We start from the raw sequence: 112,467 nt of genomic DNA, 5'->3' as shown, positions 1-112,467 counted from the left end.
TTGCCGCAACCGCGCGCCAACATCTCGAAGCGCGTATCGAGTGTGCGGCGACGGCGGGTATCTCGCTCACCGCGATCGACGGCGAGCCGCATGCCGCGCTGCGTGCCATGCGATACGCGGCGAGTTACGAACTCGATCCGCATGCGCCGTACGCCGCGATCTGGATCGGCGCGGACGGCGTGCACGGCTGGCGCATCGTGGACGATAGCGTGACAGGCGAGATTCGTTATCCGGCGCCCGAGCACTCGGATTTTGCCGATGCATTGCGCGATCTCGTCCACGGTCCGGCACTCGACTGCGCGTTGCTCAGCGGTGAGGTCGATCTTCTGGACGGCATTGGCTTTTCATTGGCGGATATCGCCGATGTATTGGGCTGCACGGTGATGCCGTTCGAGTGCGCGGCGCTCGGCGGCCTCGCCCGTGAACTGGACGACCCGTTGCTGCACGAGCCGTTCGCGGCGGTGGCATTCGGACTCGCGCTACGCGGGGTGCTCGAATGACGCGTGCCGTCCGTTTTTCGGCGTCTGCATCTCCATTCACACGGACAGCGCCAGCATGGCGTTGCTCGCCCGGCGGTTTCAATCTGCTGCCATGGCGGCAGCGCGAAGCCAGGCTCGCGCGACGTCGCCGTGCTGTCGAATGGATTGCTGCGGCGCTCGCTGGCGGCGCGGCGGTGCTCGCCTTTGCAGGTTGGCAGGCATTCGAAAAAATGCGCCTGGATTCGCAGCGTGTCGAAGTCGAGCGAATTCTCTCGACACTTTCCGCGCCGCTGGCCGAGCACGCCAGTCTGCTGCACGCACAGGACGAGCGGCGAAAAGCCGTGGCGAGCGCCACGCGTTTGTCCGCACCGCTGGTGCATTTGCGCGATCTGCTCGACGCGCTCAGCTTCGAACCAAACGACGGCGTGGTGTTGCAACAACTGCGTCAACGCATAGGCGAGACCGAGTTGCTCGCCACATCGCGCGGCGATCTCGCGTCGGCCGACTGGCTCAAGCGCCTGAGTGCGATTCGCGGCGTGAAGGGTGCGGACGTCGACGATCTGCACCGGGCAACGCCGCACGGCGGCGCATCGGCCATTGCCGGCGCGATGAATGCGACCAGTGCGATGGAGTTCGCGGCGCGCCTGCGCTGGGACGGACCACCAGCCAGCCACAACGACCACACGCCGCGCTCCACCGCGCCGGCGCCACACAAGTCTGAACAATCCGGAGGTGCGAAATGAGCACGACGTTTCTCGATATGGGCGGCACTTCACGCGCGCAGTTTTCCCTTGTCTCGTTGATGAAGTGGGCGCGTGTGCCGCTCGCGGCATGGAGCGGACGCCGCCGCTTCGCGGTTGCGTCGCTGATCGCCGTGCTCGCGTTCGGCCTCGGCGCGCGCGGCTGGATCGTGGCGGATTTCGGCGGGCTGGACGCGAGCCGGACGGCTCTCGGCGTGGCGAATCAGCATCTCGCCGATGCACGTCAGGCGCTGACGCAGTTGCCCGATCTGCGACGTCGATCTCAAGCTGTGCCGACCTTGCATTTGCCGGCGTCGTGGACGTCGGCGGACGACTTGCGCCTCGTTTCCGAACTGGCCGCGCAGAATGGCGTCGCGTTGCTGTCGGTCGAGCCCGGCGTTGCCAGCGGTGCCGGTGCCGACGCTGCACGTCCAATACAGCTTGCTGCGCGTACTGACTTCGTACACCTGATGTCTTTTTTGCGCGGCCTGTCGGACCTGCCCGTGCTCGTCGTCCCTGGTGACGTGACGGTCAAGCGCGCCGACGGTTTGCTTGTGATCAGCGCGACGCTGAGTGTCTACAGCGGCCTGAACCCGGCCCCGCTCGCCGACGACGCGCAGGTTTCGCCCGACGACAGCGTGGATGCGGACGACGAAGAGGTTGTGTTCTACGACCCGTTCTCGCTGGTGCAAATGCAGGCCTCCAATGCGTTCAACGACACCGACCCGTTGCGTCTCGCGGGGCTCCTGCGCGATCGCACCCGCGCATTGGCTTTGCTGGAAACGCCGGACGGAACCCGAACCGCTTCGGCCGGGCAGCAGGTTGGTGGCGAGCACATTACGCGTTTCGACGCGTCGGGAATCACGCTTGCCAACGGTGACGCGACGCGCACGCTCTCGCTGGCGGAGGCGTCCTGATGCGGCGTTACTTTTCGGTCTCCGGCAATACGGCGCGCCTGGCGAGTGGCAAACGTCGGACTTGCGCGTGCGGTCTGCTAATCACGGCGGTTGCGGCAGGCAGCGTTGGCGTCGCGCATGCGTCCAAAGCGCCGCAACTGCTGCCGCCGTTGCCGACGTACAGGTCGCTCGACGATGCCGTTCCGCTATCTACGGGAGCCTCAGAGGTGCCGCCGCTGCCGCCCGTGCGCACCGTGAGTTCGGCCGACGTGCCCAATCCGTTTCGCGACGATTCCGCCGACGAATCGAGCCCGTCGCGCGCCGTCGCACCCGCTTCACAAAACGAAGCCGACCGCGAATCCGGCGTCGACACCGCAACTGCCGGCCGTGACGATGCCGAACTCGACGGCGCGGTGCCGCTCGCGAAAACATCCGCGTCCCACGACTCCGCCGCGCCGGCGCTCGAAGGGCCGCCGGTGCCTTTGCCGCCGCTGGCGAGAATGAGCAATGCGCCGGAAGGTGCCGACGCCACCCGCCTCGCCGCGGACGACAAACCGATCTCGCTGAATTTTCAACGCGCCGAGTTGGGCGCGGTGCTCAACGCGTTTGCGCAGTTCACCGGCCTGAACATCATTTCGAGCGAACGGGCGCGGGGCGTCGTGTCGTTGCGGCTCGACAAGGTGCCGTGGCGCACGGCGTTCGACACTTTGCTCGACGTCAACGGCCTTGCCATGGAGCGCCACGGAAACGTGATCTGGGTGGCGCCAAGCGCCGATCTGGCCGCGCGCGAACGGATGCGTTTCGAGGCGCACGCCCGTTCCGCGGATCTGGAGCCGCTCGCGAGCCGCACATTCGAGCTTCATTACGCTCATGCCGAGGACGTCCGCCGCTTGCTTACCGGCGCCGGCAACCAGCGCGTGCTGTCCAAGCGCGGTGCCGCGACCGCCGACCCGCGCACCAACCTGCTATTCATCACCGACATCGAGGGACGTCTCGCACAGATTACGACGCTGCTGGAATCGATCGACCGGCCGACCCGTCAGGTGCTGATCGAAGCGCGCATCGTCGAGGGCGAGCATGGGTTTTCGCGCAATCTCGGCGTGCGGCTGTCGATGGCATCGACCAGCGCCGACGGCACCGCGCGCGGGCTGACGGGCGGCAAGGACGGCACGGTCTACGACATGTCGGCCCGTCCGATCGCCGGTTTCGACGCCGCCACGGCTGGGCTGACGCTGTTTGCCGCCGGCGCGACGCGTCTGCTGAATATCGAACTGAGCGCGCTGGAGGCCGACGGCCGCGGCGAAATTGTCTCCAGTCCGCGAGTGGTGACGGCGGATCGCATGAAGGCGGTGGTCGAGCAGGGGACCGAGTTGCCGTATCAGGCGAAGGTCGGGCAGGGCGTGTCGGGCGTGCAGTTTCGCCGTGCTACGCTCAAACTTGAGGTCGAGCCGCAGATCATGCCGGACGGCCGCGTCGTGCTGGATCTCGATGTCGCCAAAGACAGCGTCGGCGAGCAGACCGACGCCGGGCCCGCGATCAACACCAAACACGTGCAAACGCGGGTCGAAGTCGAGGATGGTGGTACGGTGTCGATCGGCGGCATCTACGCCACCGACGACCGGGACGATGTGACGGGCGTGCCGGTTCTGGGCAAAATACCGGTTTTAGGCGCGTTGTTTCGCCATCGGGCTCATCGCGATCAGCGCAGCGAACTGGCTATTTTCATCACGCCGCGCGTCGTTCAGACAAATTAGGGGCAGGCGCGCGCCGCTTTACAGCGGCGGCGCGCAGGCTCGACAAGGCAGCCGCTTTGCCAGTAAGCTGCGGCACGAACCATACCGGATTAGCCAGAGGACACCGTTGCAAGCGCGGGACGCACACGCCAATGTATTTTTCGTAGGGCTCATGGGGGCAGGCAAGACCACCGTGGGCCGGGCCATTGCGCGCCGTCTCGATCGCCCGTTTTTCGATTCCGACCACGAAATCGAAGCGCGCACGGGCGCGCGCATTCCGGTGATCTTCGAGCTCGAGGGCGAGGCGGGCTTTCGCGAGCGTGAAGCCAGCGTCATTTCCGACCTGACCGGGCGCGACAATATCGTGCTCGCCACCGGTGGCGGCGCGGTGCTGCGCCCGGAAAACCGCGAAGCGCTGCAAAATCGCGGTGTGGTGATCTATCTGCGCGCCAATCCGCACGACCTGTGGCTGCGCACGCGGCGCGACAAAAACCGTCCGCTTCTGCAAACCGAAGACCCGAAAGCGCGCCTCGAAGCACTCTACGAAGTTCGCGACCCGTTATACCGGGAATGCGCGCATTTCGTGATCGAAACCGGCCGGCCGTCGGTCAACGGACTCGTCAATATGGTGCTGATGCAGCTCGAGATGGCCGGCGTCGCCAAACATCCTGCGTCATAATGGACCGTATGATTACCGTCAATGTCGAACTGGGCGAGCGCGCCTACCCCATCCATATCGGTGCCGATCTGATCGGCCAGACCGCGTTGTTCGCGCCGCACATCAAGGGCAATTCGGTCACCATCGTCACGAACACCACGGTCGATCCGCTCTATGGCGACACGCTGCGCGCCGCGCTCGCGCCGCTTGGCAAGCAGGTGTCCACGGTCGTTCTGCCCGACGGTGAGGCTTATAAGAACCTCGACACGCTGAACCTGATTTTCGACGCGCTGCTGGGCTCGCGCGCCGACCGCAAAACCACGCTCATCGCGTTGGGCGGCGGTGTGATCGGCGACATGACCGGGTTTGCCGCGGCTTGCTACATGCGTGGCGTGCCGTTCATTCAGGTGCCCACCACGCTGCTTTCGCAGGTGGATTCGTCGGTGGGCGGCAAGACGGGTATCAATCACCCGCTCGGCAAGAACATGATCGGCGCGTTCTACCAGCCGCAAGCCGTGATCGCCGACATCGGCGCGCTGCGCACGCTGCCGGCGCGCGAACTGGCGGCGGGTGTCGCCGAAGTCATCAAGACCGGCGCGATTGCCGACGCCGGCTTCTTCAACTGGATCGAGGCGAACGTCGAGGCGCTCAATCGCTGCGAGCCGCAGGCGCTGGCCGAGGCGGTGAAGCGTTCGTGCGAGATCAAGGCGTCGGTCGTGGCGCAGGACGAACGCGAAGGCGGTCTGCGCGCCATCCTGAACTTCGGCCACACGTTCGGCCACGCAATCGAGGCCGGGCTCGGCTACGGCGAGTGGCTTCATGGCGAGGCGGTCGGTTGCGGGATGGTGATGGCAGCGGATCTCTCGGTGCGCATGGGCTATCTCGACGAACCTTCACGCCAGCGTCTCGTCGACGTGATCGTTGCTGCGCATTTGCCTGTTCGCGCACCCGCGCTCGGAGAGGCTCGCTATGTCGAGTTGATGCGGGTCGACAAGAAGGCTGAAGCCGGCGCAATCAAATTCATTCTGCTGAAGCGTTTCGGTGAGACGCTCATCACCCAGGCGCCCGACGCCGACGTGCAAGCCACGCTGGCCGCCGCCGTCTGAACGACGCCACGGCGAAGGTTCGCAGCAAGGCTTACGCACCGCGTCACGAGGCGCCGCCCATGTTTCGGAGAATCCGGTGACTGACAGGCGCAGCGACGATGTAAAGCTCGATCATGCAAATGCGGCGGCGTTCAGCGCGCCGACGCAGCAGGACCTGGAGGCGCATCTCGCGCCGTACGCGGCGCGTTCCGTCGAGTCGCGCGGCCGGCGCTTTCCCGAGGCCGCGCCCAGCGCACGTACGGAATTCCAGCGCGACCGCGATCGCATCGTCCATTCCACGGCATTTCGCCGGCTCGAGTACAAGACGCAAGTCTTCGTGAATCACGAAGGCGATCTGTTCCGCACGCGCCTCACTCACAGTCTCGAAGTTGCGCAGATCGCGCGTTCCGTGGCGCGCAATCTGCGCGTGAACGAGGATCTCGTCGAAGCCATTTCGCTGGCGCACGACCTTGGCCACACGCCGTTCGGCCACGCGGGCCAGGACGCACTGAACGACTGCATGCGCGAGCATGGCGGCTTCGAGCACAATCTGCAGAGTCTCGCGGTGGTCGACGATCTGGAGGAGCACTATGGCGCGTTCAACGGGCTGAACCTGTGCTTCGAGACGCGCGAAGGCATTCTCAAGCATTGCTCGCGCGAGAACGCGCGGCGGCTCGGTGCGCTGGGCGAGCGCTTTCTTGAAGGGCGGCAACCGTCGATCGAAGCGCAGATTGCGAATGTCGCCGACGAGATCGCGTACAACAATCACGACGTGGACGACGGCTTGCGCTCGGGCTTACTCACCGTCGAGCAACTGGCCGAAGTGGAACTCTGGCAGACGCATTACGCGGCGGCGCGCAGTGATTTCCCGCAGATCGAAGGGCGGCGGCTGATTCACGAGACGGTGCGACGGATCATCAACACGCTGATCGTCGACCTGATCGAGACGACCCAGCAGAATCTCGCCCGACATGCGCCGGCGTCGCTGGAAGACGTGCGCGCCGCTCCGCCGCTGGTCGCGCACAGCGAAGCCATCGCGGCGCAGGCCGCGGCACTCAAGCGTTTCCTGTTCAAGAATCTGTACCGGCATTACCGCGTGATGCGCATGGCCAACAAGGCGCGACGCGTGGTGGCCGGTCTGTTCGACGCATTCACGGAAGATCCGCGGCTATTGCCGCCGAGTTACCAGTCGAAGGACGCGTCGGCGCAACCGCGCCTGATAGCTCACTACATCGCGGGGATGACCGATCGCTACGCGGTGAAGGAGTATCAGCGGCTGTTCGTGATTGACGATAACTGAGGGAAGGGTGAGGAACGCCCGGCGTCATTGCGGCGGCGCGCCGAGCGATTAGCCTGGTAAAGGCAGGCGGCGCTGAAGTCTGAAGTAGTCAGTCCGGCGACGCGAGCGCACAGACGAGCATCGAAGGCGCGCGCCTGCGAAATGCAGCGCAACGCCCAGCCGAGGCCATCTTCACGTCTGGGCCCGTCACGGGCCCATTAGCCCTTACCGCAGCCGCGACGCAAACAGCGCGCCGGCGATCAACGCGACCCCGCCGACGATTGCAATCGTCTGCCAAGGGTTTTCGTGGACGTAATCGTCTGCGTCGGCAATGGCCACTTCGGCGCGCTCGCGCACCGCTTCGCGCGTGTCATTCAGGCGGCCGCGCGCCACTTCCAGCTGCTTGCGCAGTTTGCTGCGCAGCGCCACGGCGTCGGCCTGTGTGCCGTCGGCAAGCGTGGATTCCAGCTCGGACATCAGGGTGCGCAACTCGCCGGCAATGTCTTCTGCCGCGTGGCGGCCGTGGCGCGCAATGCGTCGCGCGCGGCGGCTCGTGGAAGTCCAGGATTCGCCGAGGGCGTCTCGCGTATTCGGAAGTGTTGTCATGGTCGCTCCGTCGATGAGGTGAAAAGATCCCGCGCAGAGTCTCTTTGCGCGCCGGAAACACCCCGAGAACGCAACTTCGGTGCCTACACCCGCAAGTCCGCACAGCGCGGCTTCCAGCGGTCATTCCTCAGCAGATATTGCACGGCGGGCGCCAAATCCGGGTCAAAGTTACAAAGCATGCCGCCGGATTTTCACGCGACGACGCGCGGCGAAGCGCCGAAAGGGCGCGATCGCCGGAAAAATGAAAAAACGCCGTCACGAGATACATGACAGCGTTGTCCAAGCCGCGAAAATTCGACTACCCTAACTCAACAGCCCCCAATTTTTTCGGGAGCGTTAGAAACGGTAACCGATGTTGACGTAGGTGACGATCGGGTTCAGCTTGATCTTGGTCTGCGACTGCACGTTGAGCGTGCCGACCGGCGTGCTCGCGGCGGTGTTCAGCTTGGCCGTGGTGCTGAGCGGCAGGTACGAGACCGAGAAGCCCGCGAACCAGTGCTGGTTGAACGCGTACGTGAAGCCCGCATTAAACACCGGCTCCCACGAACTATCCGTAGTAACGCTGGTCGGACCATGCAGAACGTTTGCCTCGAATCCGCTGTTGGTGATCTTTTCGTCGGTGAACCAGATGCGGCTCACGCCAACGCCGAGATACGGACGGAAGGTCGCGGTCGGGCTGTTGAAGTAGTACTTGAACAGCAGAGTCGGGCTCCACTGTTTTGCCTGACCGAGCTTGCCGAATTGCGAAAGGCTGCCCGAGCCTTCGAGGTCGAAGGAAGGCGGGACGCCAATCACGAACTCGGTCGCGATGTGATCGGTAATGAAGTAACCGGCGGTGAAGCCGATGGTGTCGGCGGAACTCAGCGTAGCGCCGGTGTTGGCTTCGGAGATGTTGGTCGGGCTGCCGCCGATGCTCGTTATCTTCAGCGGTTCGCTGCTCGACTGAGGTGCGAGGTGGAACCAGCCTGTGGTGACGAAAAAGCTTCCGGCCGATTGCGCATGCGCTGCTGTTGAAATACAGGCTAGCGCTGCGATCCCCGTTACGGCCTGTTTTAATTTCATATGTGCTCCTCCAAAAAAGGCCCGCTCATTATGACGAGAACGTTTGAAACAAACCATACGCGGCGGTTAGAGTTTTCTCCCTAAGCGCCGCGCGCTTCCTGCTTAAGCCGTGTGGCGCCGAACCTCGGGCGCATGCGGTTCTCCGGACCTTCGGGTATGTACCAACGCGACTATCGGATACTCCAGCATGGCACGGCTTGCACGTCTCTATGTCCCTGACCAGCCGCAGCACGTCATCCTCCGCGGACTCGATCAGCAGCCCGCATTCGTCGACGACCAGGACTACGAGCTTTTCATCGACTGCCTGAAAGCGGCATCGCGCGATCATCACCTGTCTATCCACGCCTACGCCCTGATGCCCGGCGCGGTTCAATTGCTCGTCACGCCGACCGAGGAATCGAGTCTGCCCAAGGCGATGCAGGCTGTAGGACGCCGCTACGTGGCGCACTTCAACCGGCGCTACGCGCGCCGCGGCACCTTGTGGGAAGGCCGGTATCGCGCCACGGTGATCGAGGGCGAGCGTTACTTCCTGCTGGCGAGCCGCGTGGTGGAAATGTGCCCCGTGCGTGCCGGCCTCGTGGCCGCGCCGGAGGATTATCGCTGGTCCAGTTACCGGCATCATATTGGTTTGACGCTCGATAGCTTAATTACCGACCATCCGTTGTATTGGTCCCTCGGAAATACGCCTTTCGAGCGGCAGCGCGCCTACCGTGAACTCTGCGAGCAGCCGCTCGACGAGCGCGAAGCCAGTCAGTTGCAACAGGCCACGCTCAAGGGCTGGGTGCTGGGCAGCGACACCTACCGGGAGTGGGCGGCGCGGGCGGCAAACCGGCGCGTTTCACCGTTGCCGCGCGGACGGCCGCGCAAGGTTCGCGAGACGCCGCAGACGCAGTAAAGCGTTTTGCATCAAGACGTTGGGTTTGAAACGGCATCTCCGCATGCCGTTTTATTTTGCCCCAAAATGATGTGGAACCAATTAAATTTAGCCGCAATGCACCAACTTGATAATTGGGGATCAATCATCACGTTTTATTTGCTATTCCATTGATTCGTCGCGTATATTCCGAATTCCGGCGATTTTTGATACGCGTAGCATCCAGCGTAAAGAGCGCCGTCGTGGTTGCGGTTCCAACTGCGGCAATAGAAAAACGGTTTAACGGCCTGTCCGGCCCCTCACAGACGGTGTCCCCATGAACGACCACCAGCAACCGACTCATCCGGTTCCCGCCGCGCAAGGTCTGTACGACCCGCAAAACGAGCACGACGCCTGCGGCGTCGGCTTTGTCGCTCACATCAAGGGCAAGAAAAGCCACGAGATCGTTCAGCAAGGCCTGAAGATTCTCGAAAACCTCGACCACCGGGGCGCCGTCGGCGCCGATCCGCTGATGGGCGACGGCGCGGGCATCCTGATCCAGATTCCGGACGGCTTCTATCGCGAGGAAATGGCCAAGCAGGGCGTGGTGCTGCCGCCGCACGGCGAGTACGGCGTCGGCATGGTGTTCCTGCCGAAGGAACACGCTTCGCGTCTGGCTTGCGAACAGGAACTGGAACGCACGGTGAAGGCCGAAGGCCAGGTCGTGCTGGGCTGGCGCGACGTGCCGGTCGACCACACCATGCCGATTTCGCCCACCGTGAAGGCGAGCGAGCCGCTGATCCGCCAGATTTTCATTGGCCGCGGCAAGGACATCATGGTGACGGACGCGCTCGAGCGGAAGCTGTACATCATCCGCAAGACCGCCAGCCACCGCATCCAGGCGCTCAAGCTCAAGCACGGCAAGGAATACTTCGTGCCGTCGTGCTCGGCGCGCACGGTGGTCTACAAGGGGCTGCTGCTGGCCGGTCAGGTCGGCGTGTACTACCGCGACCTGCAGGACGACCGCACGGTGTCCGCTCTGGCACTGGTGCACCAGCGCTTCTCGACCAACACGTTCCCGGCGTGGGAACTGGCTCACCCGTACCGCATGATCGCCCACAACGGCGAAATCAACACGGTGAAGGGCAATGTCAACTGGCTGAACGCCCGCACCGGCGCGATCGCTTCGCACGTGCTCGGCGACGACCTGCCGAAACTGTGGCCGCTGATCTATCCGGGCCAATCGGACACCGCCTCGTTCGACAACTGTCTCGAACTGCTGGTGATGGCCGGCTACCCGCTCGTCCACGCGATGATGATGATGATCCCGGAAGCCTGGGAACAGCACACTCTGATGGACGAGAACCGCCGCGCGTTCTACGAATACCACGCCGCGATGATGGAGCCGTGGGACGGCCCCGCCGCGATCGCCTTCACCGACGGCCGTCAGATCGGCGCGACGCTCGACCGTAACGGTCTGCGTCCGGCGCGCTACATCGTCACGGACGACGACCTCGTCATCATGGCGTCGGAAGCCGGCACGCTGCCGATTCCCGAGTCGAAGATCGTCAAGAAGTGGCGTCTGCAGCCGGGCAAGATGTTCCTGATCGACATGGAACACGGCCGCATCATCGACGACAAGGAATTGAAGGACAACCTCGCGAACGCCAAGCCGTACAAGAGCTGGATCGACGCCGTGCGCATCAAGCTCGACGAGATCGAGGCGAAGGCCGAAGACGTCGCGACGGAACGCCGCGAAGCCGCTGCCTTGCTGGATCGTCAGCAGGCGTTCGGCTACACGCAGGAAGACCTCAAGTTCCTGATGGCGCCGATGGCGCAGGCCGGCGAAGAAGCTGTTGGTTCGATGGGCAACGACTCGCCGCTGGCGGTCATGTCCAACAAGAACAAGACGCTCTATCACTACTTCAAGCAACTGTTCGCGCAAGTCACGAACCCGCCGATCGACCCGATCCGTGAAAACATGGTGATGTCGCTGGTGTCGTTCGTCGGTCCGAAGCCGAACCTGCTCGACACGAACAACATCAACCCGCCGATGCGTCTCGAACTGTCGCAGCCGGTGCTCGACTTCAAGGACATCGCGAAGATCCGCGCGATCGATCAATACACGGGCGGCAAATTCAGCTCCTACGAGCTGAACATCTGCTATCCGGTGGCATGGGGCAAGGAAGGCATCGAAGCGCGCCTCGCCTCGCTGTGCGCGGAAGCCGTCGACGCTGTCAAGTCCGGCTACAACATGCTGATCGTGTCGGACCGCAAGACCGACCGCGACAACGTGGCGATTCCGGCGCTGCTGGCCACCGCCGCCATCCACACGCACCTCGTGCAGCACGGTCTGCGCACGAGCGCGGGTTTGGTCGTCGAAACCGGCTCGGCGCGTGAAACGCACCACTTCGCGCTGCTCGCGGGCTACGGCGCGGAAGCTGTGCACCCGTACCTCGCCATGGAAACGCTCGGCCAGCTCGCGGCGGGCCTGAAGGGCGACCTGTCGGCGGAAAAGGCGGTCTACAACTTCACCAAGGCAGTCGGCAAGGGCCTCCAGAAGGTCATGTCGAAGATGGGCATCTCGACGTACATGTCCTACACCGGCGCGCAGATTTTCGAAGCGGTCGGTCTGGCTGAAGACCTCGTGCAGAAGTACTTCAAGGGCACCTCGTCGAAGGTGGGCGGCATCGGCCTGTTCGACGTCGCGGAAGAAGCCATCCGTCTGCACCGCGACGCGTTCGGCGACAACCCGGTTCTCGCCAACATGCTCGACGCGGGCGGCGAATACGCTTATCGCGTGCGCGGCGAAGAACACATGTGGACGCCGGATGCGATCGCCAAGCTACAACACTCGGCACGCAGCAACTCGTATCAGACGTACAAGGAATACGCGCATCTGATCAACGATCAGACGAAGCGTCACATGACGTTCCGCGGCCTGTTCGAGTTCAAGCTCGATCCGACCAAGGCGATTCCGCTCGACGAAGTGGAACCGGCCAAGGAAATCGTCAAGCGTTTCGCCACGGGCGCGATGTCGATGGGTTCCATCAGCACGGAAGCCCACGCCACGCTCGCCATCGCGATGAACCGTATCGGCGGCAAGTCGAACACGGGTGAAGGCGGCGAAGACCCGAACCGTTACCGCAACGAACTGCGCGGCATTCCGATCAAGAACGGCGACACCATGAAGTCGGTGATCGGCGACGAAGTGATCGCCGACATTCCGCTGAAAGAAGGCGACTCGCTGCGCTCGCGCATCAAGCAGGTCGCGTCGGGCCGGTTCGGCGTGACGGCGGAATATCTCGCCTCGGCCGACCAGATCCAGATCAAGATGGCGCAGGGCGCGAAGCCGGGCGAAGGCGGTCAGCTGCCGGGCCACAAGGTGTCCGAGTACATCGGCAAGCTGCGTTACTCAGTGCCGGGTGTCGGCCTGATTTCGCCGCCGCCGCACCACGACATCTACTCGATCGAAGATCTGGCACAGCTGATTCACGACCTGAAGAACGTCAATGCGTCGTCGAGCGTGTCGGTGAAGCTCGTGTCGGAGTCGGGCGTCGGCACGGTGGCCGCGGGCGTTGCCAAGGCCAAGGCCGATCACGTCGTGATCGCCGGCCATGATGGCGGCACGGGTGCATCGCCGCTGTCGTCGGTGAAGCATGCCGGCACGCCGTGGGAACTGGGTCTCGCGGAAACGCAGCAAACCCTGGTGCTGAACCAGTTGCGCGGGCGTATCCGCGTGCAGGCCGACGGTCAGATGAAGACCGGCCGCGACGTCGTGATCGGCGCGCTGCTCGGCGCGGACGAATTCGGTTTCGCGACGGCGCCGCTGGTGGTGGAAGGCTGCATCATGATGCGCAAGTGCCACCTGAACACTTGCCCGGTCGGCGTCGCGACGCAAGATCCGGTGCTGCGCGCCAAGTTCTCGGGTCAGCCGGAACACGTCGTGAACTTCTTCTTCTTCGTTGCGGAAGAAGCGCGCGAACTGATGGCGCAACTGGGCATCCGCAAGTTCGACGACCTGATCGGTCACGCCGAACTGCTCGACATGAAGAAGGGCATCGAGCACTGGAAGGCGAAGGGTCTGGACTTCTCGCGCGTGTTCTACCAGCCGGAAGTCTCGGCGGAAGTGGCGCGCAAGCACGTCGACGTGCAGGACCACGGTCTGGACAAGGCACTCGACCACACGCTGATCGAGAAGGCCAAGGCGGCGATCGAGAAGGGCGAGCACGTCTCGTTCATCCAGCCGGTACGCAACGTGAACCGTACGGTCGGCGCCATGCTGTCCGGCACGATCGCGAAGAAGTACGGCCACGACGGCCTGCCCGACGACTCGATCCACATCCAGTTGAAGGGCACGGCGGGCCAGAGCTTCGGCGCGTTCCTCGCCAAGGGCGTGACGCTTGATCTCGTCGGCGACGGCAACGACTACGTCGGCAAGGGCTTGTCGGGCGGCCGCATCATCATCCGTCCGACCAACGATTTCCGCGGCAAGTCCGAAGAAAACATCATCTGCGGCAACACGGTGATGTACGGCGCGATCGAAGGTGAATCGTTCTTCCGTGGCGTGGCAGGCGAGCGCTTCTGCGTGCGTAACTCCGGCGCGACGGCGGTTGTCGAAGGCACGGGCGACCACGGTTGCGAATACATGACGGGCGGCACGGTCGTCGTGCTCGGCGAAACGGGCCGTAACTTTGCGGCCGGCATGTCGGGCGGCGTAGCGTATGTGTTCGATCCGGACAACTCGTTTGCGGGCAAGTGCAACAAGTCGATGGTCGCGCTCGATCCGGTCCTGCAACAGGCCGAACAGGAGCGCACGGTCGACAAGGGCCTGTGGCACACCGGCGCAACCGACGAAGCGCTGCTCAAGGGGCTTATCGAACGTCACTTCCAGTTCACGGGTTCGCCGCGTGCAAAGGCGCTGCTCGAAAACTGGGACGCGTCGCGCCGTCAATTCGTGAAGGTGTTCCCGACCGAATACAAGCGCGCGCTGGGCGAACTGGCAGCGAAGAAGGCGAACAAGGAAGTTCTCGCCGCATAACTGTCCGCGCTCGGCAAGACGTAGACGCCACATTTAGCCGTACCCGCTGCGCCTCACCGGTCAACCGGTCCGCGCAGCGGGTTTAGATCACCCCTATATACAGATAGAGAAGAGAACCACATGGGCAAGGCAACCGGTTTTCTCGAGTTCGAACGCCGTCACGAGGCGTACGAAGCTCCGCTCACGCGTGTGAAGCACTACAAGGAATTCGTCGCGGCACTGACCGATGACGAAGCGAAGATTCAAGGCGCACGTTGCATGGACTGCGGCATTCCGTTCTGCAACAACGGCTGCCCGGTGAACAACATCATCCCGGACTTCAACGACCTGGTGTTCCATCAGGACTGGAAGAACGCGATCGAGGTGTTGCACTCCACGAACAACTTCCCCGAGTTCACGGGCCGCATCTGCCCGGCACCGTGCGAAGCGGCCTGTACGCTCGGCATCAACAACGACCCGGTCGGCATCAAGTCGATTGAACACGCGATCATCGACAAAGCCTGGGCCGAAGGCTGGGTTGCACCGCAGCCGCCGAAGCACAAGACCGGCAAGAAAGTCGCCGTGGTCGGTTCGGGCCCCGCGGGTCTCGCCGTCGCGCAGCAACTCGCGCGCGCGGGGCACGATGTCACCGTGTTCGAGAAGAACGACCGCATCGGCGGCCTGCTGCGTTACGGCATTCCCGACTTCAAACTGGAGAAGTGGCTGATCGACCGCCGCATGCGTCAGATGGAAGCCGAAGGCGTGACGTTCCGCGCGAACGTGTTCGTCGGCAAGGAAGGCTCGCTGCCGGTCTGGATCGGCAACACGGCGAAGGAAACCATCACGCCGGCCGAACTGAAAGAACAGTTCGACGCCGTGGTCGTGGCCGGCGGTTCGGAAACGCCGCGCGATCTGCCGGTGCCGGGCCGCGAGCTGGAAGGCATCCATTACGCGATGGAATTCCTGCCGCAACAAAACAAGGTCAACGCCGGCGACAAGGTCGCGAACCAGCTGCTCGCCAAGGGCAAGCACGTGGTCGTGATCGGTGGCGGCGACACGGGTTCGGACTGCGTGGGTACGTCGAACCGTCACGGCGCGAAGAGCGTCACCCAGTTCGAACTGTTGCCGCAACCGCCGGAAGAAGAAAACAAGCCGCTCGTGTGGCCGTACTGGCCGATCAAGCTGCGCACGTCCTCGTCGCACGACGAAGGCTGCGAGCGCGATTGGGCGGTGGCGACCAAGCGTCTCGAAGGCAAGAACGGCAAGATCGAGAAGCTGATCGCGGCGCGCGTCGAATGGAAGGACGGCAAGATGCAGGAAGTGCCGAATTCGGAATTCGAAATGAAGGCCGATCTGGTTCTGCTCGCCATGGGTTTCACGCAGCCGGTTTCGCCGGTGCTCGAAGCGTTCGGCGTCGACAAGGACGCGCGTGGCAACGTGCGCGCCGCGACCGAAGGCGACAAGGCCTACTACACCTCGGTGGACAAGGTCTTCACGGCGGGCGACATGCGTCGCGGCCAGTCGCTGGTGGTGTGGGCGATCCGCGAAGGCCGTCAGTGCGCACGTTCGGTCGATGCGTTCCTGATGGGTCATTCGGAACTGCCGCGCTAAGCCGTCAAGCAGCATCAAGCATTCGTGCCCGACCATGCGTCGGGCGAAACCGAAGCTGAACCGACGCAAAAAAAGCCGGGCACCCGCAAGGGTTGCCCGGCTTTTCTGTTTTCTGCGCGTGCCCTTTCGAGCGTACTCGGCTTACTTGCAATAGCGCGCCAGGGTCAGGCCGTCGAGATCGATTTCCGGCTTGTGGTGCGTAATCAGATCCGCGACGACACGTCCCGAGCCCATCGACATCGCCCAACCCGTCGAACCGTGTCCGAGATTCAGCCACAGCCTCTCGATGCCGGACGGCCCAAGCAGCGGCGCGCCGTCGGGCGTCATCGGCCGCCGGCCGACCCAGAAGTGCGCCGAGGTCGGATTGGCGGCGTGCGGAAACCAGTCTTTGAGCACCTTCATCAGCGTTTGCAAGGCCTGTTCGCGCAACGTGGTCTGCCGGTTGCCGAGTTCTGCCGTGCCGGCAATGCGCAGATTGTTGCCGAAGCGCGTGATCGCCGTTTTGAGCGACTCGTCCATTAGCGCTGCCTGCGGCGCTTTTTCTTCGTCGGTGACGGGCAAGGTGGCCGAATAGCCTTTGACCGGATAGAGCGGCACTTTGATGCCGAGCGGCGCGAGCAGCGCGGCGCTATCCACGCCCAGCGCCACCACTACCGCGTCGGCGGGCAGTGTCTCGGCGCCGCGGTCGCTGTCGAGATGCACGCCGTGCACGGCGCCGCCTCGTACGTCGAGCGACGTCACGCGCGTATCGAAGCGGAACCGGACACCGTTGCGCTCGCAGATTGCGCGCAATTCACGCGTGAAGCGCGCGCAGTCGCCGGCTTCGTCGTCGGGAAGATAGAGTCCGGAAAGCGGCGCCTGATTCGCCCAGCGCAAACCCGGTTCGATTTCGACGCATTGTGCCGCGCTCACTTCACGGTGCGCGATGCCGGCGTCGCGCAACACGGCGAGCGCGGGCTGCGCGAGTTCGACGTCGTACTCGCTGCGGAACAGTTGCAGATAGCCCTGACTGCGACCGTAATCGAACGGATGACGGCTGCGAAACTCGTGCAGACAGTCGCGGCTGTAGTACGCGATACGCTGCATGCGCTGCTTGTTGGCGCGAAATCTTTCGAGGTCGCATTCGCGCAGCCAGCGCGCAATCCAGCGCCATTGAGCCGGATCGAGGGTCGGGCGGAAGATCAGCGGCGACGCCGGCTTGAACAGATACTTGAAAATCTTGGCCGGCATGCCGGGCGCGGCCCATGGCGTGACGTAACCCGGTGCGATCACGCCGGCATTGCCGAAACTCGTGGACAGCGCGACGTCGGGTTCGCGCTCGATCACGGTAACGTCGCAGCCTTGCGAGCGCAGATAAAACGCCGTGGCGACGCCGATCACACCGCCGCCGAGAACAATCGTATTCATGTGGTTCTACTGCACTTTCAAGCGGTGGGCTGGCTTGCGCCCAGCACTTTGCCCCGGGTTTCCGGCAGACACAACGCAGCGACGATCACGAGCAGGTAGCCCGTACCTGCCACGATGCCCATCGCCTTAACGAGCGTCATGGTTTGCGACAGTGTACCGACCAGAATCGGAAAGAACGAGCCGAGTCCGCGCCCGAGGTTGTAGCAGAAACCTTGTCCTGAGCCGCGTATCGCATTGGGATACAGCTCCGACAGATAAGCGCCGACGCCGGCGAAAATACCCTGCACGACGATGCCGAGTGGAAAGCCAAGTGCGAGCATCATGCCGTCGGTGATGGGCAGCATGGTGTAGACCATGCCGAGCACGAACGAGCCGATCGCAAACAGCACGAACGAGGCGCGCCGGCCAATCCTGTCGCACAGAATCGCGCCGACGATATAGCCCGTGAACGAGCCCACGATCAGCACGATCAGATAACCGCTCGTGTTGAACACGGAGAGATGCCGTACGGTCTTCAGATAGGTAGGCAGCCACGTCGTGATGGCGTAGTAACCGCCGAGCATGCCGGTGCACAGCGCGCTGCCGAGCAGCGTGGTCTTCAGGTAAGGGAAGGAAAAAATCTGCAGGAAGTGCGAGGTATCGACACCGCTTTCGCGCGCGCGGCGTGTCTCCAGAAAGATTTCCGGGTCGCTCACATTGCGGCGGATGTAGATGATCCATGCCGCCGGCAGCAGGCCGATCCAGAAGCACGCGCGCCACGCGTACTGTTCCGGCAGCAGCGCGAAAAACGCCCAGTAGATGATCGCCGCCGCCGCCCAGCCGAACGACCAGCTGCTCTGCACGGTGCCGACCGCCTTCGCGCGATGCTGCGGCGAGCGGATCGTCTCCGCCATCATGATCGTCACCACCGACCACTCACCGCCGAACCCAATGCCTTGCAAGGTTCGCGTGGTGAGCAGTTGCCAGAACGAATGCGTGAAGCCCGACAGGCAGGTGAAGATCGCGAAGGTGGCGATGGTCCATTGCAGCACGCGAACGCGGCCGTAGCGGTCGGCCAGAATGCCTGCGAGCCAGCCGCCTATCGCCGACGAGATCAGCGAACTGGTGGCGATCATGCCGGCTTCGCTTTTCGTCATGCCCCACGTCGCGATGAGCGTGGGAATCAGGAACGAGTAAATCATGAAGTCGAAGGCATCGACCGCATAGCCGCCGAAACCGGCATACAGGGTGCGGCGTTCGCGCTGCGTCAATTCAGTGAACCATTGGAGAGAAGCCATGTTTTTTTGTGTTCTCCAGGAGCTGGCTGCCTGCGGCGGCTCGTTTTGTTGGGTCTTTGTATTCTACGGGGATGAACCGCGCGAGGACCAGCCGGGTTCAAAAATGACGGCTGCGGTAATAAACCGAAAAGAGAAGACAAGACCGGGAAATCAGACGTGAAAGGCGGGTCAGTCGCCGGCGGCCATGCCTGCCCGCCAGGCGAGCGTGACCCGCGATTGGGTTTCCTTACCAACTACTACCGTGTAACCCAAAGACTATTGATCGCCGTTAAACTGCGCCCGCAGTGACCAAGCTGCAACAGACAACTCACGCCCGCGCTATCCACATTCAATGTCCGCTCACGCCATTTCCTGCTCGCAGTCCCGCCGCATCGCGAGCACGCCAGTGCGGGCGCTGCATTCGCGCCGTGCGTTCCTGAAGTCGTCGGCGAGCGTGTTGCTGCTCTCCGGTGTCGGCGGCTCGCTGTTGTCCGCGTGCGGCGGCAGCGTCGGCAGCGACCTGCCGGAAACACCGCGTCTCGCGTCGGTGAATAATTTCCGTGATGTGGCGGGCGCGGCGGCAGGTTATCCGACTGTCGACGGCAAGCAGATGCGTCGAGGGGTGTTCTATCGCTCGAACGTGCTGACCTTCAGCGCGCAAGATCAGGCCGTGGTCGACAAACTCGGCATTGTTTCGGTGTACGACCTGCGCACGCCGGGCGAAGTCGCGCGCACGGCGGACTTGCTGCCGGCCGGCGCCACCTCGCAGACTTTCAACGTGCTCGGCACGCTCGACGCCACGACGCCGATGTTCGACACCGCTGGCGCGGCGAACGGCTTCCTCGAAGGCCAGGCGCGCGGCTACGTCAACGGCGGCGTGCAACGTGCCGCCTTCGGTGCGCTGCTCAAGCGGCTTGCCGAGGGGCCGGGCGCCCAGCTGTTTCATTCGAACGCCGGCAAGGACCGGACCGGCTGGGTCGCGGCGCTGCTTTTGAGCATTGCAAACGTGCCGCTCGACGTCATCATGCAGGACTACCTGTTGAGCAACGTCTATTCGGCACCGACGATCAAGGCGCAGCTCGATACATTGCGCGCCCAGGACGGCGACGCGATCGCGACGACTCAGGCGCCCTTGCTCGGCGTGCAGGAAAGTTATCTTCAGGCGGGATTCGATCAGGTGCAGTCGAGCTACGGCACCATGGAAAACTATCTGACCAAGGGCCTCGGGCTCGCGCAGGAAACCATCGACACCTTGCGCGACCGGCTGGTCGGATGATGCGGGCGCTGGGCGCGTGCCGTCTCGCAAGCGCTTAGGCAAAAAAAAGTCCGCCCCAACACAGCTGGGCGGACAGAGAAGGGCGGCATCGAGGTTGCCGGTGGCGACTATAAAGCCGCGACGCTCGTGTGAGGCGATCCAGTAAGGGCGCGTAAGTGGCCGCCTTTAATACCGCGAATGCCGCTTCTTCCCGTTCAGTTATCCCGACTCAACGCCGGCGTGACCGGCAATTCGATCCGCACTTCCAGACCGCCCTGCGCGTGATTGCGCACGTGGCAACGGCCGCCGCGATCATGCGCGAGCCGCGCGACGATCGCCAGACCAAGACCGCAGTGACCTTCGCCGCCGCGCGCGGCATCGAGCCGGACGAAGGGCTTCATCGCGGCTGCGATGCGGTCGTCGGGAATGCCGGGGCCGTGATCGCGCACGCTGATGATCCAATGCCGGTCGTGGCGCTCGGTGCCGATATCAACCGGCGCCGAGCCGTGTTCCAGCGCATTGTCGACGAGGTTCGTGACGAGCCGGTCGAGCAGGGTGCGCGGCAGCCTGAACGACGGCCCTGCATGCAGGTTCAGCGTGAAGAGCGGCGCTTCGGCGCTGTCGGTTGCGGAGAACTGCTCCTGCAGGAAATCGTCCACTTCGACCGGCGGTCCGGCGTCGGCGGACTGCCCGGCGAACTCCAGGAACTGCTGAACGATATTGGTGAGCGAATCGACGTCGCGGATCAGTCCCGCGCGCTCGTTCTCCGCCACCAGCACGCTGGCGCGCAACTTCAGGCGCGTAAGCGGCGCTTTCAGATCGTGCGCGACGCCGGCCAGCATCACCGCCTGGTCGTCGCCGGCTTCGTTCAGACGCCGCATCATGTCGTTGAAGGAGCCGATCAGATCGCGCAGTTCGCGCGGCCCCTGTTCGTTGACCGGCTCGGGCCGGCCGCCCGACCCGAATGCGCGAGCGGCGTCGGCGACGCGCGACAGCGGCCGTTGCATCTGCCAGACAGCGAACAGCGAAAGAATCAGCGACGCGAGCAGCATCGAGATGGATTCGATCAGGAAGCGCGGGGGCGGCGGCACGTCCACCGGCACGACTACCCAGTTCGGTTTGCCGGGAAACAGCACCCACAGTTGCGGCGGACGCATGTCGTCGACGGCGATCTGGGTGCCGGGCGGCAGGTTTTCGCGCAGATGCTGGCTCAGGTGCATCAGCGGACGTTGGTCCGGCGCATGCAGATGCACGCTCGCAGGCATGTTCCAGGTAGGCACGAGATGCACGCGCATGGCAGGCGCGAGTGCGGCGCCCTTCATCGGCTCGCCGTTGACGGCCTGCAGCACCAGCAGCAGACCGCGCGCAAAACCGTCGATCTCATGACGCGGCGGTTGCATCACCACCAGTACGAACCAGCCGGCCTGAATTGCGAACAACACGACCGTCGAAAGCAACGCCATTCTGCCGAACAACGTGTTCAGCGGGTTTTTCATGCGCCTGGGACGCTCTCGCCGGCGAAGGGTGCGCCATCGGCGTCGGGTACGAACACGTAGCCTTTGCCGCGCACCGTTTGCACGTAGCAGGGATTGGACGGGTCGTCTTCGATCACGCGGCGCAGGCGCCAGATCGGCACGTCGAGACTGCGGTCGCGGAAGGCGAGGTTGTCGCGATGCACGAGATCGTGAATCAGCACGCGCGACAGCACCTTGTACGGATTGTTGACGAAGATCTTCAGGAGCGCGAACTCACTGTCGCGCAGCGGCAGTTTCGAGTTGTCGCGCGACAGCGAACGCGTGGCGAAGTCGAGTTCGAACGGCCCGAAACGATAGGGCTTGCGGGCTTCCGGCGCGCTCGTGGTGGACGGCCCGCGGCGGCGCAGAACCGTGTGGATGCGCGCCAGCAATTCTCGCGGATCGAACGGCTTGGTGAGGTAGTCGTCCGCGCCGAGCGACAGCCCGACGATGCGATCGGCCACCGTGCCGCGCGCGGTCACGAAGATCACCGGAATGTCGTCGCCGGCGGCGCGCAGCGCGGTGAGCGCGCGCAGGCCGTCGGTGTTCGGCATCATGATGTCGAGCACGACGACGGAAGGCCGCTCGCGTTCGAGCCGCCGTTGCAAATGGGTGCCGTCATGCAGCACTGACGCGTCGAAGCCGTTCGATTGCAGAAACTTGCATAGCAGATCGCGTACGACCGGATCGTCGTCGACGATAAGGACCTGTGGATTCATGACGAAATTCTAGACCGAGGCGTGCAGCGCGCGGCTTAGTGTTTTCTTACCAACGCTTACGTAGTGCAAGGCAAGCCGTCTCCGCGTGCGTGTAAGGCCCGCCGGTAAAGGCTCACGCCATATTTCAACGGTACGACGGACAAGCCTCCGCGCCATGCCCCGAAAACCATTTCGCACGGCTTAAATTCCTCCGATGAAAGATTTTGCGCGATGTCGGAATCTCTTGGAACGCGTCGGAACGGGTCGTAAGAACCGCTGAAAAGCGCGCTTTTCTTCGTGCATCGCTCGAACCTGCCCAGCGTGATGATTCGTCGTGCAGTACGTTGCGCCGCATGTCGAAACAGCCTAACGCCTTGGGCCCACGGCAGGCGGCGTGAAATCGAAAACCTAGCGCCACGCGAGGCTCATCATGACCGTCCCAAGCAATCTCAGTTCAACCCGTTTCTCATCGCTGGCGCCTGCGCAGCCGGTGGAAAGGCCTGCTACGTCGAACAACGCGTCGGGCACGACGCCAGCTCGCGAGTCGGGCTCCCAGCCGTTGCCCTCGTTGCCCAGCGGAATGCTAGGCCATCACGTCAACACGACAGCCTGATCGATCGAGGCCCGTGTGTCGACCCCCAGAAAAATTGACCGCTTCATCCGTCTCGCTGCGTGGTTGACGCTCGGCGCGGCGCTGCTGCCGCTCGGCGGCTGCGCCGTTGCCGCACTGCCGTGCCGGTTGACCTCGGCAACGCTGAAAATCATCCCGGTCGTCGGCCATGCCGCGGCCACCCCGTTCGACATGTGTTCATCCGCGATCGACTGAATCATGACACCCAAACGGATTGCCTGCGCGTTGGCCTTGCTGGGCGGCGCGTTGTTATCGAGCGCGCATGCACAACCTGTTGCGCGTGAAGCGGTTGCAGCGAGCGCCGCGGCGAAGAACGCCGCCGACGCCCGCAAGCGTGCGCAGGAGACGCCGTACGCGTTTCGCGGCATCGCGCTCGGCACCACGCTCGACGAGTTCCGTTCGGGCTCGACCGTGCGCGCGACGCCGCTCGGCAGCGTGCCGGTCTGCGAGACGGACGTGCAGGCCGGCGCGCTCGGCATGCGTCTGAAGTCGCGCGACAGCCTGACGGTGGCATGCCGCTGGGCACATCGCGGCGACGACGGCTGGCAGCTCTCGCAGGCCGTCGTGGATGGCGCTCCGTCGCAGGAACACGTGCTGCGTTTTGCGCGTGTGGACGGCCAGAGCGCGCTGCGTTTGTACGAGATTTCTTTCGTGATCGACGAAGTCACCGCCGAGGATCTGCGCGACGCACTGGCAGACCGTTATGGCACGCCGCGCATGGTGACGCAGCATGTGTCGACGTCGAACGCGATGCCGGTCTACGTGTGGGAAAACGCGGTCAGTTCGATCACGTTGTGTTTCCTGCCGGGCACGCGCAACGGCACGCTCACGTATCTGCTGAAAGGCTCGGATGCCTGGGTGAAGTCGGTCGTTCGGCAATGGGAGGCGAGCGGTGCCGAAGCAGGTTGAGGCCATCACGCGCCGTTCGTTCGAAGTGGCCGCCAAGCCCCGTTTTACATCTGGCCGCAGTGGCCAAGGAGCACGCATGACTGCGCTACGTCTTTGTGTCGCGCTGGGCGCGGCGGCCTGTCTCGCGGCTTGCGCGAGCAACCAGCAAGCCTCGATCGTCAATACGCCGATGGCGCCGCCGCTCGAGTCGGCGCCTTTGAACGTCAACACGCAAGGCGCGATCTATCAGGCCGGCATGCCGCTGCTGCTCTACGAAACGCCGCACGCCCAGCATATCGGCGACGTGCTGACGATCCGTCTGTCGGAATCGTATAGCGGCAACAACAGCGCCACCGCAGCCGCGAGCCGTGCAAGCAGCATCACCGCCGACGCCGCCGATCATTCGACCAATGCCGCGGCGCGTCTGGCGCGTCTCTTCAACGTGGGATCGGCCAGCACCGATTACAAAGGGCAGGGCAATCTCACCGACGTCAGCGGCATGAGCGGCACGCTCGCCGTGACCGTGATCGGCACGATGTCGACAGGCAACCTGGTGGTGTCGGGTGAAAAGGTGATTTCGATGAGCGGCAACCGCGACCGTTTGCGGCTCTCGGGGATCGTGAATCCGAAGGACATCGAAGCAGGCAATTACGTCGCGTCGAGCAAGGTCGCGAATGCGCGCATCGAACAGGCCGGCGTCGGCATGGTGTCGGATGCCACCACCCTGGGCTGGCTGCAACGCATGTTCATGAGCGTGCTGACGTTCTGATGCAGCGGCAACGGCGGCGCGCGCTGTGTTCGGTACGCGCCTCCCGTTGCCGGAATCTCACGACAACGGCGTGCTGCGCTCGGCCGCGCCGATTTCACCGTCCGGCACGAACACATAGCCGCGGCCCCACACCGTTTGCACGTAACGCGGTTCCGACGGATCGACTTCGATTAGCCGGCGCAAACGCCAGATCGACACATCCAGACTGCGGTTGCGATGCACCTCGCTATTGCCGTGCAGTTTTTCCAGCAATTGCGCGCGCGTCAGCACGGTCATCGCGTGTGTGACGAACACTTTCAGCATGGCGAATTCGCTGGAGCGCAGCGTGATGCGTTCGCCGTCGCGGCGCAATTCGCGCGCGGGAAAATTGACCTCGAAGCGGCCGAAACGATACGGCGCGCGCTGCTCCGGCGCACTCGGCGCAATCGTGCCGCGCCGGCGCAACACAGTGCGGATACGCGCGACCAGTTCGCTCGGTTCGAAAGGTTTGCCGAGATAGTCGTCGGCGCCGAGTTCGAGGCCGATCACGCGGTCGATCGGATCGGCGCGCGCGGTCAGCAGAATGACGGGAATATCGTCGCCGGCCACGCGCAAGGCGCGCAGCGCGCTGATGCCGTCGAGCTCCGGCATCATGATGTCGAGCACGATCAGCGCCGGACGTTCGTCCTGCAACTTGCGCTGCAACGCCATACCGTGTTCGAGCGTGGTGACCTTGAAGCCGCGCCCTTGCAGATATTCGCTGACGAGCTCACGTACGACGGGGTCGTCGTCGACGACCAGAATAGATTGGTTCATCAGGCCATCTTAGTGACCCGCGCGGGCGGAGCAAAGCGGGTCACGCTTTCCAATCCTTTCTCGCGTAAGAGAAAGCAAGCGTGCTGTGCCCCTAGTTTGCCTGCGAGGTCTGGATGGACTGCATCGACTGCCGCGCGAAATCCGTCTGGTCGACGACCATCTTCGCGATCAGACCGTCGAGCTTGGTCGACGCGCTGGAAAAGCGGTCGGTGTTCAGGCCGCCGGTCTGATAGCGCGCCGTCACCAGAATGCGGCCGTGCTGGATCAGCGTGAGGTCGATGATCGACAGATACTGGATCGACTCGTCGCTGAACGCGCGACGGCCGTAGTCGATGGCGGCGTTGTACACGAGCCGCGCTTCGCAACCGGCCGGCGAGGTGCCCGGATTGTAGACGTCCGAACGAACGCCGCGCCGGTCGAGCGCGATCTGCAGTGCCGGCACGAAGTCGCCGATCGACACCGCCTGATTCACTTCGATGCAGACGTGCCGCAGATCGGCAGGGCGTCCGTTCACGAAGGTCGGCGAAGAATAGTTGGCCGCGATGGCGTAACCGGCCTGAATCACGGAACCGGTTGCGTCGGCCGCCGAGATCAGCGTCCACGCGCAGCCGTTCAGGCCGAGCGCCATGGTGGCGCACGCGCCGAACCACGCGCACGGACGCCGCAACATGGTCCACGCTGCCCGTGGGACTCGCGTCAAGGTGCAAGCGCGCAAGCTCGGCGTGAAGATCATGATGCGGTGCCTGGTGGCGATAAAGGAGTGCGGCTCGGAACGGCGGTGCGGCTCACGCTCAGCGCGTGACGCGCAGGCGCAATTCGTTCTGGCCTTGCACGCTTGCCGTGACGTTCACGCGTCGGTCGGCGCTGGTCACGATGAAGTGCTGACGCGTCGGCGTGTTGACGTCGTGCACGACGTTCGGAAAGCAGGCCGCGATATCGGCGCCGAATTCTTCCAGCGGATCGTTGACCACGCCGTCGGCTTGCCAGTGCGCGCGCCAGTGGCAGTCATACGAGTGAGCGTTGGCGCGGCAGTCGTCGGCGGCCGAGACACCCGGCAGTTGCGCGGCGGACTGCGTATGCAGTTGCTTGAAGTCGGGTGCGTCGACGATGTGCTTCAACGCGGGACACACGTCCGCGGGTTCGGCGACTTGAGAAATCTGTGCGGCGTAAGCTGTGCCGGAGAGCAGCAGCGCTGCGCCGAAAGCGAGCGCGGGACGCTGGGCCAGAGCTTGGGAGCGGCGATCGAATGACATGGGCGAGAGTCCAGTAGCAGTGAATGACATGCGGACCACGAGGGGGTAGGGCCCGCACGACAATCGTCGCTGCTACAGCGCATTTTCAAAGCGGGGAACAGCTTAGCCGCTTCGCAAGTGCTTTCTAACTCTTCACGCGTATTTCCGGATGTTGCGATTTGCCGCCGAGTGCGACCAGATCTTTCAGCCGAGCGTCAGGCCGCCGTCGATATGTATCACCTGACCGGTGATGTGGCGCGCTTCGTCGGACAGCAGAAAGGCGATCAGTGCCGCGATGTCCGCGGGTTCGGCGACGTGGCCGAGGGGAGTCGCTTCGGCGGCGCGAGTCCACACCGATGCATTATCGGCACTGGGTCCGCGATCTTTACGCGTGTAGCCCGGTGCGACGCAATTGACCGCGACGCCATGCGGCGCGAGTTCGGCCGCGGCCGTTCGGGCGAGCGACTCGACGGCGGCTTTCACGGCAGCCGTGGCGGCGAACGGCGTGTCGGCGCGATAGCGGTGCGCGACGAACGAACTGAGTGCGATCACGCGACCGCGCTGCGATGTTTTCAGGGAAGGCGTTGCGGCTTTGACCAGCGCGGCAAAGGCGGCCGGCATGGCGGCGAAGGCTTCGCTGAAGGTGTCGGCGTCAAGTGTTTCGAGCGCTTGACGTTGGGCGTGGCCCGCGTTGGCAACCAGCTGATCGAGCGTGCCGAAGCGGGCCAGCGTTTGTTCGATGACCTGGTCGGTTGCGCCGCGTTGCGCGAGGTCGCCGAACACGGTGGCGCAATCGGCGCCGTTCGCGGTGCAGTCGGTGGCAACCTGTGCGAGGCGCGCGCGGGAGGCTTCGTCGGCGCCGCGCGCGTGCAGCATCAGCGCGGTGCGCGGCGCGGCGATGCGCCGGGCAAGCGCTGCACCGATGCCCGAGCCGGCGCCGGTAATCAGTACGACGCGATCGTGCGGCGCCGTGCTCATGCCGCGACGGGCTGGCTCGCGCGCTCGACGTCGAGCGTGTCGCCATGGAACGCCGCGAGCGATTCGCGGTGCGCAACGCTCACGATCGCCGCCTTCGGCAGGCGTTCGGTGAAGAGGTGATAGAGGCGCGCCTCGTTCTCGGCGTCGAGCGCACTCGTGGCTTCGTCGAGGAACAGGTAATCGGGCTTGTGCAGCAGAACGCGCGCGCCGGCGAGGCGTTGCTGTTCGCCCGGCGAAAGGATGCGCGTCCAGTGTCCGGATTCCTGCAGGCGATCCGCGTATTCCGACAGATGGCAGGTCACGAGCGCTTCGCGGCACTCTTCGTCGCTGTAGGTGTCGGCCGCGGACGGATAGGCGAGCGCGGCTTTCAGCGTGCCGATCGGCATGTAGCTCACTTGCGGGATGAACATCATGCGCGCGTTGACCGGCGCGTCGATCGAGCCGTCGCCGAATGGCCAGAGACCCGCGAGCGCGCGCATCAGCGTGCTCTTGCCCGAACCGGACGGACCGCGCACCAGCCAGCGCGAGCCCGGCTGGATTGCGATATCGCGGATGCGCGACAGCGGATTGCCGTTCGGCAGCGCGAGCTTGAGGCCTTCGGTGGTGAGCTTGTCGGCGTCGACGAAATGCAGGTTGATGCCGCCGTGAGCGGTAGCCGGCGACACCGATTCCTTCAGACGCGGTGCATGCACGATGCGCTTGAATTCGCGCAACCGGTTCACTGTAGCGCGCCATTCGACCAACGTGCCGTAACTATTGATGAACCACGAGAACGAATCGCTGACCGTGCCGAATGCCTGCGAGATCTGCATCAGCACACCGAACGTGAAGGCGCCGGCGAAATAACGCGGCGCGGCGACCACGAGCGGGAAGATGATGGCGATCTGACCATAGAAGCTCAGGACGAACGTGAGCCGCTTGGTGTACTTCATCACCTGCCACCAGTTGTCGCGGATGCGGCCGAACAACGAGTGTGCGTTCGTCTTCTCGGTTTCCATGCCGTTGTAGAAGGCGATCTGTTCGGCGTTTTCACGCAGACGGATCAGCCCGAAACGGAAATCCGCCTCGACCTTCTGCGCCTGGTAGTTGATCGGCACGAGCGGATGGCCGACTTTCTGGATGATGAGCGAACCGACCACGGCGTAAAGCGCCGCTGCCCACACCATGTAGCCGGGAATCTGCAGCGGTGTGCCGCCGAGCGTGATGGTGAGCGCGCCGGCGAGCGACCACAGGATCGTGATGAACGACACCAGCGTCACGACCGTGGAGAGCAGGTCGAGCGTGAGCGAGAGCGTGGTGGTGGCGAACGATTGCAGGTCGTCGCTGATCCGCTGGTCGGGGTTGTCCGTGAGACGGTCGCGCTCGATGCGGTAGAAGGCGCTGTCGTGCAGCCATTCGTTCAGGTAGCGCGTGGTCAGCCATTGGCGCCAGCGGAAGCCAAGCATCTGTCGCAGATACCGTCCGTACACCGCGAGGATGATGTAGCCGAACGCGAGTCCGGAGAACACCATGAGCAGATGCGGGAAGTCGTGAATATTTTTGGTTTGCAGCGCGTTGTAGAAGTCGGCGCTCCAGCGGTTCAGGCGCACGTTGATCCACACGACGAGCAGATTCATCACGATGATCGCGACGAGCAGCGCCCAGGCAACTTTGCGCTCTTCGGAAACCCAGTAAGGTTTGATCAGACTCCACGCGGAGACTTTTTCGTCTGGCGGCAGCGCGGGGCTGGAAGCGGTGGTATTCGGTGTCATGAGCATCCTGAAGTAGTGCTGGCCCTGCGCGGGCTGGCCCATCTGGGGCAAGCGTCCGATTCTGGCGTGAAGCCCTTAAGCGAAAATTAATTTGCGCCAGAAGGCTCGAGCCCGACGCCGTACGTCATTGGCATTGCTTCGTGGCATTGTGCCAGAGCGCCGCCGCCAGCCGTATTAGCGCGCCGAAAGATGGTGCCGGATCAGTCCGGCGCGGCTTCGCGCTCCTTCGTATGGTCCCCCGGTTTGCGGGCGCCGCGGCTTTTATGGTCTAATGACCTTCGACGAAACAGGGGTGCTTTGCACGCCGGCAGCGTGGATGTCCATGCCGCGGCAGCGAGGCTGAGAGAGACCCTTTGCACCCGATCCGGGTAATACCGGCGCGGGAAGTTTCCGGAAGCAACCCGTCTTCCATACCCCGCCGGGCGGCGTTCATCCATGAACGCCCGTGTTGTCCGGCCGGTCTCACCCGCCGGTTTCGTCCTGGGTACGTGCGTTTTCTGGCCGTACGGAAAGGACTCGATGACCGCTTATTCTTCACACATGTCTTCTGCTCTTCGCCGGTTTTTATCCGGCGTGTCTTCGTTCGTGCCGTTCGCGGAGCGTGCGCGATGAATCGTCCCGCGCGACCTGATTTTGCGGTGCTCGGCGGCGGTCTGTGCGGCCGGCTCGTCGCCTGGCGTCTGGCCGGCGAAGGGCATCGCGTGGCGCTGTACGAGCGTGGCGACGCCGCTGGTTCGCAAGCGGCCGCCTGGGTGGCCGCCGCGATGCTCGCGCCGCTCGCGGAAGCCGCCAGCGCCGAGTTGCTGATCACGCGGCTGGGCGCGACGTCGCTCGACACCTGGCCAACCATTCTCGCCGACTTGCCCGAACCGGTTTTCTTCCAGCGCAACGGCACGCTGGTCGTGTGGCATCACGCCGACCGCACCGAGGCGCCGCTGTTCGAACGGCGGGTTCGCTCGAACGCGCCGGACGATCTGCTGGACGGCGGTTTTCAGACGTTGGCCGGCGCGCAGGTCGGCGCCGCCGAACCGGCTCTGGCGGGCCGCTTCAACCAGGGCTGGCTGTTGCCGCGCGAAGGCCAGCTTGATAACCGTCAGGTGCTTGCCGCGCTGGCGGCGGGACTGGCCGAACGCGGCGTCGACACGCACTGGAATACGTCCGTGGACGATCGCGCGCTGCCCGAGGCACGCGTCGTGATCGACTGCCGCGGGCTCGGCGCGAAGCCCGTCATGCCGACGCTGCGCGGCATTCGCGGCGAGGTGGCGCGCGTGCACGCGCCGGGCATCCGGCTCACGCGTCCGGTGCGTCTGCTGCATCCACGTTATCCGCTGTACATCGCGCCGAAGCAGGACGATCTCTATGTGATCGGCGCAACCGAAGTCGAAGGCGAGGATATGTCGCCGGTCAGCGTGCGCTCGGCGCTCGAACTGCTGAGCGCGGCGTTTTCCGTGCATCCGGGCTTCGGCGAGGCTCGCATTCTCGAGCTGAACTCGCAGTGCCGCCCCACCTTGCCGGATCACCGTCCGGCTCTGATCTGGGATGGCGCGCATACGTTGCGCGTGAATGGCCTGTACCGGCACGGCTATATGATCGCGCCCGAAGTGGCCGACGAAGCCGTGCGTTTCGCGGCGGCGCTGCTCGACGGCCGCATTGCCGACGCCGACGCGTTTTGCGACTGGCAACGCGTCGCGCGCTGGAACGAGCTGTTCCAGCTGGACTCCACGCGAGAGCCGGCATGAGCGTTGCGCGTTTTTTCGCGCGGGCTTGCAGCGCCACTTTCGTTATCGTTTGAACTGTATTCGAAACACCATGGACATTCATATCAATCAGAAGCCGTTGTCGTTGCCCGAGGGCGCGACGGTTGCCGATGCGCTTGCCGCATACGGCGCGCGTCCGCCGTTCGCGGTCGCGCTGAACGGCGATTTCGTCGCGCGCACGCAGCATGCGGCGCGCGCGCTTCAGCCGGGCGACAAGCTCGACGTCGTGCAACCCGTGGCCGGCGGCTGAATCGAGCCGTCCCGGTCCGCTTGCCGGATTGCCGGAGACAAAAGGATTATGCAAATGACTTCCCCCCAACCCGCCGACGCGCTCACGCTGTACGGCCAGACTTTCGCGAGCCGCGTGCTGCTCGGTACGTCGCGCTATCCGTCGCTGCAGTCGCTGTCGGATTCGATCGACGCCGCCCGCCCCGGCATGGTCACCGTCGCGCTGCGCCGTCAGATGAACGAAGGCGGCGCCGAAGCCGGCTTTTTCGACCTGCTCAAGCGTCACGCGGTGCCGCTGCTGCCCAATACGGCCGGCTGCCTGACGGTCGGCGAGGCCGTCACGACCGCGCACATGGCGCGCGAAATTTTCGACACCGACTGGATCAAGCTGGAACTGATCGGCGACGACTACACCTTGCAACCCGATCCGGTCGGGCTGATCGAAGCGGCCGCGCAACTGGTCAAGGACGGCTTCAAGGTTTTGCCGTATTGCACCGAAGATCTGGTGATCGGCCGTCGTCTGCTGGATGCCGGTTGCGAGGCGCTGATGCCGTGGGGTGCGCCGATCGGCACCGGCAAGGGCGTCATCAACCCGTACGGCTTGCGCGTATTGCGTGAACGGCTGCCCGACGTGCCGCTGATCGTCGACGCCGGGCTCGGCGTGCCGTCGCACGCGGCGCAGGTGATGGAGTGGGGCTTCGACGGCGTGCTGCTGAACACCGCGGTGTCGCAGGCGACGCATCCGGAAGCCATGGCGCGCGCTTTTGCGCTGGGTGTCGAAGCGGGCCGCCAGGCTTTTCTGGCGGGGCCGATGGCCGAGCGCGAAAGCGCGCACGCGAGCACGCCGGTGGTCGGCATGCCGTTCTGGCATCAAGACGGGAGCGCTGCATGACACAGACTTTGCCTTTGACCGGCCGTGATCTCTTCTGGCCACCCGCGGATGAACTCACCGAAGCCGCCGAGCGTATCCGCGCGGTCCTCGGCGACTGGCCGCCGACCCACGCGCCGTGGCGCATCTGCCTGACCGCACCGGACGAGCCGAACGGCGGCGATCTGATCGTGATTGCCGACGCGCAGCAGCACGGCGAGCAGGTGGCGCGCTGGCTGGTGCAGGGCGCCGGGGTGATCGTGGCGGCGCAGGGCACGGCCGTCCTGCATCTGGGCGGCGAGAAATACCGTCTGGAAGGACAACTCGCGGAAGACTGGATTCCCGCGCTGGCGGCCTTCCTCGACTGCGGTTTCGATCCGCACGACGCGCTGGTGCTGGCGCTCGCCTGGCGCGATGGCGATGAAATCCGTGGCGACGACGCTTTTCCGCACGATATCGCGCACTTTCCGCGCGTCGCCGGCTTGCCGGATGCGCCTGCGCAGGCGTTCGCGCGCTGTCCCGACCGTCTGGGCCTGTATCCGGTGCTGCCGACGGCGGAGTGGGTCGAGCGGGTGGTGGGCTTTGGGGTGAAAACGGTGCAGTTGCGTCGCAAATCGGCGGAACCGGCCGACGAGCTGAAGCGCGAAATCGCCCGTTGCGTGGCGGCGGGCCGCGCGCACGACGCGCAGGTATTCATCAACGATCACTGGCAGGCAGCGCTGGAAGCGGGCGCGTACGGCGTCCATCTTGGTCAGGAAGACGTGCACACGGCCGATCTGCACGCGCTGGCCGCGGGTGGCGTCCGGCTCGGATTGTCGACGCACGGTTTCTACGAGATTCTGACCGCGCTGCATTTCCGTCCCAGTTACATTGCTCTGGGCGCGGTGTTCCCGACCACCACGAAGGTCATGCCGACCGCGCCGCAGGGCCTGAAGCGTCTGGCACGCTACGTGCGATTGCTCGACGGCGTCGTGCCGATGGTGGCAATTGGCGGGATCGACTTGCAGGTGCTGCCGGACGTGCTGGCGACCGGCGTCGGCTGCGCGGCGGTGGTGCGGGCGGTGACCGAGGCGGCCGATCCGGCCGGCGCGGTTTCCGCACTGCAACATGCGTTTACGCAATAATCGTCAGGTACGTTTAAGGGACGGGGCTCTCCACGGCAACTTTTGCATGATGGCCCTATAATTCGGCCTTCCGTGTAAAAGGACTGTCAGTTTCGTGTCTTCCTCCCCCGAGACCTTACTCGAGCTGCGTGACGTCGACTTCGGTTACGCCGACCGGCTCGTCCTGTCGAACCTGAATCTGCGCTTCAAGCGTGGTCAGGTCGTCGCGGTCATGGGCGGCTCGGGTTGCGGTAAAACCACGGTGCTGCGTCTGATCGGCGGACTGGTGCGCGCGCAGCGCGGCCAGATCCTTTTTCAAGGCCAGGACATCGGCCGCCAGACGCGCGACGGCCTGTATGCGCTGCGCCGCAAAATGGGCATGCTGTTCCAGTTCGGCGCGCTCTTCACCGACATGTCGGTGTTCGAGAACGTCGCGTTTGCCCTGCGCGAACACACCGACCTCCCCGAAGAACTGATCCGCGACCTCGTGCTGATGAAGCTCAACGCGGTCGGTCTGCGCGGCGCGCGCGATCTGCTGCCTTCCGAGATTTCCGGCGGCATGGCGCGGCGTGTCGCGCTGGCACGCGCCATCGCGCTCGATCCCGAGTTGATGATGTACGACGAGCCGTTCGCCGGCCTCGACCCGATCTCGCTCGGCATCACCGCGAACCTGATCCGCGCGCTGAATCAGGCGCTGGGCGCCACCTCGATTCTCGTCACTCACGACGTGCCCGAGTCGTTCGCCATCGCCGACTACGTCTATTTCCTTGCCAACGGCGGCGTCCACGCCGAGGGCACGCCCGCCGAGCTGCGGGCCTCGACCGATGCCACGGTGCGCCAGTTCATCGACGGCGCGCCGGACGGTCCCTTCAAATTTCACTATCCGAGCAAGACGCCGCTGGCGGCGGACTTCGGCATTGGCGGAGGTCAGTCATGATCAGTGCGATCGGTCGCTCGGTGATCGGTGGGCTGGGCACGGCCGGCTACGCCACGCGTTTCTTTCTGCGGCTGCTGCTCGAATTTTTCCCGCTGCTGCGCCGTCCGCGTCTTGTCACGAAGCAGATCCACTTCGTAGGTAATTATTCGCTGGTGATCATCGCGGTGTCGGGGCTGTTCGTCGGCTTCGTGCTGGGTTTGCAGGGTTACTACACGCTGAACCGCTACGGTTCCGAGCAGGCGCTCGGTCTGCTGGTGGCGCTTTCGCTGGTGCGCGAGCTGGGTCCGGTGGTGACGGCGTTGCTGTTCGCCGGTCGCGCCGGCACGTCGCTCACGGCGGAAATCGGCCTGATGAAAGCGGGCGAGCAACTCACGGCCATGGAAATGATGGCCGTGGACCCGGTCAAGGTCGTGGTCGCGCCGCGCTTGTGGGCGGGCATCATTTCCATGCCGATCCTCGCCGCCATTTTCAGCGCCGTCGGCGTGTTCGGCGGTTACGTGGTGGGCGTGCTGCTGATCGGCGTCGATGCCGGCGCGTTCTGGTCGCAGATGCAAGGCGGCGTCGATGTCTGGCGCGACGTGGGCGCCGGGGTCATCAAAAGCGTGGTGTTCGGCCTCGCGGTAACTTTCGTGGCGCTGTTTCAAGGCTATGAAGCCAAGCCGACGCCGGAAGGCGTTTCGCGCGCTACGACCAAAACGGTCGTGTACGCATCGCTTGCCGTGCTCGGCCTCGATTTTCTGCTGACCGCACTGATGTTCAGCTAAGTCTGCGTCGCACGTTTCCCGTCAGCAGGCGCGCTTTGCAGCGCGCACGGCGGGAGCGGCAACGGCGCGGCGGATTCACTTTGGGATGACGATGAAAAAGACTGCTCTCGACTTCTGGGTCGGCCTGTTCGTGGTGTTGGGTTTCGTTGCGTTGCTGTTTCTGGCGCTGAAGGCCGGCAACATGAGCTCGTTGTCTTTTCAGGCAACGTACCCGGTCAAACTCAAGTTCGACAATATCGGTGGTCTGAAGGCCCGCGCGCCTGTCAAAAGCGCGGGCGTGACGGTCGGCCGGGTCGCGTCGATCGGCTTCGACAGCAATGCGTATCAAGCGGTCGTCACGATCGATATCGACAAGCAATACCCGTTTCCGAAAGACACTTCGGCCAAGATCCTGACCTCGGGGCTGCTGGGTGAGCAATACATCGGGCTCGAGCCCGGCGGCGACAGCGAAATGCTCAAGGCAGGCGACACGATCTCGATGACTCAGTCGGCGATCGTGCTGGAAAACCTGATTGGTCAATTCCTGTATAGCAAAGCTGCCGACTCGGGCGCATCGAAGCCGGGCGCGAGTTCGCCGGCACCTGCGGCAGTCCCCGCACCTGCAGCGCCGACCGTGCCCGCCTCCGGCGCGGCCGGTCAATAAGGAGAATAAGAATGCAGTCCACACGCATCGGGGGCGCGCGCGCCTTCCAAATCGCCAGACTTGCCGTCGCGGTGGCAGCGCTTGCCGGTTGTACGACCGTGCAAACGCCGACCAAGGGCGATCCGCTGGAAGGTCTGAACCGCACCATTTTCACCGTCAACGACAAGCTCGACGAGTACGCGCTGAAGCCGGTTGCCAAGGGCTACGTGTGGGCGACGCCGCAGCCGGTGCGCGACAGCGTCACCAACTTCTTCTCGAATATCGGCGACGTCTACATCGCGGCGAACAACCTGCTGCAGTTGAAGATCACCGACGGTGTCGAAGACATCATGCGTGTGGTCATCAATACGGTGTTCGGTCTCGGCGGTCTGTTCGACGTGGCCACGCTCGCCAAGCTGCCCAAGCACGACAACGACCTCGGTCTCACGCTCGGTCATTACGGCGTGCCGGCGGGTCCGTATCTCGTGTTGCCGCTGTTCGGGCCGAGCACGGTGCGCGACGCCGTGGGGTCGATCGGCAATTACTATGTGAATCCGCTCAGCTACATTCATCCGGATGGTTTGAGCTGGGCGCTGTACGGCCTGAACATCGTCAATACACGCGCGAATCTTCTGAGCGCGAGCGACGTACTGGAAGGCGCAGCGCTCGACAAATACTCGTTCGTGCGTAATGCCTATCTGCAACGCCGTCAGTATTTGCTGTCGGACGGTAAGCAGTCGCAGGCATTGCCCAACTACGGCGACGAAGCACCGCTGCCGAAATACGACGACGTCGACGGCGGCGCGGCTGCACCGGCGGGCGCCGTGACGGGTACGGCAGGCACGCAGGCTGCTGAAGCCGCGAAGGCGGTGCCGGCGTCGGGCGCCACGGCAGCAACACCGCCGCAGGCAGCGTCGGCGGGTGCCGCAGCGCCGCAAGCGGCTTCCGGTACCTCGGAGACGCCGCCGCTGGATATGAACGGCGGTCCGGAGACCACGCAGATTCCGGCGGGTCAGCTGGTGCCGCCCACGCGCTTCAATTTCCCGTCATTCAAATTGCGTTGATCGTGCGGCCGTAACAGATCGATACGACTCTCGCAGTTTGCGCATGGATTGCTGCTGAACTCGCGTGCTAATGTCGGCTCAAACGGTTGCACTATTTTTAAGGCAAGGCTCGATATGAAAAAATTCTTCCTGATTCCGTTGTTTGCGGCGTTGTTCTCGTTCGTCAGCGCTGGCGCGTCGGCGCAGACGGTGGACAGCAACGCGCCGGACGCCCTGGTCAAGACGGTCACGCAACAGGTGATCGATGCAGTGCGTGCGGACAAGTCCATCCAGCAAGGCGACATCTCGCACATCACGAAGCTCGTCAACGAAAAGATCCTGCCGTACACGGACTTCCGCCGTACCACGCAACTGGCCATGGGCCGTAACTGGCGCACGGCTTCGCCTGAACAGCAGAATCAGGTGGTCGAACAGTTCAAGATGCTGCTGATCCGCACGTACTCGGGCGCGTTGGCTCAAGTACGCGACCAGCAGATCCAGTACAAGCCGTTCCGCATGAATCCGGACGACACCGACACCGTCGTGCGCTCGGTCGTGATGAACAACGGCTCGCCGATCGAACTCGACTACCGTCTGTACAAGACGCCGCAAGGCTGGCGCGTGTATGACATCAACGTGCTCGGCGCGTGGCTGATCCAGGCTTACCAGCAGCAGTTCAACGAGCAGATCCAGCAGAAGGGCGTCGACGGACTGATCCAGTTCCTCACGCAGCGCAACCAGCAACTCGCTGCGGGCAAGCAGTCGTGAGCGAAGTGCGCAACCCGGTCGCGAACCGCTTCGAGAGCGGCGCGACGCTGACCCACGAGAGCGCGACAGCCGCGCTCGCGGCGGGTCTGCAACGTATCGCAGCGGGCGCGGGCGGTGTGGATTGCGCGCCGCTCGCGCAATTCGATTCGTCGGCACTGGCTGTTCTGCTCGCCTGGGAGCGTGCCGCCCAGGCACGCGGCGTCCAGTTCGAGATCGTCAATCTGCCGGCTGGTCTCGCCAGCCTCGCGCACGCCTACGGCGTCGACAGCCTCATCTCCGCACGACATTGACGCTCTGACGCGTCGTCTTCCGGTCCCCCCGCCGACTCGGGGCTGCCGATTTTTGCCCTATAATCAAACGTTTTTTGGGGCAGATAACCGGCCCCAATTCCGTTCCTTCCAGCATTTTTGCGCCCCCTTTCGGGCTCCTTTAGGTGCCGCGCCGCACGCGGCCCACAGTCATGTCAGCCATAGAAATTCGTAACGTCAAAAAGCGCTACAAAGATTTGCAGGCGCTCAAGGGCGTCAGCCTCACGGTGGAAGAAGGCGAGTTCTTCGGGCTGCTCGGTCCGAACGGCGCGGGCAAAACGACGCTCATCAGTATTCTTGCCGGCCTCGCGCGTGCCGACGAAGGCAGCATCGCGGTTCGCGGGCACGACGTCGTCAGCGATTTCCGCGACGCGCGCCGTGCGCTCGGCGTGGTGCCGCAGGAACTCGTATTCGATCCGTTCTTCACCGTGCGCGAAACCTTGCGCATCCAGTCCGGCTACTACGGTCTGCGCAACAACGACGCGTGGATCGACGAGATCATGGCCAACCTCGACCTCACCGACAAAGCCGACGCCAACATGCGCGCGCTGTCCGGTGGCATGAAGCGACGCGTGCTGGTGGCGCAGGCGCTGGTGCATCGGCCGCCGGTCATCGTGCTCGACGAGCCGACCGCGGGTGTCGACGTCGAACTGCGTCAGACGCTGTGGAAATTCATCTCCCGCCTGAATCGCGAAGGCCACACGATCGTCCTCACCACGCACTATCTGGAAGAAGCCGAATCGCTCTGCGACCGCATCGCCATGCTGCGGCGCGGCGAAGTCGTGGCGCTCGAACGTACCAGCGCGCTGCTGCAACGCTTCGCGGGCATGCAACTCTTCCTGCGTTTTGCTCAAGGCGTGCTGCCTGCCGACCTGCGTCCGCTCGAAGTGGAAAGCGGCGCGGGCAATGGCAACGGCCGTCAGCATCTGCTGCGGCTCGCCAGCTACGACGACGTCGAGCGGATTCTCGCGCAGTGCCGTGCAGCCGGCTGCACGTTCGAAGAAATCGAGGTGCGCAAAGCCGACCTCGAAGATGTGTTCGTTCAGGTAATGAACGGTCCTGAAGTGATCGAGGGGCTTGCATGAGCGGTTACAGTGGTTTCAGCACGCTGTTCTACAAAGAGATTCTGCGGTTCTGGAAAGTCGCCTTCCAGACCGTGCTGGCGCCGGTCATCACGGCGCTGCTGTACCTGACTATTTTCGGCCACGCGCTGCGCGGTCACGTGCAGGTTTATCCGGGAGTCGAATACACGAGTTTTCTGATTCCGGGTCTCGTGATGATGAGCGTGCTGCAGAATGCGTTTGCCAATAGCTCGTCTTCGTTGATCCAGTCCAAGATCACCGGCAATCTGGTGTTCGTGCTGTTGCCGCCGCTGTCGCACTACGAGATGTTCGGCGCCTATGTGCTGGCTGCCGTGGCGCGCGGTCTGGCGGTCGGTTTCGGCGTGTTCATCGTGACGATCTGGTTCGTGCCGGTCAGTTTCAGCGCGCCGCTGTACATCATTGCGTTCGCTATTTTCGGCGCGGCGATTCTCGGCACGCTGGGCTTGATCGCCGGGATCTGGGCCGAGAAATTCGACCAGCTCGCAGCGTTCCAGAATTTTCTGATCATGCCGCTCACGTTCCTGTCGGGCGTGTTCTACTCCACGCACACGCTGCCGCCGGTGTGGCGCGAAGTATCGCGGCTTAATCCCTTTTTCTACATGATCGACGGCTTTCGCTACGGTTTCTTCGGGATGTCGGATATCAATCCGCTCGCGAGCCTGGCGATCGTTGCCGGTTTCTTCGTGGTGCTGGCTGTGATAGCGATGCGCATGCTCGCTTCCGGCTACAAACTGCGCCACTGATCAGGAGCTTTTCTCATGTTGCCGACTCCCGAACAGGTCAAGCAATACATCGCGGCGGGGCTTGCCTGCCAGCATCTCGAAGTCGAAGGCGACGGTCAGCATTTCTTTGCGACCATCGTTTCGCCGAGCTTTGAAGGCAAGCGTCTGATCCAGCGACATCAACTCGTGTACGCGGCGCTCGGCGACCGCATGCGCGAAGAAATCCACGCGCTCAGCATGAAGACGCTGACGCCCGCCGAATGGCAGAACGCGTAATCTGGAAATTTAGTGCGAATTACTCAAGAAGGACGCGACGCCGGTGCCGGCGCGTCGAACACGGTCAAAGCAGTCCCCACCGAAGCTCGGGGCAATCAGGAACTGACAGGCATGGATAAACTCGTCATTGAAGGTGGTTACCCGCTTTCGGGTGAAGTCGTTGTCTCGGGTGCCAAGAACGCGGCATTGCCGATCCTGTGCGCGAGTCTGCTCAGCGCGGAGCCGGTCCATCTGGACAACGTGCCCGATCTGCAGGACGTTCGCACCATGCTCAAGCTGCTCGGCCAGATGGGCGTGCGCATCGAGAGCGGCGAGGGTCGCGTGACGCTGGACGCTTCGAAGGTCGAGAACGTCGTTGCGCCGTACGAAATGGTGAAGACCATGCGCGCGTCGATCCTCGTGCTCGGCCCGCTGGTCGCGCGCTTCGGGCACGCGCGCGTGTCGCTGCCGGGCGGCTGCGCGATCGGCGCGCGTCCCGTCGACCAGCACATCAAGGGTCTGCAGGCGATGGGCGCCGAGATCACGATCGAGCACGGCTTCATCGAAGCCCGCGCGAAGCGCCTGAAGGGCGCACGCATCGTGACGGACATGATTACCGTCACCGGTACGGAAAACCTGCTGATGGCCGCCGTGCTGGCCGAAGGCGAAACGGTGATCGAAAACGCCGCGCGTGAACCGGAAGTGGGCGATCTCGCGCATCTGCTGGTCGCGATGGGCGCGAAGATCGACGGCATCGGCACGGACCGTCTGGTGATTCAGGGCGTCGACAAACTGCATGGCGCGAAGCACACGGTCATCCCCGATCGCATCGAAGCTGGCACGTTCCTGTGCGCGGTCGCGGCTGCCGGTGGCGACGTCACGCTGCGTCAGGTGCGTCCGCTGATCCTCGAAGCCGTCACGGAGAAGCTGCGCGAAGCCGGCGTGTCGATCGAAGAAGGCGACACGTGGATGCGCGTTCGCATGGACAAGCGTCCGAGCGCGGTGACGTTCCGCACCTCGGAATATCCGGCGTTCCCGACCGACATGCAGGCGCAGTTCATGGCGCTGAACACGATCGCGGAAGGCACCTCGCAAGTCGTCGAAACGATCTTTGAAAATCGCTTCATGCACGTGCAGGAATTGAACCGCCTCGGCGCCAACATCACGATCGACGGCAACACCGCGCTCGTGACCGGCGTCGAGAAACTGTCGGGCGCCATGGTCATGGCAACCGACCTGCGCGCGTCGGCGAGTCTCGTGATTGCTGCGCTGCGTGCCGAAGGCGAAACGCTGATCGACCGTATCTATCACCTGGATCGCGGCTACGACCGTATGGAAACCAAGCTCAACGCGATCGGCGCAAAGGTGCGGCGTATCTCGGGGAGCCAGGCATGAGTTCGATGCCGCAGACGTCGTCTTCGCCGGCAGTGAGCGCGCCGCTCACGCTGGCCTTGTCGAAAGGGCGTATCTTCGAAGAGACGCTGCCTTTGCTCGCGGCCGCCGGCATCGAAGTGACCGAAGACCCGGAAACCTCGCGCAAACTGATCCTGCCGACCACCGACGCCAACGTGCGCGTGATCATCGTGCGCGCCACCGACGTGCCGACCTATGTCGAATACGGCGCCGCCGATTTCGGCGTGGCGGGCAAAGACGTGCTGCTCGAGCACGGTGGCAGCGGTCTGTATCAGCCGGTCGATCTGGAAATTGCGCGTTGCCGGATGTCGGTCGCGGTGGCCGCCGGTTTCGACTATGCGAACGCGGTCCGTCAAGGGGCGCGTTTGCGGGTTGCAACCAAGTACGTTGAGACCGCTCGCGAGCATTTTGCCGCCAAAGGCGTACACGTCGACCTCATCAAGCTGTACGGTTCGATGGAACTCGCGCCGCTGGTCGGTCTCGCCGACGCGATTGTCGACCTGGTGAGCTCGGGCAATACCTTGCGAGCCAACAATCTGGTCGAGGTAGAAGAAATCATGCAGATTTCGTCGCGCCTCGTTGTCAACCAGGCGGCGTTGAAACTCAAGCGCGCCGCGCTGCGGCCGATCCTCGACGCCTTCGAACGCGCATCGAAAGCCGGCGCGGCGGCCTGACAGCCAGCATGACCCCGCTCGTTTGATTACGCTTTAAGCGCGCCTTACCGAAACGGATACCCGTATGCCTATCAAGATTCGCAAACTCGATTCCAGCGCGCCCGACTTCAACAAGTCGCTGCACGCCGTGCTCGCGTTCGAGGCGAGCGAAGACGAAGCAATCGAGCGCTCGGTCGCGCAGATTCTGAACGACGTGAAAACGCGCGGCGACGCGGCCGTGCTGGAGTACACCCATCGCTTCGACCGCGTCGAGGCGAGGAGCCTCGCGGCGCTCGAATTGCCGATGTCGGAACTCGAAGCCGCGCTCGAAAGTCTCGAGCCGAAGCGCCGCGCGGCGCTCGAAGCTGCGGCGGCGCGTGTGCGCGGCTATCACGAGAAGCAGAAAATCGAATGCGGCAGCCATAGCTGGCAGTACACGGAAGCCGACGGTACGGTGCTCGGCCAGAAGGTCACGCCGCTCGATCGCGCGGGTATTTACGTGCCGGGCGGCAAGGCGGCGTATCCGTCGTCGGTGCTGATGAACGCAATTCCGGCGCGGGTGGCTGGTGTGCGCGAAATCATCATGGTCGTGCCGACGCCGGACGGCGTGAAGAATCCGCTGGTGCTGGCGGCAGCGCTGCTGGGCGGCGTGGACCGCGTGTTCACGATCGGCGGCGCGCAGGCCGTGGGCGCTCTGGCCTACGGCACCGAAACCGTGCCGCAGGTCGACAAGATCTGTGGTCCGGGCAATGCGTATGTGGCGTCGGCCAAGCGTCGCGTGTTCGGTACGGTCGGCATCGACATGATCGCCGGTCCGTCGGAAATTCTCGTGCTGTGCGACGGCACGACCGATCCGCGCTGGGTCGCGATGGACCTGTTTTCGCAAGCCGAACACGACGAACTCGCGCAGTCCATCCTGCTGTGTCCGGACGACGCGTTCATTGGCCGCGTGCATGACGCCATCAACGAACTGTTGCCCACCATGCCGCGCCGCGACGTGATTCAGGCGTCGCTCGAAGGCCGTGGCGCGCTGATCAAGGTGCGCGATATGGCGGAAGCGTGTGCGATCGCCAACGACATCGCTCCGGAGCACCTCGAAATTTCAGCGCTGGAGCCGCATCAGTGGGGCCAGTTGATCCGCCATGCCGGCGCGATCTTCCTCGGTCGCTACACCAGCGAGAGCCTCGGCGACTATTGCGCAGGACCCAATCACGTCCTGCCTACGTCTCGTACCGCACGGTTCTCGTCACCTTTGGGCGTCTATGATTTCTTCAAGCGTTCGAGCGTGATCGAGGTCAGCGCGGAGGGCGCGCAGACGCTCGGCGAGATTGCCGCCGAACTCGCCTATGGCGAAGGTCTGCAGGCGCACGCCCGCAGTGCGGAATACCGGATGCGCCAGAACGGCTGAAGGCCGGGCCCGATCGCCTGAAGTACCGAACCGGCGTGGGCGTAGTCTGGCGATCGAGCCGACGCCCGCGACTCCGGCGACAGATATCGCGTTGCATTAAAAACCATAAAACAGACCAGCCCGGCGGCGGACCGCGTACCGCGAATGCCGGGCAGTATCTCCCTTGCGGCCCGATCCGCTGACTTATGACGACACCTCAAGACATCATCCGCCGCGACGTGCTCGCAATGACGAGCTATCCGGTTCCGGACGCCTCCGGCTATATCAAGCTCGACGCGATGGAAAACCCGTTTCCGCTGCCGCCGGTGCTCGCCGCGCATCTCGGCGAACATCTCGCCGGTGTTGCGCTGAATCGTTATCCCGCGCCGCGGCCGGAAGCGCTGATCGAAAAAATCAAGCGCGTGATGGGCGTGCCGGCCGGTTGTGACGTGCTGCTGGGCAACGGGTCGGACGAGATCATCAGCATGGTGTCGATGGCGTGCGCCAAGCCGGGCGCCAAGGTGCTCGCGCCGGTGCCGGGTTTCGTGATGTACGCGATGTCGGCGAAACTCGCCAATCTGGAATTCATCGGCGTGCCGCTGAAGGCCGACTTCACGCTCGACGTCGACGCGCTGCTCGCCGCGATCGCCGAACACGAGCCGGCCATCATCTATCTGGCATATCCGAACAACCCCACCGGCACGCTGTACGACGACGCCGACATGGAGCGCGTCATCGCCGCGGCCAGCAAGAGCCTGGTGGTGATCGACGAGGCTTACCAGCCGTTCGCGCAGCAAAGCTGGCTGCCGCGCGCCGACGCGTACGACAACGTGGTCGTGATGCGCACCGTATCCAAGCTCGGCCTCGCCGGCATCCGTCTCGGCTACCTCGCCGGCAAACCGGCCTGGCTCACCGAATTCGACAAGGTGCGCCCGCCGTACAACGTCAACGTGCTGACTCAGGCTGCCGCGGATTTCCTGCTCGATCACATCGACGTGCTCGACGCTCAGGCCGATCAGCTGCGCGAAGAGCGCACGAAACTGGCGAGCGCCGTGGCTGCGCTGCCGGGCGCCGAGGTGTTCCCGAGCGCGGGCAACTTCCTGCTGGTGCGCGTGCCGGACGCCGCTGTTACGTTCGAAACCCTGCTTGCCGCACGGGTTCTGATCAAAAACGTGAGTAAAATGCACCCATTGCTGGCCAATTGCGTGCGTTTGACCGTCGGTTCGCCGGAAGAAAACGAGCAGCTGCTTGCCGGACTGAAACTGGTGCTGCACTGAGCAGCACACCGAACGGCTGGGCGAGTGCGTCGGCGCCGCCCGCTGTTTCTCCATCCCACACTACTATCGCTTTCTAGCTAGATTCGAGGAATTACCATGCGCCTTGCGGAAGTCGTTCGCAACACCAGCGAAACGCAGATCCGTGTGAAGATCAATCTGGACGGCACCGGTCAGCAGAAGCTGGCCACCGGCGTGCCGTTTCTGGACCACATGCTCGACCAGATCGCGCGGCATGGATTGATCGATCTCGACATCGAAGCAAAGGGCGACCTCGAAATCGACGACCACCATACGGTCGAAGACGTCGGCATCACGCTCGGTCAGGCCGTTGCGAAGGCCATCGGCGACAAAAAGGGTATTCGCCGCTACGGTCATTCCTACGTGCCGCTCGACGAGGCGCTGTCGCGCGTCGTGATCGACTTTTCCGGTCGACCGGGCCTCGAATTCCACGTGCCGTTCACGCGTGCGCGTATCGGCACGTTCGACGTCGATCTCTCCATCGAATTTTTCCGCGGCTTCGTGAATCACGCCGGCGTGACTTTGCATATCGACAACCTGCGCGGCCTGAACGCTCATCATCAGATGGAAACCGTGTTCAAGGCGTTCGGGCGGGCGATCCGTATGGCCGTCGAACTTGACGAGCGCGCAGCGGGGCAGATTCCGTCGACCAAGGGCAGTCTCTAAGCCTGCTCATTCACCAGAATTCGACCCAAGGCCGGCCTCGCGTGCGCGTCCGGTGAGCCATGGACATTCTGAAGTCGTTTATCTCGCTGCTGGCGCTGATCAATCCGGTTGGCGCCATCCCGTTCTTCATGAGCCTCACGGCCAACCAGAGCGACGTGGAGCGGCGCAGAACCATCCGCATTGCGGCGATTTCCGTGTTTTGCGTGATTGCGGTCACGACGCTGCTCGGGCAGCAGATCATCAGCTTCTTCGGTATTTCGGTCGGTTCGCTCGAAGTGGGCGGCGGGATCATCATGCTGCTGATGGCGATCAACATGCTGAACGCGCAGATCGGCAATAGCCGCTCGACGCCGGAAGAGCGCCACGAAGCCGAGCAGAAAGACAACATTGCGGTCGTGCCGCTGGCCATTCCGCTGTTGACCGGTCCCGGCGCGATCAGCACGACGATCATTTACGCGGCCGGGTCGCCGCATTGGTACGACCGTTTGAGTCTGGTCGCGATCGGCGCGGTGCTGGCGGCGATCTGCTTTTTTTCGCTGCGTCTGGCCGAACCGATTGCCCGCTGGGTGGGTCGCACGGGTATCAATATCGGCACGCGGCTCATGGGTTTGATGTTATCGGCGCTGGCGGTGGAGTTCATCGTCGATGGATTGAAGGCATTGCTGCCTAACTTGAAATGAAAACTTCGATAGCGATTGTGGATTACGGAATGGGCAACCTGCGTTCGGTCGCCCAGGCTTTGCGCAAGGCTGCGCCGGAAGCGGACGTGGCGATCGTCGACCGGCCCGAAGCGATCCGCTCGGCCGACCGCGTCGTGTTGCCGGGCCAGGGCGCGATGCCCGATTGCATGCGCAGTCTCGCCGAGTCGGGCTTGCAGGAAGCCGTGGTCGAGGCGTCGCGCAGCAAGCCGCTGATGGGCGTGTGCGTCGGCGAGCAGATGCTGTTCGACTGGAGCGCCGAGGGCGCCACGCCGGGCCTCGGCCTGCTGCCGGGCAAGGTGCTGCGCTTCGATCTGGAAGGTCAGGTGCAGGACGACGGCTCGCGCTTCAAGGTCCCGCAGATGGGCTGGAACCGCGTGCGTCAGGCGCAGCCGCACCCGCTGTGGGACGGCGTCGCCGACAACGCGTTTTTCTATTTCGTGCACAGCTATTACGTCGCACCGGAAAACGCCGCCCATACCGCGGGCGAAACGGTGTACGGTGTGCCCTTTACCTCGGCGGTGGCGCGGGATAACATCTTCGCGACCCAATTCCACCCGGAAAAGAGCGCCGAAGCGGGGCTGCGCGTGTACCGCAACTTCGTCCACTGGAACCCGTGAACGCCTTTTCGTCCTCTGCCGTCCCGCGCCGTTCCGCCACAAGCGGGGCGCCCGTGGCACGTTGTGTCCGCAACACCACGAATTCCCCCGCGCAACGCGCCGCGCAAGGGCGCCGAAAGAGTTGTACTAAACTAGCGAAACGGCGTAACGGCGGGCTGGCTCTCCAGCCGCTGCCGCCGACCTTCAACCCATTCCCAGACAACACCCGATTGCTATGCTGCTGATTCCCGCCATCGACCTGAAAGATGGTCACTGTGTACGCCTCAAACAAGGCGATATGGACCAGGCGACGATATTCTCCGAGGAACCGGCGGCGATGGCCCGACACTGGGTCGACCGCGGTGCCCGGCGTCTGCATCTCGTCGACCTGAATGGCGCGTTCGCCGGCAAGCCGAAGAACGAAGACGCGATCCGCGCGATCATCGAGGAAGTCGGTGGCGAGATTCCCGTCCAGCTGGGCGGCGGCATCCGCGATCTGAACACGATCGAGCGCTATCTCGACGACGGCCTGTCGTACGTCATCATCGGCACGGCGGCGGTGAAGAATCCTGGCTTTCTGCAAGACGCCTGCACGGCGTTCGGCGGCCACATCATCGTGGGTCTGGACGCAAAAGACGGTAAGGTCGCCACGGACGGCTGGAGCAAGCTGACCGGCCACGAAGTGGCGGATCTGGCGCGCAAGTTCGAAGACTACGGCTGCGAGTCGATCATCTACACCGACATCGGCCGCGACGGCATGCTCCAGGGCATCAACATCGAAGCCACGGTGCGGCTCGCCCGCGCGGTGAAGATTCCGGTGATCGCAAGCGGCGGTCTGTCGAATCTGGCGGACATCGAATCGCTGTGCGAAGTCGAAGACGAAGGCATCGAAGGCGTGATCTGCGGCCGGGCCATCTATTCGGGCGATCTGGACTTCGCGGCGGCGCAAACCCTCGCGGACCGTTTGCGCGAGTCGGACGACGCCTGAGCACGGGCGGCCTGGCGCGACCGCGTCGCGCCGGCACAGCGCCGCTCGTGAAGTTTCCGGCGAGCGGCCTCATCAGCGGTATTGGCAGAATTGCAAGATCATGGCTCTAGCTAAACGCATCATCCCCTGTCTCGACGTCACGGCTGGACGCGTAGTCAAAGGCGTGAATTTCGTCGAACTGCGCGATGCAGGCGACCCGGTCGAAATTGCCCGTCGGTACGACGATCAGGGCGCCGACGAACTCACCTTCCTCGACATCACCGCCACGTCCGATCAGCGCGATCTGATCCTGCCGATCATCGAAGCGGTCGCTTCGCAGGTGTTCATTCCGCTCACGGTCGGCGGCGGCGTGCGCGCGGTCGAAGACGTGCGGCGTCTGCTCAACGCGGGCGCGGACAAGATCAGCATGAACTCGTCGGCAGTCGCGAATCCGCAACTCGTGCGCGACGCCACGGACAAATACGGCTCGCAATGCATCGTCGTCGCGATCGACGCGAAGCGCGTGTCGGCAGACGGCGAAACGCCGCGCTGGGAAGTTTTCACGCACGGCGGCCGCAAGGCCACCGGCCTCGAAGCCGTCGAGTGGGCGCGCAAGATGGCCGAACTCGGCGCCGGAGAAATTCTGCTCACCAGCATGGACCGTGACGGCACCAAAAGCGGTTTCGATCTCGCGCTGACGCGGGCTGTGTCCGACGCGGTGCCGATTCCCGTGATCGCCTCGGGCGGCGTGGGCAATCTGCAGCATCTGGCAGACGGCATCAAGAACGGTCACGCCGACGCGGTGCTGGCCGCCAGCATCTTCCACTACGGCGAGCACACCGTGGGCGAGGCCAAGCGCTTCATGGCCGATCAAGGCATTTCGGTGAGGTTGTGACGTGGTGAATCCCTCGGCAGTGGACTGGCTGGACAAGGTCAAGTGGGACGCGAACGGCCTCGTGCCGGTGATCGCGCAGGAAGCGTCGACGAACGACGTCCTGATGTTCGCGTGGATGAACCGCGAGGCGCTCGCCAAGACGGTCGAGCTGGGCCGCGCCGTGTATTTCTCGCGCTCGCGCCAACGGCTGTGGTTCAAGGGCGAAGAGTCGGGCCACGTGCAGCACGTGCACGAAGTACGCCTCGACTGCGACGAAGACGTCGTTCTACTGAAGGTCGAACAGGTGTCGGGCATTGCTTGCCACACCGGACGGCACTCGTGCTTTTTCCAGAAATTCGAAGGCTCGGCGGAAGACGGCGGCTGGGTCGCTGTCGATCCCGTGCTGAAAGACCCCGAAAACATCTACAAATGACGCAATCCACGCAAGATACCGGCGACACGCTGCTGCGCCTCGCCGCCATCATCGACAGCCGCAAGGGCGGCGATCCGGACGTTTCGTATGTCTCGCGCCTGTTCCACAAGGGCGACGACGCGGTACTGAAGAAGATCGGCGAAGAAGCCACCGAAGTCGTGCTGGCCGCCAAGGACACCCGTCACGGCGGCGCGCCCAAGGCGCTGGTGGGTGAAGTGGCCGACCTGTGGTTTCACTGCCTCGTGATGCTGTCGCATTTCGATCTGAGCCCCGCCGACGTGCTCGCCGAACTCGAACGCCGCGAAGGCATGTCCGGCATCGAAGAGAAGGCCTTGCGCAAGAGCCGCGAGCGCGAGCAGAACGGCGACTGAACGCGAGAATTCGTCCGCGCCGGCTTGAAGTGCCGGACTTTGGCGCCCAACTTGCACTGAGCACATCCGATCGCATCCTCTGGAGGACGCAAGCATGGAACAGTCGCAAAACAGCTACCCGCCGCCGGTCTATCGCAATGCGATCGAACCCGAGCGCGAACGCAGCCTGCGCACGCTCACCCACGTGCTCTATGCGCTCTACGCGGTTCATTGGCTGACGGGCGGTCTGACGATCCTGATCGCGATCATCATCAACTACGTGAAGCGGCCCGACGTGGTGGGCACGCCGTACGAAGCGCATTTCGAGTGGCAGATCCGCTCGTTCTGGATGGCTTTGCTGGGTTACGCGATCGGCGGCGTTCTGCTGTTCGTCGTGATCGGCATTCCGGTTCTGTGGGCCGTCAGCATCTGGATGTTGTACCGTATTATCAAAGGCTGGCTCTATCTGTACGATAACAAGCCGCTCGCGAATCCGCGTGGCTGGTTCTGAGTGCGCTCCGCTCGCTGCGAAGTCGCCGCTCGTGTAACCGCGTCATGCGCTCCGCGTTTTAGTTCTACCGCGTCAGGAATACGATGAGCCACGACCCGAACTGCCTTTTCTGCAAGATCGCCGCCGGCGAGATTCCGTCGACCAAAGTCCACGAAGACGAAGAGTTCGTCGCCTTCCGCGACATTCGTCCGGCGGCCGAAACGCACGTGCTGGTGATTCCCCGCAAACATATTCCCACCCTCACTGACTCGACCGCGAGCGATGCACCGCTGCTTGGTAGAATGCTTGTGCTGGTTGCACGTCTGGCCGATCAACTGGGCGTGGCGTACACAGGCGGCGAAACGGGTTTTCGCACGGTCATCAACACGGGGCCGGGCGGCGGGCAGGAGGTGTATCACCTGCACGCGCATATTCTGGCGGGCCCGCGTCCGTGGCAGCGCATGGGCTAAGGCATTCGCGCGGCGAGTTTTGGTCACGCAAAATAGCGCGGCCGTTGTATTTGCCGCACTGTAATTTCAGCGACGCGATCGCCTTGTCACAATGACATGCCGTGTCGCGGGTTGAGTCCAAAGAGCCTGCGGCAACGTATAGATGAAGCGTACGCGCTTCGGTTCACGCCGCAAGGCGCAAGAGTTTTGCCGCATCACGTTGCGGTCTCGGGGTTAAGGAGAGTAGTCATGGGTTCGTTGAGCATTTGGCATTGGCTGATCGTGTTGCTAATCGTGGCACTCGTGTTCGGTACGAAGAAACTGCGCAATATCGGCACCGATCTTGGCGGCGCGGTGAAGGGCTTCAAGGAAGGCATGAAGGAAGCGGAAACGCCCGGCGCCGAAGCGCAACAGCGCGAATTGCCGCGCAACGGCGCGGTCGACGTGGACGCAAAAGAAAAAGCGCCGCGTTCCGGCGATTACCGCTAAGCCGCGGCTCACCCGCGTTACTGACGGACATTCCACTTCATGCTGGACCTCGGTCTAACCAAGATGGCGCTGATCGGCGTCGTCGCGCTGGTCGTACTCGGGCCTGAGCGCCTGCCTCGCGTCGCCCGCACGGCCGGCGCGTTGTTCGGCCGCGCGCAGCGGTACATCAACGACGTCAAGTCCGAAGTGACGCGCGAAATCGAACTCGACGAGCTGCGTCGTATGAAAAGCGAGTTCGAGACGGCTGCCAGCAATGTCGAAACGTCGGTTCAGGACAATCTACGCAAGCACGAGTCCGAGCTGAACGACGCGTGGAACAGCGGCAGTTCGGTGTCGCCCAGTATTGCGGGCGGTGCGCTCGAAGACGCCGGCAATTCGTCCTGGCCGACCAGCACGCCGGCGGCAAGCCCGCGCCGCAAGAACTGGCGCGTCAAGCAGACCGCCATGCCCACGTGGTACAAGCGTGCCACGGCGCGCCGTACGCGTGTGCAGTCGGGTGCGGCTCGCGTGGCGCGTCATACGCCCGCCACCATGCGTCGTCCGACGCGGTTCTTCTGATGATCAGAACGACAATCTCTAACCGAGGGCCGGTGTGAGCGACCCCCAGCAAACCCAGGACGAAGGCACTGAAGAGACCTTCATTTCCCACCTCGTTGAATTGCGCGACCGCATTATCCGCGCCGGTCTAGCCGTCATCGTGGTGTTCGTTGGACTCGTGTATTGGGCGCCGGACATTTTCCGGTTGCTGGCGCGTCCGCTGATGCAGAACTTGCCGAAGGACGGCAAGATGATCGTGACCGACGTCACCGGCTCATTCTTCGTGCCGATGAAAGTGACCATGCTGGTCGCCTTCGTGATCGCGTTGCCCATCGTGCTGTACCAGATCTGGGCGTTCGTCGCGCCGGGTCTCTACCAGCACGAGAAGAAACTGGTCGGGCCGCTGGTGGGCAGCAGCTATACGCTGTTCCTGTGCGGCATGGCGTTCGCTTACTTCGTCGTGTTTCCGACTATTTTCCGCGTGATGGCGCATTACAACGCACCGCTCGGCGCGGAAATGACCACGGACATCGACAATTACCTGAGCTTCGTGCTCACCATGTTCATCGCGTTCGGCGTCACGTTCGAAGTGCCGATCGTGGTGGTCCTGCTGGTCCGCATGAACGTGCTGACCATCAAGAAGCTGAAGGAAATCCGCCCGTACGTGATCGTCGGCGCATTCGTGATTTCCGCCGTGGTGACGCCGCCCGACGTGTTCTCGCAGCTGATCCTAGCGATCCCGCTGATCGTGCTGTACGAGGCGGGCATTATCGCGGCGCGGTTGATCGTGGGTAAGCAGCCGGTGGTGGTCGAAGAGGCGAGTTCGCCGGATTGATCCGAGGCGCCGGCGCCGATCGTAGCCGGTGCGAAAAGATGAGATGCAAGCAAAAAGGGCAGTCCGTGATGGACTGCCCTTTTTTCGTTTTGGCGTCAGGCGTGGTGTGTGGGGTGAGACCTGACGAGACTTCCGCTTTCAGGTCTTACGCCCGCAGCGCGCACTAGCCGCCGTCGTCGTCCTGCTGATCGCTGCCGTCGCCTTCTGCCGGTTGCTTGGGCGGCGGCGGGCGCTTGCCGATCGTGACATCCAGATCCATCTCGCGGCTCTTGCGCACTAGGTGAACCTTGGCGGCCGTGCCCGGCTTGATCTGCGCGATGACGTTCAGCAGGCGCGTGGTGTCGGTGATTTCCTGACCGTTCACGCTTATCAGGATGTCGCCCGGCTTGATGCCCGCGCGGTCGGCCGGGCCGTTCTTCAGCACGCCGGCCACGATCGCGCCGGACTTCTGCTCCAGCCCGAACGATTCCGCGATCTCGGGCGTGACGTCTTGCGGCTCCACGCCGATCCAGCCGCGCGTCACCGAGCCGGTGGTAATGATGCTTTCCAGCACACTGCGCGCTGTCGAAACCGGGATGGCGAAGCCGATGCCGAGCGAGCCGCCCGAGCGCGAATAGATGGCGGTGTTGATGCCCAGCAGGTTGCCGTTGACGTCGACCAGCGCACCGCCGGAATTGCCGGGGTTGATGGCCGCGTCGGTCTGGATGAAGTTTTCGAAGGTGTTGATGCCGAGGTGATTGCGTCCGAGCGCGCTGACAATACCCATGGTGACCGTCTGGCCGACACCGAACGGATTGCCGATGGCGAGCACGACGTCGCCCACGCGCGTCTGGTCCATGCGGCCGAGCGTGATGGTGGGCAGGTTGGTCATGTTGACCTTGAGCACGGCGAGGTCGGTTTCGGGATCGACGCCGATCACTTTCGCATTCGTGGTGCGGCCGTCGGCCAGCGCGATTTCGATCTGATCGGCGCCGTCTACGACGTGCTGGTTCGTTAGAATGTAACCTTCCGAACTCACTATCACGCCAGAGCCCAGATTGGAGGCCGGTTGTTCCTGTTGCTGCTTACGGTTCTTGTCACCGAAGAAGTAGCGGAACAGCGGGTCTTTGGCCCGCGGGTCTGGCGGCAGTGAGCCATCCTTGCTGGAGAATACGTTCACGACGGCCGGCATGGCCTTCTGCGCGGCGTCGGCATAAGACGCCTGTGCAGGTCCGCTGCCGATGCCTGGCGCCACTTCCCGGAGGGCGACGATCGGTTCGGCAAGCTGTTTGCCGAACTGCCCTTGACGCTGAAGCCATTGCGGTTTGAGGGTCGCGACGATGAACATCAGCGCCAACAGCACGGTCACCGCTTGAGCAAAGAACAGCCAAAAGCGTCTAAGCATCTGAAGACTAGAGGTTTATATGGATCGGATCGAACTTGAATTGTACTTGAACAATCTTCTTGAAACCGCGCGCTTCAAGGACTATTGCCCCAATGGACTGCAGGTGGAAGGGCGCCGCCGCATCAATAAGCTCGCGACCGGCGTGACCGCGTCGGTGGCCTTTCTCGAGGCCGCGCTCGACTGGGGCGCGGACGCCGTGCTGGTCCATCACGGCTACTTCTGGCGCAACGAGGCGCCGCAGATCACGGGGCGCAAACACGCGCGCCTGAAACTGCTGATCGCCAACGATGTGAACCTGTTCGCCTATCACCTGCCGCTCGACGATCATCCCGAGTTCGGCAACAACGCCCAGATCGCCGCGAAGATGGGCTGGATCAGTGACGCGCGTTTCGGCGAGAACGACCTCGGTTGGCTCGCCACGTTTCCCATGCCGATCACGCTCGAGCACTTCACCGCGGAAATCGAGCAGACGCTCGGCCGCACGCCGCTCGTATTCGGCGACCCCGATCGCGAACTGCGCCGGGTCGGCTGGTGCACGGGCGCCGCGCAAGGCATGTTCGACGCCGCCATCAATGCGGGCGCCGACGTGTACCTGACCGGCGAGGTGTCGGAGTCGGTGATGCACACGTCCGCGGAGAGCGGCGTGGCGTTTCTCGCGGCCGGCCATCACGCCACGGAGCGCTTCGGCGTGCAGGCCGTCGGCAAACATCTTTCCGAGCAATTCGATATCGAACACGTGTTTATCGATATCCCTAATCCCGTTTGAAATAAAAATCCGAATTACATAAGAAAAAGGTGCGAATAACGAAGGGAGCACTTAAAAGGAGGTGTGAAAAAGTTTGCGATCCGTACGGAGAAACCCTGAGTTATCAAGGGCTTCGCACGGTTTTTGGCAATCGGCCCTTGTAAATGGCGACTCCATTCGCGCAAACTAGCGGCGGTAGAAGCGACGTGAAGGAAAAATCCAACTCAGAAGTGGGGCGTGTGATGCGAGACAAGGAAGATGAACGCGTCGACGGCAGCCGCCGTACCTGGCTGATAGCGACGACCGCAGCGGGTGGCCTGGGAGGCGTGGCCACCGTTATACCCTTTGTTAGTTCGTTTGCACCATCTGAAAAGGCCAAGGCAGCAGGTGCCCCGGTCGAAGTCGATATCAGTGATCTGAAGCCCGGCGACATGAAGACCGTTGCCTGGCGAGGCAAGCCGGTGTGGATCATCAACCGCACCGACAAAATGCTCGCCGATGTACAAAAAGCCGATAACGAAGTAGCTGATCCCCACAGCAAGAATCCTTTTTCGATGCCGTTGCCGGAGTACTGCAACAACGAGTTCCGTTCACGCACCGACCACAAGAACCTTTTCGTCGCCGTCGCCGTGTGCACGCATCTGGGCTGTACGCCGACGCCGCGCTTCCAGGAGGGCGCGCAGCCCAATCTTCCGGACGACTGGCCTGGCGGCTTCCTGTGCCCTTGCCACGGCTCGACCTACGACATGGCCGGCCGCGTCTTCAAGAACAAACCTGCGCCGCAGAACCTCGACATCCCGCCCTACATGTTCACGTCGGCCACCGGCCTCGTGATCGGCAAGGACGAGAAAGGAGAAGCGTAATGGCGATCGAACACGAAGTGGAGACGACCGGGCTGGTCGGCTGGATCGACCGGCGCTTTCCCTTGACCTCGACGTGGAAGAAACACGTTTCCGAGTACTACGCGCCGAAGAACTTCAACTTCTGGTACTTCTTCGGCTCGCTCGCCCTGCTGGTGCTGGTCAACCAGATCGTCACCGGCATTTTCCTCACCATGAACTACAAGCCCGACGCGACGCTCGCGTTCTCGTCGGTCGAGTACATCATGCGCGAGGTGCCGTGGGGCTGGCTGATCCGCTACATGCATTCGACGGGCGCGTCGATGTTCTTCGTCGTCGTGTATCTGCATATGTTCCGCGGGCTGCTTTATGGCTCGTACCGCAAGCCGCGCGAACTGGTGTGGATTTTCGGCTGCGCGATCTTCCTGTGCCTGATGGCCGAAGCGTTCTTCGGCTACCTGTTGCCGTGGGGCCAGATGTCGTTCTGGGGCGCGCAGGTGATCGTGAATCTGTTCTCGGCCATTCCGTTCATCGGACCGGATCTGTCGTTGTGGATTCGCGGCGACTACGTCGTGTCGGACGTCACGCTGAACCGCTTCTTCGCGTTCCACGTGATCGCGATTCCGCTGGTGCTGGTTGGGCTGGTGGTCGCTCACCTCGTGGCTTTGCACGAAGTCGGGTCGAATAATCCGGACGGCATCGAGATCAAGGCGAAGAAAGACCCGGACGGTATTCCGCTCGACGGCATTCCGTTTCACCCGTACTACTCCGTGCACGATTTCATGGGCGTGACGGTGTTCCTGCTGATCTTCGCCGCGATTATTTTCTTCGCGCCGGAAATGGGCGGTTACTTCCTCGAAGCGAACAACTTCGTGCCGGCCAATCCGCTGCAGACGCCGCCGGAAATCGCGCCGGTCTGGTACTTCACGGCGTTCTACGCGATGCTGCGCGCCACGACCGATCCGTTCAAGATCGTGCTGATGGTGATCATCGCCTTGCTCGGGCTGGTGGCGCTGGTGCGTGCTCGCGGCAAATGGAAGCTCGGCCTGCCAGTGCTCGCGGTGCTGGTGATACTGGCCATGGCGTTCACGGAGTCGAAATTCTGGGGTGTGGTGGTGATGGGCGGCGCGGTGGTTTCGCTGTTCTTCCTGCCGTGGCTCGACCGCTCGCCCGTGAAGTCGATCCGCTACCGGCCGTTTTTTCACAAGGTGTTTTACGGGATCTTCGTGATCGCTTTCCTGACGTTGGGCTTCCTCGGCACCAAACCGCCGTCGCCGGTTTCGACGTTGATTGCGCAGGTATGCGCGTTGATCTATTTCGCGTTTTTCCTCGGCATGCCGGTCTGGACGCGGCTTGGCACGTTCAGGCAACCGCCTGAACGCGTGCGGTTCAAGCCTCACTAATCGCGAGCCAGGAGAACACGACAATGAAAAAACTGCTTTCGACGTGCGCGCTGATCGGCGCGACACTGCTCGCGCTCGCCGCCGGCCCGGTTGCCGCGGACGAGAACGTGCATCTCGACCGGGCGCCGGATAACGCGGAGAATTTCGCTTCTTTGCAGCACGGCGCACAATTGTTTGTAAACTACTGCCTGAACTGCCATAGCGCGAACCTGATGCGGTACAACCGGCTGACCGACCTGGGCATCACGCCGAACGAAATCCAGGCGAATCTGCTCTTCACCACGGACAAAGTCGGCAACACCATGACCGTGGCCATGCGTCCGGACGACGCCAAGGCGTGGTTCGGCGCGACGCCGCCGGATTTGTCGGTGGAAGCGCGGGCGCGCGGCAAAGACTGGCTGTACACGTATCTGCGCAGCTTCTACCGCGACGATACGCGGCCAACCGGCTGGAATAATCTGGTGTATGAGAACGTGAGCATGCCTCACGTGCTGTGGCAGCTTCAGGGGCAACGTACCGCGAAGTTCGGGGATGAAGTCGACGAAAAATCAGGCGAAACGGTACATAAATTTGTGGGTTACCAGCAGGTCACGCCTGGGACGATGTCGCCAGTAGATTATGATTCTGCTGTGGCCGACCTGGTGTCGTACCTGTCATGGATGTCCGAACCAACGCAGAAAACCCGCAAACAGCTTGGCGTGTGGGTGCTGCTGTTCCTCGGCATTCTGAGCTTTTTCGCCTGGCGATTGAACGCCGCGTACTGGAAACATATCAAATAATCACGCTGTCACCGGCGTGGGGCCGGCGCCAGGAAAAACCTGCGGTACGGTTTTTCCGCGCGCTGGCCTTTCAGCTTTTTGAGGAAACGTAAACATGATGGTTCTGTATTCCGGCACAACTTGCCCGTTCTCCCAGCGCTGCCGGCTGGTGTTGTTCGAAAAGGGCATGGACTTCGAGATCCGCGACGTCGACCTGTTTAACAAGCCGGAAGACATCGCCGTGATGAACCCGTACGGTCAGGTGCCGATTCTCGTCGAACGCGACCTGATCCTGTACGAATCGAACATCATCAACGAGTATATCGACGAGCGCTTCCCGCACCCGCAGCTGATGCCGGCCGATCCGGTCCAGCGCGCGCGCGCCCGTCTGTTCCTGCTCAACTTCGAGAAAGAACTGTTCGTGCACGTCGGCACGCTCGAAAACGAGAAGGGCAAGGCTGCCGAGAAAAATCACGAGAAGGCACGCCTCGCGATTCGCGACCGCCTGACGCAACTCGCGCCGATCTTCCTGAAGAACAAGTACATGCTCGGCGAAGAGTTCTCGATGCTCGACGTCGCGATCGCGCCGCTGCTGTGGCGTCTGGATCACTACGGCATCGAACTGTCGAAGAATGCCGCGCCGCTGATGAAGTACGCGGAGCGCATTTTCAGCCGCCCGGCGTACATCGAAGCTCTGACGCCGTCGGAAAAGGTGATGCGTCGTTGAGCTTGGCTTTAGGGTGAGGGCGGCGCTGCGCACATGGCGGCGCGCCCACGCCCGGTACGAGGACTGTTGATGCAAGAGATTTCCACCAAACCGTATTTGCTGCGCGCGCTCTACGAGTGGTGCACCGATAACGGCTACACGCCGCACATCGCGGTCCGCGTCGATAATCAGACTCGCGTGCCGCGCCAGTTCGTGCGTGACAACGAGATCGTGTTGAACATCAGCTTCGAGGCGACCAGCCAGTTGCAGATGGGCAACGAGTGGATCGAGTTCAGCGCGCGTTTCTCGGGCAAGTCGCACAAGATCGAGGTGCCGGTCGCCAATATTCTCGCCATCTACGCGCGGGAAAACGGGCAGGGCATGGCGTTCCCGGTCGAGTCTGCGGGCGGCGAAGCGCAGGACTCCGGCGCCGACGCTGAGCAGGCGGACGAGAGCGCGCCGGTCGTGCTCGGGGCCGTCGAAGCGTCGCCGGTAAGCGATGCGACGGCCGCCGAAGCGGACGGTCCGCAGCCCGATGACGACGGTTCGAAAGGTGGCGGAAGGGCTCGCCTTAAGATCGTGAAATGAAGTAGAATCACGGCCTCATGCCGGCTTAGCTCATCAGGTAGAGCGCTTGACTTGTAATCATGAGGTGGCGGGTTCGAGTCCTGCAGCCGGCACCAGTTGTACGAAACGGGGTTTCTGAGCAATCGGAAACCCCGTTTTTTATTGGCTTTTTACTGCTCCTCGAGACGTGCGACATGCGCTGCCGAAGTGGGTGTCGATATACCGCTGCTGCCCGCCGCACAAGGCTTGCAGCGCGATTTACGAACGCGCGCACCATGATCGGTGAGCGCGAAGAACGGTCCAAAATCGCATTATCTCTTTCACCTTGTCGATTGTAGACTTATGAGTCTACGACGCGTGCTTGAAGATCGCTGTCACGTCGTGCTCATGGTCTTCTCACCGCATCCGCCGACGACAACGTAGCAGCGCGAGCCACGATGACAGGGGTTACTATTCGGGCGTCGAGCCGGCACCGCTTTCAGTCATTCGGGTGAGCCACGCCCCCGCGACGCGATCGTTCAGCGCGTCACTCCTGCAACACACATCCCACCTCAACATGAACAGCCCCGCAACCATTACCTGGCCCGAAGCCGACGGCCCCCGCACCGCGCGCTGGCGCTCCGAAGCCGCCGTGCCGGCGCCCCGGCGTGTGATCGTGGCGGACGACCGCACGACCGCCGACTCGGCGTATCGGCTGGCCTGCGAAGGCACGGCCCTGCTGTGGAATGGCGACTTCCAGAACGCCCGCCAGTTGTTGCAGGCCGTCACCCGTCGTCTTGAACGCAAGCCGCGCAAGCAGGGCGACACGCCGATCGACGCGTTCAACCTGCACCGACAGGCGCAGTCGCAGCGCGCTCGCACGCTCGGCATGATCCTGATTCCGCTCGACGCCGCTTACAGCATTCCGCTGCGCCGCGCGCCCGAGGTGCAGGAGGCTTGCGTCGAAACGTACGGACCGTCCACTGGCGAGGCATCGGTTGTGTCGCTGCGCGAATTGCTCGGCATGATTGGCGCGCACGAGTGGCGCAAGAAGGGCGTCGATATTCCGGCTTTGGGCGACCGGATTCACCCGCATTACGGCGTGTTCTCGCCGGTGCGCGGCGAATACGTCGACCTCGTCGCCCGGACGCCGTTGCCGTCGCTGAACAAGGCGTTCGACATCGGCACCGGCACCGGCGTGTTGTCCGCGTTGCTGGCCAAACGCGGCGTGAAGAAAATCATCGCGACGGATCAGGACCCGCGCGCGCTGGCGTGTGCGCGCGAAAATCTCGCCCGCCTCGGTTTCGACCAGCAGGTCGATGTCGTGCAAGCCGACCTGTTCCCCGAAGGCCGCGCGCCGCTGGTGGTCTGCAATCCGCCGTGGGTGCCGGCGCGCCCCGCGTCGCCGATCGAATACGCGATCTACGATCCCGAGAGCCGGATGCTGCTCGGCTTTCTCAACGGTCTCGCGGATCACCTTTCGCCTGGTGGCGAAGGCTGGCTCATCATGTCGGACTTCGCCGAGCATCTGGGTTTGCGCACCCGCGACTGGTTGCTCGCAGCGATCGAGACAGCCGGTTTGACGGTCGTGGGACGCGAAGATATCCGGCCGCGTCATCCCAAGTCGACGGACGAGACCGACGCGCTGCACACGGCGCGCATGGCGGAAGTGACTTCGCTGTGGCGGTTGAAGGCGCGTTGACCGCGGCGGCCTGTTCCGAGCTCAGCCGGCGGCGCGTTTTGCTGCGAGATAGTCGAGCGCGCCGCGTCCCGCGACGAGGCCGCTGGCAAAACATGCGGTGAGCAGGTAGCCACCGGTCGGCGCCTCCCAGTCCAGCATTTCGCCCGCGCAGAACGTGCCGGGCAAACTTTGAATCATCAGGTGCTGATCCAGTGCTTCGAAGAAAATGCCGCCTGCCGTGCTGATCGCTTCGGCAATCGGCCGGGCGCGGGTGAGCCGTATCGGCAAGGCCTTAATTGCGTGAGCCAGGCGGTCGGTGTCGGCGAAAGCTTCTTTCGACAGCACTTCGTGCAGCAGAGCGAGCTTGACGCCGCCGATCCCGATTCGCCCTTGCAGGTGACTCGACATCGAGCGCGATCCGCGAGGCCTCGTGACTTCCGCGACCACACGCTCAAACGTCAAGCCCGGCGCCAGATCCAGCGAAATCGTGACGTCGCCGTCGGCCATGATCCGCTCGCGAATGGCGGCGGATAGCGCATAAATCAGGCTCCCTTCAAGGCCGTTTTCGGTCAGAAGTATTTCACCTTGTCGATTGTGGACTTTTTCGTCTACGTCGGTGAGCGTGATGGCAACGGTTTTCACCGGTTGACCGGCGAAGCGCTCCCGCAGATACGGGCTCCAGTCCGCCTCGAAGCCACTGTTTGCCGGGCGCAGTGGCGCGATGGGCACGCCGCGTTCGGACATCAACGGAACCCACGCGGCGTCCGATCCGAGACGCGGCCAACTGGCACCACCGAGCGCGAACACCACGGCGTCGCAGTTCACGGTTCGCTCGCCTTCAGGCGTTTCGAAGCGTAAAGCATGTGCCGGGTTTGGATGGCCGGCGTCGCGCCAGCCGGTCCATTTGTGGCGCATATGGAACCGCACACCCGCTTCTCTTAGCCGATGCAACCAGGCTCGCAGCATCGGCGCCGCCTTCATGTCGCTCGGAAACACGCGGCCGGAACTGCCGACGAACGTGTCGATGCCCAATGCTTGCAGCCACGACCGCAAAGCGTCGGGGCCAAACACCGCGAGCAGCGGCTCGATCTGCGGACGGCGCGCGCCGTACCGATCCAGAAACGGCTCCAGCGATTCCGAATGCGTGATGTTCATGCCGCCTTTGCCCGCCATCAGGAATTTGCGTCCGACCGACGGCATGGCGTCGTAGACATCCACCTGCACGCCTTGCTGTGCGAGCGCCTCGGCAGCCATCAAACCGGCCGGACCGCCACCGATGACGGCAACCGTGACGTGAGCATTTTCAAGGGGAAGTGACATGCGGACCTGCGGGAAAGGAGGGCGGTGCATGGTCCGGCAACTGACGACCGGACGGCACGAAGGGCGCTATTTTCACACCGCCGAACCCGCTCGGCAAATGACGCCAGCCGACGACGGTCAGCAAGCCGGCTAACCAGGACGTCGCGTTCAGAAAGGGAAAGGGGAGATTCGCTGCCGACCGATGCGTCCAGACGCCGCTTGCACCGGTCGTAGCATGCTGCTTTTCAGGCGTGATTTAGCCGGGATAGGCTTCGTCCACTTTCAGACCGGCCAGCTTGAAGATCACCCGTAAAGTTTGTGGCTTGATGTCGCGGCGCGAGGCGAGTGTCGTCATGACGAAGTCGAGTACTTTCGCGTACTTCAGCATCGTCAGGCAGGTTTCCATGTCCACGCTGCCGTCGCGCATCACTTCGGCGAGACGTAGCATTTCAGTGGAGATGTCACGCGCCATTTCCAGTTCGAGTTGCTGCTTTTCCGACCACGCGGGCGTGGCGGTCAGCTTCGCCATCATTTCCTGAAACTTCTGTTCCACATTTCCGTTGGGTATCGTATCCATTGCCGCCTCTTCTATTTTCCTAGCGCGCGTCCGCTTGATGTCTCGGCGCGCTGCTGGTTACGTAACGTTCGGCCCGTGTTCCGGGTCCGTCCTCCCCACATGCATCCGGTTCGCGTGATCGACGCCACGGCCGCCAGCCTGTTGTTATGAGTTGCGTGGCTTGCAGCGCCGGGCGGGCCGGCACGCAAGCTGCTACTTCTTGCCGCCCCTGGACACGTCCTGCATCGCTTTTCGAGCAGGAAGTGTTCCAGGTTTGCGGCGTTCCATGCCACTTCTGCACAGTTCGCCAGGTGAGCGAGCTGCGGTTTGGGTAAACTGGCAGCAACTTTCCTCTTTTTCCGTCGCCTGTCGCACGTTCGCGTTGCAATCGATGGCGGTTTCCCATGATGTCCAGCAAAACCCACGAAATCCGGCCAAATCAGTCCATCGAACTGCTGAAGGAACTGCATATCCTCACGCGCGACGGCAAGATGAACCAGGACAGCCGCCGCAAGCTCAAGCAGGTGTATCACCTGTTCCAGTTCATCGAGCCGCTCCTTAAGGAGCTCAAGGAAAAACAGGGCGACGTCACGCTGATCGACCACGGCGCGGGCAAGTCCTATCTAGGTTTTATCCTGTACGACCTTTTCTTCAAGGAGTTTCAGGAGGCTGGGGGTGGTGCGTCGCACATATACGGCATCGAAACGCGCGAGGACCTGGTGACGAAGTCCGAAGAACTGGCCGCGCGGCTCGGGTTCACGGGCATGTCGTTTCTGAATTTGTCGGTGGCGGAGTCGATCACGTCGGACAAGCTGCCCGCGGAAATCGACATCGTGACGGCGCTGCACGCCTGCAATACCGCCACGGACGACGCCCTGCGTTTCGCGCTGGAAAAGCGCGCGAAATACATCGTGGTCGTGCCGTGTTGTCAGGCTGAAGTGGCGGGCGTATTACGGCAGAACAAGAGTAAATCGCTGGGCAATGCGTTGACTGAAATCTGGCGTCATCCGCTGCACACGCGGGAATTTGGCAGTCAGATCACGAATGTGCTGCGGTGTTTGCAGCTGGAAGCGCACGGTTATCAGGTGAGCGTGACCGAACTGGTCGGATGGGAGCATTCCATGAAGAATGAACTCATCATTGCGCAATATAAGGATTTGCCGCGCCGTCGTCCCGCCGAGCGTCTTAATGAAGTCATGGAGACGCTCGGAATCGAGGAACTGAAAGAACGGTTTTTCGTGCCGGCCTGAGCAAACCGGCAGCAGGTTTCGCGGCGGCCTCGGTCGCGGTCGCCGCGCGAATTACATCTTCATCAGATCGTTCCAGCCTTGCAGGCCGATGCGGCGCAGGGTTTCCTGATTACGCTGGTAAATGGCTTCGGCATCGGGAAATGCCTGAACCGCGCGCTCGATGCTGTCTTCCCGCAGTAAATGCAAAATCGGATAAGGCGCGCGATTCGTATAGTTTTCAATATCGTCGGGTTCGCTATCTTCAAACTGATAATGAGGATGGAAACTCGCGATCTGAATAACGCCTTCCAGTCGAAGCTGTTTAAGAAGCCGTTCGGCGAAAAACAGGCAATCGTTATAGTCGAGAAAATCGGGCAGTGCCTGCGGCAAAATCAGCAGCGTGGTATCGATGGTTTCCGGATCGGCCGCCACTAAAGTCTGAATCTCGCTTTCAAGATCCGTCAAAACGCCTTCCAGATCAGTCGCGTCGCTCACGGCGTAGCGGATCTGATTTTTCACGTGAACGGCTTTGGCAAACGGGCAGAGATTGAGCCCGATCACGGCCTGCGTCAGCCAATGACGGGTGGCGGCAATCACGGTTTCGTGGGATTCGGCGGACGACGGCATGGCAAGCGGCAGCGAGAGAAAGCGCTATTCTAACGGCGCGGGCCGCTGCGTTTCACCGCGCGCCTGGCGACGCCGAGCAAGCCGCCGCAATCAACAGCGCTGCCATCCTCGGCGCGGCGAGAATCGGTCCGCAGCCTGGCCCGTAGGTCTGACTGGCCGCATAAATACCTTCGATCATCAAACCGAACGCATTCGCCAGCGCTTCGGGATCGTCGGCGCCGGCGGCGGTGGTCAATTCGAGAATGCGCGCCATCAGGCGCTGCTTGTTGCGAAACACGAACTGGCGCGCCGGATGCGCCGCATCGGGAAACTCGACGGCGACGTTCACGAACGGACAGCCGCGGTAATCGTCGATCGAGGCGCGCGAGGCCAGGTCGTCGAAATACTGCTGCAATTGCTTCGCCGGTTCGCCGGGATGCTTGGCGAAACTGCGCTCCACGTAGCGGAAAAACTGCTCGTCCTTGCGCTCGAGGTAGGCCATCACCAGTTCGTCTTTCGACGAAAACTGGCGATATAGACTCATTTTGTTGACGCCGGCCCGTTCGACCACCGCGTCTACGCCGACCGCCCGCACACCTTCGCGGTAAAACAGGTGCTCCGCGGCGCGTAGCAGATGCTGCTGCGCCTCTGGCCCGGCGGTGGGTGTGCCGCGCGGACGCCGGACGCGAGTCGCCTTGGTGGTGTCGATGTCGGACATGAATTTCGCCTGAATTTGATGAGCGCCTTGACATGTTACTGAGCAGTAACTAATATCGCAACTCTTATTGTGACAGACCTGTCACAAGCTTCTTACCGGACTCGTAACAATGCAAGCGAGGCGGCCAGTGTGGCGCGCGTCGATTGGAGAACCAATGAACTGGGCAGCAAGACTGATCGGTGGGCGCTTTCACTACGGCTGGTTGACCGTCGCCGTGGTATTTCTGGTTCTGCTGGCGGCGGCCGGCACGCGCGCCACGCCGAGCGTGATGATGCTGCCGCTGGAGCATCAGTTCGGCTGGAGCCGCGCGACCATCTCGCTCGCGATTTCGGTGAATATCGCGCTATATGGTCTGATGGGACCTTTCGCGGCGGCGGCGATGCAGCGCTTCGGCGTGCGTCCCACCTTGCTCGCGGCGCTCGCAACCATGGCGGGCGGCGTGGCCTTGTCGTCGTTGATGACGCATCCGTGGCAGATGGTGCTGATCTGGGGCGTGATGGTCGGCGGCTCGACCGGCGTGGCGGCGCTCTCGCTTTCCGCGACGGTCGTCACCCGCTGGTTCACCACGCGGCGCGGCCTGGTCATGGGCATTCTCACGGCCAGTTCGGCAACCGGCCAGCTGGTGTTCCTGCCGATGCTCGCGGCCATCGCCCAGCATCAGGGATGGCGTCAGGTGGTGCTGGTCGTCGCTATCGCGGCCGCCATCGTCATCCCGCTGGTCGCGTTCCTGCTGCCGGAGCGGCCGTCGAGCATGAATCTGCGTCCGTACGGCGAGCCCGCCGACGCGCCCATCGCCACCACCGTCACGAAACAGAATCCGCTGGCGATTGCGTTTGGCACGCTTGCCATGGCGAGCAAGACGCGCGATTTCTGGCTGCTGTTTTTCAGCTTCTTCATCTGCGGCGCGAGTACGAACGGCTACGTGGGCACGCACCTGATCGCCATGTGCGGCGACTACGGCATGACCGAAGTGCAGGGCGCCTCGCTGCTCGCCGCGATGGGCATTTTCGATCTGTTCGGCACGACACTGTCGGGCTGGCTGTCGGACCGCTTCAATAGTCGTGTGCTGCTGTTCTGGTACTACGGACTGCGTGGCCTGTCGCTGATGTATCTGCCGCACGCGTTCGGCATCGATTTCTTCGGCTTGCCGCTGTTCGCCGTGTTCTACGGTCTCGACTGGATCGCAACCGTGCCGCCCACCGTGCGTCTCGCCACGGACGTCTACGGCAAGGAATCGGCGCCGATCGTGTTCGGCTGGGTGGTGGCCGGTCACCAACTTGGCGCGGCGTTCGCGGCGCTGGGCGCGGGCATGCTGCGCGCCAGCCTCGGCACTTACACGGTCGCCTCGATGATCTCCGGCGGCTTGTGCCTGGTGGCCGCTGTAATCGTGCTGCGCATCAACCGTCCCGCGAAAGTGCCGGAGACGCAGGCCGCGTGACCCGTCACGGCTTCTGACACCGCCTCATCGAATACCGACGGCCCCGCGAGGGGCCGTTTTCGTTGGTGTCGAATGCCGCGCGCTTTGCACGCAGCGTGAAAACTAACTGCGCACTTGATGGAGCGTTTGCGCCTCAGCCCGGTTATCCTATGTGACCCCGGGCAATCGCCCGTCGATCATGAATTTCGACTACGAGATGCGCATGACCAACAAACCCGCTCCGACTGAAGTTGCCATTCACGAACTGATTGCAGGCCGCTGGAGCCCGCGCGCCTATTCGAGCGAGCCGGTGAGCCGCGAACAGTTGCATTCGGTGCTCGAAGCGGCACGCTGGGCACCGTCGTCCTATAACGCGCAGCCGTGGCGTTTCATCGTGTTCGATCGCAGTGTCGACGAAGTCTCGTTCAAGCAGGCTTTCGCGACGCTGGTGCCGTTCAACCAGGGCTGGAACGCGCCGGCGCCGGTGCTGATCGCCGTCACCACGAACACGCTCACCAACAAGGGTGAAGTGAATCGCTGCGCGCAATACGACGCCGGCGCGGCTGCCATGGCACTCGTGCTGCAGGCACATGCGCTCGGACTCGCTGCGCACCAGATGAGCGGCTTCGACCCGGCCGCCTTCCGCACCACGTTCAAGCTGCCCAACGACGTCGAACCGATCGCGTTCATTTCGCTGGGTCATTACGGCGATGTCGACAAGCTCGACCCGGTCTTGCGCGAGCGTGAGAAGTCGGTGCGCCAGCGTCTGCCGCTGGCCGATATCGCCTACAGCGGCGGCTGGAAAAAAGCATTCTGATTGCGCGGACGTTTGCTCCGCAAACAATGAAAGAACGCGCGGCTCGGTCCGCGCGTTTTTTATTTCGCGCCGTCGGCGACGCTGGAAAGCGGCGCCGCCACGTTTTCCAAGGATTTGCGCTCGGCATCCACGCCCCAGATTGCGGCGATCACCGCGGCCGCCAGCATCAGCGCCGAGCCGACCAGATAGCCGGTGAACACTTCGCCGCGCTGGTGCGTATCGATCAGGCGTCCGAAAAACGCCGGTCCGACGATGCCGCCGAGCGCGGTGCCGAACGCGTAAAACACAGCGATGGCGAGCGCCCGGATTTCCAGCGGGAACGATTCGCTAACTGTCAGGTAAGCCGAACTGGCGGCCGCCGAGGCAAAGAAGAAAATCACCATCCAGGCGATCGTCTGCGTCGTGACCGTCAGCAATTCGCGCTCGAACAGATAGCCGCTGAGCGTGAGCAGGACGGCGGAAATGCCGTAGGTCGCCGCGATCATCTTGCGTCGGCCGATTACGTCGAACAGACGGCCCAGCAGCACGGGTCCGAGAAAATTGCCGAGCGCGAAAGGCAGCAGGTACCAGCCGATGTGGTCGCCCGGTACGTGATAAAAATCGGTGAGCACCAGCGCGTAAGTGAAGAAGATCGCGTTGTAGAAAAAGGCCTGGGCGGTCATTAGCGAAAGGCCGACGGCTGCGCGGCGCCGGTGCACGTTGAATAGCGTATGGAACACTTCGCGCAACGGCGTGTGGTCGCGCGCGTGCAGGCGCAGAGTCTTGAGATCGTGGTCGGGGAGCGTGTGGCCTTCGTCGCGAAAACGCGTTTCGATGCCTTCGACAATCGTCCGCGCGTCCCGCTCGTCGCCATGCGTGATGAGCCAGCGAGGACTTTCGGGCACCCAGATGCGCATCGGCAGAATCGCCAGCGCCAGCACCGCGCCGATGAAAAAGCAGGCGCGCCAACCCCAGTCGGACGGCAGCAGGTGCGGATCGAGCAGGATCAGCGAACCCGCCGCGCCCAGACCGGCGCCCACCCAGAACGTGCCGTTGATGCCCAGGTCGGTCCATCCGCGCACGCGCGCCGGCGTGAATTCCTGAATCGTCGAGTTGATTGCGGTGTACTCGCCGCCGATGCCCGCGCCCGTCAGAAAGCGGAACAGCAGGAAACTGGCGAGATTCCATGACAACGCGGTCGCTGCCGTGGCCACGAGATACAGCGCGAGCGTGATGAAAAACAGTTTGCGCCGACCGAGCCGGTCGGTCAGCCAGCCGAAACCGAGCGCGCCGAGCACGGCGCCGGCGATATAGGCGCTGCCGGCAAGTCCGACATCGGCATTGGAAAAATGAAGCGAAGGACTGGACTTCAGCGCACTGGCCACGGCGCCCGCCAGCGTCACTTCGAGACCGTCGAGCAGCCACGTCACCCCGAGCGCAACCACGATCAGCGAATGGAAACGCCCCCACGGCAGGCGGTCGAGCCGCGACGGAAGATCGGTTTCGATTATTGCAGCGTTTTTTTCGCGGACAGTCGCGCTAGGCGGCGCGCTCATTGCTTCATGTCTCCTCAATCCTGGAATTTGGCGGCGTATCCTGTCGAAATGAGCAATTCCTGTTCCGTCGAGCGGAGTGTGGCTGGCATCACGGGGACACGAGAAGCATTGGTTGATGCGTGTCGGGCTTTCGTGATACAAAGCCGCTCCCCTTTCTGTCCGCGCCAGCCGTGAGCGGCGATTCCTGCCATGAACTATTGCGCGATTGACTTCGGTACTTCCAATTCGGCCGTGGCCGTGCCAGACGGCGCTGCGCAGAAGCTTGCGCCCGTCGAAGGCGCCTACACGACGCTGCCCACCTCCGTCTTTTTCAACACCGACGAGAACACGCGCGAATTCGGCCGCGCGGCGCTGGCGGCGTATATCGACGGTTTCGACGGCCGCCTGATGCGCTCCATGAAGAGCATTCTCGGCTCGCCGCTAGCCGAAAACTCGACCGATCTCGGCGACGGCTCGGCCATCAAGTACACGGACGTCATCGCGATTTTCGTCGACCATCTGAAGCGTTCGGCGGAAGCCGCGGCTGGCGGGGCGATCGATCGCGCCGTGCTGGGCCGGCCCGTGTTCTTCGTCGACGACGACCCGCGCGCCGACCAGATGGCGCAAAAGCAACTCGAAGCGGCGGCGCGTTCGGTCGGTCTGCGAGACATTCACTTTCAGTATGAGCCGATCGCCGCTGCGTTCGACTACGAATCGCATCTGACGGAAGAGGGGCTCGTGCTGGTGGCCGACATTGGCGGCGGTACGTCGGACTTTTCGCTCGTGCGTGTCGGGCCGGAGCGGATGAAGCGTGTGGAACGGAAGGACGATGTGCTCGCCCACCACGGTGTGCACGTGGCGGGTACCGATTTCGACCGTCGTGTCGAACTGGCGACCATTTTGCGCGAGCTTGGCTACCAGAGTCTCGACCCGGAAGGCCGTGAGATTCCCAACCGGATCTATTTCGATCTGGCCACCTGGCACCTGATCAACACCGTCTATTCGCCCAAGCGCGTCAGCGAACTCGCGCTGATGCGGCACCTGTTCACGCAGGTCAAACATCACGACCGTCTGATGCGTGTGGTGGACCGTCGGCTGGGTCACGCGCTGGCGGCCCACGCGGAAGAGGCGAAGATCGGTGTGGCGGCGGGCGGCGAGACGGTTATCGATCTGGACGAAGTGGAAGACGATCTCAACCTCGCCTTCGACGAAGCCCAACTCATCAAGGCCGGTCAGGAAGAAACGCTGCGCATCGTGCAGGCCGCGCGTGACACGGTGCAGGCTGCCGGTGTCGCCACACGCGACGTCAGCGCGATTTACTTTACCGGCGGCTCAACGGGTTTGTCGTTTCTATCGGGCGCATTGGCCGCGGCATTTCCGGATGCAAAAGCGGTATTCGGCGATCGACTTGCCAGTGTCGCAACAGGACTCGGTATTCACGCGAGACGTGTGTTCGGTTAAGCAAAAGTAATCGATCGCATATTGCGTAGATAATCCGTCGGTTCAATACCGACGGATATAAAAAAACCCCGCCGAGGCGGGGTTTTTTTGCGTCCAGAAGGAAGCGTGCTTGCTTACACCGGCTTGATGTTAGCAGCTTGCTTGCCCTTCGGGCCCGTCTTCACTTCAAACGTAACCTTTTGGTTTTCTTGCAGCGTCTTGAAGCCTTCCGTGCGGATTTCCGAGAAATGCGCGAACAGATCTTCGCCGCCGCCGTCCGGCGTGATGAAGCCAAAGCCCTTTGCGTCATTGAACCACTTGACGGTACCGGTTTCCATATTACTTGTTCCTAAAGATGGTAAATAAGGCCGAAGCCCAATGGGTGCGCATGAAAATCAAGGAAGGGGGTAATGGGACCAACCGGAGTACCGTTGATGGGCGAACTACGAAAGACCAATTCACTCGCCGCTTGAAATCCTGCCCGAACGTTATACGGCGATTTCGAGAGAAGGTCAACAGTCTCCCCACAACTTTACAAATTTTTGAGATGCGGGCGTGGAAACTGCTTACAAAGCTTGCTATTCCGCGAAAAAATTAACCAGGGAGAACCCTTGGTTCCACTGCAGCAGGCGGGTGCAACCGTTAAACTACGCGCCGCGCACCGGTTGCACCTGTTTAGAATGGACTGGTCGCGCATGCATGCGCGTCACCCGTCTCCAACGCCACAAGCGACGTCACGTGGTGCCGACATGGTTTTGCCGCAAACTTGCTTGGAACCGGGACGCTGCAACGGCGCCGAACCGGTCCGACACAGGAGAAGACGTGAAAAGTTCTATACAACGGAACATCGGGCCAGTCGCGCTGCTGCTGACTGGTTTGGGCTCGATCATCGGATCGGGTTGGCTGTTCGGCGCGTGGAAGGCCGCAAAAATTGCAGGTCCGGCGGCGATATGTGCCTGGGTGATCGGGGCAGTCGTCATTCTGGCTATTGCTTTGACTTACGCTGAACTCGGTGCAATGTTTCCGGAGTCCGGCGGAATGGTGCGCTATGCGCGCTATTCACACGGTGCGCTGGTGGGTTTCATTAGTGCATGGGCTAACTGGATCGCCATTGTCTCGGTGATTCCCATCGAAGCCGAAGCTTCCATTCAATATATGAGTACGTGGCCCTATCCATGGGCGCATGCGCTATTCGTGAACGGCTCATTAACGACCAACGGGTTATTACTCTCGGCTGCGTTGGTGATCGTGTATTTCATGCTGAACTACTGGGGCGTGAAACTGTTTGCGCGCGCTAATTCGGCAATCACGGTTTTCAAGTTCATCATTCCCGGCGCGACGATTCTCGGTTTGATGTTGACGGGTTTCCACAAGGAAAACTTCGGCGAAGCCAGCACGTTCGCGCCGTATGGCTGGTCGGCGGTTCTGACGGCCGTGGCGACCAGCGGTATCGTGTTTGCGTTCAACGGTTTCCAGAGCCCGATCAACCTCGCGGGTGAAGCGCGCAATCCGGCCAAGAGCGTGCCGTTCGCGGTGATCGGCTCGATCCTGCTCGCGCTGGTGATCTATGTGCTGCTGCAAATCGCGTACATCGGCGCAGTGAATCCGGCTGACGTGCTGAACGGCTGGAGCCACTTCAATTTCGCGTCGCCGTTCGCCGAACTGGCGATTGCGTTGAACCTGAACTGGCTGGCCTTCCTGCTGTACGTGGATGCTTTCGTGAGCCCGAGCGGCACCGGCACCACGTACATGGCGACCACCACGCGCATGATCTACGCAATGGAGCGCAACAACACGATGCCGAAGATGTTCGGCAACGTGCATCCGATCTACGGCGTGCCGCGTCAGGCCATGTGGTTCAACCTGCTGGTGTCGTTCATCTTCCTGTTCTTCTTCCGCGGCTGGAGTTCGCTGGCAGCGGTGATTTCCGTCGCCACGGTGATCTCGTATCTGACGGGCCCGATCAGCCTGATGGCGCTGCGTCGTGCGGCGACCGATCTGGAACGTCCGCTGCACATTCCCGGCATGAAGATCATCGCGCCGTTCGCATTCGTGTGCGCGTCGCTCATTCTTTACTGGGCTAAATGGCCGCTGACGGGCGAAATCATTCTGCTGATGGTTGTCGCGCTGCCGGTGTATTTCTACTTCCAGGCGAAATCCGGCTTTGCGGGCTGGGGGAAGGATCTGAAGGCGGCATGGTGGCTGGTGGCTTACCTGCCCGTGATGGCGGTGCTGTCGCTGATCGGCAGCAAGCAGTTCGGCGGCAGCGGCATTCTCCCGTACGGCTGGGACATGCTCGTGGTGATCGCTTTCTCGCTGGTGTTCTATTACTGGGGCGTCCACAGCGGCTACCGTTCGGACTATCTGGAAGAGCGTCAGACGCACGATGAAGTGCTCGAAGGCATGGGCGCGCATTAATTTGCGGCTTCTCCGGCCGGTTCGCCGGTCATTGCGCCGGCCGAGTTTCGACCCGCAGTAATGAAAAAGGCCGCCTGAGTTCGCTCAGGCGGCCTTTTGCTTTCTACGACGGCGAACGGTCAGGCATTGCCGAACACGTAATTCGTCATGGCGAGCGAACGCTGATACGTGCCGAGCGACTGGATCGCGAGCGAATAATCGTCGTCCGCTGCGCCCAAGGCGGCGAAAACCGGCAGCAGGTGCTCGTCGGTGGGATGCATCAGCACCGCATGCGGCGCCTGGCGACGGTAGTCGAGCAGCGCGTCGATGTCGTGGGCGGCCAGCTTCGACTCGAACCAGTCCGTGAATTCGACGACGCGCGGATCAGCGTCTTCCGGACGCGCCGAAAAGTCGGCGGCGCGCAGGTTGTGCGTGATCTGGCCCGAGCCGATCACCATCACACCGTCTTCCTTCAGCGAGCGCAGCGCGCGGCCAACCCGGAAGTGGTGGGCAGCGTCCAGATGCGGCTGGATCGACAACTGTGCGACCGGCACGTCGGCTTCCGGGAACATCAGCAGCATCGGCACCCATGCGCCGTGGTCGAGTCCGTGAGACTGGACGTCCGAGAGAATGCCATGTTCGCCGAGCAGCACGGCGGCGCGTCGCGCGACATCGGGCGCACCCGGCGCCGGGTACTGAATCTCGTACAACTGACGCGGAAAGCCGTAAAAGTCGTGGATCGTCTCCGGCGCCGTCGCCGTGCTCGCCAGAGGCTGCGCCGTGCCCCAGTGGGCCGAGAGCATCAGCACGGCTTCCGGACGCGGCAATTGCGCGCTCAGCGTGGCGAATTCGCCGGACGGCAGCGACGGATCGATCGGCAGCGTGGGCGCGCCGTGCGAGAGGAAAAGCGAAGGTAAGCGAATCATGGCAGCAACGCAGCCGCGATGGTGCGGCACGAAAGTGGGGTTGCTATCAATATATGTGCGTACCGCCGTTTGATAAACGGTCGAAAACGGAATTGATTGTGTCGCGGCCGTTATTAATCGGTCGAACGCAGACCCGGCCAGGCGGGCGACAGCGCCTGTCCGAGTGCGAAAAGATCCAGCACGCGCGCAACGCTGTGATCGATCATTTCGTCGATGGAGGCGGGCTGGTTGTAGAAGGCGGGAAGCGGAGGAAAAATCACGCCGCCCATTTCGGTGACGGCGGTCATATTGCGCAGATGCGCGAGATTGAACGGCGTTTCGCGCACCATCAGAACGAGCCGGCGGCGTTCTTTCAACGTGACGTCGGCGGCGCGAGTGATGAGGTTGTCCGAGAAACCGTGAGCGACGCTCGCCAGCGTTTTCATCGAGCATGGCGCGATCACCATGCCGTCCGTGGCGAACGAGCCGGAGGCGACGCTCGCGCCGACGTCGCGCACGGAATGGACGACATCCGCGAGCGGATGCACGTCTTCCTTACTCAACTGGAGTTCGTGCTGGATATTGAGCCAGCCTGCGCTCGAAATCAGCAGATGGCTTTCGACGCCGCCAAGACGCCGCAGCGTTTCGAGCAGGCGGATGCCATAGATCGCGCCTGTCGCGCCGGTGATGGCGACGAGCAGCCGGCGGGGCACCGCAGCGCGTGTTTCCATGGCTCGCGGCGCCTTGTCAGTACGTGACGCGCGCCGTTCAGGCCGCTGCGAACAATTGCTGCAGTTCGCCGGATTCGTACATTTCCATCATGATGTCCGAGCCGCCGATGAACTCGCCGTTCACGTAAAGCTGCGGAATGGTCGGCCAGTTCGAGAACTGCTTGATGCCCTGGCGGACTTCGTCGTCTTCGAGCACGTTGACGGTCTTGATTTCGCCGACGCCGCACGCCTTCAGGATCTGGATGGCGCGGCCGGAAAAGCCGCACATCGGGAATTGAGCGGTGCCCTTCATGAAGAGCACGACGTTATTTTCGTCGACGATTTGCTTGATGCGTTGTTGCGTTTCCATGACTGACCTTGCGGTTCCGTGATGTGTGGGGAATAGGCTGAAATGATAGCGGATTTCGTCAAGACCGGCCGAAGGCTGCTTTGCCCTTGGTGGGCGTAGGGTCAGTCCGGGACGTGTCCGCCGCTGATTCGCTCGATGCCGGCAAGATCGCGCTCGGAGCGCACATGGGCAAAACCTTGCGCAGCAAGCAACGCGCGCACGTCGACAGCCTGATCGTAGCCGTGTTCGATCCACAGGACGCCGCGCGCGGTCAGGCGGGCGGCCGCGCCCGCGACGATCTTGCGGATGGCGCTGAGTCCGTCGGCTTCATCGGTGAGGGCGCCGCGCGGCTCGAAGCGTAAATCGCCCTCGGACAGATGCGGATCGCCGCTCGCGATATACGGCGGATTGCTGACGATCACGTCGAAGCGCGACGCCGGGTCCAGCGAGTCGTACCAGTCGCTTTGCTGAAAGACGACGCTGCCGCCCGGGCGTTTTGCGTCCAGCAGACGCCCCGCGTTGCGCGTTGCCACAGCCAGCGCTTCCGCCGAGCGATCCAGCGCGACGACTTGCGCGTCCGGTCGCATCGACGCGATGGCGACCACAATGGCGCCGGTTCCCGTGCCGAGATCGAGCACGCGCGGTCGCGAAAGGTTTTCCATAGCCGACAACGCCGTCTCGACCAGCAATTCGGTTTCCGGACGCGGAATCAGCACGTCTGGCGTCACTTCGAAGTCGAGTCCGAAAAACTCACGGGCGCCGACCAGTTGCGCAACCGGCTCGCCCGCGACACGCCGCGCTTCCAGTTCGCGGTAGCGAGCCACCGCCGTTGGGTCGAGCGCTTCGTCGCTACGCGTGATGAGCTGCGTCGGCCGCCAGCCGAGCACGTGCGTGAGCAGAATCCGCGCTTCGAGCGCCGGCAGCGGCGAGGCGCGCAACAGCGCGGCGGGTGTCGGCGCGTCCATGCGAGATCAGTCCGCGTCGCCGAGCGAGGCCAGCAATTCGGCCTGATGTTCGCTCACCAGCGCGGCGATCAGTTCGTCGAGGTCGCCGTCCATGATTGCGTCGAGGCGATACAGCGTCAGATTGATCCGGTGATCCGTCAGGCGGCCTTGGGGAAAGTTGTAGGTGCGAATCCGTTCCGAGCGATCACCCGAGCCGATCAGGCTCTTGCGCGTCGCGGCTTCCTTGGCCTGCTGCTCGTGCGACTGCTTGTCTTTGATGCGCGCGGCTAGCACTTTCAGCGCGCGATCCTTGTTCTTGTGTTGCGAACGGTCGTCCTGACACTCCACGACGATGCCGGTCGGCAAGTGCGTCACGCGCACGGCCGAATCGGTTTTATTGATGTGCTGACCGCCCGCGCCCGACGCGCGGAACGTGTCGATCCGCAAATCGGCCGGATTGATCTCGACTTCGCCGATTTCGTCCGCTTCGGGCATCACGGCGACCGTGCACGCCGACGTGTGGATGCGGCCCTGCGTTTCCGTTGCCGGCACACGTTGCACGCGATGACCGCCGGACTCGAACTTGAGCTTCGAATAGGCCGCTTCGCCCGCGATGCGCACGATCACTTCCTTGTAGCCGCCAAGATCGGACTCGCTCGCCGACATCATTTCCACCTGCCAGCGATTGCGTTCGGCAAAGCGCAGGTACATGCGCAGCAGGTCGCCCGCGAACAGCGCCGATTCGTCGCCGCCGGTGCCGGCGCGGATTTCCAGAAAGATATTGCGGTCGTCGTTCGGGTCCTTCGGCAGCAGCATTTTCTGCAATTCGCCGCCGAGTTTTTCCATCCGCTCGCGCGACGTACGAATTTCTTCCTCCGCGAAGTCGCGCATCGACGCGTCCGTCAGCAGTTCCTGCGCGGTTGCCGAGTCCGTCATGGCCTGGCGCCACAGCGCGTAGTGCTCGACGACCGGCCCGAGTTCCGAGTGCTCGCGCGTGAGCTTGCGGTATTGGTCGAGATTCGAGGTGATGTCCTCGCGGCTCAACAGGTCGTTCAGTTCGGCCAGTCGGATAGTGAGCTGGTCGAGCTTGCGTTGCATGCTCGTTTTCATCGGGCGGGTTTCGGAGCGGGCTCCGGCAAGGACGACAACTAGAGGAAAGGGCGGGTGCCCCGATCGGAGAAGCATGTCGCGGGCCACACGGACGTGGCGCGGACCGCGCAACGGAAGCTGCGCCGCTAACGCTCCGTGGAACCGGAGTGTTTGTAGAAGCCGCTCATCAGTTCGATGAGCGTGTCGCGATTCTCGCTGCTTGCACGGTTGAGCGCGTGAGTCGGCCCGTGGATAAGCTTGTTGGTGAGCGCCTGCGAGAGGGCTTCGAGCACCGCAGCGGGATCGTCGCCACGCGCCAGCATTTTTTGCGCACGCTCGACTTCGGCGCGGCGGAGCACGTCGGCTTGCGTGTGCATGTGACGGATGACCGGCACGATGCTGCGTGCGTCGAGCCATTGCATGAAATTCTGCACGCGCGTTTCGATGATCGCCTCGGCTTGCGCAACCGCGGCCTGCCGCGATGCATTGCCTTCGCGGACGATCGCGCCGAGGTCGTCGACGGTGTACAGGAACACGTCTTCGAGTTGGCCGACTTCAGGTTCGATGTCGCGCGGCACGGCCAGGTCGACCATGAAGATCGGCCGGTGACGGCGCGCTTTCACAGCGCGTTCGACCGCGCCCAGCCCGATGATGGGCAACGTGGACGCCGTGCACGACACGATGATGTCGAACTCGTGCATGCGCGTGGGCAGTTCCGACAGCGGAATGGCGCGGCCATTGAAGCGCTCGGCCAGCCGCGTGCCGCGCTCGGCGGTGCGATTGGCCACTACGAGTTCTCTGGGTTGCTGCGCGGCAAAGTGCGTCGCGCACAACTCGATCATTTCGCCCGCGCCAATGAACAGCACGCGCTGGTTCGAAACCTTGTCGAAAATGCGTTGCGCGAGGCGTACGGCGGCGGCGGCCATGGAAACCGACTGCGCGCCGATTTCCGTGGTGCTGCGCACTTCTTTCGCGACCGCGAAAGTGCGCTGGAACAGCTGATTCAGATAGGTGCCCAGCGCGCCGGCTTCGGACGCCGTGCGCACCGCGTCTTTCATTTGTCCGACGATTTGCGTTTCACCCAGCACCATCGAATCGAGACCGGACGCGACGCGAAACGCGTGGCGCACGGCCTCCGACTGCGGCAGCGCATAAACATGCGGCGCGAGTTCGTCGACGGGAAGGTTGTGATACTTCGAGAACCATTGAATCGCGGCTTCGCGCGCGGCCTGGTCGTCGGTGGCGCAATACAGCTCGGTGCGATTGCAGGTAGACAGAATGGCCGCTTCCGGCGCGTTGCGGGCCGTGCGAGCCGACCAGACGCTCTTGAAGGTGTCCAAAGCAGGTTTGATCTGTTCGAGCGGAAATGCCACGCGTTCGCGCAAGGCGACGGGCGCAGTGTGGTGATTGATTCCGATCGTTAGAAGCTGCATTTGGGGGAGCGATGGTTTAGCTCAATATTATAGCGTTTTCACGATTCTTACATTGTGGGCGCGTCAGGGCCCGGCACGATGGCGTCCGGCGGGACCGCGTCGAGCTGGTAGCCGAAGCCGTAAAGCGGCGTCAGACAGTAGCCGTGTTCGGGACACAACTGCAGTTTGGTCCGCACGCGCGACGCGTGCGTGTCGACGGTGCGCGACGGAACGTCGCGGCGGCGCATCCAGACGGCTTCGAGAATATGCGCGCGCGAAACCGGCCGCGACAGGTTGGTAAACAGAAGCAGGGCGAGGCGGAATTCTTTCGGTGTCAGCATGACGGTTCGGTCGCCGAAGCTCACCGAGCACTGCGCCGCGTCGAATGCGTAGCCGCCGATGACGTCGCGGCGACGCTTCTGGGGCCGCCGCAGACCCGCGCGACGCAGCAGCGCGTCGACCCGAGCCAGCATTTCCGGCCCGCGCACGGGTTTGCTCAGGCAGTCGTCGGCGCCGGCTTGCAGAACGGCGACGATCTGACTTTCGCGAGGCTCCGGAATCAGGACGATCACGGGCAGGTTCGGCAGGATGGCGCGTGCGCGTGGAATCACGTCTTCGGCGGGCAGGTCGCCTGCCCAGTTTTCGGTGAGCAGCAGGTCGAAGAATTCGTCCGCGGCGTTTTCCAGGAAGGGGGCGCTGGCGCTGAAGTGCTGGCAGGTGTGGCCTCCGGCGAACAGCAACCGGTTGACGAGTTCAGCATGCCTTGCATCCGGCTCGATAAGGGCAATTCGCATAGTCGGAGTCCAGCAGCGCACAATACCGGGACTAGGCTTCTCCGTAAGGCTTACAGCTTGCCTAACGTCACCCCGACCCCTAAACTCGACCGCTATACGCGACGCGCTGTGCTGAACGTTTATAGTTAATGAGACAAAAATGCTAGCTGCCGGGGTGTCTTGCGCCCATGAGACGAATCTGAAACTGCGCGAGGCGTGCCGCTAATGGGATGGCCTGGAATTGTCGTGCTGGGAGCGGTGATCGGCCTCGCGGGCTGGTGGCTGCATCCGTTGCGACGCGCGAGCCGCGCGCGCTGGTGGCTGTCGTTGCTGGCCGGTGTCGTGGGCGCGAGCGTCGCGCACATGGCTGGCAACGTGATTGGTCTTTTTCATGACGGGGATACGCTCGAATGGCCGGTATGCACCGCCATCGCGTTGATCGCCGTTGCCGTGACGGTCGGCGTGTTGTCCCGTCGTTGAATACTTGCAGGTGACTCCGATGAATGCCCGACTCCCCGAAACTTCCTCTATCCCCGAACGGCTTGCCACGTTGCGTGAGGCCATGGCGCGCGAAGGCGTCGCTGCCTACCTCGTGCCGTCCGCGGATCCCCATCTCTCCGAATATCTTCCTGGGCGTTGGCAGGGCCGACAGTGGTTGTCGGGTTTCACCGGCTCGGCCGGCACGCTGGTCGTCACGCCGGATTTCGCCGGCGTCTGGACCGACAGCCGCTATTGGGAACAGGCTAACGCGCAACTGGCCGGCACCGGCGTGCAACTCATGAAGATGACCGGCGGCCAGCAAACGGCGCCGCATTTCGACTGGCTCGCGCAGAACGTGCCAACCGGCGGCTCGGTCGGCGTGGACGGCGCGGTGCTCGGCGTGGCGGCGGCGCGTGCGTTGACGCAGGCGCTCGGCGCACGCGGCGTGAAACTGCGCACCGACATCGATCTGTTCGACGCAATCTGGCCGCAGCGGCCGTCGCTGCCCGCAGATGCGGTCTTCGAGCACGCCGCGCCGCACGCCAGCGTTGCCCGCTCGGAAAAGCTCGCGCAAATCCGCGCCGTGATGACCGAGAAGGGCGCGCAGTGGCACTTCATCTCCACGCTCGACGACCTCGCCTGGCTGCTGAATCTGCGCGGCGCGGACGTCAGCTACAACCCGGTGTTCGTGGCGCACGCGCTGATCGGTCCCGACAGTGCGTCGCTGTTCGTCGCTGACGGCAAGGTGCCGCAAGCGGTGGCCGACGCACTCGCTGCCGACGGCATCGGCGTCGAGCCGTACGCCAGGGCAGCCGATGCACTCGCCGCCTTGCCGCCGGGCAGCACGCTGCTGATCGACCCGCGCCGTATTACCTACGGCTCGCTGCAATCCGTGCCGTCCACGATCACCGTGGTCGAGGCGGTGAATCCGTCCACCTTCTTCAAGTCGCGCAAAACGGCGGCCGAAGCCGCCCACGTCCGCGAGACGATGGAGCAGGACGGCGCCGCGCTCGCCGAATTCTTCGCGTGGTTCGAAAGCGCGCTGGGCCGCGAAACCATCACGGAACTCACCATCGACGAACGCCTGACGGCCGCGCGCGCGCGCCGTCCGGGATTCGTCTCGCTGAGCTTCGCGACCATCGCGGGTTTCAATGCGAACGGCGCGATGCCGCACTATCGCGCCACGCAGGAAGCGCATTCCGTGATCGAAGGCAACGGCCTGTTGCTGATCGATTCCGGCGCACAGTATTTGAGCGGCACGACCGACATCACCCGCGTCGTGCCGATCGGCACGATCAGCGAGGCGCAGCGGCGCGATTTCACGATCGTGCTGAAGGGCACGATGGCCTTGTCACGGGCGAAATTCCCGCGCGGCATCCGTTCGCCGATGCTCGACGCGATCGCTCGCGCGCCGATCTGGGAAGCAGGCGGCGACTACGGCCACGGCACCGGTCACGGCGTGGGTTACTTCCTGAACGTGCACGAGGGTCCGCAGGTCATTTCGCACTACGCGCCGGCCGAACCGTGGACGGCCATGGAAGAGGGCATGATTACCTCGGTCGAGCCGGGCATTTACCGGCCGGGCAAATGGGGCGTGCGAATCGAAAACCTGGTGCTGAACGTGCCGGCGGAAAAAACCGAGTTCGGCGATTTCCTCAAGTTCGAAACGCTGACCTTGTGCCCGATCGACACGCGCTGCCTGGATTTGTCGTTGCTGCGCGCGGACGAACGCGAATGGCTGAACGCGTATCACGAGACGGTCCGCACACGCCTGTCGCCGCATGTTTCGGGCGAGGCGAAAGCGTGGCTGGAGTTGCGCACTCAACCCATTTGAGTGCAACGGTCGGCGCGCGGGGCGTCCAGTCTTAATCACGGAGAAGGCATGGCCATCAAGGCAGTCGTGTTCGATTTCGGTGGTGTTCTGATCGACTGGAGCCCCCAGTATCTCTATCGGCAACTGATTCCCGACGAAGCCGAACGCCACTGGTTTCTGACGCATGTCTGTTCGATGGACTGGGTGATCCGCCAGGACGGCGGTCAGCCGATTGGCGAAGCCACCGACGAACTGATCGCGAAGTTTCCCGATCACGCCCCGCTGATCCGCGCGTTTTACGAGCGTTGGCACGAGATGGTGGCCGGCGTGCTCGAAGAAGGTGTCGCGATCATGGAAAAGCTCGAAGCTGCCGAGGTGCCGCTGTTCGGGCTGACCAACTGGTCGGCGGAAACTTTTCCGTATGCGTGGGAACATTTCCCCGTGCTGCGGCGGTTCCGCGACATCGTGGTCTCGGGTCGCGTGAAGCTGGTGAAACCCGATCCGGCGATCTACGCGGAAATGCGTCAACGCATCGAGTTGCAGTTGCCGGGCATTCAGCCCGGCGAACTCGTTTTCATCGACGACAACTTAAAAAACGCCGAGATGGCCACCGCGCTCGGCTGGCACGGCGTGCATCACGTGAGCGCCGCACAAACCGCCGGGAAATTGCGCGAGCTGGGGCTGCCGGTTTAGCGCAGTCTGACGCTGCCGGCCTTACTGGCCGAGCAGATTTTTCAGCGCGTTGCCCAGGCCCTTCACCGTTTCACCGGCGCCTTTCGCCACACCTTCCACGCTCACGCCGAGTCCTTTGGCGAAGCCCGCACCGATGCGCCTCAGCAGACTTTCTCGGACCGAGAATTTCGGATCGCGCAGGTCGCCGTCCAGCACGAAATGCAGCGTGATATCGCCGTTATGGGATTTGAGCGCGGCGATGGCGGCTTTGGTCGGAATCGACATGAAGGTGTCGAGCGGATCGCCGTTGTCGGCGAGTTGCAGGTTATGAACCGTCAAGGTGCCGGGCGCATGCAACTGGTAATTGCGCACCGTCGATTCGACGGTGAGATCCACCGTGCCGCCCGTGACTTGCGCCTTGGCGCCGGCCTTCTTCAACAGATACGGATCGAGCATCACGACGTCGATGCCGCGCAGCGTGCTGGTGGTCTGCGAATCCTTGCTGGCGATCTTGATCCAGCCGCCGAACGCAACCGTTCCCGTGTGCGCAGGACCTTTGATCGAGCCGCTCACGTTCAGCGAAGTCGGTTCGTCGAGAGCGGGCAGGCGCAGATGATCGACCGTCGCGTTGGCGTTGCTCACCGTGACCTGGAAGGCCGGTGGCCCTACCGACATATCGTAGAAGTGGAAATTGCCCTGTTCGAAGCGGATGTGATCCACCAGCTTTTCGCGTGGTGCGGCCGCCGGGCCGCTGGTCTGGTTCGCATCGGCGCTGCTCACCGATTCGCGCAGGTTCGGCAGAATGCGAATCGCGCCGTCCTTGCTGCGCATCACCGCAACGTCGAAACCGCGCACTACGACATCGCGAATATGCGTGCGCCGCGCCAGCATGTCGCGGATATCCGGCGTGATGATGATTTCGTCCGCGCGCAGCGGATCGCCGGCCGGCCAACCGGGCGGCGGTTTGAGCAGAACGTTGGTGAGGTGAACCGAGGTGAGCCCGACGTCGATATGCTCGGCGCTGCCTAGCGGACCGAGCGCCGCAACGACGCGTGCCTTGATTTCGCGTTGCGCGAACTGCAGCGCGCCGAGCGCGACGACGATTACCAGCAGCACGACGCTGCCCACAGCAATAGCCCAGCGGCTGGCTTTCGACATCGCCATGCTTGCCTCCTCGTCAGCGCGTGGCGCGCATTGTGGCCGTGGCGCGAGATCGGCCACAACGCGGCCCGTCCATCGATGACGGACGGGCGGTCAGTTCTTCTTTTTACCGTGCGATCGGCTTGTAACGCAAACGCTTCGGACGCGCGGCTTCTTCGCCCAGACGGGCGCGCTTGTCCGCTTCGTATTCCTGGTAGTTGCCGTCGAAGAACGTGACTTGCGAATCGCCCTCGAATGCCAGGATGTGCGTGGCGATCCGGTCGAGGAACCAGCGATCGTGCGAGATCACCAGCACCGAGCCGGCGAATTCGAGCAGCGCGTCTTCGAGCGCGCGCAGCGTTTCGACGTCCAGGTCGTTCGACGGTTCGTCCAGCAGCAGTACGTTGCCGCCCGCGATCAGCGTCTTGGCCAGATGCAGCCGGCCGCGTTCACCGCCCGACAGGTTGCCGACGATCTTCTGCTGGTCGCCGCCCTTGAAGTTGAAGCGGCCGATATACGCGCGCGACGGCGTTTCGTATTTGCCCACCGTCAGCACGTCCGCCCCGCCCGAAATTTCTTCGAACACGGTCTTCGAGCCGTCGAGCGCGTCGCGGCTTTGGTCCACGTAAGCGAGCTTGACGGTCGGGCCTTGCACGATCTCGCCCGAATCGGGCTGTTCGCGGCCGGTCAGCATGCGGAACAGCGTGGACTTACCCGCGCCGTTCGGTCCGATAATGCCGACGATCGCGCCGGCCGGAATCTTGAAGCTGACGTTGTCGAGCAGCAGGCGGTCGCCGTACGACTTGCTGACGTCCTTGAACTCGATCACTTCGTTGCCCAGACGGTCGCCGACCGGGATGAAGATTTCCTGCGTTTCGTTGCGCTTCTGGTAGTCCTGGCTGTTCAGTTCCTCGAAGCGCGCGATACGCGCCTTCGACTTCGCCTGACGGCCCTTCGGGTTCTGGCGCACCCACTCCAGTTCCTTCTTGATCGCCTTCTGACGCGCCGATTCCGACGACTCTTCCTGCTTCAGGCGCTCTTCCTTCTGGTCGAGCCAGCTGCTGTAGTTGCCCTTCCAGGGAATGCCGTGACCGCGGTCGAGTTCGAGAATCCACTCGGCGGCGTTGTCGAGGAAGTAGCGATCGTGGGTGACGGCGACCACGGTGCCCGGAAAGCGCGTGAGGAACTGTTCGAGCCAGTCGACCGATTCCGCGTCCAGGTGGTTGGTCGGTTCGTCGAGCAGCAGCATGTCCGGCTTTTCGAGCAACAGCTTGCACAGCGCGACGCGGCGCTTTTCGCCGCCCGAGAGGTGCTCGATCTTCGCGTCCCATGCCGGCAGGCGCAATGCGTCGGCGGCGATTTCGATCTGTTGCTCGGCGTTGCCGTCCGAGGTGGCCAGAATCGCTTCGTACTTCGCCTGTTCGGCGGCGAGCGCGTCGAAGTCGGCATCTTCTTCGGCATAGGCCGCGTAGATTTCGTCGAGCTTTTTCTGCGCGTTGAAGACGTCGCCGAGACCTTCCTCGACCGCTTCACGCACCGTCTTGTTCGGATCGAGTTGCGGCTCCTGCGGCAGATAGCCGATGTTCAGGTTCGGCATCGGCGTGGCTTCGCCTTCGATGTCCTTGTCCACGCCGGCCATGATGCGGATCAGCGTCGACTTGCCCGAGCCGTTCAGGCCGAGCAGACCGATCTTCGCGCCGGGGAAAAACGACAGCGAGATGTCTTTCAGGATTTGGCGTTTGGGCGGCACGATCTTGCCGACCCGGTTCATGGTGAAGACGTATTGGGCCATTTGCTTGCAATAGACGTTGACGACGCCGGCCGCGTGGGGGCGGGCGGTCGTGGGTGGATGGGTAATCGGTGTTATGTCCGGGCGAAGCGCCCGGCGCCGGCCGTCGCGGCGTCGGATTCAACGACGCCTCGCGCGCGGGCGGATGTTCAGATGGCATTGTACTTCGGGGCGCGCGGCCGCAGCCCAAAGGGTGCGTTCAGAACAGGTCGTGCGGATGTTTAGAGCCAGTCGGCCACGCCGCCGTGCCGCGAACACGTGCCGCCGTGATGCCGGCTGAAGCTGTAGGTGCCGTCGCGGCAACGCGCGCTCGCGCCCTCCGGCGCTTTGCCGGACAAGGAGCGAGCCGGCGCGTGAACGGTGTTGCCGTCGCGGTTGGTATAGGTATTGTGGTTGCTGAGGTTCGCCTCGTCGGGCGTCGTGCCTGGCGCGACGTACGCGAAGGCGGACGAGGCGCCGAGCAGCAGCGCTGCGACGACCATCGCGCGGGCGCGCCGGGTCGGGCGAGTGAAGCCTGTCGTCATCGTTGTCGTGGAGGTGTCAGTTCGCTCGCCGTCCCGTCGACGGATCGAAGAAGTGCAGGTGCTGCGCGGGCAGCGCGACTTGCAGCGCCTCGCCTGCGGCGGGTCGATGCGTATGCGGCAGCCGCACCGTGACGTCGTGCTTGCCCCAGCGGCCATGCGCGAGGTTGTCCGCGCCGAGCAGTTCGCAGGAATCCACGGTGAGCGTGGCGTGCGACGCGTCCGCGTGACCCGGCGTCATGTGCTCGGGGCGAATGCCGAGCGTCCATTCACGGCCCTTCGCCACCTCGCGCCCGATCGCCGGCACGTTCGCGAGCGGCAGCTTCGCGCCGTTGCCGGCGACCTCGAAGGTCGAGCCGTCGTCCGAGACACGGCCCTCCAGCAGATTCATGCCGGGCGAACCGATAAAACTCGCCACGAAAACCGTGGCCGGCCGCTCGTAGACGTCGGTCGGTGCGCCGATCTGCTCGGCGTGACCCTTGTTCATCACGATGACGCGCTGCGCGAGCGTCATGGCTTCGATCTGGTCGTGCGTGACGTACAGGCTGGTGGTGGCGAGCCGCGCGTGCAGACGCTGGATTTCGAGGCGCATCTGCACGCGCAGCCGCGCGTCGAGATTCGACAAAGGTTCGTCGAACAGAAACACGGCCGGTTCGCGCACGATCGCGCGGCCCATGGCGACGCGTTGACGTTGGCCGCCCGACAACTCGCGCGGCTTGCGCGAAAGCAGTGGTTCGAGTTCGAGAATCTGCGCGGCGGCGCGTACGCGCGAGTCGATCTGCGCGCGTTCCACACCGGCAATCCTGAGTGCGTAACCCATGTTTTCGGCCACGCTCATGTGCGGATACAGCGCGTAGTTCTGAAACACCATCGCGATGTTGCGGTCTTTCGGTTCGAGCCGGTTCACCACTTTGCCGGCGATCGAAATGCTGCCTTCGGAAATGCCTTCGAGTCCGGCCACCATGCGCAGCAAGGTCGACTTGCCGCAACCGGACGGTCCGACCATCACCACGAACTCGCCGTCCGCGATATCGACGTCGATGCCGTGCAGCACGAACTGTTTGCCGTCGTAGGTTTTTTTAACGCCTTGCAGAGTCAGTGCAGCCATTCCGTTTCAGCCTTTCGTTGCTTGTCGTTGTGTTTTTTCGGTGCGCACGCGCGTCACTTTTCCGAATCCACCAGCCCGCGCACGAACCAGCGCTGCATCGTCAGCACGACGGCGAGCGGCGGCAGCATCGCGAGCAGCGTCGCGGTCATCACCAGATGCCATTCGGTCGCGGTGTCGCCGGACGCGATCATGCTTTTGATGCCGACCACGGCGGTCGTCAAAGACTGCTGACTCGTAATCAGAATCGGCCAGAGATACTGGTTCCAGCCGTAAATAAAGGTGATGACGAAAAGCGCGGCCATGTTCGTCTTCGACAGCGGCAGAACGACGTCCCAGAAAAACCGCAGCGCGCCCGCGCCGTCGATGCGCGCGGCTTCCATCAGTTCGTCGGGCAAGGTCATGAAGAACTGGCGGAACAGGAACGTGGCTGTGGCCGACGCGATCAGCGGCAAGGTCAGGCCGCTGTACGTATTGCTCAGATGCATCGACGACACGACCTGCACCGTCGGAAAAATGCGCACTTCCACCGGCAGCATCAGCGTGATGAAGATGAGCCAGAACGACAGGTTGCGAAATGGAAAGCGGAAGAACACGATCGCGTAGGCGGAGATCATCGAAACGGCGATCTTGCCGATCGAGATCACGAGCGCCATCACGAGACTGTTCAGGAGCATGCGGCCGAACGGCGCCGCCGCATTGCCGCTGCCTTGCGACCACACCGTCGCGATGTTCTCGAACAGATGTGTGCTGGGCACGAGCGAGAGCGGCACGCTAAAAACTTCATGCTCGCTCATGGTCGCGGCGCAGAACGCCACGTACACGGGGAACACCACTAGCACGACGCCGAGTATCAGCACGGCGTGGCAGAAGAGGTCGAAACCGCGGCGGTTCTCGATCATGAGTATTGAACCCTGCGTTCGATGAAGCGGAATTGCACGACCGTCAACGCCACGACGATCACCATCAGCACGACCGATTGGGCGCCGGAGCTGCCGATATCGAGGCCTTGGAAACCTTCGGCGAAAATCTTGTAGATCAGCGTGCGCGTGGATTGCGCGGGACCGCCGCCGGTGGCCGCGTCGATCACCGGGAAGGTGTCGAAGAAGGCGTAGGTGATGTTGATCACCAGCAGGAAAAAGCTGGTCGGCGATAGCAGCGGCAGTGCGATGCCGAAGAAACGCCGCACCGGACCGGCGCCGTCGATGGCGGCCGCTTCGATCAGCGAACGTGGAATGGCCTGCAAGCCGGCGTAGAAGAACAGGAAGTTGTAGCTCACCTGTTTCCACACGGAGGCGAGCACCACCAGAAACATGGCCTGACCGGCATTGAGCGCGTGATTCCACACGATGCCGTATTTGGCCAGCGCATACGTCACGAGCCCGATGCTCGGATTGAACAGGAACGACCACAGCACGGCGGCGATGGCCGGTGCGACTGCGTACGGCCAGATCAGGAGCGTCTGGTAAGTCTTCGCGCCGCGCGTCACGCGGTCGGCGCACACGGCGAGCAACAGCGAGATCACGAGCCCGGAGACGGTGACCAGCGCGCAGAAGATCAGCGTCGTGGTGAACGACGACAGATACAGCGGATCGGCGAACAACTGCTTGAAGTTGGCCAGCCCGACGAACTCGCTCGACGTACCGAACGCGTCCTGGCTCTGGGTGGATTGCCACAGCGCTTCGCCGGCGGGCCACAGAAAGAACAGAAGCGTGATGAGCAGTTGCGGCGCGACGAGCAGGTAGGGCAGCACGCTGGTGCCGAAGCTGGAGCGCTTTTCCATCTGGATTCCCAAAGTATTGCGCGTAACGCCGTGCAACAGCGCGAGCGCGCCGTCACACGGTTCGACTCAGGCTCAGTTGCCGGCTTTCTCGAAGCGGCGCAGCAACTCGTTGCCGCGCGAAACGGACGAGTCCAGCGCTTCCTGCGGGGTCTTTTTCTGCGCCCACACCTGTTCGAGTTCTTCGTCGATGATGGTGCGGATCTGCGGCATGTTGCCCAGACGCAAACCCTTGGTGTACGGCAGCGGCGGTTTGTTGAGCATCTGCTTGATCGCGGTGTCGCTGCCCGGATTCTTCTCGTAGAAGCCTTGCTGCTGGGTCAGCTGATACGCGGCCGTGGTGACCGGCAGATAGCCCGTGTCCTGATGCCACTTCGCGGCAACCGGCGCCGACGACAGGTACGACAGGAACTTCGCCACGCCCTTATAGGTGGCGGCGTCCTTGCCCGACAGCACCCACAAGCTGGCGCCGCCGATGATCGCGTTCTGCGGTGCGCCCTTCACGCTGGCGTCGTACGGCATCATGCCCGTGCCGAAGTTGAACTTCGCGTACTTCTTGATGGTGGCGAGCGATCCCGACGAGTTCGTGATGATCCCGCAGTCGCCGCTATAGAACTTCGACACCGGTTCGTCCTTGCGGCCGACATAGGTGAAGGTGCCGTCCTTCTGCATGTTCTGCAGGAACTGGATGTGCGCGACCTGGAGCGGCTTGTTGAATTCGAGTTGCGCATCGGCGCCGTCGAAACCGTTGTTCCGGGTGGCGAACGGCGCGCCGTGCCAGGCACTGTAGTTTTCGAGTTGGATCCAGCTTTGCCAGCCCGACGAATAGCCGCATGCCATGCCCGACGCCTTCAGCTTCTGTGCGTCCGTTTGCAGTTCGGCCCAGGTTTTCGGCGGCTGGTTCGGGTCGAGGCCGGCCTTCTTGAAGGCGTCCTTGTTGTAGTACAGCACCGGCGTCGAGCTGTTGAACGGCATCGAAATCAGTTCGCCGGTTTTGGCGTCGCTGTAGTAGCTGGCAATGGTTGGCACGAAGGCTTTTTCGTCGAGCGGCACGCCGGCCTGCTTGAACACTTCCGAAACCGGGATAACCGCTTTCTTTGCCTGCATCATTGTCGCGGTGCCGACTTCGTAGACCTGCAGAATGGCCGGCGCGTTACCGCTGCGATAAGCGGCGATGCCGGCGGCGAGTGTCTGGTCGTAGGTGCCCTTGAAGACCGGCACGATCTTGTAGTCGCTTTGCGAGGCGTTGAACGCGTTGGCAATGTCGTTCAGGCGTTCGCCCAGGGCGGCTTCCATGCCGTGCCAGAACTGGATCTCAGTCGCGGCATGAGCGGCCTGACTGAGGCCAAAGCTCAATACGGCAGCGACGGAAAGCGAACGGAAAAGCGGCTTGCAACTCATCGATGTTGTCTCCTGGGTCGACCGGAACGAAGGCTTCTTTGCGCGCTCGGGTTCGTGCAACATGACGCTGGCCGGAACGGGCGCAAAAGCGGATCGCGCGATTCTAGTTGTGTTCGATGACAGTCCGGCGTCGATGGCCGGGCGGCGGCGCTCCATTTTGCGGGGCGCCGGATGCCGCAATTTAACATCGCTGTCACGAAACGGAAACAATCGGTGCCGGAGCGGTTATCGGGCGTGGGTCGATGAGGAATGCAGATGCGGGATTTGCTGAAGTGCCTGAGCATTGGTTCGATGCTTGCGTTCACGCTGCTGGGCTGCGCCCGCGCGCCCGTCGCCGTGAGTGGCCGTGCCGCGCAAACGGCTCCGTTGCCCGCGATCGTCGCGCATCGCGGCGGCACTGGCGATGCGCCCGAGAACACACTCGAAGCGATCCGCCAGTCGGTCGCCCATCATGCGGATGCGATGTGGCTGACCGTGCAGTTAAGCAAAGACGGTGTGCCGGTTCTGTATCGTCCCGCCGATCTGTCGGCCTTGACCGACGCAAGCGGACCGGTGGCGGCGCGCACGGCGGCGGAGTTATCGCGAGTCAATGCCGGGTGGCGTTTCCAGCAGGACGGCACGTTTCCGTATCGCGCGCGTCCGGTCGGCATCCCGACCTTACGCGATGCGTTGAGCGCGATACCTGCCGGCATGCCCGTCATCCTCGACATGAAGGCGCTGCCGGCCGCGCCCGAGACGCTGGCCGTGGCGCGCGTGCTGGATGAGGAGCACGCGTGGTCGCGCGTCACGATCTATTCGACCGAAGCCGACTATCAGCAGAGTTTCGCCGCGTATCCGCAAGCACGGCTTTTCGAATCGCGCGACGCGACCCGTGGCCGTCTCGTGCGCGTGCTGCTCGGTCAAGGCTGCATGGAGGCGCCCGCGGCGCATGCTTCCGTTGCGTTCGAACTGCATCGCGCCGTCACCGTGGTGGAGAAATTCACCCTGGGCGAGGGACGCTCGGACGTGCAGGCCACGCTCTGGACACCCGCCACGGTTGCCTGCTTCCGGCAGCGTCCCGACGTACGCATCGTCGCGATTGCCGTGAACGACGCCGACGCGTACCGAAGCGCCGCCTGTCTCGGTATCGACGCGGTACTCGCCGACTCGCCGCTGAAAATGGCGGCCGTGCGTGCCGCGCTTTCGGACGCGCCGCTGGAATGCGCGGCGTCGGGTTCGTCGGCAACTTCGGCTGCTTCCGCCACCTCTCCAGGGCAATAAAAAAAGCCCGCTGCAAAGCGGGCTTTTTTCGCTGACGCGGAATGGCGTCGTGCCGGACCGGACTTAGACGTTGAACAGGAAGTTCATCACGTCGCCGTCGTGCACGATGTATTCCTTGCCTTCCGCACGCATCTTGCCGGCTTCCTTCGCGCCTTGTTCACCCTTGTAGGTGATGAAGTCGTTGAAAGCGATGGTCTGCGCACGGATGAAGCCGCGCTCGAAGTCGGTGTGGATCGCGCCAGCGGCTTGCGGCGCGGTGTCGCCGATATGAATGGTCCATGCGCGCACTTCCTTCACGCCGGCCGTGAAGTACGTTTGCAGACCGAGCAGCTTGAAACCCGCGCGGATGACGCGGTTCAGGCCCGGCTCTTCCATGCCCATGTCGGCGAGGAAGACTTCCATGTCGGCTTCGTCGAGGTCGGCGATTTCCGCTTCGATCGCCGCGCACACCGCCACCACCGGCGCGTTTTCCGCGGCGGCGAATTTCGTGACCGCGTCCAGATGCGGGTTGTTTTCGAAGCCGTCGTCCTTCACGTTGGCGACGTACATGGTCGGCTTGGCCGTGATCAGGCAGAACGGTTTGAGCGTGGCTTTTTCTTCATCGGACAGATCCAGCGCGCGGACCGGCTTGGCCTGGTCGAGCTGCGCGCGGACTTTTTCCAGCACGGCGGCGTTCTTCGCGGCCTCTTTGTCGTTGCCCGACTTGGCCGCCTTCGAATAGCGCGTCAACGCCTTTTCGACCGTGGCGAGGTCGGCGAGCGCCAGTTCGGTGTTGATGACTTCGATGTCCGACAGCGGGTCGACCTTGTTGGCGACGTGAATCACGTTGTCGTCTTCGAAGCAGCGAACCACGTGGGTGATCGCGTCGGTTTCGCGGATGTTCGCGAGGAACTGGTTGCCCAGACCTTCGCCCTTGCTCGCGCCGGCGACCAGACCCGCGATGTCGACGAATTCGACCACGGCCGGCAGGATGCGCTCCGGCTTGACGATTTCGGCGAGCGCCTTCAGGCGTGCATCCGGCACTTCGACGATGCCGACGTTCGGCTCGATCGTGCAGAACGGATAGTTTTCCGCGGCGATGCCCGCCTTGGTCAGCGCATTGAACAGGGTGGACTTGCCGACGTTAGGCAGGCCGACGATGCCGCATTTGAGGCTCATGGAAATCCTTCAGTGAATCAGTAAGTTGCGTGATGCGCTCGACGCTGTGTGCAGGATTGCGCAAGCCTTCGCGGTGGCAGGGCGGGGGAAGCGCAGCGGAGCGGGACAAGTCACCGGAACGGACGCCGGACGGACGGCGATTCAGCGTTCTGGGCGAGTTTTTTGTCACGGAAAGCGCAATTGTAACCCGTTCAGATAGGCTTCCTTATGCCGCAGTGGGTTTGGCGCCGCGCCGATCCGTCCCTTCTACCCCGCAGCTTATAATGCGGCATGAACGCACACCACCAGACCTTTGATGTCGCCGTGATCGGCGGCGGGCTCGTCGGCAAGACCGCGGCGCTTGCGCTGACGCAAGGCGGGCTGCGCGTGGCGCTGCTGGCGCAACCCTGCGCGCCGCTGCCGCCGGGCGCTTCCTTCGACTCGCGGGTCTACGCGTTGTCGTCGAGTTCCCAGGCGCTGCTGGAGCGCTTGCGGGTCTGGCAGGCGCTCGATCTGACGAAGCTTGGCCCTGTCTACGACATGCGCGTCTACGGTGACGCCCACGCCGAACTCCATTTCTCCGCGTTCCAGGCATCCGTGCCGCAACTCGCGTGGATCGTCGAGTCGGCCGTGATCGAGCGCGCGCTGGATGCCGCGCTGCGATTCCAGCCGAACCTCACGTGGATCGATTCGCGCGCGCAGGCGCTCGACCTGGGCGCCGACGGCGCGAGCGTTGGCCTGGCGAACGGGAACGTGCTCGAAGCCGATCTCGTGGTCGGCGCGGACGGCGCACATTCTTGGGTACGCGCGCAGATCGGCTCGAAGATGAATCGCCGCGACTACCGGCAAACCGGCGTGGTCGCCAATTTCAAGGCTGAAAAGCCGCACGGTGAAACCGCGTACCAATGGTTTCGGGACGGCGAGATCGTCGCGCTGCTGCCGATGCCGGACGGCCACGTTTCGCTGGTGTGGTCGGCGCGCACGGAACACGCCGAACAACTCGTCGCGCTCGATCCCGCGCAACTCGCTGCTGAAGTGGAGCGCGTAACTGGCGGCCAGTTCGGCGCACTCGACTGCGTGACGCCCGCGCAAGGTTTCCCGCTCGCGCTGCAAACCGTGGACAAGCTGGTAGCGCCGCGCGTGGCGCTGGTCGGCGACGCGGCGCATCTGATTCACCCGCTCGCGGGCCAGGGCATGAACCTCGGTCTGCGCGACGTGGCGGCGCTCGCGGATACGGTTGCGGCCAAGGAAGCGTTCCGCGATCTCGGCGACATGGTGCTGCTGCGTCGCTACGAGCGCGCGCGCCGCGAAGACATCCGCGCACTGATGATCGCGACCGACGGCCTGCAAAAGCTGTTCGCGGCGCCCGGTCCGTTCGCCAAGGTGCTGCGCAATACCGGCATGGCCTTCGTGGGCGCGCAGCCTTTCATCAAACGCTGGCTGGTGTCGGCCGCGCTGGGGTAACAGTAAATAGCGCGATAGAAGCCGCCCGGCGTGCCGGAGCGGCGAGACGGGTATCATGAACGGATAGATGCCTTTCCAGTCATACTGGAAACGTCCCATCAGTACCGGGCGCGCCAGGCGCGCAATTGAAATCAGGAATTCAGCATGAAACGAACTTTCCGCATCGCGGCCGCCGCGCTTGCGATTGCCGCCATCACGATCGGCTGCTCCGCGCAGGCCGACCAGACCACCGACAAAATCAAGGCCACGCTGCAAACGCGCCTCGCCGACGTGACCATCAAGAGCGTCACCAAGTCGCCGATCGCCGGTTTGTACGAAGTGAACCTCGGCTCGCAGATCGTCTATAGCGACGCCACCGGCGACTACCTCGTGCTCGGCGATATCGTCGATTCGAAAACGCGCAAGAACCTGACCGAAGCCCGTCTGGCGGATACCAACCGGATCGACTTCGCGAGCCTGCCGTTTGCCAACGCGGTGAAGGTGGTGAAGGGCAACGGCGCGCGCAAGATCGCGGTGTTCTCCGATCCGAACTGCCCGTATTGCAAGCAGCTGGAAACCACGCTCAAGTCGATCGACAACGTGACCGTGTACACCTTCCTGTATCCGGTGCTGTCGCCGGATTCGACCGTCAAGTCGAAGTCGATCTGGTGTTCGGCCGACCGCGCCAAGGCCTGGGAATCGTGGATGCAGGATCACCAGGCGCCCACGGCCGCCGGCACCTGCGACACCGCCGCGATCGACAAGAACCTCGCGCTCGGCCACGCCATGAACGTGGACGGCACGCCTACCGTGTTCCTCGCCGACGGCCGCCGTCTGCCGGGCGCGGTGCCGGCCGACCGGCTGGACAAGGAAATGTCCGCGGTGCACTGAGCACGCCGGACCGATTGAGGAAAGGAGGCGCGCAGGGCGCCTCCTTTCGCATCGAGCCTCGAAGCTTAGGCTTCGAACCTCGACACTTCTCCGCTTCGCATCTTCTCCTCATCTCTCACGCCCCGATGAAGCCGATCCGCTACACCATCGTTCCCAAGCTGCCCGCCGCCCATCTGTTCGAAGTCACCGTAACCGTTGCCGACCCCGATCCGCAAGGTCAGCGCTTCATGCTGCCGGTCTGGATTCCGGGCAGCTACATGGTGCGCGAATTCGCGCGCAACATCGTCACGCTGCGCGCGTTCAACGAAGCGGGCCGCAAGGTACGCGTCGAGAAAACCGACAAGCACACGTGGCAGGCCGCGCCGGTCAAAGGCGCGCTGACGCTGCGCTACGAGGTCTACGCGTGGGATATGTCGGTGCGCGCCGCGCACCTGGACGACACCACCGGCTTCTTCAACGGCACGAGCGTGTTTCTGTCGCCGCTCGGTCACGAAGAGGCGCAGTGCGTGGTCGATATCCAGAAGCCGGACGGCGCGGCGTATCGCAACTGGCGCGTCGCTACGGCGCTGCCGGAAGCGCGCGGCACGAAGCGCTACGGCTTCGGCGAGTATCGCGCGCAGAACTACGACGAACTGATCGATCATCCGGTTACGCTGGGTGAATTCGCGTTGGCGACCTTCAAGGCGCATGGCGTGCCGCACGACATCGTCATCGCCGGCCGCGTGATCGGGCTGGACATGGTGCGTCTGTCCGCCGATCTGAAGCGAATCTGCGAGGCGCAGATCGCCATGTTCGAGCCGAAGTCGAAGAAGGCGCCGATGGACCGTTACGTGTTCATGACGCAAGCCGTCGCCGACGGTTACGGCGGTCTGGAGCATCGCGCGTCGACGGCACTGATCTGCAATCGCGGCGATCTGCCGGTGGAAGGGCGCGACGCCATGACCGAGGGTTATCGCACCTACCTCGGCCTGTGCAGTCACGAGTATTTCCACACGTGGAATGTGAAGCGCATCAAGCCGGCCACCTTCGCGCCGTACGATCTGAACGTCGAAAACTACACGTCGCTGCTGTGGCTGTTCGAGGGCTTCACGTCTTACTACGACGATCTGGTTCTCGTGCGCAGCGGCCTGATTTCGCCGGACGACTACTTCGGCATGCTCGGCAAGGTGATCGGCGGCGTGCAGCGCGGCAGCGGCCGTCTGAAGCAGACCGTCGCGGAAAGCTCGTTCGACGCGTGGGTCAAATACTACCGTCAGGACGAAAACGCGCCGAACGCAATCGTCAGCTATTACACCAAGGGCTCGCTGGTTGCGCTCGCATTCGATCTGACGATTCGCGCGCAAACCGGCAACCGTAAATCGCTCGACGACGTCATGCGTCTGCTGTGGCAGCGCTTCGGTCGCGACTTCTATCGTGGCAAGCCGGTCGGCGTGCAGGAAAGCGAGATCGAGGCGCTGTTCGCGGAAGCAACCGGCGCGAAACTCGCCGAACTGTTCGCCGAAGCCGTGCACGGCACGCGCGACCTGCCGCTCGACACGCTGCTGGCGCCGTTCGGTGTCGTGCTGGCGCCGGAACAGGACAAGAACGGCAAGCCGTCGCTCGGCGCGCGCCTGCGCGGCGGTGCGGATTGCATGCTGGCCGCCGTGCACGAAGGCAGCGCGGCGCAGAAAGCGGGCTTGTCCGCGGGCGACGTGTTGATCGCCATCGACGGTTTGCGCGTGACCGGCGGGAATCTCGACGCGCTGCTGTCGCGTTATCTGCCGGGCGCGAAGGTGGAAGTGCACGCTTTCCGCCGGGACGAGCTGCGTACGACGCAAGTCAAGCTGGACGGGCCGGAAGTGGCGCGCTACAAGCTCAGTGTCAGCGACAAGCGACCGGCATCGCGTAAGGCGCGCGAGCGCTGGCTGCAAAGCTGATTGTCGTCAGTCGGCGCGCCTGCGCCGATCGATCGCGGCGGATTGTTCTACCAGTGCAACAATCCGTCGCTGCCGGATGGCTTTTTCCCAGCCCGGTAAAAAAACACAATGACTCCACTCGCGCAAAACTGCGCGCCCCAACTGGAGTCAACCATGACCACGATCCTGCAAATCAACTCGGCAGCCCGCTCGCAAGGCGCGAACTCGACGCTGCTCGTCAACGAGCTGACCGCAAAGCTGCAACAATCGAATCCGGGCGCGCAAGTCGTCGTCCGCAATCTGCAAGCCGAACCGCTGCCGCACCTGGACGACGCCGTCCTCGGCGCATTCTTCACGCCGGCTGAACAACGCACGCCGGAACAAGCGGCCATCGCTGCACGCAGCGAAGCGCTGATCGCCGAACTGCAAGCCGCCGATGTGGTCGTGATCGGCGCACCGATGTACAACTTCGGCATCTCGTCGCAACTCAAGACGTACTTCGACTTCATCGCCCGCGCCGGCATCACTTTCGCGTACACGGCGAACGGTCCGGAAGGCCTCGTGAAGGGCAAGAAGGTCTATGTCGTCTCGGCACGCGGCGGCAAGTATCTGGGCACGCCGAATGATAGCCAGACGCCGTATCTGAAGAGCTTCCTCGGCTTCCTCGGCATGACCGACGTGAACTTCATCTACGCCGAAGGCCTGAACATGGGCCCGGACGCTGCGAGCGCAGCTCTCGCCGGCGCGCGCGAAGCGATCGCCGCTGCCTGACGCACGGGTTTTTGGCGCCTCGCGGTAAAGCGGCGGCGCAAAAGAAAACGCCACGGAATGTGAATTCCGTGGCGTTTTTGTTTCTGGCGGCGTGTTGCGTCAGGCGAGCATTTGCGCTTCGTCGGGCAGACGCCAGTCGATCGGTTCGCGGCCATGCTCGGTCAGAAACGCGTTGGCCTTGGCGAAATGGCCGCAGCCGAGAAAACCGCGATGCGCCGACAACGGCGACGGATGCGGCGCTTCCAGCACGCAGTGCGACTTGCCGCCGAGCAACGCCCGTTTGGCCTGAGCATGCGCGCCCCACAGCATGAACACGAGGCCATCGTGACGCATGGCCAGTTCGTGGATCAGCGTGTCGGTGCATTTTTCCCAGCCGCGTTTGGCATGGCTCGCCGCCGCGTCGCGCTCGACCGTCAGCACGGTGTTCAGCAGCAGCACGCCCTGTTTGGCCCACGTGTCGAGGCAACCGTGACGCGGTGTGTCGTGGCCGAGACTGGCTGCGATTTCCTTGAAGATATTGCGCAGCGACGGCGGCGTGCGCACATTCGGCGCAACCGAAAAGGCCAGCCCGTGCGCCTGCGGCGTGCCGCGATCTTCGCCGTGATACGGGTCCTGACCGAGAATGACCACTTTCACTTCGTCCGGGCTTGTCAGACGCAAGGCGCGGAACACGTCGGCGGGATAAACGGTCTTGCCGGCGGCGCGCTCGCCATCGACGAAACGGCACAGCGGCGCGTAAGCGTCACTCTCGATAAAAGGCTTCAGATGCGTTCGCCACGCGGCGGGCAGCGCGGCGAACTGCGCTTCGAGCGTGGGCGGCGGCTGATCAGCGGTGACGACGCCGGCGGATGGACTAGCCGGAGCGTCGTCGGAAGACATGTCGCCGAACAGCGAGGCTTGCGGCGACTTGGGGCGGGTACGGGAAGCGGAGTTCATGGCGGGGAAGTGTCGCAGCAAACGCGCACTAGCTCAAGTTCGCGCGCACGGTACGACGCGCGCAACCGTGCGTGCGCGCGGATCAACCTGCGCGCAACTGGTATCCGCGCTGCGCTTTGCTGACGTTGTCGGGCGCGAGGCCGTCCACCTGCTTGCCGAGTTCGGCTGCGAGCGCAGTCAATGCGGCTTCGTCGCCTGACTTCAGTTCGAGTTCGACTTCGCAGATCGGCGCGCGTTGCGTTTCGCCTTCCACTTCGGCAATGACGTCGCCGCGATCGATCGCGGCTTCCACCGTCGAGCCGTCGAGTTCGACATGCCAGAGTGTGCGCGTGAAATTGGTGCGGAAGAGTTCGATCAGTTCCGGCGCGGCCTGGCGAAGCGCCTCGGCGGCGTCGGGTTCGTCGCACTCGCGCAGCAAGGCGTCGATTTCCAGCTTCTCGCCGGCCACCGGCATTTCCCATTCGTGACGGCTGTGTAAGCCGTCTTTTGCATTGCCGACCGTCTTGAAGGTTTGCAGCCAGCCGTCCGGCGTATGGCGCAGGCGCAGCGCGCTTTTCGACTTCGCCAGCGTGAGCTTAGGCGTGTCGAAGTAGATGTTCGCCAACTCGACCGGACGGCCGGCATTGCCGGTGCGCGCGACGAACCATTCGGTCGCCGCCTTCACCTGGCTAGCCGGCAAAGCCAGCTTGATTTCACGTTCCATTGCCATGGCGTGCTCCGCTTCGTGCGTTGAACGCGGGAACCGCGCTTAGAAGAACATCCGCGCAAGTTCCACACCCGGCTCATCGGCGCGCATGAACGCTTCGCCGACCAGGAACGTGTGCACGTCCATGGCCCGCAGGCGCTCGACGTCGACACGCGACAGGATGCCGGATTCCGTCACGACGATGCGGTCGTCGGGAATCGATTCGAGCATGCCGATCGTCGTTTCGATGGAGGTTTCGAAAGTACGCAGATTGCGATTGTTGATGCCGATCAGCGGCGTCTTCAAGGTGAGCGCTTCCATCAGCTCGTTGCTGTCGTGCACTTCGACCAGCACGGCCAGACCCAGCGAATGCGCAAGCGCTTCCAGATCCTGCATCTGCGATGTTTCGAGCGCGGCGGCGATCAGCAGGATCGCATCCGCACCCATCGCGCGGGCTTCGACGATCTGATATGGATCGACGATGAAATCCTTGCGCAACACCGGCAGACTGCAGGCGGCGCGTGCTTCCTCGAGATAGGCAACGCTGCCCTTGAAGAATTGCACGTCGGTGAGCACCGACAGACACGCCGCGCCGTGTTTCTCGTACGAACGCGCGATGTCGGCCGGCACGAAGTCTTCGCGCAGCACGCCTTTCGACGGGCTCGCCTTCTTCACTTCGGAGATCACGGCGGCGAGACCGGCCGCATGCTTCGCGCGCAACGCGCCGACGAAATCGCGAATGTCGCGCGACGCGGCTTCGAGGCGCAATTCTTCGAGCGGCGCGCTCTGTTCGGCCGCGCGGACTTCTTCACGTTTGACCGCGATGATGCGGTCCAGAATGTCGCTCATAGATATCTCGCTACGTGGTTACTGCTTGAATTGCTGGGTGAAGCGGACGAGTTCGTCGACCTTGGATCGAGCCTTGCCGCTGGCGATGGCTTCGCGCGCGAGCTGGATGCCGTCCGCGATCGACGAAGCCACGTTGGCCGAATACAGCGCCGTGCCCGCATTCAGCGTGACGATCTCACGCGCCACGCCGGGCTTGTTGTCGAGCGCGTCGAGCAGCATGGATTTCGACTCGGCGGCGTCTTCCACTTTCAGCGTACGGTTCGACACCATCTGCATGCCGAAGTCTTCCGGATGGATTTCGTATTCGCGCACCTCGCCGTCACGCAGTTCGCCCACCTGCGTGGCTGCGCCGAGCGAGACTTCGTCCATGCCGTCCATACCGTACACCACCAGCACGTGCTTGGCGCCGAGGCGCTGCATCACGCGCACCTGAATCCCGACGAGGTCGCCGTGAAAGACGCCCATCAGCTGATTGGGGGCGCCGGCCGGATTGGTCAGCGGCCCGAGAATGTTGAAGAGCGTTCGCACGCCGAGTTCGCGGCGCACCGGCGCGATGTTCTTCATGGCGGGATGATGGTTCGGCGCGAACATGAAGCCCATGCCGGTTTCCGCGATCGACGCCGCAACCTGTTCCGGCTGCAGATCGATATTCACGCCGAGTGCTTCCAGAACGTCTGCGCTGCCCGACTTGCTCGACACGCTGCGGCCGCCGTGTTTGGCGACTTTCGCGCCGGCAGCGGCCGAGACGAACATCGTGGCGGTGGAAATGTTGAAGGTGTGCGCGCCGTCGCCGCCGGTCCCGACGATATCGACGAAGTTCGAGTTGTCCGGCACCTCGACGTGCCGGGCAAATTCACGCATCACCGTGGCGGCGGCGGTGATTTCGCCGATAGTCTCTTTTTTGACGCGCAAGCCGGTGATGATTGCCGCCGCCATCACGGGCGAGAGTTCGCCGCGCATGATGAGGCGCATCAGATGCAGCATTTCGTCGTGAAAAATCTCGCGGTGCTCGATGGTCCGTTGCAGCGCTTCCTGGGGCGTAATCGTCATGATGTCGTCTCGCTTCATCAGGCAGTGCGGTGGGCCATCTTCGCTTTCGACTGCTTCACGAAGTTTTCGAGGAGCGCATGGCCGTGTTCGGACAGGATCGATTCCGGGTGGAACTGTACGCCTTCCACCGCGAGTTCCTTGTGACGCACGCCCATGATCTCGCCGTCTTCGGTCCATGCCGAGACTTCCAGGCAATCGGGCAGCGACTCGCGTTCGATCGCGAGCGAGTGGTAACGCGTCACCACGAAGTGTTTCGGCAGGTCGCTGAACACGCCTTTGCAGTCGGTTTCGATCGTGCTGACCTTGCCGTGCATGATGGTTTGCGCGCGCACCACGCGGCCGCCGAAGGCTTCGCCGATCGCCTGATGGCCGAGGCAGACGCCGAGAATCGGCGTCTTGCCGCTGAATTCGCGCAGCACATCGAGCGTGATGCCGGCGTGTTGCGGGTTGCTCGGGCCGGGCGAAAGGCAGATGCGCTCGGGGTTGAGCTTCGCGATTTCGTCCAGCGTGATTTCGTCGTTGCGGTAGGTGCGCACGTCTTCGCCGAGTTCGCCGAAGTACTGCACCAGGTTGTAGGTGAACGAGTCGTAGTTGTCGATCATGAGCAGCATGGTGTGTCTCCGGTCAGAAGTCGCTATCGAGGCCGTCTTGAACCTGCTCGGCGGCGCGCAGAACGGCGCGCGCCTTGTTCTCGGTTTCTTGCCATTCGGATTCCGGCACCGAATCCGCGACCACACCCGCTGCCGCCTGCACATACAGATTGCCGTTCGCGATCACGCCGGTGCGGATCGTGATGGCCAGATCCATTTCACCGGTGAACGACAGATAACCGACCGCTCCGCCGTACAGGCCGCGCTTCACGGGTTCGAGTTCGTCAATCAGTTCCATCGCGCGGACCTTCGGCGCGCCCGACAGCGTGCCGGCCGGGAACGTGGCGCGCAGCACGTCGAAGTTGGTGGTGCCGGGTTTGAGCTTGCCTTCCACGGAACTCACGATGTGCTGCACGTGCGAATACTTTTCGATCACCATTTTGTCGGTGACGACCACTGAGCCGATCTGCGCGATACGGCCCACGTCGTTGCGCGCGAGGTCGATCAGCATGACGTGCTCGGCGATTTCCTTCGGATCGTTCAGCAGTTCGGTGGCCAGTTCGGCGTCGCGTTCCGGCGTATTGCCGCGCGGACGCGTGCCGGCCAGCGGACGAATCGTGACGATGCGGTCTTCGCCGCGCTTTTCCTGACGCACCAGAATTTCCGGCGACGCGCCCACCACGTGGAAATCGCCGAAGTTGTAGTAATACATATACGGCGACGGATTCAGCGAACGCAGCGCGCGATACAGCGAAAGCGGATTGTCGCGATACGGCTTGGTCAGACGTTGCCCGACCTGCACCTGCATCAGTTCGCCCGCGGCGATGTATTCCTTCGCCTTGCGCACGGCCGCGAGGTAATCGTCTTTTGCGAACTCACGGTAGGTTTCGGTGCGCACGCTCGCCGACGTGACCGGCGGCTGCACGGTCGTACGCAGACGCTGGCGCAGCTCGCGCAGACGTTGTTTTGCTTTCGTGTAAGCCTCGGCCTGCGTCGGATCGGCGTACACCACGAGGTAGAGCTTGCCCGCGAGGTTGTCGATCACCGCGACTTCTTCGGTGAGCAGCAACTGGATGTCGGGCAGGTTCAGATCGTCTTTCGGCACGGTGTGCGCGAGTTTTTTCTCGATGTAGCGAACCGCGTCGTAACCGAAGTAGCCGGCCAGACCACCCGCGAAGCGCGGCAGGCCGGGGCGTTGCGCCACCTTGAAGCGAGCCTGGAATTGCTGGATGAATTCGAGCGGATCGCCTTCGTGCGTTTCGACGACCTTGCCGTCGCGCACCACTTCCGAGACGCCGTTGCGGGTGCGCAGCAGCGTGCGCGCCGGCAGTCCGATGAACGAGTAGCGGCCGAAGCGTTCGCCGCCCACCACCGATTCCAGCAGGAACGAGTTGGCGCCGTTACGTTCGGACTGCGCCAGCTTCAGGTACAGCGAGAGCGGCGTTTCGAGGTCGGCGAGCGCTTCGGCGATCAGCGGAATACGGTTGAAACCCTCGTTGGCGAGGGACTGGAATTCGAGTTCGGTCATGTTCCGATCCTGTTCATAGGTCCGGCGGCAGCGTGCGTCGGACAAAGCGGGGCGCGGCGCCCCCGGTCAGGCGTTCGTTCGATTGTTCGACACGAGATAGGTCTGACCGGCGCGACTTTCCCACCGACGCATGCAACGGGTTTCAGCGCGCAAATGTACTTTTTGGGTACACGTAGGCCAAATCAACCGGTGCAGCGAAACAAGGTGATGGGAAAAACGCGTGAGCGCAGCGAAGTAAAAAACGGTTGCCGAAGACGAGCTTCAGCGTACCTCAGGCGAGGTTAGCGCGACCAGCGACGCCAGGGCCAGGCTCCCCGGTCGATGCTAATCAGACTCCGTTTTTTATTCAGAAACATGAGGATGAAGGACTTTTCAAGTCGTGGAATGGTGCGCTGCGATCGCCTTGGCGGCATCCAGCAGCGAGACAACTATACCATCGGATTTTATTTCTTGTATAGCGCGCCCATGGTTGTAGCCGTACGGGACGGTGAGCGTTGCCATACCCGCCGCGCGGCCCGCCAGCGCGTCGTTTTCCGAGTCGCCGATGGCGACCGTGGCTTGCGGCGCGATGCCGAGTTGCGCTGCGGCGGTGAGCATGGGCAGCGGATCGGGCTTTTTCAGCGGCAGACTGTCGCCGCCGAGCACCACGCTGAAATACTGGCTGAGACCGTATTGCTCCAGCAACTCCACCGCGAAACGATGCGGCTTGTTGGTCACGCAGGCGAGCTTGAGGCCGGCGTCGCGCATGGCCGCGAGACCGGCTTCGACGTCCGGATACAAGCGCGTGTGCACGCCGTTGATTTTGGCGTATTCCGCCTGATAGATCGCCAGCGCTTCGTCGAAACGGTCTTGCGCGTGTTGCGCTTCGAAGCGCGGTTCCAGCACACGGCGAATCAGATTCTCCGAACCCTTGCCGATGTAGTCCATCACTTCTTCGCGCGAAGTTCCGGCCGCGTCGAGTTGCGCGAGCATGCCGTTCAGCCCGGCGGTGAAGTCGTCGGCGGTGTCGACCATGGTGCCGTCGAGGTCGATGATCGCGGCTTGCAGACGCGGGCCGGTGAACTGGGGAGCAGGGTACGGAGCGGTCATGGTGTCGGAGGCTGGTTTTGGTGGACGCTTCAGTGCCGGATTCAGTGCTCGATATGAGCGAGCGCCGCGCGCATCTTGTCGATCACGGCCTTGTGATCCGGCGCGCCGAAGATGGCCGAACCGGCCACGAACGTGTCCGCGCCTGCCTCCGCGATTTCCGCGATGTTGTCGACCTTGACGCCGCCGTCCACTTCCAGATGAATCTCGCGGCCGGTGCGCTCCTTGTACTCGTTGATGCGCCGACGGGCTTCGCGCAGCTTGTTGAGCGCCTCGGGAATGAACGACTGGCCGCCGAACCCCGGATTCACCGACATGATCAGGACGAGGTCGAGCTTGTCCATCACGTGATCCAGGTAATTCAGCGACGTAGCCGGATTGAACACGAGGCCGGCCTTGCAGCCGTGATCGCGGATCAGCGACAGCGTGCGGTCGATGTGGTCCGAACCTTCCGGATGAAAGCTGATGAGGTTCGCGCCCGCTTTCGCGAAGTCCGGCACGATGCGGTCGACGGGACGCACCATCAGGTGCACGTCGATCGGCACATCGACGTGCGGCCGGATGGCTTCGCAGACGAGCGGTCCGATCGTCAGGTTCGGCACGTAATGGTTGTCCATCACGTCGAAGTGGATCCAGTCGGCGCCGGCGGCGACGACGTTGCGCACTTCCTCGCCAAGGCGGGCGAAGTCGGCGGACAGAATGCTGGGAGCGATGCGGAATTGCGTCATGGCGGGGGAGGATGCAAGCGGGAAAACGCCATTTTACCGGTTTGTGCGTGTGGAAGCCGGTTCGTCGCGCGTAGTCCGGCGCGCCGCAAAACGCCTGGATGGGGCCGGTCCAGAGGGATTTGTCCGGTTGCGGCCCTGCCGCGCATGAAGCAGAATGCCAATCCATAAGCGCTGCTTCGCCGGTGCGCCCGCAAACCGTTGGCGTTCGGGCTTCCCGCGGGTCTCACGCCCCTCGTTTTATCAGACCGGAATCAGGATGAGCCAGTACGAATTCAGCGTGTCGTCGCAGGTGCAATATCTGCCCGAAGAGTCGGACCCGGAGCGCCGCCAGTACGCATTTGCGTACACGCTGACCATCCGTAACAGCGGCCAGGTGCCCGCTCAACTGATCGCGCGTCACTGGGTCATTACAGACAGCGAAAAGAACGTGCAGGAAGTGAAAGGGCTCGGCGTGGTCGGGCATCAACCTTTGCTCAAACCGGGCGAGCATTTCGAATATACGAGCTGGGCGGTGATTGCCACGCCGGTTGGTACGATGCGCGGCGAGTACTTTTGCGTCGCCGAAGACGGCGAACGTTTCGACGCGCCGGTGCCGGAGTTCATTCTGCGCATGCCGCGTACTTTGCATTGAACCGAGAGGGTGACACGCGGTCTTTAGAAAGCTCGCTGCGTAGCGCTACGGCAATGACCGCGGTTATTGCGGCTTCTGCTGTTTTTGCTGCTCGGCAGTGTTTGAAAGGCGCGCACGTGCAGCCTTTTTCTTGCCCGACGACGTCCACACGACGATGAAGACGAGCAGGAAGAGCGCGAGGAGCGACTCCAGCGCGAAGATGAGCATCGGGTATTCGTCGAACAGATCAGACATGGCGGTTTCCATCAAGAACGAACATTGTATGCGTTTTATCCGCCGCGCCGGAGCATGGCTCGGCACGCTTTCGGTTGCAGTGCTGCTGGCTTCGTGCGGTGGTGGCGGCGCGGTCCGGCCGTCGGTTTCGCCGCCCACGGGCGCGGCGATCATACCCGGTCAGATAGCCGCAACGCGGCTTACCGCCGTTGCCTGGCAACAGGTGCCGGGCTGGCAGGACGACTCGCTGATCGGCGCCACCGCGGCGTTGCGCCAGAACTGTGTGCGGCTCGCGCGCCAGGCGAACTGGGCGCGTGCCTGCGCTGCGGCCTCGCAGATCGACGATCTCGACGTGACCAGCGCACGCGCTTTTTTCGAGGCCTACTTCACGCCTTTCCAGTTGGCCAATAGCGACGGTACGCTCGACGGCCTCGTCACCGGTTATTACGAGCCTTTGCTGCGCGGTTCGCGCACGCGCCATGGTGTGTACCAGACTGCGCTGTACCGCTGGCCGTCCGCGTATCGCACCGGTGCGCCGCTGCCCGCGCGCGCGCAACTCGAACGCGCCGGCGTGCTCAACGGTAATGAACTCGTGTGGGTCGACGATCCGATCGAGGCGTTCTTTTTGCAGGTGCAGGGATCGGGACGCATCGTCATGGAAGACGGCAGTGTGATGCGCCTTGGCTTCGGCGGGACCAATAACCAGCCGTATAAATCGATTGGCCGCTGGTTGCTGGATCGCGGTGAACTCACGCCCGCTCAGGCCACCATGCAGGGCATCAAGGCGTGGGCGCGTTCGAACCCGACGCGTGTCGACGCATTGCTCGACACGAATCCGCGCTTCGTTTTCTTCCGCGAAATGCCGTCTGGCGAAAACGCGCCGAGCGGCGGCGCGGATGGTCCGATCGGCGCGCTCGGCGTGCCGCTGACACCGGAGCGCTCCATCGCGGTCGACCCGTCTTCGATTCCGCTCGGCACGCCGGTGTTTCTGCAGACAACCCGGCCGCTCACGAACTCGCCGATGAACCGGCTCGTCTTTGCCCAGGACACCGGCTCGGCGATCAAGGGCGGCGTGCGCGCCGACTACTTCTGGGGTCTCGGCGACGACGCCGGCGATCTGGCCGGCAAGATGAAGCAGGGCGGCCGGATGTGGCTGTTGCTGCCTAACTCGTAACGTCCCGTCTGGCTGGTGCTTAACTTGTGCTGAAAGCCTGAATCCGCGGTTTGCGCCGCGAATTCGGGGTCTCCGCTCAGAGCCCGGACGTGCGTTTGTCGACGACGCGCCGTGCTTTGCCCACCGAGCGCTCGATTCCATTCACGCCCAGCACGTTGACCACGGCGCTCACGCCGATCAGCGCCTTGATGTCGTAGGCGAGCGCCTGCTTGGCGGTGCTGAGCGCAACGGTATCGGGCGCGGTTTCCGGGCAGGGCTCGACGTTCAAGGTCAGCACGTCCAGCGGACCTTCCTTGGTCAGCACGATCTGATAGTGCGGAGCCAGCGCGTGCTGCTTGAGCAGGAGTTCTTCGATCTGCGTGGGGAAAACATTCACGCCGCGCACGATCATCATGTCATCCGAGCGGCCCGTGATTTTTTCCATGCGGCGCATGGTGCGCGCCGTGCCGGGCAAAAGACGCGTCAGATCGCGTGTCCGGTAACGGACGATCGGCAGCGCTTCTTTGGTGAGGGACGTGAAGACCAGTTCGCCCAGTTCGCCGTCCGGCAAAACCTCACCGGTTTCAGGGTCGATGATCTCGGGATAGAAGTGGTCTTCCCAGATGGTCGGGCCGTCTTTCGTTTCGACGCATTCCGATGCCACGCCCGGTCCCATCACTTCCGAAAGACCGTAGATGTCCACGGCGTCGATACCCATGCGTTTCTCGATTGCCTGACGCATGTCGTTGGTCCACGGCTCCGCGCCGAAGATGCCGAGGCGCAGCGAACAGTCGGCCGGATCGATGCCTTGACGCTCCAGCTCGTCGGCAATCGAAAGCATATAGCTCGGCGTGACCATGATGATGTCCGGCCGGAAATCCTGGATCAGTTGCACCTGCTTTTCGGTTTGACCGCCGCCGAATGGAATGACTGTCAGGCCCGCGCGTTCGGCGCCGTAGTGCGCACCGAGGCCGCCCGTAAAGAGCCCGTAGCCGTAGCTCACGTGGACCTTGTCGCCGCGCCGCGCACCGGCGGCTCGCACCGAGCGCGCGACCAGGTTGGCCCACGTGTCGATGTCGCGCGCGGTGTAGCCCACCACGGTCGGCTTGCCCGTCGTACCCGACGAAGCATGAATGCGCGAGACCTGCTCCTGCGGCACGGCGAACATCCCGAACGGGTAGCTGTCGCGCAGGTCCTTCTTGGTCGTGAACGGAAAGCGCGCGAGGTCCGCAAGAGTCTTCACTTCACTCGGATGAACCCCCGCTTCGTCGAACTTGCGACGATAGACCGGCGAGTTTTCATACGCGTGATTGAGCGACCATTTGAGCCGCTCGAGTTGAAGTGCGGCGAGTTCGTCGCGGCTGGCGGTCTCGATGGGATCGAGCGGAAGGGCGGTGGTCATCGAATGTCTCCTTGCTGCCTCAATGCCTGGTTTGGTGCTTGAGTCGGTACGGTGCGTCTTGCACGGTTAAACGGGTGACGGGCTGCTATCTATGCGCCTTTCAGTCGCCCGTTGGAATCAGATTGCCTTTGATTTGCGCTGACTTCCCGCGGAACATCGCCACGGTTTCCGCCGCACGATTGGTCACGCGAATGTCGTAGATGCCGGTGCGCCCGCTCAGCGTCTGCTCGACCGCTTCCGCCGTCAGAACTTCGCCGCGCGGCACCGGCCGCAGGAACTCGATCGAGCAACCGGCTGCAACGGTATTGATGTTGTACGAGTTGCAGGCGAAAGCGAACGTCGAATCGGCCAATGTGAAAATCAGACCACCGTGGCAGATTTCATGACCGTTCAGGAAGTCGTCACGCACGGCCATGCGCAGACGCGCGTAGCCGGGACGCACTTCGAGTATTTCGATGCCGAGCGCCTTGCTGCATGCGTCGTTTTCGTACATGGCAACAGCGGTGGCCTGAGCGAGTTCGTCTGGCGTCATCGAGGCTGCGGATTTCGGTTGGGTCGACATGTCAGCGGCCCTCGAAGCGTGGTGCGCGTTTTTCGACGAATGCCTGCACGCCTTCGGCGTAATCATGCGAAGCGCCGAGTTCACGCTGCAGGTCGCGCTCCAGATCGAGTTGCTGATCCAGTGTCTGCGTGGCGGCTGCGCGCATGGCTTGTTTGATGCCGGCGATGGCGCGCGTGGGTTGCTGGGCGAGGTGCGTTGCGAGTTTGCTCGCCGCGGCGGCCAGTTCGGCGTCGTCGACGGTTTGCCAGATGAGCCCCCAGCTTTCGGCTTTTTCCGCGCTGAGTTTGTCGCCCGTCGTGGCGAGGCCCAACGCGCGGGCCATGCCGACGCGCTGCGGCAAGAACCAGGTGCCGCCAGAATCCGGCACGAGGCCGATCTTCACGAATGCCTGAATGAAACTGGCCGAGCGAGCTGCGAGAACCAGATCGCACGCCAGCGCGAGATTGGCGCCGGCGCCGGCTGCCGTGCCGTTGACGGCGGCGATCACGGGCAACGGCAGAGCCTGCAAGCGGCGAATCAGCGGATTGAAGTGATCGTCGATCAGGGCGCCGAGGTCCGTCATGGCGCCAGGCGTGAAGTCGAGATCCGCGAGATCCTGGCCGGCGCAGAAACCGCGGCCTGCGCCCGTCAACACGAGCGCGCGGGCGCCGAAGGATTCGACCTCGTCGAGCGCCGCGCTGAGTTCGCCGTGCATGGCGCGCGTAAAGCTGTTGAGTTTGTCCGGCCGGTTCAGCGTGATGGTCGCGACACGGCTCGATGCGTCGAGATCGATGCGAATGGCGTCATACGACATTGGGTGTCTCCTCAAAGTCTCTTTGACCAATGAATTGGCCGCGCACGGATCAGAGCCGTTCGATTGCCAGCGCGATGCCCTGGCCGACGCCGATGCACATCGTGCAAAGCGCGAAGCGGCCGTTGATTCTTTCCAGTTGATAAAGCGCGGTGGTGATCAGCCGTGCGCCCGATGCGCCGAGCGGATGTCCCAGTGCAATTGCGCCGCCGTTGGGATTGACGCGCGGATCGTCGTCGCGCAAACCGAGCGTGCGCAACACGGCGAGCCCTTGCGAGGCGAACGCTTCGTTGAGTTCGATCACGTCGAATTGCTCGAGCGTCATGCCAAGTTGCTTGAGCAGCTTTTGCGTTGCAGGTGCCGGGCCGATGCCCATGATGCGCGGCTCGACGCCGGCGGTTGCCATGCCGATTACGCGAGCGCGGCGACGCAGGCCGTACTGATCTGCAGCCTCGGCGTTGGCAAGCAGCAGCGCGCACGCGCCGTCGTTGACTCCCGACGCGTTGCCGGCAGTTACGCTGCCGTCGGGACGCACGACGCCTTTGAGCTTGCCGAGACTTTCCAGCGACGTCTCACGCGGATGCTCGTCTTGCGTCACGCGCACGGGGTCGCCTTTCTTCTGCGCAATTTCGACGGCGACGATCTCGTGAGCGAGGGTGCCGTCGCGTTGGGCACGCGCCGCTTTTTGCTGGCTCGCGAGCGCGAAAAGATCCTGATCGGCACGGCTGATGCCGAACTCGACTGCGACGTTTTCCGCGGTTTCGGGCATCGAGTCGACACCATACTGGCGTTTCATCAGCGCGTTGACGAAGCGCCAGCCGATCGTGGTGTCGTAGATTTCCGCTTGCCGCGAAAAGGCGCTGTTGGCTTTGCCCATCACGAACGGAGCGCGCGTCATGCTTTCGACGCCGCCGGCAATCATCAATCGCGCTTCGCCTGCCTTGATGGCGCGAGCAGCGGTGCCGACCGCGTCCATGCCCGAGCCGCATAGCCGGTTGATGGTTGCGCCCGGAGCCTGCGTGGGCAAACCGGCCAGCAACGCCGACATGCGCGCGACGTTGCGATTGTCTTCGCCGGCCTGGTTGGCGCAGCCGTAGATCACGTCGTCGACGGCGCTCCAATCCACGTCCGGATTGCGCTCGATCAGCGCCTTGATCGGAACCGCACCGAGGTCGTCGGCGCGTACGTCTTTGAGGGCACCGCCGTAGCGGCCGACCGGAGTGCGAATCGCATCGCAAATGAAGGCGTCGTTCATGTGGATTCCTGCGGTAGCGGACCGGCGTGAGATGCCGATCCGATGTCTCATGTTAGTTGTGACGCACGGCTCGGTCCATTCGGCCAAACGTCATAGGACGAAAGCCGTGCGTTTGCCCTATGACTTTCAGCCAGCTACCGCCGGCGCCGCTTTCGGTTCAACATGAACGCGGCTTTGGACTACGCGGAAGCGGTTGGCAACAAAGGCGGCGTCGGCCAGCGCGGCGTTCGCCGCGGGGTTGGCGCCCGTGCCGTGGAAGTCGGAGAAGGCGGCCGACTGATTGACGAAAACACCGCCCGTCAGGTTGATCGACAGCGCAACGCCGCCGCGGATCGACGCTTCGTGTGCTTCTTCGAGTACGGCTTCGTCCGTGCTGTACACGGACAAGGTCAGTGCGCCATGTTCGGCGGCGATCGAGCCGGCCAGTTCGAGCGACTGCGCCGTCGAATCCGTCGCGATGACGAACGAGATCGGGCCGAACCATTCTTTGGTGAACTGCGCGTTGTCGGTGGCGGCGTCCAGTTGAAGCACGAGCGGCGTACGCACGCGTGCACCGGCAAACGCCGGGTGTTCGAGCGTCTGGCTGGCGGCGAGCACGCGGCCAAGCTTGCCTGCTTCTTCGATACGCTGCGTGACGCCTTCGTTCTGGATCGCACCGATCAATTCGACGGCACGCGCCGGATCGGCAACCAGCTTCTGGACCGCGCCGGCAATGGCCTGAGCTACTTCGTCGAAGCTGAGCGTGCCTTCGGCGGTACGGATACCGTCGCGCGGTACATAGATGTTCTGCGGCGCCGTGCACATCTGGCCCGAGTACAGCGCGAGCGAGAAAGCGATATTGCGGGCAACACCTTTGATGTCGTCGGCGGAGTCGATCACGATCTGGTTGACGCCGGCCTTCTCGGTGTAGACCTGCGCCTGGTGCGCATTTCGTTCCAGCCACGTGCCGTTTTGCGAGCTGCCGGTGAAGTCGATCAGCTTGATTTCCGGACGCACGGCCAGCGCTTGCACGAGCGGGCCGTCGTTCGGCTCGGTAGCGAGCAGTGTGACGACATTCGGATCGAAGCCGGCTTCGCGCAGCACGTCACGCGCAATTCGGACGGTCAACGCCAGCGGCAGGATCGCGCCCGGGTGCGGCTTGACGATCACGGTGTTGCCGGTGGCGAGGTCGGCGAAGAGGCCCGGATAGCCGTTCCAGGTCGGAAACGTGCAGCAGCCCAACACGAGGCCCGTGCCACGCGGAACGACCGTGTAGCGCTTGTGCATGGCCAGCGGCGGGTTTTTGCCCTGCGGCTTTTCCCAGTGTGCTTCGCCCGGAATCCGGCGCAACTCGTCCCACGCATAGACCACGGCTTCGAGCGCGCGGTCTTGCGCGTGAGGACCGCCTGCCTGGAAGGCCATCATGAAAGCCTGGCCAGTGGTGTGCATCACGCTGTAGCCGATTTCGAAACTCGCACGATTCACGCGCGCGAGGATTTCCATGCTCACGCCGACCCACGCCGTGGGGCCAGCCTTGCGCCAGTCTTTCTGCGCGGCAGCGGCGGCGGCAATCAGCGTGTCGGGATCGGCCTTTGGATAACGGATGCCGAGCGGAATGCCGAATGGCGAAACTTCCGCGCCGACGGTTTCGCCGGTGGACGGCTGGTCCAGTTCGAAGGTCTTGTTCAGATGCGCTTTGAAGGCCGCTTCGCCGTCCGCGTTGGCTGTTTCCCCGTACACTTTCGGACTGGGCATTTCGACGAACGGGCTCCAGTAGCCGCGTGTTTCGACCGCGGTGAGAGCCTTTTGCAGCGTGGCTTCGTGCTTGGTGAATAACGGATGTGTCATGGCAGAGGGCTTGGGCTGTACGTTGGGGAAAGCCTGTCGAATAATTGACCGACCGGTTGGTTGGGGAATGTTAGCATTATTGGGACGGCCGCGCGAAGCGTTTTCGCGTGTCATTTATCTAGGAGGCTGCATGGCGTACGAGAACATTCTGGTTGAGACGCGGGGACGGGTGGGGCTGGTTACCTTGAATCGTCCGAAGGCTTTGAACGCATTGAACGACGCGTTGATGGACGAGCTGGGTGCGGCACTGCAGGCGTTCGACGCGGACGAGGCGATCGGCGCGATCGTCATCACCGGTAGTGAAAAGGCATTCGCCGCGGGCGCCGACATCGGCATGATGGCGACCTATACCTATATGGACGTCTACAAAGGCGACTACATCACCCGCAACTGGGAAACAGTGCGATCCATCCGCAAACCGATCATTGCCGCGGTGGCGGGCTTCGCGCTGGGCGGTGGCTGCGAGCTGGCCATGATGTGCGACATGATTTTTGCCGCCGACACCGCCAAATTCGGGCAGCCGGAAATCAAGCTCGGCATCATGCCGGGAGCCGGCGGTACGCAAAGACTGCCGCGCGCCGTTTCCAAGGCGAAGGCCATGGACCTCTGTCTGACCGCCCGCTTTATGGATGCTGCCGAGGCCGAGCGCGCCGGACTGGTTTCCCGGGTGATTCCGGCAGCCTCGTTGATTGACGAAGCACTGGCCGCCGCCGCGACCATCGCCGAATTCCCGCTGCCTGCTGTGATGATGGTGAAGGAGTCCGTCAATCGGGCATACGAGACGACGTTGTCAGAAGGCGTGCATTTCGAGCGCCGACTGTTCCATTCGCTGTTCGCTACCGAAGACCAGAAAGAGGGAATGGCTGCGTTTGTCGAAAAACGCAAACCGGTTTTCAAGCATCGTTAATACGCCTGTCAAAATAACGCTTGCCAGGCCCGTCGCGGGTCGCTAGAATCTCGCTCTTTCGTGCTTCGGATACCGGGGCACGGGGAAGCGGGAGAGCCAGCAATGGCGGGGGTTTGCGGTGAGTCGGGCGG

General features: G+C 63.1%; 113 protein-coding genes, 1 tRNA gene and 1 riboswitch (1 of these 115 only partly in view). Of the genes, 67 read left to right on the top strand and 47 right to left on the bottom strand.

Annotated features, from left to right (window positions below):
• The 7 genes from pilM to P3T18_RS34975 form a co-directional block, all read left to right on the top strand.
• Positions 1-500, top strand: the 3' portion of a protein-coding gene (gene pilM, locus P3T18_RS35005) for a type IV pilus biogenesis protein PilM (protein WP_429304564.1). Its footprint begins 493 nt before the window's first position; only the last 500 of its 993 coding nucleotides appear in the window; the start codon falls outside the window, past its left edge; its stop codon occupies positions 498-500.
• A gap of 209 nt (positions 501-709) precedes the next feature.
• Entirely contained in the window at positions 710-1,222 is a 513-nt protein-coding gene (locus P3T18_RS35000) for a fimbrial assembly protein (protein ID WP_429304563.1), read from the top strand.
• Positions 1,219-2,136 (top strand): hypothetical protein, encoded by a 918-nt coding sequence (locus P3T18_RS34995; protein WP_429304562.1) that lies wholly within the window; start codon positions 1,219-1,221, stop codon positions 2,134-2,136. Before P3T18_RS35000 ends, P3T18_RS34995 begins: the two co-directional genes overlap by 4 nt.
• Positions 2,136-3,869 carry a type IV pilus secretin PilQ gene (pilQ, locus tag P3T18_RS34990; RefSeq protein ID WP_429304561.1) on the top strand — a complete coding sequence of 578 codons (1,734 nt, stop codon included), beginning with the start codon at positions 2,136-2,138 and terminating at the stop codon, positions 3,867-3,869. The genes P3T18_RS34995 and pilQ overlap by 1 nt, the downstream gene beginning before the upstream one ends.
• A gap of 106 nt (positions 3,870-3,975) precedes the next feature.
• Positions 3,976-4,527 carry a shikimate kinase gene (locus tag P3T18_RS34985; RefSeq protein WP_429304560.1) on the top strand — a complete coding sequence of 184 codons (552 nt, stop codon included), beginning with the start codon at positions 3,976-3,978 and terminating at the stop codon, positions 4,525-4,527.
• A gap of 8 nt (positions 4,528-4,535) precedes the next feature.
• Positions 4,536-5,612: a 3-dehydroquinate synthase gene (aroB, locus tag P3T18_RS34980; RefSeq protein WP_429304559.1), complete on the top strand. Its 1,077-nt coding sequence runs from the start codon at positions 4,536-4,538 to the stop codon at positions 5,610-5,612.
• 76 nt (positions 5,613-5,688) lie between these two features.
• On the top strand, positions 5,689-6,891 hold the full coding sequence (locus P3T18_RS34975; protein ID WP_429304558.1) for a deoxyguanosinetriphosphate triphosphohydrolase: 1,203 nt from the start codon (positions 5,689-5,691) through the stop codon (positions 6,889-6,891).
• A gap of 204 nt (positions 6,892-7,095) precedes the next feature.
• On the opposite strand, the gene P3T18_RS34970 is transcribed toward P3T18_RS34975, so the two are convergent.
• Together P3T18_RS34970 and P3T18_RS34965 are read right to left on the bottom strand one after the other, a co-directional pair.
• A complete protein-coding gene (locus tag P3T18_RS34970; RefSeq protein WP_429304557.1) occupies positions 7,096-7,476 on the bottom strand; it encodes a DUF883 family protein in 381 nt (126 codons plus the stop codon).
• Positions 7,477-7,812: 336 nt separating this feature from the next.
• Complete coding sequence (locus P3T18_RS34965; RefSeq protein ID WP_429304556.1) at positions 7,813-8,538, bottom strand: OmpW/AlkL family protein; 726 nt, start codon at positions 8,536-8,538, stop codon at positions 7,813-7,815.
• A gap of 187 nt (positions 8,539-8,725) precedes the next feature.
• Here P3T18_RS34965 and P3T18_RS34960 point away from each other — a divergent pair, with 187 nt between their 5' ends.
• The 3 genes from P3T18_RS34960 (at position 8,726) to P3T18_RS34950 (ending at position 16,022) form a co-directional block, all read left to right on the top strand.
• Positions 8,726-9,433, top strand: coding sequence for a transposase (locus tag P3T18_RS34960; RefSeq protein WP_429304555.1), 708 nt, complete (start codon positions 8,726-8,728; stop codon positions 9,431-9,433).
• Between the two features lie 295 nt (positions 9,434-9,728).
• Complete coding sequence (locus tag P3T18_RS34955; RefSeq protein ID WP_429304554.1) at positions 9,729-14,432, top strand: glutamate synthase-related protein; 4,704 nt, start codon at positions 9,729-9,731, stop codon at positions 14,430-14,432.
• Between the two features lie 120 nt (positions 14,433-14,552).
• The gene (locus P3T18_RS34950; protein ID WP_429304553.1) at positions 14,553-16,022 is read left to right on the top strand and encodes a glutamate synthase subunit beta; all 1,470 of its coding nucleotides are present in this window, start codon (positions 14,553-14,555) and stop codon (positions 16,020-16,022) included.
• 141 nt (positions 16,023-16,163) lie between these two features.
• Here the strand turns inward: P3T18_RS34950 and P3T18_RS34945 are convergent, their stop codons facing one another.
• Positions 16,164-17,429: a D-amino acid dehydrogenase gene (locus P3T18_RS34945; protein ID WP_429304552.1), complete on the bottom strand. Its 1,266-nt coding sequence runs from the start codon at positions 17,427-17,429 to the stop codon at positions 16,164-16,166.
• 17 nt (positions 17,430-17,446) lie between these two features.
• The gene (locus tag P3T18_RS34940; protein WP_429304551.1) at positions 17,447-18,706 is read right to left on the bottom strand and encodes an MFS transporter; all 1,260 of its coding nucleotides are present in this window, start codon (positions 18,704-18,706) and stop codon (positions 17,447-17,449) included.
• Positions 18,707-19,037: 331 nt separating this feature from the next.
• On the opposite strand from P3T18_RS34940, the gene P3T18_RS34935 reads away from it, so the two are divergent.
• Positions 19,038-19,961: a tyrosine-protein phosphatase gene (locus P3T18_RS34935; protein ID WP_429304550.1), complete on the top strand. Its 924-nt coding sequence runs from the start codon at positions 19,038-19,040 to the stop codon at positions 19,959-19,961.
• Between the two features lie 194 nt (positions 19,962-20,155).
• Here the strand turns inward: P3T18_RS34935 and P3T18_RS34930 are convergent, their stop codons facing one another.
• Entirely contained in the window at positions 20,156-21,436 is a 1,281-nt protein-coding gene (locus P3T18_RS34930; RefSeq protein WP_429304549.1) for an ATP-binding protein, read from the bottom strand.
• Positions 21,433-22,173, bottom strand: a complete 741-nt coding sequence (locus P3T18_RS34925) for a response regulator (protein ID WP_429304548.1) — start codon at positions 22,171-22,173, stop codon at positions 21,433-21,435. The genes P3T18_RS34930 and P3T18_RS34925 overlap by 4 nt, the downstream gene beginning before the upstream one ends.
• A 637-nt stretch (positions 22,174-22,810) precedes the next feature.
• On the opposite strand from P3T18_RS34925, the gene P3T18_RS34920 reads away from it, so the two are divergent.
• From P3T18_RS34920 to P3T18_RS34910, 3 genes are all read left to right on the top strand, one after another.
• Positions 22,811-22,978, top strand: coding sequence for a DUF6726 family protein (locus P3T18_RS34920; RefSeq protein ID WP_429304588.1), 168 nt, complete (start codon positions 22,811-22,813; stop codon positions 22,976-22,978).
• A gap of 3 nt (positions 22,979-22,981) precedes the next feature.
• Positions 22,982-23,692, top strand: coding sequence for a hypothetical protein (locus P3T18_RS34915; protein ID WP_429304547.1), 711 nt, complete (start codon positions 22,982-22,984; stop codon positions 23,690-23,692).
• A gap of 76 nt (positions 23,693-23,768) precedes the next feature.
• Positions 23,769-24,440: a flagellar basal body L-ring protein FlgH gene (locus tag P3T18_RS34910; RefSeq protein ID WP_429304546.1), complete on the top strand. Its 672-nt coding sequence runs from the start codon at positions 23,769-23,771 to the stop codon at positions 24,438-24,440.
• 57 nt (positions 24,441-24,497) lie between these two features.
• Here P3T18_RS34910 and P3T18_RS34905 read toward each other — a convergent pair whose 3' ends face one another.
• The 5 genes from P3T18_RS34905 to P3T18_RS34885 form a co-directional block, all read right to left on the bottom strand.
• Complete coding sequence (locus P3T18_RS34905) at positions 24,498-25,235, bottom strand: response regulator (protein ID WP_429304545.1); 738 nt, start codon at positions 25,233-25,235, stop codon at positions 24,498-24,500.
• A gap of 91 nt (positions 25,236-25,326) precedes the next feature.
• Complete coding sequence (locus P3T18_RS34900; RefSeq protein ID WP_429304544.1) at positions 25,327-25,968, bottom strand: hypothetical protein; 642 nt, start codon at positions 25,966-25,968, stop codon at positions 25,327-25,329.
• 58 nt (positions 25,969-26,026) lie between these two features.
• Positions 26,027-26,488, bottom strand: a complete 462-nt coding sequence (locus P3T18_RS34895; RefSeq protein ID WP_429304543.1) for a hypothetical protein — start codon at positions 26,486-26,488, stop codon at positions 26,027-26,029.
• 183 nt (positions 26,489-26,671) lie between these two features.
• Positions 26,672-27,445 (bottom strand): SDR family NAD(P)-dependent oxidoreductase, encoded by a 774-nt coding sequence (locus P3T18_RS34890; RefSeq protein WP_429304542.1) that lies wholly within the window; start codon positions 27,443-27,445, stop codon positions 26,672-26,674.
• Positions 27,442-29,196 (bottom strand): ABC transporter ATP-binding protein/permease, encoded by a 1,755-nt coding sequence (locus P3T18_RS34885; RefSeq protein ID WP_429304541.1) that lies wholly within the window; start codon positions 29,194-29,196, stop codon positions 27,442-27,444. The genes P3T18_RS34890 and P3T18_RS34885 overlap by 4 nt, the downstream gene beginning before the upstream one ends.
• Positions 29,197-29,474: 278 nt before the next feature.
• Positions 29,475-29,599, top strand: a riboswitch (TPP riboswitch).
• A gap of 205 nt (positions 29,600-29,804) precedes the next feature.
• Here P3T18_RS34885 and P3T18_RS34880 point away from each other — a divergent pair.
• The 29 genes from P3T18_RS34880 (at position 29,805) to tatC (ending at position 51,809) form a co-directional block, all read left to right on the top strand.
• Complete coding sequence (locus P3T18_RS34880) at positions 29,805-30,935, top strand: FAD-dependent oxidoreductase (RefSeq protein WP_429304540.1); 1,131 nt, start codon at positions 29,805-29,807, stop codon at positions 30,933-30,935.
• Positions 30,936-31,005: 70 nt separating this feature from the next.
• Positions 31,006-31,203 carry a sulfur carrier protein ThiS gene (gene thiS, locus P3T18_RS34875; protein WP_006052269.1) on the top strand — a complete coding sequence of 66 codons (198 nt, stop codon included), beginning with the start codon at positions 31,006-31,008 and terminating at the stop codon, positions 31,201-31,203.
• Positions 31,204-31,257: 54 nt separating this feature from the next.
• Positions 31,258-32,073 carry a thiazole synthase gene (locus P3T18_RS34870; protein ID WP_429304539.1) on the top strand — a complete coding sequence of 272 codons (816 nt, stop codon included), beginning with the start codon at positions 31,258-31,260 and terminating at the stop codon, positions 32,071-32,073.
• Positions 32,070-33,173 (top strand): thiamine phosphate synthase, encoded by a 1,104-nt coding sequence (gene thiE, locus P3T18_RS34865; RefSeq protein WP_429304538.1) that lies wholly within the window; start codon positions 32,070-32,072, stop codon positions 33,171-33,173. The genes P3T18_RS34870 and thiE overlap by 4 nt, the downstream gene beginning before the upstream one ends.
• Positions 33,174-33,267: 94 nt before the next feature.
• A complete protein-coding gene (locus P3T18_RS34860; protein ID WP_429304537.1) occupies positions 33,268-34,089 on the top strand; it encodes an ABC transporter ATP-binding protein in 822 nt (273 codons plus the stop codon).
• Complete coding sequence (gene mlaE, locus P3T18_RS34855) at positions 34,086-34,853, top strand: lipid asymmetry maintenance ABC transporter permease subunit MlaE (RefSeq protein ID WP_429304536.1); 768 nt, start codon at positions 34,086-34,088, stop codon at positions 34,851-34,853. The genes P3T18_RS34860 and mlaE overlap by 4 nt, the downstream gene beginning before the upstream one ends.
• A 91-nt stretch (positions 34,854-34,944) precedes the next feature.
• Positions 34,945-35,496, top strand: coding sequence for an outer membrane lipid asymmetry maintenance protein MlaD (gene mlaD / locus P3T18_RS34850; RefSeq protein WP_429304535.1), 552 nt, complete (start codon positions 34,945-34,947; stop codon positions 35,494-35,496).
• Between the two features lie 11 nt (positions 35,497-35,507).
• Complete coding sequence (locus tag P3T18_RS34845; protein WP_429304534.1) at positions 35,508-36,539, top strand: MlaA family lipoprotein; 1,032 nt, start codon at positions 35,508-35,510, stop codon at positions 36,537-36,539.
• A 114-nt stretch (positions 36,540-36,653) separates the two neighbouring features.
• Positions 36,654-37,286, top strand: coding sequence for an MlaC/ttg2D family ABC transporter substrate-binding protein (locus P3T18_RS34840; RefSeq protein ID WP_429304533.1), 633 nt, complete (start codon positions 36,654-36,656; stop codon positions 37,284-37,286).
• A complete protein-coding gene (locus tag P3T18_RS34835; protein ID WP_429304532.1) occupies positions 37,283-37,576 on the top strand; it encodes an STAS domain-containing protein in 294 nt (97 codons plus the stop codon). The genes P3T18_RS34840 and P3T18_RS34835 overlap by 4 nt, the downstream gene beginning before the upstream one ends.
• A 170-nt stretch (positions 37,577-37,746) precedes the next feature.
• On the top strand, positions 37,747-38,679 hold the full coding sequence (locus P3T18_RS34830) for an ABC transporter ATP-binding protein (RefSeq protein ID WP_429304531.1): 933 nt from the start codon (positions 37,747-37,749) through the stop codon (positions 38,677-38,679).
• Positions 38,676-39,440, top strand: coding sequence for an ABC transporter permease (locus P3T18_RS34825; protein WP_429304530.1), 765 nt, complete (start codon positions 38,676-38,678; stop codon positions 39,438-39,440). The genes P3T18_RS34830 and P3T18_RS34825 overlap by 4 nt, the downstream gene beginning before the upstream one ends.
• 15 nt (positions 39,441-39,455) lie before the next feature.
• Positions 39,456-39,695, top strand: coding sequence for a BolA family protein (locus P3T18_RS34820; RefSeq protein ID WP_006052280.1), 240 nt, complete (start codon positions 39,456-39,458; stop codon positions 39,693-39,695).
• A 111-nt stretch (positions 39,696-39,806) separates the two neighbouring features.
• A complete protein-coding gene (murA, locus tag P3T18_RS34815; RefSeq protein ID WP_429304529.1) occupies positions 39,807-41,069 on the top strand; it encodes a UDP-N-acetylglucosamine 1-carboxyvinyltransferase in 1,263 nt (420 codons plus the stop codon).
• Positions 41,066-41,761 (top strand): ATP phosphoribosyltransferase, encoded by a 696-nt coding sequence (gene hisG / locus P3T18_RS34810; RefSeq protein ID WP_408331794.1) that lies wholly within the window; start codon positions 41,066-41,068, stop codon positions 41,759-41,761. Before murA ends, hisG begins: the two co-directional genes overlap by 4 nt.
• A 64-nt stretch (positions 41,762-41,825) precedes the next feature.
• The gene (gene hisD, locus P3T18_RS34805; protein ID WP_429304528.1) at positions 41,826-43,148 is read left to right on the top strand and encodes a histidinol dehydrogenase; all 1,323 of its coding nucleotides are present in this window, start codon (positions 41,826-41,828) and stop codon (positions 43,146-43,148) included.
• Between the two features lie 185 nt (positions 43,149-43,333).
• Positions 43,334-44,404, top strand: coding sequence for a histidinol-phosphate transaminase (hisC, locus tag P3T18_RS34800; RefSeq protein WP_429304527.1), 1,071 nt, complete (start codon positions 43,334-43,336; stop codon positions 44,402-44,404).
• A gap of 96 nt (positions 44,405-44,500) precedes the next feature.
• Positions 44,501-45,088, top strand: a complete 588-nt coding sequence (hisB, locus tag P3T18_RS34795) for an imidazoleglycerol-phosphate dehydratase HisB (protein ID WP_429304526.1) — start codon at positions 44,501-44,503, stop codon at positions 45,086-45,088.
• A gap of 59 nt (positions 45,089-45,147) precedes the next feature.
• Entirely contained in the window at positions 45,148-45,768 is a 621-nt protein-coding gene (locus tag P3T18_RS34790; RefSeq protein WP_429304525.1) for a MarC family protein, read from the top strand.
• The gene (hisH, locus tag P3T18_RS34785) at positions 45,765-46,406 is read left to right on the top strand and encodes an imidazole glycerol phosphate synthase subunit HisH (protein WP_429304524.1); all 642 of its coding nucleotides are present in this window, start codon (positions 45,765-45,767) and stop codon (positions 46,404-46,406) included. Before P3T18_RS34790 ends, hisH begins: the two co-directional genes overlap by 4 nt.
• Positions 46,407-46,620: 214 nt before the next feature.
• Complete coding sequence (hisA, locus tag P3T18_RS34780; protein WP_054036624.1) at positions 46,621-47,373, top strand: 1-(5-phosphoribosyl)-5-[(5-phosphoribosylamino)methylideneamino]imidazole-4-carboxamide isomerase; 753 nt, start codon at positions 46,621-46,623, stop codon at positions 47,371-47,373.
• A 100-nt stretch (positions 47,374-47,473) separates the two neighbouring features.
• A complete protein-coding gene (gene hisF, locus P3T18_RS34775) occupies positions 47,474-48,247 on the top strand; it encodes an imidazole glycerol phosphate synthase subunit HisF (RefSeq protein ID WP_429304523.1) in 774 nt (257 codons plus the stop codon).
• Position 48,248: 1 nt separating this feature from the next.
• Positions 48,249-48,659 (top strand): phosphoribosyl-AMP cyclohydrolase, encoded by a 411-nt coding sequence (gene hisI / locus P3T18_RS34770; protein WP_429304522.1) that lies wholly within the window; start codon positions 48,249-48,251, stop codon positions 48,657-48,659.
• Positions 48,656-49,030, top strand: a complete 375-nt coding sequence (locus tag P3T18_RS34765; protein WP_429304521.1) for a phosphoribosyl-ATP diphosphatase — start codon at positions 48,656-48,658, stop codon at positions 49,028-49,030. The genes hisI and P3T18_RS34765 overlap by 4 nt, the downstream gene beginning before the upstream one ends.
• 94 nt (positions 49,031-49,124) lie before the next feature.
• The gene (locus tag P3T18_RS34760) at positions 49,125-49,520 is read left to right on the top strand and encodes a DUF4870 family protein (RefSeq protein ID WP_429304520.1); all 396 of its coding nucleotides are present in this window, start codon (positions 49,125-49,127) and stop codon (positions 49,518-49,520) included.
• Between the two features lie 83 nt (positions 49,521-49,603).
• The gene (locus P3T18_RS34755) at positions 49,604-49,969 is read left to right on the top strand and encodes a histidine triad nucleotide-binding protein (RefSeq protein WP_429304519.1); all 366 of its coding nucleotides are present in this window, start codon (positions 49,604-49,606) and stop codon (positions 49,967-49,969) included.
• Between the two features lie 228 nt (positions 49,970-50,197).
• Complete coding sequence (gene tatA, locus P3T18_RS34750) at positions 50,198-50,437, top strand: Sec-independent protein translocase subunit TatA (protein WP_429304518.1); 240 nt, start codon at positions 50,198-50,200, stop codon at positions 50,435-50,437.
• Positions 50,438-50,476: 39 nt separating this feature from the next.
• On the top strand, positions 50,477-50,995 hold the full coding sequence (tatB, locus tag P3T18_RS34745) for a Sec-independent protein translocase protein TatB (protein ID WP_429304517.1): 519 nt from the start codon (positions 50,477-50,479) through the stop codon (positions 50,993-50,995).
• A 34-nt stretch (positions 50,996-51,029) separates the two neighbouring features.
• Positions 51,030-51,809, top strand: a complete 780-nt coding sequence (tatC, locus tag P3T18_RS34740) for a twin-arginine translocase subunit TatC (RefSeq protein WP_429304516.1) — start codon at positions 51,030-51,032, stop codon at positions 51,807-51,809.
• A 163-nt stretch (positions 51,810-51,972) separates the two neighbouring features.
• Here the strand turns inward: tatC and P3T18_RS34735 are convergent, their stop codons facing one another.
• Positions 51,973-53,193: a Do family serine endopeptidase gene (locus P3T18_RS34735; RefSeq protein ID WP_429304515.1), complete on the bottom strand. Its 1,221-nt coding sequence runs from the start codon at positions 53,191-53,193 to the stop codon at positions 51,973-51,975.
• A gap of 19 nt (positions 53,194-53,212) precedes the next feature.
• Between P3T18_RS34735 and P3T18_RS34730 the strand changes: the two genes are divergently transcribed.
• The 8 genes from P3T18_RS34730 (at position 53,213) to P3T18_RS34695 (ending at position 59,892) form a co-directional block, all read left to right on the top strand.
• Complete coding sequence (locus P3T18_RS34730) at positions 53,213-53,959, top strand: Nif3-like dinuclear metal center hexameric protein (RefSeq protein ID WP_429304514.1); 747 nt, start codon at positions 53,213-53,215, stop codon at positions 53,957-53,959.
• 221 nt (positions 53,960-54,180) lie between these two features.
• Positions 54,181-54,801 carry a ubiquinol-cytochrome c reductase iron-sulfur subunit gene (gene petA, locus P3T18_RS34725; protein ID WP_429304587.1) on the top strand — a complete coding sequence of 207 codons (621 nt, stop codon included), beginning with the start codon at positions 54,181-54,183 and terminating at the stop codon, positions 54,799-54,801.
• Complete coding sequence (locus P3T18_RS34720; protein ID WP_429304513.1) at positions 54,801-56,180, top strand: cytochrome b; 1,380 nt, start codon at positions 54,801-54,803, stop codon at positions 56,178-56,180. The genes petA and P3T18_RS34720 overlap by 1 nt, the downstream gene beginning before the upstream one ends.
• Before the next feature lie 23 nt (positions 56,181-56,203).
• On the top strand, positions 56,204-56,959 hold the full coding sequence (locus P3T18_RS34715; protein WP_429304512.1) for a cytochrome c1: 756 nt from the start codon (positions 56,204-56,206) through the stop codon (positions 56,957-56,959).
• Between the two features lie 94 nt (positions 56,960-57,053).
• Entirely contained in the window at positions 57,054-57,665 is a 612-nt protein-coding gene (locus tag P3T18_RS34710) for a glutathione S-transferase N-terminal domain-containing protein (protein ID WP_006052302.1), read from the top strand.
• 69 nt (positions 57,666-57,734) lie between these two features.
• Entirely contained in the window at positions 57,735-58,232 is a 498-nt protein-coding gene (locus tag P3T18_RS34705; RefSeq protein ID WP_429304511.1) for a ClpXP protease specificity-enhancing factor, read from the top strand.
• 19 nt (positions 58,233-58,251) lie between these two features.
• Positions 58,252-58,327: transfer RNA gene (locus P3T18_RS34700), tRNA-Thr, on the top strand.
• A 440-nt stretch (positions 58,328-58,767) separates the two neighbouring features.
• On the top strand, positions 58,768-59,892 hold the full coding sequence (locus P3T18_RS34695) for a methyltransferase (protein WP_429304510.1): 1,125 nt from the start codon (positions 58,768-58,770) through the stop codon (positions 59,890-59,892).
• Positions 59,893-59,913: 21 nt separating this feature from the next.
• On the opposite strand, the gene P3T18_RS34690 is transcribed toward P3T18_RS34695, so the two are convergent.
• Positions 59,914-61,191, bottom strand: a complete 1,278-nt coding sequence (locus P3T18_RS34690; RefSeq protein WP_429304509.1) for a TIGR03862 family flavoprotein — start codon at positions 61,189-61,191, stop codon at positions 59,914-59,916.
• A gap of 235 nt (positions 61,192-61,426) precedes the next feature.
• Positions 61,427-61,747, bottom strand: coding sequence for a DNA-binding protein (locus tag P3T18_RS34685; protein WP_429304508.1), 321 nt, complete (start codon positions 61,745-61,747; stop codon positions 61,427-61,429).
• 386 nt (positions 61,748-62,133) lie between these two features.
• Here P3T18_RS34685 and P3T18_RS34680 point away from each other — a divergent pair, with 386 nt between their 5' ends.
• Complete coding sequence (locus P3T18_RS34680; protein ID WP_429304586.1) at positions 62,134-62,976, top strand: class I SAM-dependent methyltransferase; 843 nt, start codon at positions 62,134-62,136, stop codon at positions 62,974-62,976.
• A 51-nt stretch (positions 62,977-63,027) separates the two neighbouring features.
• Here P3T18_RS34680 and P3T18_RS34675 read toward each other — a convergent pair whose 3' ends face one another.
• Together P3T18_RS34675 and P3T18_RS34670 are read right to left on the bottom strand one after the other, a co-directional pair.
• The gene (locus P3T18_RS34675) at positions 63,028-63,582 is read right to left on the bottom strand and encodes a DUF1415 domain-containing protein (protein ID WP_429304507.1); all 555 of its coding nucleotides are present in this window, start codon (positions 63,580-63,582) and stop codon (positions 63,028-63,030) included.
• A gap of 52 nt (positions 63,583-63,634) precedes the next feature.
• Positions 63,635-64,279: a TetR/AcrR family transcriptional regulator gene (locus tag P3T18_RS34670; protein ID WP_429304506.1), complete on the bottom strand. Its 645-nt coding sequence runs from the start codon at positions 64,277-64,279 to the stop codon at positions 63,635-63,637.
• A gap of 154 nt (positions 64,280-64,433) precedes the next feature.
• Between P3T18_RS34670 and P3T18_RS34665 the strand changes: the two genes are divergently transcribed.
• Both P3T18_RS34665 and P3T18_RS34660 read left to right on the top strand, forming a co-directional pair.
• On the top strand, positions 64,434-65,717 hold the full coding sequence (locus tag P3T18_RS34665) for an MFS transporter (protein ID WP_429304505.1): 1,284 nt from the start codon (positions 64,434-64,436) through the stop codon (positions 65,715-65,717).
• A gap of 202 nt (positions 65,718-65,919) precedes the next feature.
• Entirely contained in the window at positions 65,920-66,513 is a 594-nt protein-coding gene (locus P3T18_RS34660) for a nitroreductase family protein (protein ID WP_429304504.1), read from the top strand.
• A 59-nt stretch (positions 66,514-66,572) separates the two neighbouring features.
• Here P3T18_RS34660 and P3T18_RS34655 read toward each other — a convergent pair whose 3' ends face one another.
• Positions 66,573-68,048: an MFS transporter gene (locus P3T18_RS34655; RefSeq protein WP_429304503.1), complete on the bottom strand. Its 1,476-nt coding sequence runs from the start codon at positions 68,046-68,048 to the stop codon at positions 66,573-66,575.
• A gap of 189 nt (positions 68,049-68,237) precedes the next feature.
• Here P3T18_RS34655 and P3T18_RS34650 point away from each other — a divergent pair, with 189 nt between their 5' ends.
• Positions 68,238-69,488, top strand: a complete 1,251-nt coding sequence (locus P3T18_RS34650) for an Hsp70 family protein (RefSeq protein WP_429304502.1) — start codon at positions 68,238-68,240, stop codon at positions 69,486-69,488.
• A gap of 113 nt (positions 69,489-69,601) precedes the next feature.
• Here the strand turns inward: P3T18_RS34650 and P3T18_RS34645 are convergent, their stop codons facing one another.
• Positions 69,602-69,805, bottom strand: a complete 204-nt coding sequence (locus tag P3T18_RS34645) for a cold-shock protein (protein ID WP_007180251.1) — start codon at positions 69,803-69,805, stop codon at positions 69,602-69,604.
• A gap of 484 nt (positions 69,806-70,289) precedes the next feature.
• Between P3T18_RS34645 and P3T18_RS34640 the strand changes: the two genes are divergently transcribed.
• Entirely contained in the window at positions 70,290-71,885 is a 1,596-nt protein-coding gene (locus P3T18_RS34640) for an APC family permease (RefSeq protein ID WP_429304501.1), read from the top strand.
• 119 nt (positions 71,886-72,004) lie between these two features.
• Here P3T18_RS34640 and P3T18_RS34635 read toward each other — a convergent pair whose 3' ends face one another.
• The 7 genes from P3T18_RS34635 to P3T18_RS34605 all read right to left on the bottom strand — a co-directional run bounded on the left by P3T18_RS34635 (position 72,005) and on the right by P3T18_RS34605 (position 78,067).
• Positions 72,005-72,790 carry a DODA-type extradiol aromatic ring-opening family dioxygenase gene (locus P3T18_RS34635; protein ID WP_429304500.1) on the bottom strand — a complete coding sequence of 262 codons (786 nt, stop codon included), beginning with the start codon at positions 72,788-72,790 and terminating at the stop codon, positions 72,005-72,007.
• Between the two features lie 113 nt (positions 72,791-72,903).
• Positions 72,904-73,500 (bottom strand): UbiX family flavin prenyltransferase, encoded by a 597-nt coding sequence (locus P3T18_RS34630; RefSeq protein WP_429304499.1) that lies wholly within the window; start codon positions 73,498-73,500, stop codon positions 72,904-72,906.
• Between the two features lie 37 nt (positions 73,501-73,537).
• Entirely contained in the window at positions 73,538-73,849 is a 312-nt protein-coding gene (grxD, locus tag P3T18_RS34625) for a Grx4 family monothiol glutaredoxin (RefSeq protein WP_429304498.1), read from the bottom strand.
• A 101-nt stretch (positions 73,850-73,950) separates the two neighbouring features.
• Positions 73,951-74,793, bottom strand: a complete 843-nt coding sequence (prmC, locus tag P3T18_RS34620; RefSeq protein WP_429304497.1) for a peptide chain release factor N(5)-glutamine methyltransferase — start codon at positions 74,791-74,793, stop codon at positions 73,951-73,953.
• Positions 74,794-74,799: 6 nt separating this feature from the next.
• Positions 74,800-75,882, bottom strand: a complete 1,083-nt coding sequence (prfA, locus tag P3T18_RS34615) for a peptide chain release factor 1 (protein WP_429304496.1) — start codon at positions 75,880-75,882, stop codon at positions 74,800-74,802.
• A 125-nt stretch (positions 75,883-76,007) separates the two neighbouring features.
• Complete coding sequence (gene hemA / locus P3T18_RS34610; RefSeq protein ID WP_429304495.1) at positions 76,008-77,294, bottom strand: glutamyl-tRNA reductase; 1,287 nt, start codon at positions 77,292-77,294, stop codon at positions 76,008-76,010.
• Between the two features lie 47 nt (positions 77,295-77,341).
• Positions 77,342-78,067, bottom strand: a complete 726-nt coding sequence (locus P3T18_RS34605) for a response regulator transcription factor (RefSeq protein WP_429304494.1) — start codon at positions 78,065-78,067, stop codon at positions 77,342-77,344.
• A 204-nt stretch (positions 78,068-78,271) separates the two neighbouring features.
• Between P3T18_RS34605 and P3T18_RS34600 the strand changes: the two genes are divergently transcribed.
• From P3T18_RS34600 to P3T18_RS34590, 3 genes are read left to right on the top strand one after another with little or no spacing between them, the layout of a single operon-like run.
• On the top strand, positions 78,272-78,526 hold the full coding sequence (locus P3T18_RS34600; protein ID WP_429304493.1) for a hypothetical protein: 255 nt from the start codon (positions 78,272-78,274) through the stop codon (positions 78,524-78,526).
• A 19-nt stretch (positions 78,527-78,545) separates the two neighbouring features.
• The gene (locus tag P3T18_RS34595) at positions 78,546-80,360 is read left to right on the top strand and encodes an aminopeptidase P family protein (protein ID WP_429304492.1); all 1,815 of its coding nucleotides are present in this window, start codon (positions 78,546-78,548) and stop codon (positions 80,358-80,360) included.
• 48 nt (positions 80,361-80,408) lie between these two features.
• Positions 80,409-81,032: an HAD family hydrolase gene (locus tag P3T18_RS34590; RefSeq protein ID WP_429304491.1), complete on the top strand. Its 624-nt coding sequence runs from the start codon at positions 80,409-80,411 to the stop codon at positions 81,030-81,032.
• Between the two features lie 21 nt (positions 81,033-81,053).
• Here the strand turns inward: P3T18_RS34590 and P3T18_RS34585 are convergent, their stop codons facing one another.
• The 7 genes from P3T18_RS34585 to ugpB all read right to left on the bottom strand — a co-directional run bounded on the left by P3T18_RS34585 (position 81,054) and on the right by ugpB (position 88,747).
• Entirely contained in the window at positions 81,054-82,175 is a 1,122-nt protein-coding gene (locus P3T18_RS34585; RefSeq protein WP_429304490.1) for a DUF748 domain-containing protein, read from the bottom strand.
• 103 nt (positions 82,176-82,278) lie between these two features.
• Positions 82,279-83,943 (bottom strand): energy-dependent translational throttle protein EttA, encoded by a 1,665-nt coding sequence (ettA, locus tag P3T18_RS34580; RefSeq protein WP_429304489.1) that lies wholly within the window; start codon positions 83,941-83,943, stop codon positions 82,279-82,281.
• Between the two features lie 218 nt (positions 83,944-84,161).
• Entirely contained in the window at positions 84,162-84,464 is a 303-nt protein-coding gene (locus tag P3T18_RS34575) for a DUF3761 domain-containing protein (RefSeq protein WP_429304488.1), read from the bottom strand.
• Between the two features lie 16 nt (positions 84,465-84,480).
• Entirely contained in the window at positions 84,481-85,569 is a 1,089-nt protein-coding gene (locus P3T18_RS34570; RefSeq protein ID WP_429304487.1) for a sn-glycerol-3-phosphate import ATP-binding protein UgpC, read from the bottom strand.
• A gap of 53 nt (positions 85,570-85,622) precedes the next feature.
• Positions 85,623-86,468, bottom strand: a complete 846-nt coding sequence (ugpE, locus tag P3T18_RS34565; protein ID WP_429304486.1) for a sn-glycerol-3-phosphate ABC transporter permease UgpE — start codon at positions 86,466-86,468, stop codon at positions 85,623-85,625.
• Positions 86,465-87,349 (bottom strand): sn-glycerol-3-phosphate ABC transporter permease UgpA, encoded by an 885-nt coding sequence (ugpA, locus tag P3T18_RS34560; RefSeq protein ID WP_429304485.1) that lies wholly within the window; start codon positions 87,347-87,349, stop codon positions 86,465-86,467. Before ugpA ends, ugpE begins: the two co-directional genes overlap by 4 nt.
• Before the next feature lie 72 nt (positions 87,350-87,421).
• Positions 87,422-88,747: a sn-glycerol-3-phosphate ABC transporter substrate-binding protein UgpB gene (gene ugpB / locus P3T18_RS34555; RefSeq protein WP_429304484.1), complete on the bottom strand. Its 1,326-nt coding sequence runs from the start codon at positions 88,745-88,747 to the stop codon at positions 87,422-87,424.
• A gap of 255 nt (positions 88,748-89,002) precedes the next feature.
• Between ugpB and P3T18_RS34550 the strand changes: the two genes are divergently transcribed.
• Positions 89,003-90,007, top strand: coding sequence for a glycerophosphodiester phosphodiesterase family protein (locus tag P3T18_RS34550; protein WP_429304483.1), 1,005 nt, complete (start codon positions 89,003-89,005; stop codon positions 90,005-90,007).
• 63 nt (positions 90,008-90,070) lie between these two features.
• Here the strand turns inward: P3T18_RS34550 and ychF are convergent, their stop codons facing one another.
• On the bottom strand, positions 90,071-91,165 hold the full coding sequence (gene ychF / locus P3T18_RS34545; protein WP_429304482.1) for a redox-regulated ATPase YchF: 1,095 nt from the start codon (positions 91,163-91,165) through the stop codon (positions 90,071-90,073).
• Positions 91,166-91,435: 270 nt separating this feature from the next.
• On the opposite strand from ychF, the gene P3T18_RS34540 reads away from it, so the two are divergent.
• The 4 genes from P3T18_RS34540 to P3T18_RS34525 all read left to right on the top strand — a co-directional run bounded on the left by P3T18_RS34540 (position 91,436) and on the right by P3T18_RS34525 (position 96,144).
• Positions 91,436-92,608 carry a UbiH/UbiF family hydroxylase gene (locus P3T18_RS34540; RefSeq protein WP_429304481.1) on the top strand — a complete coding sequence of 391 codons (1,173 nt, stop codon included), beginning with the start codon at positions 91,436-91,438 and terminating at the stop codon, positions 92,606-92,608.
• 144 nt (positions 92,609-92,752) lie between these two features.
• On the top strand, positions 92,753-93,478 hold the full coding sequence (locus tag P3T18_RS34535; RefSeq protein ID WP_429304480.1) for a DsbC family protein: 726 nt from the start codon (positions 92,753-92,755) through the stop codon (positions 93,476-93,478).
• Between the two features lie 125 nt (positions 93,479-93,603).
• Positions 93,604-95,394 carry a M61 family metallopeptidase gene (locus P3T18_RS34530; RefSeq protein WP_429304479.1) on the top strand — a complete coding sequence of 597 codons (1,791 nt, stop codon included), beginning with the start codon at positions 93,604-93,606 and terminating at the stop codon, positions 95,392-95,394.
• A gap of 153 nt (positions 95,395-95,547) precedes the next feature.
• On the top strand, positions 95,548-96,144 hold the full coding sequence (locus tag P3T18_RS34525; RefSeq protein ID WP_429304478.1) for an FMN-dependent NADH-azoreductase: 597 nt from the start codon (positions 95,548-95,550) through the stop codon (positions 96,142-96,144).
• A gap of 99 nt (positions 96,145-96,243) precedes the next feature.
• Here the strand turns inward: P3T18_RS34525 and P3T18_RS34520 are convergent, their stop codons facing one another.
• The 8 genes from P3T18_RS34520 to rpe all read right to left on the bottom strand — a co-directional run bounded on the left by P3T18_RS34520 (position 96,244) and on the right by rpe (position 103,596).
• Entirely contained in the window at positions 96,244-97,080 is an 837-nt protein-coding gene (locus tag P3T18_RS34520) for a uracil-DNA glycosylase (protein WP_429304477.1), read from the bottom strand.
• An 82-nt stretch (positions 97,081-97,162) separates the two neighbouring features.
• Positions 97,163-97,789, bottom strand: coding sequence for a CYTH domain-containing protein (locus tag P3T18_RS34515; RefSeq protein ID WP_429304476.1), 627 nt, complete (start codon positions 97,787-97,789; stop codon positions 97,163-97,165).
• A gap of 39 nt (positions 97,790-97,828) precedes the next feature.
• The gene (gene trpC / locus P3T18_RS34510) at positions 97,829-98,614 is read right to left on the bottom strand and encodes an indole-3-glycerol phosphate synthase TrpC (RefSeq protein WP_429304475.1); all 786 of its coding nucleotides are present in this window, start codon (positions 98,612-98,614) and stop codon (positions 97,829-97,831) included.
• Between the two features lie 18 nt (positions 98,615-98,632).
• Complete coding sequence (gene trpD, locus P3T18_RS34505; protein ID WP_429304474.1) at positions 98,633-99,664, bottom strand: anthranilate phosphoribosyltransferase; 1,032 nt, start codon at positions 99,662-99,664, stop codon at positions 98,633-98,635.
• Positions 99,665-99,681: 17 nt separating this feature from the next.
• Positions 99,682-100,275, bottom strand: a complete 594-nt coding sequence (locus tag P3T18_RS34500; RefSeq protein ID WP_429304473.1) for an aminodeoxychorismate/anthranilate synthase component II — start codon at positions 100,273-100,275, stop codon at positions 99,682-99,684.
• A gap of 13 nt (positions 100,276-100,288) precedes the next feature.
• Positions 100,289-101,782 carry an anthranilate synthase component I gene (trpE, locus tag P3T18_RS34495; RefSeq protein ID WP_429304472.1) on the bottom strand — a complete coding sequence of 498 codons (1,494 nt, stop codon included), beginning with the start codon at positions 101,780-101,782 and terminating at the stop codon, positions 100,289-100,291.
• Between the two features lie 372 nt (positions 101,783-102,154).
• Entirely contained in the window at positions 102,155-102,871 is a 717-nt protein-coding gene (locus P3T18_RS34490) for a phosphoglycolate phosphatase (RefSeq protein ID WP_429304471.1), read from the bottom strand.
• A gap of 41 nt (positions 102,872-102,912) precedes the next feature.
• Positions 102,913-103,596: a ribulose-phosphate 3-epimerase gene (rpe, locus tag P3T18_RS34485; protein ID WP_429304470.1), complete on the bottom strand. Its 684-nt coding sequence runs from the start codon at positions 103,594-103,596 to the stop codon at positions 102,913-102,915.
• Between the two features lie 256 nt (positions 103,597-103,852).
• On the opposite strand from rpe, the gene apaG reads away from it, so the two are divergent.
• The gene (apaG, locus tag P3T18_RS34480; RefSeq protein ID WP_429304469.1) at positions 103,853-104,227 is read left to right on the top strand and encodes a Co2+/Mg2+ efflux protein ApaG; all 375 of its coding nucleotides are present in this window, start codon (positions 103,853-103,855) and stop codon (positions 104,225-104,227) included.
• 63 nt (positions 104,228-104,290) lie between these two features.
• On the opposite strand, the gene P3T18_RS34475 is transcribed toward apaG, so the two are convergent.
• Positions 104,291-104,461, bottom strand: coding sequence for a hypothetical protein (locus P3T18_RS34475; RefSeq protein WP_429304468.1), 171 nt, complete (start codon positions 104,459-104,461; stop codon positions 104,291-104,293).
• Here P3T18_RS34475 and mltA point away from each other — a divergent pair.
• Positions 104,382-105,614: a murein transglycosylase A gene (gene mltA / locus P3T18_RS34470; protein ID WP_429304467.1), complete on the top strand. Its 1,233-nt coding sequence runs from the start codon at positions 104,382-104,384 to the stop codon at positions 105,612-105,614. The genes P3T18_RS34475 and mltA overlap by 80 nt on opposite strands.
• A 76-nt stretch (positions 105,615-105,690) precedes the next feature.
• Here mltA and paaK read toward each other — a convergent pair whose 3' ends face one another.
• The 5 genes from paaK to paaN all read right to left on the bottom strand — a co-directional run bounded on the left by paaK (position 105,691) and on the right by paaN (position 111,429).
• Complete coding sequence (gene paaK, locus P3T18_RS34465; protein WP_429304466.1) at positions 105,691-106,995, bottom strand: phenylacetate--CoA ligase PaaK; 1,305 nt, start codon at positions 106,993-106,995, stop codon at positions 105,691-105,693.
• Positions 106,996-107,095: 100 nt separating this feature from the next.
• Positions 107,096-107,557 carry a hydroxyphenylacetyl-CoA thioesterase PaaI gene (gene paaI / locus P3T18_RS34460; RefSeq protein WP_429304465.1) on the bottom strand — a complete coding sequence of 154 codons (462 nt, stop codon included), beginning with the start codon at positions 107,555-107,557 and terminating at the stop codon, positions 107,096-107,098.
• 1 nt (position 107,558) lies between these two features.
• Positions 107,559-108,350, bottom strand: coding sequence for a 2-(1,2-epoxy-1,2-dihydrophenyl)acetyl-CoA isomerase PaaG (gene paaG, locus P3T18_RS34455; protein ID WP_429304464.1), 792 nt, complete (start codon positions 108,348-108,350; stop codon positions 107,559-107,561).
• A gap of 49 nt (positions 108,351-108,399) precedes the next feature.
• Complete coding sequence (gene pcaF / locus P3T18_RS34450) at positions 108,400-109,602, bottom strand: 3-oxoadipyl-CoA thiolase (protein WP_429304463.1); 1,203 nt, start codon at positions 109,600-109,602, stop codon at positions 108,400-108,402.
• A gap of 126 nt (positions 109,603-109,728) precedes the next feature.
• Complete coding sequence (gene paaN / locus P3T18_RS34445; RefSeq protein WP_429304462.1) at positions 109,729-111,429, bottom strand: phenylacetic acid degradation protein PaaN; 1,701 nt, start codon at positions 111,427-111,429, stop codon at positions 109,729-109,731.
• A gap of 130 nt (positions 111,430-111,559) precedes the next feature.
• Between paaN and P3T18_RS34440 the strand changes: the two genes are divergently transcribed.
• Complete coding sequence (locus tag P3T18_RS34440; protein ID WP_429304461.1) at positions 111,560-112,336, top strand: enoyl-CoA hydratase; 777 nt, start codon at positions 111,560-111,562, stop codon at positions 112,334-112,336.
• Positions 112,337-112,467 lie beyond the last annotated feature (131 nt).

It is taken from the genome of Paraburkholderia sp. GAS199 (assembly GCF_050436585.1).
GTDB lineage: Bacteria > Pseudomonadota > Gammaproteobacteria > Burkholderiales > Burkholderiaceae > Paraburkholderia.
Note: the sequence above shows the minus strand (reverse complement) of the source record. Positions and strands in the feature narration are given on the sequence as shown.

Bases quoted from the DNA above. Each gene is read 5' to 3' on its own strand.
- P3T18_RS35000 (WP_429304563.1), top strand. From the start codon at position 710: ATGCGCCTGGATTCGCAGCGTGTCGAAGTCGAGCGAATTCTCTCGACA.
- P3T18_RS34995 (WP_429304562.1), top strand. From the start codon at position 1,219: ATGAGCACGACGTTTCTCGATATGGGCGGCACTTCACGCGCGCAGTTT.
- pilQ (WP_429304561.1), top strand. From the start codon at position 2,136: ATGCGGCGTTACTTTTCGGTCTCCGGCAATACGGCGCGCCTGGCGAGT.
- aroB (WP_429304559.1), top strand. From the start codon at position 4,536: ATGATTACCGTCAATGTCGAACTGGGCGAGCGCGCCTACCCCATCCAT.
- P3T18_RS34970 (WP_429304557.1), bottom strand. From the start codon at position 7,476: ATGACAACACTTCCGAATACGCGAGACGCCCTCGGCGAATCCTGGACT.
- P3T18_RS34965 (WP_429304556.1), bottom strand. From the start codon at position 8,538: ATGAAATTAAAACAGGCCGTAACGGGGATCGCAGCGCTAGCCTGTATT.
- P3T18_RS34960 (WP_429304555.1), top strand. From the start codon at position 8,726: ATGGCACGGCTTGCACGTCTCTATGTCCCTGACCAGCCGCAGCACGTC.
- P3T18_RS34955 (WP_429304554.1), top strand. From the start codon at position 9,729: ATGAACGACCACCAGCAACCGACTCATCCGGTTCCCGCCGCGCAAGGT.
- P3T18_RS34950 (WP_429304553.1), top strand. From the start codon at position 14,553: ATGGGCAAGGCAACCGGTTTTCTCGAGTTCGAACGCCGTCACGAGGCG.
- P3T18_RS34945 (WP_429304552.1), bottom strand. From the start codon at position 17,429: ATGAATACGATTGTTCTCGGCGGCGGTGTGATCGGCGTCGCCACGGCG.
- P3T18_RS34940 (WP_429304551.1), bottom strand. From the start codon at position 18,706: ATGGCTTCTCTCCAATGGTTCACTGAATTGACGCAGCGCGAACGCCGC.
- P3T18_RS34935 (WP_429304550.1), top strand. From the start codon at position 19,038: ATGTCCGCTCACGCCATTTCCTGCTCGCAGTCCCGCCGCATCGCGAGC.
- P3T18_RS34930 (WP_429304549.1), bottom strand. From the start codon at position 21,436: ATGAAAAACCCGCTGAACACGTTGTTCGGCAGAATGGCGTTGCTTTCG.
- P3T18_RS34925 (WP_429304548.1), bottom strand. From the start codon at position 22,173: ATGAATCCACAGGTCCTTATCGTCGACGACGATCCGGTCGTACGCGAT.
- P3T18_RS34915 (WP_429304547.1), top strand. From the start codon at position 22,982: ATGACACCCAAACGGATTGCCTGCGCGTTGGCCTTGCTGGGCGGCGCG.
- P3T18_RS34910 (WP_429304546.1), top strand. From the start codon at position 23,769: ATGACTGCGCTACGTCTTTGTGTCGCGCTGGGCGCGGCGGCCTGTCTC.
- P3T18_RS34905 (WP_429304545.1), bottom strand. From the start codon at position 25,235: ATGAACCAATCTATTCTGGTCGTCGACGACGACCCCGTCGTACGTGAG.
- P3T18_RS34900 (WP_429304544.1), bottom strand. From the start codon at position 25,968: ATGATCTTCACGCCGAGCTTGCGCGCTTGCACCTTGACGCGAGTCCCA.
- P3T18_RS34895 (WP_429304543.1), bottom strand. From the start codon at position 26,488: ATGTCATTCGATCGCCGCTCCCAAGCTCTGGCCCAGCGTCCCGCGCTC.
- P3T18_RS34890 (WP_429304542.1), bottom strand. From the start codon at position 27,445: ATGAGCACGGCGCCGCACGATCGCGTCGTACTGATTACCGGCGCCGGC.
- P3T18_RS34885 (WP_429304541.1), bottom strand. From the start codon at position 29,196: ATGACACCGAATACCACCGCTTCCAGCCCCGCGCTGCCGCCAGACGAA.
- P3T18_RS34880 (WP_429304540.1), top strand. From the start codon at position 29,805: ATGAATCGTCCCGCGCGACCTGATTTTGCGGTGCTCGGCGGCGGTCTG.
- thiS (WP_006052269.1), top strand. From the start codon at position 31,006: ATGGACATTCATATCAATCAGAAGCCGTTGTCGTTGCCCGAGGGCGCG.
- P3T18_RS34870 (WP_429304539.1), top strand. From the start codon at position 31,258: ATGACTTCCCCCCAACCCGCCGACGCGCTCACGCTGTACGGCCAGACT.
- thiE (WP_429304538.1), top strand. From the start codon at position 32,070: ATGACACAGACTTTGCCTTTGACCGGCCGTGATCTCTTCTGGCCACCC.
- mlaE (WP_429304536.1), top strand. From the start codon at position 34,086: ATGATCAGTGCGATCGGTCGCTCGGTGATCGGTGGGCTGGGCACGGCC.
- mlaD (WP_429304535.1), top strand. From the start codon at position 34,945: ATGAAAAAGACTGCTCTCGACTTCTGGGTCGGCCTGTTCGTGGTGTTG.
- P3T18_RS34845 (WP_429304534.1), top strand. From the start codon at position 35,508: ATGCAGTCCACACGCATCGGGGGCGCGCGCGCCTTCCAAATCGCCAGA.
- P3T18_RS34840 (WP_429304533.1), top strand. From the start codon at position 36,654: ATGAAAAAATTCTTCCTGATTCCGTTGTTTGCGGCGTTGTTCTCGTTC.
- P3T18_RS34830 (WP_429304531.1), top strand. From the start codon at position 37,747: ATGTCAGCCATAGAAATTCGTAACGTCAAAAAGCGCTACAAAGATTTG.
- P3T18_RS34825 (WP_429304530.1), top strand. From the start codon at position 38,676: ATGAGCGGTTACAGTGGTTTCAGCACGCTGTTCTACAAAGAGATTCTG.
- P3T18_RS34820 (WP_006052280.1), top strand. From the start codon at position 39,456: ATGTTGCCGACTCCCGAACAGGTCAAGCAATACATCGCGGCGGGGCTT.
- murA (WP_429304529.1), top strand. From the start codon at position 39,807: ATGGATAAACTCGTCATTGAAGGTGGTTACCCGCTTTCGGGTGAAGTC.
- hisG (WP_408331794.1), top strand. From the start codon at position 41,066: ATGAGTTCGATGCCGCAGACGTCGTCTTCGCCGGCAGTGAGCGCGCCG.
- hisD (WP_429304528.1), top strand. From the start codon at position 41,826: ATGCCTATCAAGATTCGCAAACTCGATTCCAGCGCGCCCGACTTCAAC.
- hisC (WP_429304527.1), top strand. From the start codon at position 43,334: ATGACGACACCTCAAGACATCATCCGCCGCGACGTGCTCGCAATGACG.
- hisB (WP_429304526.1), top strand. From the start codon at position 44,501: ATGCGCCTTGCGGAAGTCGTTCGCAACACCAGCGAAACGCAGATCCGT.
- P3T18_RS34790 (WP_429304525.1), top strand. From the start codon at position 45,148: ATGGACATTCTGAAGTCGTTTATCTCGCTGCTGGCGCTGATCAATCCG.
- hisH (WP_429304524.1), top strand. From the start codon at position 45,765: ATGAAAACTTCGATAGCGATTGTGGATTACGGAATGGGCAACCTGCGT.
- hisA (WP_054036624.1), top strand. From the start codon at position 46,621: ATGCTGCTGATTCCCGCCATCGACCTGAAAGATGGTCACTGTGTACGC.
- hisF (WP_429304523.1), top strand. From the start codon at position 47,474: ATGGCTCTAGCTAAACGCATCATCCCCTGTCTCGACGTCACGGCTGGA.
- P3T18_RS34765 (WP_429304521.1), top strand. From the start codon at position 48,656: ATGACGCAATCCACGCAAGATACCGGCGACACGCTGCTGCGCCTCGCC.
- P3T18_RS34760 (WP_429304520.1), top strand. From the start codon at position 49,125: ATGGAACAGTCGCAAAACAGCTACCCGCCGCCGGTCTATCGCAATGCG.
- P3T18_RS34755 (WP_429304519.1), top strand. From the start codon at position 49,604: ATGAGCCACGACCCGAACTGCCTTTTCTGCAAGATCGCCGCCGGCGAG.
- tatA (WP_429304518.1), top strand. From the start codon at position 50,198: ATGGGTTCGTTGAGCATTTGGCATTGGCTGATCGTGTTGCTAATCGTG.
- tatB (WP_429304517.1), top strand. From the start codon at position 50,477: ATGCTGGACCTCGGTCTAACCAAGATGGCGCTGATCGGCGTCGTCGCG.
- P3T18_RS34735 (WP_429304515.1), bottom strand. From the start codon at position 53,193: ATGCTTAGACGCTTTTGGCTGTTCTTTGCTCAAGCGGTGACCGTGCTG.
- P3T18_RS34730 (WP_429304514.1), top strand. From the start codon at position 53,213: ATGGATCGGATCGAACTTGAATTGTACTTGAACAATCTTCTTGAAACC.
- petA (WP_429304587.1), top strand. From the start codon at position 54,181: ATGCGAGACAAGGAAGATGAACGCGTCGACGGCAGCCGCCGTACCTGG.
- P3T18_RS34720 (WP_429304513.1), top strand. From the start codon at position 54,801: ATGGCGATCGAACACGAAGTGGAGACGACCGGGCTGGTCGGCTGGATC.
- P3T18_RS34715 (WP_429304512.1), top strand. From the start codon at position 56,204: ATGAAAAAACTGCTTTCGACGTGCGCGCTGATCGGCGCGACACTGCTC.
- P3T18_RS34710 (WP_006052302.1), top strand. From the start codon at position 57,054: ATGATGGTTCTGTATTCCGGCACAACTTGCCCGTTCTCCCAGCGCTGC.
- P3T18_RS34705 (WP_429304511.1), top strand. From the start codon at position 57,735: ATGCAAGAGATTTCCACCAAACCGTATTTGCTGCGCGCGCTCTACGAG.
- P3T18_RS34695 (WP_429304510.1), top strand. From the start codon at position 58,768: ATGAACAGCCCCGCAACCATTACCTGGCCCGAAGCCGACGGCCCCCGC.
- P3T18_RS34690 (WP_429304509.1), bottom strand. From the start codon at position 61,191: ATGTCACTTCCCCTTGAAAATGCTCACGTCACGGTTGCCGTCATCGGT.
- P3T18_RS34685 (WP_429304508.1), bottom strand. From the start codon at position 61,747: ATGGATACGATACCCAACGGAAATGTGGAACAGAAGTTTCAGGAAATG.
- P3T18_RS34680 (WP_429304586.1), top strand. From the start codon at position 62,134: ATGTCCAGCAAAACCCACGAAATCCGGCCAAATCAGTCCATCGAACTG.
- P3T18_RS34675 (WP_429304507.1), bottom strand. From the start codon at position 63,582: ATGCCGTCGTCCGCCGAATCCCACGAAACCGTGATTGCCGCCACCCGT.
- P3T18_RS34670 (WP_429304506.1), bottom strand. From the start codon at position 64,279: ATGTCCGACATCGACACCACCAAGGCGACTCGCGTCCGGCGTCCGCGC.
- P3T18_RS34665 (WP_429304505.1), top strand. From the start codon at position 64,434: ATGAACTGGGCAGCAAGACTGATCGGTGGGCGCTTTCACTACGGCTGG.
- P3T18_RS34660 (WP_429304504.1), top strand. From the start codon at position 65,920: ATGACCAACAAACCCGCTCCGACTGAAGTTGCCATTCACGAACTGATT.
- P3T18_RS34655 (WP_429304503.1), bottom strand. From the start codon at position 68,048: ATGAGCGCGCCGCCTAGCGCGACTGTCCGCGAAAAAAACGCTGCAATA.
- P3T18_RS34650 (WP_429304502.1), top strand. From the start codon at position 68,238: ATGAACTATTGCGCGATTGACTTCGGTACTTCCAATTCGGCCGTGGCC.
- P3T18_RS34645 (WP_007180251.1), bottom strand. From the start codon at position 69,805: ATGGAAACCGGTACCGTCAAGTGGTTCAATGACGCAAAGGGCTTTGGC.
- P3T18_RS34635 (WP_429304500.1), bottom strand. From the start codon at position 72,790: ATGATTCGCTTACCTTCGCTTTTCCTCTCGCACGGCGCGCCCACGCTG.
- P3T18_RS34630 (WP_429304499.1), bottom strand. From the start codon at position 73,500: ATGGAAACACGCGCTGCGGTGCCCCGCCGGCTGCTCGTCGCCATCACC.
- grxD (WP_429304498.1), bottom strand. From the start codon at position 73,849: ATGGAAACGCAACAACGCATCAAGCAAATCGTCGACGAAAATAACGTC.
- prmC (WP_429304497.1), bottom strand. From the start codon at position 74,793: ATGGACGCGCCGACACCCGCCGCGCTGTTGCGCGCCTCGCCGCTGCCG.
- prfA (WP_429304496.1), bottom strand. From the start codon at position 75,882: ATGAAAACGAGCATGCAACGCAAGCTCGACCAGCTCACTATCCGACTG.
- hemA (WP_429304495.1), bottom strand. From the start codon at position 77,294: ATGCAGCTTCTAACGATCGGAATCAATCACCACACTGCGCCCGTCGCC.
- P3T18_RS34605 (WP_429304494.1), bottom strand. From the start codon at position 78,067: ATGCGAATTGCCCTTATCGAGCCGGATGCAAGGCATGCTGAACTCGTC.
- P3T18_RS34600 (WP_429304493.1), top strand. From the start codon at position 78,272: ATGGGATGGCCTGGAATTGTCGTGCTGGGAGCGGTGATCGGCCTCGCG.
- P3T18_RS34595 (WP_429304492.1), top strand. From the start codon at position 78,546: ATGAATGCCCGACTCCCCGAAACTTCCTCTATCCCCGAACGGCTTGCC.
- P3T18_RS34590 (WP_429304491.1), top strand. From the start codon at position 80,409: ATGGCCATCAAGGCAGTCGTGTTCGATTTCGGTGGTGTTCTGATCGAC.
- P3T18_RS34585 (WP_429304490.1), bottom strand. From the start codon at position 82,175: ATGGCGATGTCGAAAGCCAGCCGCTGGGCTATTGCTGTGGGCAGCGTC.
- ettA (WP_429304489.1), bottom strand. From the start codon at position 83,943: ATGGCCCAATACGTCTTCACCATGAACCGGGTCGGCAAGATCGTGCCG.
- P3T18_RS34575 (WP_429304488.1), bottom strand. From the start codon at position 84,464: ATGACGACAGGCTTCACTCGCCCGACCCGGCGCGCCCGCGCGATGGTC.
- P3T18_RS34570 (WP_429304487.1), bottom strand. From the start codon at position 85,569: ATGGCTGCACTGACTCTGCAAGGCGTTAAAAAAACCTACGACGGCAAA.
- ugpE (WP_429304486.1), bottom strand. From the start codon at position 86,468: ATGATCGAGAACCGCCGCGGTTTCGACCTCTTCTGCCACGCCGTGCTG.
- ugpA (WP_429304485.1), bottom strand. From the start codon at position 87,349: ATGGAAAAGCGCTCCAGCTTCGGCACCAGCGTGCTGCCCTACCTGCTC.
- ugpB (WP_429304484.1), bottom strand. From the start codon at position 88,747: ATGAGTTGCAAGCCGCTTTTCCGTTCGCTTTCCGTCGCTGCCGTATTG.
- P3T18_RS34550 (WP_429304483.1), top strand. From the start codon at position 89,003: ATGCGGGATTTGCTGAAGTGCCTGAGCATTGGTTCGATGCTTGCGTTC.
- ychF (WP_429304482.1), bottom strand. From the start codon at position 91,165: ATGAGCCTCAAATGCGGCATCGTCGGCCTGCCTAACGTCGGCAAGTCC.
- P3T18_RS34540 (WP_429304481.1), top strand. From the start codon at position 91,436: ATGAACGCACACCACCAGACCTTTGATGTCGCCGTGATCGGCGGCGGG.
- P3T18_RS34535 (WP_429304480.1), top strand. From the start codon at position 92,753: ATGAAACGAACTTTCCGCATCGCGGCCGCCGCGCTTGCGATTGCCGCC.
- P3T18_RS34530 (WP_429304479.1), top strand. From the start codon at position 93,604: ATGAAGCCGATCCGCTACACCATCGTTCCCAAGCTGCCCGCCGCCCAT.
- P3T18_RS34525 (WP_429304478.1), top strand. From the start codon at position 95,548: ATGACCACGATCCTGCAAATCAACTCGGCAGCCCGCTCGCAAGGCGCG.
- P3T18_RS34520 (WP_429304477.1), bottom strand. From the start codon at position 97,080: ATGAACTCCGCTTCCCGTACCCGCCCCAAGTCGCCGCAAGCCTCGCTG.
- P3T18_RS34515 (WP_429304476.1), bottom strand. From the start codon at position 97,789: ATGGCAATGGAACGTGAAATCAAGCTGGCTTTGCCGGCTAGCCAGGTG.
- trpC (WP_429304475.1), bottom strand. From the start codon at position 98,614: ATGAGCGACATTCTGGACCGCATCATCGCGGTCAAACGTGAAGAAGTC.
- trpD (WP_429304474.1), bottom strand. From the start codon at position 99,664: ATGACGATTACGCCCCAGGAAGCGCTGCAACGGACCATCGAGCACCGC.
- P3T18_RS34500 (WP_429304473.1), bottom strand. From the start codon at position 100,275: ATGCTGCTCATGATCGACAACTACGACTCGTTCACCTACAACCTGGTG.
- trpE (WP_429304472.1), bottom strand. From the start codon at position 101,782: ATGACCGAACTCGAATTCCAGTCCCTCGCCAACGAGGGTTTCAACCGT.
- P3T18_RS34490 (WP_429304471.1), bottom strand. From the start codon at position 102,871: ATGACCGCTCCGTACCCTGCTCCCCAGTTCACCGGCCCGCGTCTGCAA.
- rpe (WP_429304470.1), bottom strand. From the start codon at position 103,596: ATGACGCAATTCCGCATCGCTCCCAGCATTCTGTCCGCCGACTTCGCC.
- apaG (WP_429304469.1), top strand. From the start codon at position 103,853: ATGAGCCAGTACGAATTCAGCGTGTCGTCGCAGGTGCAATATCTGCCC.
- mltA (WP_429304467.1), top strand. From the start codon at position 104,382: ATGAAGACGAGCAGGAAGAGCGCGAGGAGCGACTCCAGCGCGAAGATG.
- P3T18_RS34475 (WP_429304468.1), bottom strand. From the start codon at position 104,461: ATGTCTGATCTGTTCGACGAATACCCGATGCTCATCTTCGCGCTGGAG.
- paaK (WP_429304466.1), bottom strand. From the start codon at position 106,995: ATGACCACCGCCCTTCCGCTCGATCCCATCGAGACCGCCAGCCGCGAC.
- paaI (WP_429304465.1), bottom strand. From the start codon at position 107,557: ATGTCGACCCAACCGAAATCCGCAGCCTCGATGACGCCAGACGAACTC.
- paaG (WP_429304464.1), bottom strand. From the start codon at position 108,350: ATGTCGTATGACGCCATTCGCATCGATCTCGACGCATCGAGCCGTGTC.
- pcaF (WP_429304463.1), bottom strand. From the start codon at position 109,602: ATGAACGACGCCTTCATTTGCGATGCGATTCGCACTCCGGTCGGCCGC.
- paaN (WP_429304462.1), bottom strand. From the start codon at position 111,429: ATGACACATCCGTTATTCACCAAGCACGAAGCCACGCTGCAAAAGGCT.
- P3T18_RS34440 (WP_429304461.1), top strand. From the start codon at position 111,560: ATGGCGTACGAGAACATTCTGGTTGAGACGCGGGGACGGGTGGGGCTG.